The following is a 108,238-nucleotide window of genomic DNA, read 5'->3' on the forward strand; positions in this document are numbered from 1 at the left end:
CGGGCCCTCGGCTCGGACGTGAGCGAGCACACAGTCACCGTCTACACCCGCGAGGCGTGTCACCTCTGCGAGGACGCCATCGAGACGGTCGACCGGGTGGCCGACGAGGTCGCGGCCGACGTGTCGGTCGAGACGGTCGACGTCGACGAGGACCCCGAGCTCCGCGAGGAGTACGGCGAGCGGGTCCCGTACGTCCTCGTGGACGGGCGGCCGCAGTTCAAGTACCGGGTCGACGCGACCTCGCTGCGGACGGTGCTCGGAGACTGACTCAGAATCGGACCGCGGCCAGCCGGTCGGCCAGCGACCGGATCTCCGCGAGCGCCCGGGGCAGCGCGGCCGTGCCGATTACGGAGACCGCCGCGCTCGTCGCGACGACGGCCGACGGGGCTCCGACTGCTGCGTCGGCGGCCGCCCCGAGGAACGCCGCCCCGGCGACGGTCGCGCTGTAGTAGGCCGACCGCAGCGGCAGCGTGTAGGGGTCGCCCGGCCGGGGCCACTCGCCGACGTCGACCCAGCCGCCCCGGAACGTGCCGGCCGCGCAGGTCGAGACCGCGATAGCGGTGAGGCCCGCGAGCGCGACCGGTCCCTGCGGGGTCGCGAACAGCAGGAGCACGAGCGCCGGGATCGAGAGCATCGAGATCTCCAGGCCGGCGAAGAAGACGTGGTCGAGCCAGCGCTCCCAGCCCTCCATCGCCATCGTCTCACTCCAGCCGGTAGCGCAGGAGCGCGGCGATGCCGCCGAACCCCGCGAGCTGGTCGCCCGGCGCGAACTCGCCGGAGAACACCGTCACGTCGCCGCCCTTCTGCTCGACGGTCGTGATGAGCTCGTTGACGTCGAAGGGCCACTCGCCCTCCGCGCCGCGCTCCTCGCGCAGGCGCTCGTCGAGCAGCAGCAGGTGCTCGACCGCGCCGAACTCGGCGGCCTCCTTCACCTTGTCCGGGCCGTAGGCGACCTTCGCGCCCTCGCCGATGCGCCGGGTGAGCTCGTCGATGAGCTCGGCCTCCTCGGCGATGCGGGTGTCCTTCTGGACCTCCTCGACCGCGCCGCGCTTGAGCACCTCGTGGACGCCCCGGTCGCCGACCGCGCTGGTGTCGACCGTGGTTATCTTCTCGGTGAGGTCGGGGGCCTCCTCCTCGACGTAGTCGAGCGCGTCCTGCTTGGTGAACCCCGGCCCCGCGAGGATGATGGCGTCGACGTCGAGGCGTTCGAGCGCGCTCGTCAGCTCGGCGAACAGCTCGTCCCGGCCCCGGGCGTACTCGCCCTTCCCCGTGGTGCCGGTGAACTCGGCGCGCTCCTCGGTGCCGTACTGGGCGACGGTGTGGATGTAGGCCTTCCCCTCCTCGACGGTGACGATGGCCACGTCGGGGTTGTCGGTGGCCTCCTCGGCCTCCTCGAGCCGGTCGAGCTGGTCGGGCTTCCACACCTTCTCGACGTCGATCTCCTTGTTCTCCTCGACGTTGAGGGTGTGGTGCATGCCGAGCTGGTCCTCCCGGCTCGCGTACTCGATGACGCCGCCGATCCGGAGCCGGTTGGCGAACTTGTGGAACTCGACGTCCTCGACCTCCAGCGTGACGTGCATGTGCTCGCGCTCCCCGCCGGTGTCGCGCATCTGGTCGTCGTTGCGCTGGATGCGCCGGGTCGTGTCGCCCGAGACCAGGTCCCCGGGTTCGAGCACGTAGGTGAGGTGCCACAGGTCGTCGAGGCTCTCGGGGACGAGCGTGATGCGCTCGCGGCCCCCCTCGACCCGGTGACGGTCGGTTACTCTCATACAGTAGCGTCGTCCGGCGGCCGATAAGTGACCTGCGGTCGAACCCGTGCGCCCCGCTGACCGCGGCGGCCGCAGTCCGATTCCTACGCGCTCGCCCGTCCGACCAGCCGTGCAACCACGACAATCGCGTAGAAGCCGCCGGCCAGCGCGACCACCTGGCCGGGTCGGCCCAGCGTCGCCAGCGAGCCGAGACCGACGACCGCGAGGCCGGCGACCACCACCGCCGCGACCCAGCCGACGAAGTACCGGCCGTCGCGCGCGCTCCGGAGCAGTCGCCCGCGGTCGACCCCGGCGCGGAGCCGGCCGGTCTCGGCGACGCCGGCCAGCGCCGCGGGCAGGAGGTAGGCGAACGCCAGCGAGGCGAACAGGACGACCGTGCCCGCGCCGAAGACGAAGAGCGTGGTGCCGAGCGCCTCGGGCCGGGCGGTCGCGGCGGCCCCGCTGACTGTCACCGCGAGGGCGACCGCCGGGACGACCAGATAGGCGATCGCGACGGCCAGCGCCCGCGCGCCGTCCGCCGCCAACCCCCGGAAGTCGGCGAACCGCGGCGGCGCGTCGGCTGTCGGGGGCACCTCGCTCTCCGCCGCGGTGCTGTCGCGGAGGACGGCCAGCGCGTAGCCGGCCAGCACGACGACCGGAACGAGCGCGAGGACCGCGAGGACGCCGAGGCGGGCGAGCAGGCCGGCCGCGACCGCCAGGATGGCGCCGACGACCAGCGTCTCGTCGGCGGCCTCGCCTCGGACCGGGTAGGTCAGCGCCTCGCGGAGCATGCCCGACGGTTCGGACGCGAAAAGTTAGGTCTGACTACTCGCGGTCGGCGGCGGGGTCGCGTCGCCGGCCGACTGTCGACGGCCGCCCGACGCGGCGGTCGACCCGCACCGCGTCAGGCGGTGACCCGCCGGTCGCCGTCGACTGTTCCGCCCCGGCTGGTCGACGTCGCGTCGCGGTAGCCCTGGCCGTAGAGCGAGAAGGCGACCGCGTTCGAGTAGAAAATCACGAACGGGACCAGCGCCCAGCCCACGAGCGGGATCGAGGCGAGCCCGCCGACCAGGCCGCCGGCGACGAGGTGGACGACGAGCGCGGCCAGCCAGCCTGTCGCGTACGACCCGCTGGTCGCGGCCGCCGCGATTTCCCGGAACTGGAACGCCGCGCCGAGTCGGCCCTCGACCGCGAGGCGGGCGAGCGCGGCGGGCAGGACGTACCACGCGGCCAGCGAGGTGAGCGCGGCAAGCGAGAGGCCGCCGAGGACGAGCGCCACGCTCAGGAGGTCGGGGCCGGCGTTGGCGACCGGTTCGACCACGGTCGAGGGGTCGGTGACGGTCGACGAGTCGACCACCGTCGTCTCGACCGAGAAGACGAGCAGGCTCGCCAGCACCGCGGTCAGGAGCACTATCGGCAGCGCGAAGTACGCGATCGCGACCGCGATCGCCTTCAGCCCCTCCCCGAGCAGGTCGCCCCAGTCGTCGAACGACGGCGCCGGGTCGCCCGCGTAGGTCCGGGCGAGTATCCGCTGGAGGTAGCCCGAGACGAGGACGGCCGGAATCAACAGCCACGACAGCATGGTGAGCAGGCCCCCGATGAGCAGGGATTCGGTTGCGTCGTCGCTGTCCACGAGGTATCTGAGTGCTGTTTCGAACATGGTGAACTCCCGAGCGCGCGCTTCGATCGACCGCGGAGAAGGTGGCTCGCTACCGGAGAGACGCGCGCTGTCGGCTTAACCGTTGTGTAATCTCGCGTAGGGGTTGTCTCGCCGACCGCGCGGTTCGCGGACGGCCTACTCCTCCTTCATCCGGCTCCCGCCCGGCGGCAGGAACTCCTGGATCAGGTCGGGGCTGGCCACCTTCCGGACGAACGAGGTGTCGGCGAACCGCTCGCGGAACTTGCGGTAGATGCGCTTGGCGACGTCGCCCTGGGCGTACCGGCCCGGTTCGACCTCGACGTGGGTCTCGACCCGCGGGACGACCGCCGAGGGCGGGCCGCCCAGCACCCGGGTGTGGGGCTCGCAGGCGATGCCGACCGCGACCCCGACCGCGACGTCCCGGAAGTAGGTGCGGTCGCCGCGGATGGCGAACCCGCCCTTCTCCAGGTACTCGCCGCTCTCGGGCGTCTTGCTCACCTGGTCGGGCGTGACCACGTACGCGTCGCCCGAGAACCGACTGTCCTTCCAGACCGACGAGTACGACACCGCGAACTGGGCGGCCTCCCGCTTGCTCTGCTCCGGGACGTCGACGTCCCTGGACGGCTCGCTCGGGTCGGAGGTCTTGAGGATCGTCACGGGGCCGCCGTGAGCCTGCGTGTGGAAGAACAGGTCGTTGCCCTCCAGGTACTTCTGGACGAGCTCCTCGTTCTGGTCGGCGTTTCGCCCGCCGATGACCAGGAAGTCGTCGGACGTCCGGAACCACCGGAAGCGCTCGTACCACTGCTCCTGCTTGCGAATCGGAATCGAGGGTTCGGAGAGCCAGTCGACGTCCTCCCGCTCGTCGTCTCCCTCGTCGCCTTCCTCGCCGTCGCCGGACTCGCCGCCAGCCTCCCACTCCTCCTTGCGGCGCCGGACCTCCTCGAGGTCCTCGCGGGTGTCCTCGATGGCGGCCATCGCGCCCTCCTTCTTCTCCTCGATGCGCTTGGCCTCGGTGTAGAGCCGGTCGGCGTTCTTCTCGACGCCCGTCTCGGCGTCGAGTTCGACCGAGGTCCCGTCGAGGTTCACCGTGACCATCCCGTTCTCGGGGTCGACGCCCTCGACGGCCTCGGCGGCCTCGATGCCGCGCTCGGCACCCTCTTCGAAGCGGGCCTCGATCTCCTCCCAGGAGGTGCCCTCGTCGAGCGCGTTCCGGACCGTGGTGAGGATGTCGTCGGCCAGGCCGTAGTGGCCGTAGAGCCGCTCGGCCTTCTCGCGCTCGGCCTCGGCCTCCTCCTCGAACCCCTCGATGGCCTGCTCCTGCTGCTCGATGATGCGCTTTTGCTTCTCAATCTCGGCCTCGAAGTCGGGGCGTTGGTCGCCGACCTCCTGCTCACTGGCGCTCTCGCCCTCGTAATCGACGTTCGCGAAGTAGAAGTCGACGGCCTCGTTGAACGTGTCGAACGCCTCGGCGTCGCGGTCGGCGTACTCCTCCAGCGCCACCGGCGTCACGTCGACGAGCCGGTCGTCCTCCCGGTAGACCCGCGGGTCGAAGTCGCGCTCGCGGACCTGGTCGGCCAGCCGCCGGATGGCGTCGTAGACGGCCTCGTAGTCGTCCTCGGTGGCGTCCTCGATGGCCGTGCGCTTCTCGACGCCCGCACGAGTGCAGATCTCCTCGGCGTAGAGCCCGCCGAAGTTGAGCTGGGTCGCGAGGGTCCGCACGATGTCGGTGTCCGACTCCTCCATGTGCGCGACGAACGTCTCGTAGTCGACGTCGAGGGGGTTGACCCGCTCGTCGGGGAACTCGTACTGGCTCCCGGGCGCGACGGTCCGGGACTTGAGCCGGACCGTGTCGAGGCTGTCGACGACCTCGCGGTTCTCGTCGAGCACGGCGACGTTCCCCTGACCGAACAGTTCGGTGACGATAGTGGTGTCCTCGTCGTCGCGCTCGAAGTGGAACTGGAGGATGCGGTCGAAGCCGTACTGCTCGACGCCGGCGAAGTCGGCGCCCGACAGCCGGTTGCGCAGCATCATCGCGAAGTTGGGCGGGCGACCCGGCGCGTCGGGCACGTTCTCGGGGGCGGAGACGTGAGCGCGCTTGACGTCGCCGACTTCCACGATGAGCTCGACCCGGCCGCGGTCGAAGTCCCGCATCTTGAGCCGCAGGAGGTCGTCGTCGTAGAGGTACGCCTTGTCGAGCTTCGCGCCCTCGTAGGCCCCCAGCTCGGCCACGACGGCCGCGAGGTCGATGCTCGACAGTTCCCGCTTCTGGTCCATGCCTCGTGATTGCTCGTTCCCGGGGAAAGGCCTATCGCTACGGGTAGCAACCGACGACTCGCCGACCAACGCCCGAGTCGGGGTTGGGTTCCTGGCCACCTTCGCCGGGAACTCCACGCCTATCCGTCGCGACGGAGAACGGTCCTCTGAGCGTCCCGCTGAATCGGGTCCGAGCGGGTCCCGTGGTGAGTATCTGATGACGCGACACGACAGCCAGTCCGACGGGGATCGATTCGCAACCATCGCAGTCGGCGCAGCTAAAACCGGTTCGCAGCCTCACAGAGACGGAACGAACGACGTCGTCCCGCCGATCCACCTCTCGACGACGTTCGAGTGGGCCAGCGGAGAGGATGCCAATGAACACGACTACTCTCGCGAGAGCAATCCGACGCGGGCAGCCCTCGAAGAGCAGTTAGCCCGCCTCGAAGGCGGCGAGCATGCGCTGGCGTTCGCCTCCGGAATGGCCGCCACGTCCGCGACGATGCTGTCGCTGGTCCCTCCGGGAGGCCACGTCGTCTCCTCGAACAGTATCTATAGCGGAACCGAAAAGCTGCTCACCGAGCACGTGGCCGGACATCTCGGCGCTGACATCGACTTCGTTGACGCTCGCGACCCCGACAACGTCGCTGCTGCAGTCGACGCGGACACCGACTTGATCTGGGCGGAAACACCGTCGAACCCCCTGATCCGGTTGTGCGATATTCGAGCGATAGCCGACGTCGCCGATGACCACGACGCCCCGTTCGGCGTGGACAGTACGTTTGCGAGTCCGTACTACCAGTCCCCACTCGAACTGGGTGCCGACGTCGTCGTTCACAGCACCACCAAGTATCTCAACGGCCACTCCGACTCGATCGGCGGTGCCGTTATCACCGACGACGACGGAATTTTCGAGCAGTTGGCGTTCGCGCAGCAGGTCGGACTGGGGAACGTGCTTTCGCCGTTCGACTGCTACCTCGTTGCCCGAGGAATCAAGACGCTGCCCGCGCGGATGGAACGTCACGAGGAGAACGCGATGGCAGTTGCCCGGTTCCTCGAACGCCACGATCGGGTCGCTCGTGTCCGCTACCCGGGTCTTGCAAGCCACCCGCAGCACGAGCTCGCGAACGAGCAGATGTCGGGGTACAGCGGGATGCTGTCCTTCGAGTTCGACGGCACGCTCATCGAACTCGAGGCGTTCGTCGAGGGGCTCGAGGTGTTCACGCCGGGAGCGAGCCTCGGTGGGGTCGAGAGCCTCGTCGAGGTCCCGTCGCTGATGCTCCCCGACGAGTTCAGTCGGAGCGAGGAGTCAGCGGCGGTCCCCGAGACGCTGGTCCGGGTGTCCGTCGGCCTCGAAGGCGCCGATGACCTCCGCGAGGACCTCCGGACGGCGCTCCCGTAGGCGCACGGTCCCCTTCCTGTCGGCGTCTCGATCCGCAAGCAAATCGAGGGCCGCCAGATCGGACAACCGCAAGCGGAAGTACGAACTGTACCGAAGCGAGGGAGTGGGCGAATCAGTCGAGCGGTTCGATGACGTCTCCGGAGCGAATCATCCCGTCGTCTACGATGTCCGCGCGGAGCCCACCTCGGTGAGTGAGCGCCTGCAGTACGCCGTCCCGAGTGATGCGCTGCAGATGGCTACACGGTTCACACAGTCGATCCCCTCGACAGATGGCGTCACCGACCCGGAACCGCCGTCCGACGAGATGGTTGAGTGCAACGTCACGGGTCTCGATGTTTCGTCGGTGCTCTCCCGGTGCGAGTTCGATTCCCGCTTCGCGTTCGATTGCCGTCAGGGCCTCTTGCTCGATCAGCGTGAGGTCGTACCCATCGCGGCGTTCCTCGTCCGGCTCCCACTCCACGAAGGTTCCCGTCTCGATCTCGCGAAAGTAGCGATCACCCCGGAGTCCCTTTCCGGCGACCGCTTCGACGCCGGCCTGTTCTTCCATCTCCGCTTCGGCTTCGGGTGCGATGAAAATCCGTTCGACGGTGCCACTCCCGGTCATGTGTGCTATGCGCGCTTGGCACAGTATAAACACTCGGTCGTGGACGTTGTCGAGGAGGTGACTCGGCGGAATGAAACCACCGCTGGATCGCGGTGGAGATGCCGGCGCGAGAACCGCCTTCAGTGGTCGGCCTCGTGCGGATTCAGTTCGGTCCCGTAGTTCGCGGCGTGGTCCTCGTAGTCGATGAACCGCGGGGCGTCCGGGTCGAACGGGCGGTCCAGCGACTCGAACGCCTTCTTCTTGTCCCAGCTCTGGAGCCCCCCGACGGCGCTCCGGTCCTCCAGGTCGTGGTAGTCGAGGTCGGGTTCGGTCAGCTCCCACGCCTCCAGTCCGGTCTCGGTTCGGACGATGACCGAGGAGTACTCGTCGGAGCTTCCGACCGAGCCCACCGTGAGGTCGGCGCAGTAGCCGGTGAAGTCGGCGCACTCGTCGCAGCCCTTGAGCGCGGCGTCGTGGAAGTGCTCGATGTCCTCGGCCAGTACCTGCTCGCCGTCGCGGTCGTACACCCGCATCTCGCCGTCGAGCACGTCGAGCTTGCCGATGTCCGCCGGCCGGATGTCGCGCTTCTCCGCCAGCTGCTCGCCGATGAGCCGGTGGTAGTTGAAGTTCTTCGTGCACATCAGCGCGACGGTGTACTCGACCGCCCGGACCATCGCGTTCTGGGACCCGTACTCCCACTCGAAGTCCTGCAGCGCCCGTATCCCCTCGATCTCGCAGGGCGTCCCCACGAGCGCCAGGCTGAGGTCCTCCGGGTCCTTATCGGGGAGCTTGTCCTCCCACTGCGCCAGGTCGAGGTTCCCCAGCGCCATGGTCTGGTTGTAGAAGCTGCCGGCGTTCGCGACCAGCTCCTCGTGGGTCGTCGCCAGGAAGCTCTCGGCCTTCCACGGTTCGTCGTCGGACTCGGTGGCGACGAGCGCGCCGTCGATCTCGCCGGCGTCGAGCAGGTGGCTCAGCACCGCCGTGACCACGCCGCCGTCCTGGGCGCCCTCGCGCCAGTCGTCCTCGACGCGCGCCGAGAACTCCGTGACGGGGTCGCCCGCCCCTTTCACGTTGTCCTCGCCGCCGGTGATCTTCCACTGGCGCTCGTACCGGAGCCCGCCCCGCGGGCAGAAGTCCCAGCACAGCGAGCAGCCGGTGCACATCTTCACCAGCTCCGGGAGGTCGTCGTCGCCGATGCCGATGGAGTCCGAGGGGCAGGCGGCCACGCAGGTCCCGCACTGGATGCACCGGTCCTCCTCGATGACCGCCTCGTCGAGCTCCATGAACCAGGTCTTGTCGTCGGGCGTCTCGATGTCGTTCATCTCGGCCCGGATGCCGTACCCCGGCGTATCGAGGTCGGCGCCCTCCGGCACTCCCACGCGCTCGGTCGGGTCGCCGTCCTCGACGTCCTGGCTCTCGCCCGCGGCGGGTTCCGTGAATTCGACGTCGCCGAGGCTCCCGTCGGCGTCGACGTTCGCGGGCGTGGTCCCTCCGTCGGCCACGGCCTCGGTTCCTCCCCGGTCGCTTGCTCCGTAGGCCCGCGACTCGTCGGCCGGGCCGATCTGGTCGCCGGGAATCGTCCCGTGTTCGGACGCCGGTCGGTGGGTCCGGACGCCCTCGGCCCGCGGAACTGTCCGCTCGCGGTCGGTGTCGGCATCGGTCTCGGGGACGCCCGGTAACGGTTCCTCGGCCTCGGCGCCCTCGGGACGGCCGCTCTCGCCCGCCTCGTCAGTCATCGGTCGCGACCCCCTTCGAGACGGGCGCCTCGGCCCCCTGCATGACGGTCCGGAGCCGGTCGTTGTCGACCCGGCGGGTCCACTCGTAGAAGCGTTCGCCGTCGGTTCGCTCCTCGGCGTAGACCCGGAACAGCTCTTCGAGCGCCGGGATCACGGCGTCGGCGGGGACCGCGGTCTCGACCCAGTCGAGGAACTCGTTGTCGGCGCCGAGGCTCCCGCCGAGGCCGAAGTCCATCCCCTCGACGACCGCGTCGCCCTCGTCGTTGGTGCTGTCCTCGGCGTCCTCGACCTTGACCGTCTCGCCGCGGAAGCCGATGTCGGCGATCTGGGGCTGGGCGCAGGAGGCCGAGCAGCCCGACATGTGCATCCGGACCACTTCGAGGTCGTCGGGCGTGTCGATGCGCTCGTCGAGTTCGCGCGCCCAGCGCTTGACCCGCTTCTTGGTCTCGATGATGCCGTAGTTGCAGAACTCGCTACCGGTGCAGCCGACCGCGCCCCGCGAGAACGGGCCGGGGTCGGGCTGGTAGTCCGCGGCGAACGGTTCGGCGAGCAGGTCGTCGACGTTCCCCTCGGGGACGTGGGTGACCAGGAAGTTCTGGTCGGTCGCGAGCCTGACGGTCGTTTCGTCGGTGCCGTGTTCGCGGGCCGCGCGGGCCATCTCTGCGAACTCGTCGCCGCCCATCCGGCCGGCGACGACGTTGAACCCGACGTACCGCAGCCCGTCCTGCTTCTGGTCGTGGACGCCGACGTGATCGCCCGCGTACCCCTCGGTCAGGTCCCGACCGCGGGTCGGCAGGTCCACCGCGCACCGGTCGCGGACCGCCTGCTCGAACTTCTCGGGACCGAGCTGCTCGACCAGGTACCGCATCCGGCAGACGCCGCGGTTGTGCCGGTCGCCGAGCTCCTTGAACGTCTGGGCGACCGCCCGGCAGAACTCCACCGCGTCCTCGGGCGGGACGAACACGTCGAGCGGCGAGGCCATCCGCGGCCCGTCCGAGAGGCCGCCCCCGACCCGGACGTGGAAGCCGTAGACGTCGGTCCCGTCGACGGTCTTGCGGGCGGGGACCAGCCCCACGTCGTTGATCTGGGACTGGGCGCAGTCCCGCCGACAGCCGGTGACGGTCAGCTTGAACTTCCGCGGGAGGTTGGCGTACTCCCGGTTGCCCGTGAAGAACTCCGAGACGGCATCGACCACTGGCTGGGCGTCGAAGCACTCGTGGTCGGTCACGCCGGCGACCGGACAGCCCAGGACGTTCCGGGCCGAGTCGCCGCAGCCCTGGACGGTCGTCAGCCCGACCTCGTCGTAGCGGTCCCAGATGTCGGGGACGTCCTCGATCTCGATCCAGTGCATCTGGACGTCCTGGCGGGTGGTGATGTCGAGGAACGCGTCGCCCCACAGCTCGTTCTGCTCGGCGCCGCCGTACTCGTCCGGCGCGGTCGCGTACTCGTCGGCGACCTCGCCGATCACCTCGGCCTGCTCGGGCGTGAGCCGGCCGCCCGGCACCTTCGTCCGGAGCATGAAGTAGCCGCGGTGGGTGCCGTGGGCGTACAGCCCGGCCCACTTCAGCCGCTCCCACTCGCCCTCGCCGCCCCGCGCCTCGATCTCGTCGAACGACAGCCCCGCCTCGGCGTACGTCTCGACGTCGTCGAGCACGTCGAGCGGATGCTTGCGCTGCTTCCACTGTTCGACCGTGTTCATCGTGCTCCCCCGTCCGCCGCGCCCGACTGGCAAACGGTACCACGTAGCGAAGTCATTCGTCTAACCGGACGCTCGCCACGGACGATTAAGGTCGCGTTACGGCGAGTACTGGCGCGGCCTCGAAATAGCGGACACATTTGCCGATTCCTGGCACGGCGCTGGCGAGCGACCGCCGGACGGAAACGGGACGTGGAACTGCGGGTCGTAGGTCCCAGCCAGAATCGCCGCGACCGGGGTCGACCGATGACGTCAGTCCGCCGGGGTTCCGCCCGGTGCGGACCGTCGCGGGACTCAGACCTCGATGGACATCCCGTCGCGGCCGAACTCGATGCCGAGCTCCCCGTACTCGGCGGCGAGGTCGGCGTACTCCTCGGGGCGGCGCCGGTAGATCTCCTCGATCTCGGTCAGGACGGTCCGGTCCGGGTCGACGGTCCGGACCTGCTCTACCGTCTGGTCGAAGGTCGTCTGGTGCTCGCGCTCCTGGGCCCACAGTTCCTCGGACATGATGGGTTCGCCGTCGCCGGTCTCCCGGAAGTAGCCGCACTCCTTGACCCACAGGTCGAGGTCGTCGGGCACCTTCGCCGGGTCGAGGAACGTCGTCTCGTCGGGGGAGACGAGGGCCGACGAGCCGTCGCTGCGGAACAGGTAGCCCATCGCGGCGTCCTCGGGACCGCCGGGGTCCATCGGCGCGCCGACGCCGGTCACCTCGACCCCGTCGCCGAGCGCCATCGTCTCGCCGTCGCCGATGAACTCGAACTCGGCGTACCCCCGGTCGTCGTACTCGGCCTCGATGTCGAGCGACGCGGCGATGCGGTCGTAGGTGGTCTCGCTCATCACCACGGTCGCGGGGTCGACGTTGTCCCAGTCCGCGATGGGGAACTCCGGCCGGCCGATGGCCTGGACGACCCGGAGCCCGCCCACGTGGTCCATGTGGTGGTGCGAGATGAAGATGTAGTCGACGTCGGCGACGTCCTGGCGGTTCAGCATCGCCCAGATGGACTCGGGCGCGTCGACGACCGCGTCGGCGTCGTGGACGAAGGTGGAGTTGCCGAGCCGGGCGTGGGGGCCGCCCTCCTCGCGGGCGGGCGCGCAGACCCGGCAGTCGCAGGTCGGCATCGGCGTCTGGGAGTCGCCGCCCGACCCCAGGAGCGTGAGGTTCATGGCGTCGATTCCCCGCCGAGGGCAAAGAGCCCACTGGCGGGTCGCACCCGGTAACGGACCCGACAGCGCCCCGGCTCAGGCCTCCGACTCGACGTTCAGCCCGACCGCGTTGGCGTCGGTGTCCTCCGCCTCGGCGAACGCGTAGACCATGAACAGGTCCTCGCCGTCGTCGTCGGTCGCGGTGAACCGGACGGTCTCGCGGTCGTCGGTCTCGAACTCGTAGGTCTCGGGCTGGACCACGACCCGCTCCAGTTCGGCGTCGCCCGGGGTGTGGACCGTCTGGTCGTCGGCGTCGATGGCGCTCTCGAGCGTGTAGGTGAGGGTGAGCTCCTCCCCGTCGAGCCCGCCGGTGAACGTCGCCTCGTACTGGTCGACGCTCTCGAGTTCGTCGAAGCTGACCTCGGTCAGCGACGGCTCGGTAGACGGTGGCATGGGCGATGGTAGTGGGTCGACGCACTTCACGAGAGTGGCCGTTTCCGGGGCTCGCGAGGACGCAGCGATTACCGCAACCCAGAGCCGCTTCGAGACGTACGGCCCAGTCCGACCTTTTGCTGCGCTCGGTCGCTGCTCGCGGTTTCACCGCTCGCGGCGCGCGGCCTCCGGCCGCGCTCCCGCTCCCTCGCTTGCAAAACGTCGATGAAAAACCGCCACTGGACGCAGTAGGTCGCGTCCCCGATAGTCAGAGCCGCTTCGAGACGTACGGCCCGTCCTGGTAGTACCCCAGCTTCTCCCGGTAGTACTCCCGGGCGCCGATGCCCGAGATGACGCTGATCTTGTCGTAGCTCGCGTCAGCCGCCATCTCCTCGGCCTTCCGGAGGAGCTTCCGGCCGTAGCCCTTGTGCTGCCAGTCGTGGCTCTCGTCGCCGACCTCGACCATCGGGCCGTAGACGTGGAGCTCGCGGACCAGCGCGGCGTTCTCCAGCTCCCGGCGGACCGGGTTCCCGGGCTCGCGGAGCCGGCAGAACCCGACCAGGAGGTCCTTGTCCGGGTCCTCGTAGCTGATGAAGTGCTCGGTGCCGCCCGCGGCCTCGTAGGTCAGCACGTCGAGCTCGACGTTCTCGGGGTTCTCGTCGTTCATCCCGACCTCCCGGCACCGGATGCAGTCGCAGGTCCAGCCGTGGTCCTCCATCTTCTGGCGGGCCAGCTGGCGGAGGTTCGACTTCCAGACGCCGGCGTCGATGAAGTCGGCGGGGATGTCGCGCTGGACGCGCTGGAGCCGGGTGTACTTCGGGATCATCGACTTGATCTCCGCGACGAGTTCGGCGGCCTCCTCGTTCTGGAGGGGTTCGTACTCGTCCCGGTACCACCAGTCGTAGGTGGCGGTGCCCCGGACCACGAGCGTCGGGTAGATCTTGAGGTAGTCGGGCTTCCACTTCTCGTCCTCGAAGAGCCGGCGGAAGTCCTCCAGGCACATCTCCTTGCTCATGCCGGGCTGGCCGGGCATCATGTGGAAGCCGACCTTGAACGCGGCGTCGCGCAGGCGCCGGTTGGCGTCGATGGACGCCTGGACGCCGTGGCCGCGGTGCATCTCGCGGTTGATCCGCTCGTAGGTGGTCTGGACGCCCACCTCGACCTTCGTCCCCCCGAGGTCGAGCATCCGGTCGATCTGCTCGGGGTCGCACCAGTCGGGCTTGGTCTCGAAGGTGGTGCCGATGTTCCGGATGTCGTTGGTCTCGTTCTCCGCGATGACGTCCTCGAGGTAGCGGAACTCGACGTCCGCGGGGTCCTCCGCGAAGCTCTCGCCCTCGGCGGGCTCGGGCGATTTGTCGGTGTCGTAGTCGTTCATCGCCTCCAGCGCGCGCTTGACGAACCACTCCTGGTAGTCGTGGCTCCGGGCGGTCATCGTCCCGCCCATCAGGATGAGCTCGACCTTGTCGACGGGGTGGCCGATCTCCCGGAGCTGTTCGAGCCGGAGGGTGACCTGGCCGTAGGGGTCGTAGTCGTTCTGGACCCCGCGGGCCGCGGCGGGTTCGTGACCGGTGTAGCTCTGGGCGGAGGAGAACTCCGAGCCCGGCCCGCCGGGACAGTAGAGGCACTTGCCGTGCGGGCACTGGTGGGGGCTGGTCATGATGGCGACCGGCGAGACGCCCGAGGCGGTCCGGACCGGCTTGCGCTGGAGCACCTCCTGGAGGTCCTCGCGGCGCTCCTCGGGCGCGTGGTCGAGCAGCTCCGAGTTCTTGGGGACCTTCGGGGAGGAGTGCTCCGAGCAGACCTCGAGCTTGACGCTCTCGAGGTCGTCGCGCTCGACCTCCCCGTCGAGGATGCGCTCGACGAGCTCCTCGCAGACCCGCTCGAACGCCTCGGTCTCGGTGGCGTCCGGCGTCTCGGTACTCATTACGTGCTATTTGGTCGGGTCGGCGGGATAAGGGTGTCGTCTACGGGTTCGAGACGGAGCGAGAGCGCCGGCGTCCGGGAGCCACGGCGCCTCCGCAGCGGGCGACGACACCGGGGTATTGCGCCGGAAGCTCCGGCCCCGTTCAGTCGCGCCAGGCTCGGTGTGTCGGCCGTCCGCGAGACGTCGCTTGTCGGGTCGTCACGTGGTGGTCGAGTCCGGGTCGGGTCGCAGCGACCCGCCCGTCTGGACCCAGTAGAGCCCGACGACCAGGACCGTCGTCAGGACGAACGCCCCCACCGACTGCGCCACGGTGTGCTCGTCGAGGTACACCCGGTTGTACACCATCACCGTCGGAACCAGCAGGGTCGGCCAGAACTTGCGGTCCACGAGCGTCAGGTACAGCGTCGGCGTCAGCGAGACGATGACGTGCCCCGAGACGTTCCAGACCGGCGAGAGCGCGGCGTACGGGACCGTCGCGAGCACCAGCGCCTGCATCGCGCCGGGGACGAGTCCGCCCCAGTCGTAGCGGGTCCACAGCCACCACGTCACTCCGGCGGCGACGAAGATGCCGCCTGCGACCAGCGCGTCCACCTGCCACCTGTTGCCGTGCGTGACCGCGAGCAGTCCCTGACCCGTGACGAGACCGTACGCGAGCGTCGGGACAAGCGAGAGGAGCCCCGCCCCGAGGAAGCCGCCGGCGCGCCGCCAGAGCGCCGACCGGTCGGCGTCCTGGCGCGCCCACTCGTGGTGGACGAGTACCAGCACCCCGACGCCGAGCACCGTGACGGGGTGGAACACGTACGGGTAGTACCGCATCGCCGCGTCGAACGCGCTCATGGTCGCATGTACGACTGTGGCCCCCAAATCCGCAGTGGCGGATGCGGCGGCGTAACTCCGTAAAGCCGCGGTTACCGAGCCCGCGACAGCAGTACGGAGCGCCCGGTCCGGAAGAAAGTATTTAGCGTGCCGACACGAAGTCCGCCCGATGAGCAACGACCACGTCACCAAGCCGGACGCGTCGGCGTTCGACGACATGCACGTCGCCTGGAAGGCGTTCTGGCTGCTCGCCGCCGCGTTCCTGCTCCTGTTCTGGGGCGCCGTGCTGCTGGGCGGCTTTTAGTGTCGGCGTCGCTACCGGATACTCGTACCGTCGAGAGAGGAACCGACTGCAGTTCTCCGTCTACAGCTGTTCGCTGACCGCCGCGACGACGGCGTCGAGCGCCGCGTCGCGCTCGCCGGCGAGGAACTCGACGGCGCCGTCGCGGGTGCCCTTGGCGGAGATGCCCGCCTTCGGGGCCTCCTCGGCGGCGGCCGCGGCGACGTCGCGGGCGTTGACCCGGCCGTCGCTCCGGATGTGGATCTCGTCCTCGTCGACGCCGAGGGTGACGTGGTCGTCGCCCGGCGCGCCCTGCGCGCCGAGCTCCTGGCGGTGGATGGCGTCGAGCAGCAGCGCGGTCGGCGGGAAGTCGAACCGGTGGGTGAACGCCTCGGTGTCGAGGACGGTGAACGAGACGCCGTTCTCGCCCCGGATCGAGAGGTTGGGCTCGACGGTGTCGAGTTCGGTCTGGAGCTTCTCGCGGAACTGCTCGCCGACGTGCTCGGCGAGGTCGCGCTTCTCGTGCTCGAAGAGGAGGTCGGTGATGAGCTCGCGCTTGTCCTCGTAGGACTGGTAGTACGCCTCCAGCGCGACCGCCTCGCGGAGCGCGGTGACGTGGTCCTCGTCGTAGTCGGCCTCGGTGGCGAGGTCGACGTACGCCTCGGGGGCGTCCTCCCAGTAGCTGACGGCCGGGAGGTGGGCGACGTCGCCGCGGGCGTCGGTGTTGACGTGGGCCGCGACGTTCGCGCCGAGGACGCCCGCGGTCAGGTCGGCCGCGTCGGCGCCTTCGAGGTACGGGTTGACCGCCACGTCGGCGAGGTCGGCCACGTCCTCGTCGGGATAGGTCGCGTCGACGACGACCCGCGGGGCGTCGTAGATGTCGAGCAGTTCGAGCCCGTCGGTGGACTCGGCGGTGCTGCCGGCCGAGACGATGACGAACAGCGGGAGCTTCTCGTCGTGGCGCTCCTTGTTGTCGAGCATCGTCGTCACGTCCTTGGTCGCGTCGGCCATGTCGTAGTCGCCGCCCTCGAGCGGCCGCCGGTCGAAGAAGTGGTACTCGGCGTCGCTCTTGGCGTGCTCGTCGCGGACCAGCGGCAGGACCGCCCGCTCGATGGCCGCGCCGGCGACGTAGCCGTCGGCGGTGGCGTTGTGCCGGACGATGACCGGCCGGGACTCCATGACCGCGCGCCGGATGGCCTCGGCGGCGTCCCGGATGCGGTCGTGGACCGCGGCGACCGACTCGTGGTCGGCCAGCAGCTCGACGTCGTCGGGCCGGGCCTCGGCGCGGAGCGCGTCTTCGAGGCGCTGCTCGACGGTCTCGCGGTCCTCGCCGGTGAGCTTCTCCAGGTCCTCGGTCTCGACCTGGAGCTCGTTGTGCCGGAGCTCGACCTCGCCGTCGAGCCGGACCAGGTCGCCCGTCTCGACCTCGGGGTAGGCCCGGACGCCGGCCTCGACGAACGCAGCGCAGTCGACCGTCGCGGTCTCGTCGCGGACCTCGAAGACGGTCGGGCCGCTGGTCTGGCGCGCGCCGACGACCTCGCCCTCGATGCGGACCTCCTCGCCCACGCGGTCGCTCAGGCTCTGTATCTCGACGCGGGTCGGTTCGGCGTCGGCGCTCGACTCCGACGCGGCCTCGGATTCGGACTCGGACGCCGACTCGGACTGCCGGCCACTCGTCGACTCCGAGGACTGCTCGGCGGACGACTGGGACGACGACTCGTCGGCGGTGTCGACCGTCCCCGCCCCGGCGCCGTCGGTGGTCGCCTGCTGGTCGTCACTCTCGTCGGACTCGTCGCCGTCGTCGGCCTCCTCGGGGAGGACCGCACCGCGCTCGGGATCGTCGATCAGCTTGCCCCGGAACTCCCGCTCGGACTGGCGGATCGACCAGCCGAGGTCGACGTTGCCGTTGTCGCGGACGCCGGTGACCTCGACGAACACCTCGTCGCCCTCCTCCCAGTCGAGCGAGTCGAGCCGCCGGTCGAGCTCGCTCTTGTGGAGCAGGCCGGTCACCCGGTCGCCGATGTTGACGAAGACGCCGAAGTCGGCGAAGCCGTCGACCGTTCCCTTGTAGTACCGCCCGGACGTCAACTGATTCGGATTGTTACCTGTGAACTCGAAGAGGACGTCCTGCTCGTGGCTCTCGCAGATGGCGCCGTCGGCAGGAGTCCCGCAGATGATACACGAACCCATCTTATACGCGAGCAAAATAGCCCCGGCCTAAAACTGTTGTCGAAACTGGCCCGGCTACTCGTCTGGGCCGCCGGGCTCGAACGCCTCGGCCCCCGGCAGGTCCGCGACGCCATCGTGGACGCCGACGTACTCGGCGTCCTCGACCGCCCGCTCGAAGTCCTCGACGCTCCGGTACTCCCGAATCGCCAGCACGTGCCCCTCGTCGACCGCGAAGACGATCTCGTCGGTGCCGTCGCCGTGGCTGTAGTGGTCGCCCTTCCGGTGCCCGGCGCGGTCGGCGGCATCGCTCCCGTCGTCAGGTGCCATCGGTGGAGTGGCAACGCGGAGGCCCTTGAAAGTGACCGGCGACCACGAACTGAAGCCGGAACGAGCGGAACCGAGTCGCTACTCGAAGACCGGGCTGTCGTCCTCCAGCGCCTCGATGTCGGCGGCGATGGCCCGGACCTGCTCGGGGAACAGCGCGACCTGCACCTCGTTGCCGTCGTCGTCCCGACAGACGATCTTCACGCGCTTGTCGCCGAACTCCCGGGCTTCCGCCGACTCGACGTCGAACAGCTTCGCGGTGCCGGACTTGTTCGAGGGGCCGACGTTCCGGATGGCGCCGTCCTTGAGCTCGACCATGAAGTCGTCGAGGATGAGATTTAGCATGCGACGGTGGTTCGTGGCGCGGCGCCTTATAGGTGTGCGGGAGGCCGAGAACGGTGACGGTCGTGGCTCGCCTGTACCTCGGTGGTCGGGCACCGGACGGGGCTCTCCGCCGGCCGCCGACGCAACTCAGGGCGTCTCGGTGTAGCCGGTCACCACGGCCGCCTCCGCCTTGCGCAGCAGTTCGCCGGCCGTGCTGGACGAGCAGTCGAGCGCGGCCGCGACGTCCTCGACGGTCCCGGACCGCGGCACCTCGTAGTAGCCGACCGCGACCGCCGCCTCGAGCGCCGCCCGCTGGCGGTCGGTGAGCCGCGACGGCGACTCCCGGCGCTCGAACGGCCGGACCCGCTCGACGGTCGGTTCGCCGAGTTCCGAGAGGTCGTCGTGGAGCGCGCTCACCGCGGCCGAGGGGCCGACCGCCTCGAACCGGACGTCGCCCGCCTCGCGGAACACCACCGGCGGGAGGAAGATGACCGCCGCGTCCGCGACGGTGTCGAGCAGCGCCGCCGGGAACTCGTAGTCGTCCTGGCGCAGGAACGCGTAGGTCCCGTCGGCGTCCGCGACGAAGTCGCTCGCGACCAGGGAGTCGACGCCGGCGACCACCGACTCCGTCGCCGCGCGGTCGCCGTCGCACCACAGCAGCGTGGTCGCGTCGGCGGTCGGACTCCACAGCAGCAGTTCGGCCCGCGTGACCGCCGCGTCGCCCGCCACCCGACGGTGGATCGGGTGCGCGAGGCGGTCGGGATATCGGATCGAGAACCGGACGCGTTTCATCTCGCTTCGGGAGCGAGTTGGCCGCCCCGGCATATCAATCGGCGTGGTGTCCCCGGGCGGGACCGGGCCCGACGCGGCGGGACCGGGCCGAGGCGACGTCGTGGCACCGAGTCGTGCGAGTCGGTTCGACCGAGCGGCCGAGGAACGCCGTGCGCCGAACTGGACGAGGCAGTGTGCGAACGCTCACCGCCAGGTCACGGGAGTGGAGAGGCGCGTCACCGCTGTCCCTCCAGCACCTCGGGGACGCTCCGGACCAGCGTCCCGAGGTGGTCGGCGCCCTCGATCGTGCGGAGGTCGGCGGTCGGAACCCGTGCTTCGAGGTCGCGAGCGCCCTCGACGGGGACGTTCGCGTCGTCCTCGCCGTGCCAGAGGCGGACCTCCGCCTCGACGTCCTCGACGTCGAACCCCCAGTCCGCGGCCGCGTTGCGGAACTCGGTCACGGCGCCGCTCCGGTGACGCGCGAACGCCTCGAGGAAGTCTGCCCTGACGACTTCGGCGACGCGGTCGGGGACCGATTCGGCGTCGGCCGCGTACTGCGAGACGACGAACGACGGGTCGCGGCGCGCCGCGAGCCACGCCTGCCCGCGGAACAGCCCCCGGAGGACTGCGGGCGTCCGGGTCGCCAGCCCCGCCAAGAGTCGCTGCATCGCGGGGGTCTCCGCGTCGCCGTCGGGCGGCGTCGCCCCCGCGACGACGTCGACCCTGTCGACCCGGTCCGGTCGGGTCGCCGCGGCCGCGAGGGCCCGCGGGCCGCCGCCCGAGAAGGCGACGATGCCGGCGGTCTCGACCCCGGCGTCGTCGAGCACGGCCTCGACGACAGTGCCGGCGTCGCGGACCGAGCGGGTCGGCCAGGGCGTCGACCGGCCGAACCCGGGGCGGTCGGGCGCGAGCACTCGGACCCCGCGCTCGTCGGCGGGCTCGTCGAGCAGTCCGCCGAGCAAGCGGGACCCCGGCGTCCCGTGGAGGAAGACGACCGGCGTCCCGTCGGGGCGGCCGTACTCGGCGTAGGCGAGTCGCCGGTCGTCGCCCAGCGGGGCGGTCGCCGTCCGGTCGCCGTCGCGGTCGGACCCGCGCGGAGGCGGGTCGGGCGGCCTCGTCGTCATGTGTCGGAGCTACTCGCCGCGGGGGTGAGTCAGTGGCGCCGGATTCGTCCGGCGATTTATAAGTAATTGCTAGTCGGTCGGCGTTCAGTCGGTGCGATCGTCCGTTCGACTCGCCCGAAAGCCGTGCGCCTCAGCCGAGCGCGACGCAGACCTGCCAGCCGAGTTCCACGACCCGGAAGCACACCTCGCTCGCCCGGACGGCGACCAGTTCGTCGAGCGCCGCCAGTCCGCGGAAGGCGTAGCCGAACACCAGCACCGCCGGGATCGCGCCCGCGACCAGCGCCCGGAGGGCGGAGGTGTCGTGGACCGTCCGGAGGCCCACGAAGAACAGCACGGCGCCGTAGACGGCGCAGGCGGCCCGCAGCGTCGGGGACGGGATTCCGGCGAGCGCGCAGGGCGCCGTGGCGTAGGCGATGACTTGCACCGTCTCGCTGGTGCCCGCGCGGTCCGGCACGACCGCCATCAGGAGCACGGTCTGGAGCGCGGCGATCAGGTGGAGCACCGCGGGCGCGACGAACAGCGCGGCCAGCGAGAGCGCGAACAGCGCCGAGAGCGCGGGCCGGCCGCCGAACACCGGGGCCGCACCGGGGACCAGCGCGAACCGGGTCGCCTCCTCGACGACCACGACCGCAACGGCGAACACGAGTCCGGGGGCCTGGTCGCCCGGCGCGACGCCGTGGTCGAAGAAGCGCCGGGGGTTGACCAGCACCTCGGCCCACGCGCGGGCCACGGCGACGGGGCCGCGGTCGCGCCCGCCGGTCGGGTTCTCGACCCACTGGGTCACGCTCGCCCCTCCGCGTGGTACTGGGCCGCGACTCGACTCACGGTCCGGGTCGGGGTCGGTTCACTCAGCACGGTCGGTTCACGTCCGAACTAGTCGGTCCGGAGGGTATGACAGTTCCGACATCGCGCCTCGTAGGACTCCTCGGCGCCCACGACGATGGTCGGGTCGTCGACGTGGGCGGGCTCACCGTCGACGAACCGCTGGTTGCGGGTCGCGGGCTCGCCGCACTCCGCGCAGATGGCCTGGTACTTGTCGACGTACTCCGCCAGCGCGACCAGTCTGGGGAGGGGCTCGAACGGTTCGCCCCGGAACGTCTGGTCGGTCCCCGAGACGATGACTCGCCGGTCGTCGGCCGCGAGGAACTCGCAGACCTCGACCAGTTCCTCGGAGAAGAAGTTGGCCTCGTCGACGGCGACGACCGCCTCGCCGTTGAGCGCCTCGGGGATGTCCCAGACGCCGTCCTCGGGGTCGACCACGGTCGCGTCCCACTGGCGGCCGTTGTGCGACCCCACGGTGCCCTCGCCGTAGCGGTCGTCCAGCGAGGGCTTGAACGCCGCGACGTCCTGGCCCGCGATCTCGGCCCGGCGGAGCCGTCGGAGCAGTTCCTCGGTCTTGCCGGAGAACATGCACCCGGTGATGACCTCGACCCAGCCGCTGTTGGTTATCTTGTGCACGTCGATTGTGCGCTCAATCGAGGGAGAAAAGGGTTGCCGATTCGGGTCGCGGACCGCGGCGTCGAGCGCGTCACCGGTCGAGAACCGGGCGAAGCGCTCGTCTCACCGCCTCGCCGGGTTCCTCGCGTCGAGGCGACCGACTCGCCGGATCCCGCAGCTAGGCGACCGGGACCGACGGCGTCGGGTCGCCGCGGTCCAGGATGTCGTCGACGATCTCGCCGAAGTCGGGCGCCTCGCGGTCGTCTCCCGATTCGTCCGATGGGTAGTGCGGTACCACTGGCACGGTCGGTCACCTCCTCGTCGTCCACTAGTCGGCTCCACCGAAAAATTAGTTACTATCGTTTTCGCACTGAGAGCGCCGCTAGGCTATGCAGCGTCGCTCGCTGGTCGGGGGAGCGGCGGTCGTTCGGCGGACGAGGGACGGCGGTCGTTCGGCGGACGAGGGACGGCGGTCGTTCGGCGGACGAGGGACGGCGGTCGTTCGGCGGACGAGGGACGGCGGTCGTTCGGCGGACGAGGGACGGACTCCGCTCGCCGACGGGATCACTCCCCGCGCTCGCCGACCTTCACGAGCTGCTTGCCGATGTTCTCGCCCTCGAACAGGCCGAGGAAGGCGTCGGGCGCGTCCTCCAGCCCCTCGGTGACCGTCTCGCGGTACCGGATCTCGTCGGCCGCGACCCACTCGGCGAGTCGCCGGGTCGCCGCCTCGAACCGCGGCGCGAAGTCCCCGACCAGGAACCCCTCGACCCGGGCGCGGGTCTCGATGAGCTTGCCGAGCTTCCGCGGTCCGGTGGGCAGCTCCTCGGCGTTGTACAGCGAGATCTGGCCGCAGACCGCGACGCGGGCGTCGACGTTCAGCTTCGAGAAGACCGCGTCGGTGATGGGGCCGCCGACGTTGTCGAAGTAGCTGTCGACGCCGTCGGGCGCGGCCTCGTCGAGCGCCGCGCGGTAGTCGTCGGTCTCCTCGTAGTTGATGCCGGCGTCGAAGCCCAGATCCTCTTCGAGGAACGCGACCTTCTCGTCGGAGCCGGCGAAGCCGACCACGCGGGCGCCCGACAGCTTGGCGATCTGGCCCGCCACGGAGCCGACGGCGCCGGCCGCGCCCGTCACGACGAACGTGTCGCCGGCCTTCGGTTCGGCGACCTCCCGCGTGCCGAAGTAGGCGGTCCGGCCCGGCATCCCGAGCACCCCGAGCGCGGTCGAGACGGGACCGAGGTCGGGGTCGACCGGCCGGAGCTCGGTGCCCGGCGCGGTCGCGTAGTCGGCCCACTCCAGATTGCCGGTCACCACGTCGCCCGGCTCGAACCCGGCGCCGTTGGACTCGACGACCTCGCCGACGACCCCTGCGCGGAGCGGTTCGCCCACGTCCCACGGCTCGGCGTACGACTCGCCGGCGTCCATCCGGCCGCGCATGTAGGGGTCGACCGAGAGGTAGAGCGTCCGGACCAGCGCCTCGCCCGGTCCGGGCTCGGGCACGTCCTCCTCGACCAGGTCGAACGTGTCGCGGTCGGGCTTGCCCTCGGGGCGCTTCGCCAGCAGGTACTTCCGGTTGGTCTCGGCCATACCGGTACCCAGGGCGACCGCCCGGAAGGGACCTGCGGTCGAGGCAGGCGCGGTCGGGAAGCCGGCCGGGGTCGGGAACTAGACGGTACAGCGCGCGGCGGTCGAGCCCGAAAGCGGGACGGCGCCGGCCTACTCGGCACCGATGTTGTCCTCGCTCTCCGGCGTGGGCGGCGTGGGCTCGATGAAGGCGTAGTCGACGACCTCCCGGCCGAGCTCCAGCACGCGCTCCTCGATCTTCTCGTCGGTGAACTCCCCGTCCCGGATCGCCGAGTGCGAGCGCGGGACCGCGGCCTGGTGGGGCAGCACCCAGGCGTCGAGCGCCCGGCAGACCGACCGGAGGTGTTCGAGCGCCGTGATGGGGAACGCCCCGCCCGAGACCGCGAGCAGGCCGACGGTGGTGTGCTCGAACTCGTCGAACCCCGAGTAGTCGAGCGCCGTCTTCAGCACGGACGAGTACGACCCGTGGTACATCGGCGTCCCGAGCATGACCGCGTCGGCCTCCCGGAGCTCGCGGGTCAGCAGGGCCACGTCGCCCGCCGCGGCGTCGTCGACGTCCGGGTCGAACGCCGGCAGGTCGTAGTCACGCAGGTCGAGCAGCTCGGGATCGCCGCCCCGCTCGGCGACGCCGTCGAGCGCGCGCTCCAGCGCCGCCCGGGTGACGCTCTCGTCTCTGAGGCTGCCGCTGACCGCGACCACGTGGGGCGTCTCTGGCATATCCGTCGAAAGGGTTGCGAGCGACTAATAGGCGCGGGCTGGACCGAGGATAGCGCGGTCGGAACGACAGCGGAGCGGACGGGTCGTCACCGGGACTGTATTACATTCTACTGACAGGACTGATTCCGGAGACGAATTCACGATCCTGATACGACCGGTGAACGAAATCGAGAATCGCCCCCGGAGAAGCCGAGAAGGGACTGAATCCGAAGTGACAGATACGGAATCAGGGTATTTTCGGTCCGTTCGCCACACATCGGTACGGCCGAGTTGCGGGGGCTATAGACCGGTGACTCCGCTATATGCCGTTCATAGCAGGCGACTTGAGGGGAAACGTTCTCTCTTCACTCGATGACCTTCGACACGTCAGAGAACGGGGGAGAGGTCTCGCGGAGAAAGTACCTCGCGGCGGTGGGGGCGGCCGGGAGTCTCGCGGTGAGTGGTACCGCGGTGGCACGACAGGACGGGGGCGGCAGCGGCCCGCTGAAGATCGGGGGCTCCTCGACCGTCTACCCGATTACGAGCACCGCGGGCGCGGTCTGGAACTCGAACCCGCCCGCCAGCGACGAGGAGTACTGGGGACCGGGCCAGTACGACATCGACACGGACCAGCGCCTCGCCAACTACTGGGGCGGGATCTACGGCTTCCAGGGCCAGAACAACTCGCCGCCGTTCCAGGTGACGGTCGGCCTGAGCCACTCCGGGACCGGCCTGGAGAAGCTCCGCAAGGGGCTGCTCGACATCGGCGACTCCAGCGCGCCGGTCTCGGCGGAGTTCCCCGAGGCCAGCGAGGACGAGTTGAGCAACTTCGTCGACCACGTGGTCGGGGTCGACGCCCAGCCCATCGTCGTCAGCAGGGAGATCTACGAGGCGGGCGTCAAACAGCTCACGCTCCAGCAGGTGAAGAAGATCTACCGCGGCGAAATCAGTAACTGGTCCCAGGTTCCCTCGTACAACGGCCCCGACAGGGAGATCCAGGCGGTCGGCCGCGCCGAGGGGTCGGGCACCGACACCGCGTTCCGGCTCAACGTCCTGGGCGACCCGAACGCCCCGATGCCGGGCGTCGACGTCCGGAAGGGCCAGAACCAGCAGGTCCAGACGCTGGTCGCCAAGTCCGACAACGCCATCGCGTACATGGCGCTGGCGTTCGTCGAACCCGAATCGGTGCCCGCGGTGGCGCTGAAGATCGACGACACCGTCTACCGGTACGGGCAGAACCTCGGCGCGAAGGAGTACCCGCTCAACCGCGACCTCCACTGCTACACGTGGAAGGACACCTCGAAGACGGAAGCGGCGTTCCTGCTCATGCTCATCTCGGACTTCGGGCAGGCGAGCTTCGTCGAGGCGAACAACTACGTGACCCTGCCCGCCGAGCGCCAGCGCGAGGAGGCCGAGAAGCTCCCCGCGCCCGACGAGGGGTCGGTCATGGACTACGTCGGGGGTCTCGGCACCGCGAAGGCGACCACCGCCGCCGACAGCCGGACGGCCACGGGCGGCAACGAAACCGAACCGCCGAGCGAAACGACGACCTCGCAGTGAACGCGGACCGCTGATTCGGCCCTCCGGGAACGCGGTGGGGTCCGACGGCGGGCGCCGCAGCGCGCGGTCCCCGGTCGGTAACAGCGAAGACTCTTGTTTTCGGGACCGCTACGTCCGCTGCGATGGACACCACTCGGTCACCGCGAACCGCCAGCGACCGGATCGACGTCCTCCTCGCGGGGCCGGACCGATGGCGCGAGCGGGTGGGACCCGCGTTCGCCGACGCCGTCGCGTTCTCGGTGCGGACCGCCGGGACGGCCGACCGGGCGATAGCGATCGCGACGGGGGCCGACGACGTCGGCTGCGTCGTCGCCGCCCGCAGCGTCGGCGAGGCGACCGGGCCCGACCTGCTGTCGGCCCTCCGGTCGCGCGGGGTCGGCGCCACGTTCGTGCTGGCGCCGAGCGACGGCGACGGGGCGCTCGCCAGCGAGGCACTCGACGCCGGCGCCGCCGACTACGTCCCGGCCGACGCCGACCCCGCGGCCCTCCGGCGGCGGTGCCGCGAGGCGGTCGAGCGCCGCGCCGCGGAGCGCCGGCGGCGCGAGCGGGCCGACCAGTTCGAGGCGCTGTTCGCCGCGCCGGACCAGTTCGTCGCGGTGCTCGACGCCGACGGGACCGTCGTCCGGGTCAACCGGGCCGCGCTCGACCGCCTCGGCGCCGACGAGGACCGGGTCCTCGGCAAGCGGTTCTGGGGCCTCCCGTGGACCGACGACGCGACCAGGCCGCTCCAGCGGGCGGTCCGGCGGGCCCGCCGGGGCGAGTACGCCGACTTCGAGGCCGGGCTCCCGGACGGCGACGGCGAGCGCCGGTTCGAGTTCGCCGTCCGGCCCGTCACCGACGACGCCGGCGAGGTCGTCCGCCTCGTCGCCGAGGGCCGGGAGGTCGCCGAGCGCGTCCGGCTGGAGGAGGAGCTCCGGGCGTCCGAGGAGCTCCACCGGGTCACGCTCAACAACATGACCGACACCGTCCTCGTGACCGACGACGAGGGCCGGTTCACCTACGTCTGCCCGAACGTCCACTTCATCTTCGGCTACAGCGCCGAGGAGATCCGCGAGTTCGGCACCATCGACGCGCTGCTCGGCGAGGACCTGTTCGACCGCGACCGGCTCGACGACCGGGGCGTGCTGACCAACGTCGAGTGCACCGCGACCGACAAGGACGGCCGCGAGCACACCCTGCTGGTCAACGTCCGTCGGGTCGCCATCCAGGGCGGCACGACCCTGTTCAGCTGCCGGGACGTCACCAAGCGCAAGCAGCGCGAGCGGGCGCTCACCCAGCTCCACCGGACGAGCCGGGACCTGCTCTACGCCGAGACCCGGTCCGAGATCGCCGACCGGGTCGCGGCCGACGCGGCCGCGGTGCTCCCGTCGGCCGCCGCGGCCGTCTACCGGTTCGACCGCGAGCGGAACGTCCTCTCCCCGGCGGCCGCGACCGACGAGCTGACCGCGCGGCTCGGGACGCCGCCGGACCTGGGCCTCGACCGCGAGACCGCGGTCGGCCGGGCCTTCATCGACGGCGAGACGCGGACCGGGACGGACGCCGGAGGCCGTTCCGACGACCGCGCGGAGACCGCGGGGGACCGCGGGTTCCTGGCCGCGGTCGGCGAGTACGTCGCGGTCCCGCTGGGCGACCACGGCGTCCTCGTCGCGGTCGCGACCGATGACGGCAGCGGCTTCGACGAGGTCGGCGAGGAGGTCGCGGAGCTGCTGGCGGCGACGACGGAGGCGGCGTTCGACCGGGTCGAGCGCGAGACCGAGCTCCGCGAGCGCGACCGGGAGCTCCAGGCCCGCAACAGCCGGCTGACCAAGCTCAACCGGGTGAACGAGTTCATCCGCGAGATCGACCAGGCGCTCGTGAGCGCCGAGTCCCGCGACCGGATCGAGGCCGCGGTCTGCGAGCGGCTCACCGCCGACGACCGGTTCGCGTTCGCCTGGATCGGCGAGACCACCGGGCCGGGTCGGACGCTCCGGCCGCGGGCGTGGGCGGGCGACGACCGGGGCTACCTCGACGCCGTGGCGCTGGAGGCCGGCGCCGACGCCGGGACCCCGGAGCCGAGCGTCCGGGCGGCCGACGACCGCGAGCCGGCGCTCGTCTCGAACGTCGCCGACCGGCTCCGGGCCGACCCGTGGCGCCGGGAGGCGGTGTCCCGGGAGTTCCAGTCGGTGCTGTCGATTCCGCTGACGTACGACGGCGTGCTGTTCGGGACGCTGAGCGTCTACGCCGACGGCCCGGACGCCTTCGACGAGATGGTCCGGTCGGTGCTGTGCGAGCTGGGCGACACCGTCGCGTCGGCCATCAACGCGGTCCAGCGCAAGGAGGCCCTCGAGAGCGACGCGGTCGTCGAGCTCGAGTACCGGAGCGCGGACTCGGGCGGGGTCCTCCACCGGCTCGCCCGCGAGACGGGCGCCTCGCTGGCGGTGGAGGGCGACGTGGTCCGGGACGACGACACCACCCTGGTCTTCGCGACCGTCGAGGCCGACGGGCCGGGGGCAGCGGACGATGGCTTCGACGAGGCGGGCGACAGGCTCGACGACGTCGTCGCGACTGCCGAGAGTCTCGTCGACGTCGCCGGCGCGGAGGTGATCCGCGAGTCCGACGACGGCGGCCTCGTCGGGCTCCGGCTCCGCGGCGAGTTCGTCGCGACGGTGCTGGCCGACCACGGCGCGGCCCTCGACCGGCTGCGGGCGACGCCGGACGGCCTCTCGCTGAGGCTGGTCGCCCCCAGGTCGGTCGGCACCCGGGCGGTCGACGAGGTGGTGTCGAACACGTACGGCGACGCCGAACTGGTCGCCCAGCGCGAGCGGACCCGGCCGACCGACGCGGCCCGCCCGGCCGACCGGTTCCGCGAGGACCTGACCGAGCGCCAGCTCGAGGTGGCCCAGACGGCGTACCACGTCGGCTTCTTCGACGCCGACCGCGACGTGACCGGCCGGGACGTGGCGTCGATGCTCGAGGTCTCCCACACCGCGTTCTACGACCACGTCCGCCGGGTCCAGCGGAAGCTGTTCGCCTCGCTGTTCGAGCGCCGGGCGCGACCGGCCGAGGTTGAATAGTAAACATCGTCGGTGCGCCGCACGGTTTACTATTCAACACGACCACCCATTGCGTCGGGTCGCCTTAGCAATTTTTACCGAATGACCCACAGAGACGTCGAGTACGAATCGGACGCCGACAGCGAGTACGAGTGCATGGCGTGCGGCGCCATCGCGACGGCGGACAGCCACCCCGGGACCTGCACCGAGTGCGGGAACGCGATGCGGAACCGACGGATGCCCTACGAGTAACTCGCTCGATACATGGCCACGAACACGCTCGGAGACGGCGAGGCCGAGGAGTACGAGGAGACCGAATCGGCGCTCGAGACCGCCCTGCGACAGCTCTCGGCGGCGGCCGCCCACGTCGACGTCGACGAGGGCGTCATCGAGCGCCTGAAGCACCCGACCCGGGTCGTCGAGGTCGGGGTGCCGCTGAAGCGCGACGACGGCACCGTCGAGGTGTTCACGGGCTACCGCGTCCAGCACGACGACGTCCGCGGGCCCTACAAGGGCGGCCTGCGCTTCCACCCGGAGGTGACCGCCGAGGAGTGCGTGGGGCTGTCGATGTGGATGACCTGGAAGTGCGCCGTGATGGACCTTCCGTTCGGCGGCGGCAAGGGCGGCGTCGTGGTGAACCCGAAGGAGCTCAGCACCGGCGAGAAGGAGCGGCTCACCCGACGGTTCGCCGAGGAGATCCGCGACACCATCGGGCCGAAGCGCGACATCCCGGCGCCGGACATGGGCACCGACGCCCAGACGATGGCCTGGTTCATGGACGCCTACTCGATGCAGGTGGGCGAGACGACGCCCGGCGTCGTGACGGGCAAGCCGCCGGTCGTCGGCGGCAGCGAGGGCCGCGAGGAGGCGCCCGGCCGGTCGGTCGCCATCATCGCCCGGGAGGCGATGCGGTACTACGGCAAGGACGTCGACGAGTCCACGGTGGCGGTTCAGGGGTTCGGCAGCGTCGGCGCGAACGCCGCCCGACTGCTCGACGACTGGGGCGCCGACGTCGTCGCGGTCAGCGACGTCAACGGGGCGGCCTACGACATCGGGGGCCTCGACACCCACGCGGTGCCCTCCCACGAGGAGGAGCCCGAGGCCGTGATGGCCCACGACGCGCCGAACACGCTCACGAACGAGGAGCTGCTGGAGCTCGACGTGAACGTGCTCGTGCCGGCCGCCGTCGGGAACGTCATCACCGCCGACAACGCCGACGACGTCCAGGCAGACATCGTGGTCGAGGGCGCGAACGGCCCGACCACCTCCGCGGCCGACACCGTGCTCGAAGAGCGCGGTATCCCCGTGATTCCGGACATCCTGGCGAACGCCGGCGGGGTCACGGTCTCGTACTTCGAGTGGCTCCAGGACATCAACCGACGGCAGTGGTCGCTCGAGCGCGTCAACGACGAGCTTGAGTCCCAGATGCTCTCGGCGTGGGACGACGTGCGCCGCGAGGTCGAGGCCCGCGACATCGGCTGGCGCGACGCCGCCTACGTCGTGGCGCTCGAACGCGTCGGCGAGGCCAAGTCGAGCCGGGGGCTCTGGCCGTAGAACTCGGCGAGGAGAGGTAACCGAACAGACGACCGCGGAGCGAGCGCCGGAGACGGCGGGCGCATCGGGTTCGCTCCGTTAGGGTTTGCTTGCTCGGCCGAAGCCGATGCGCCGGGTCAGGGGCGGGAGCGCCGTAAGCCGCGAACGGCGGTCAGGATTCTCCGAGGCTCGTCACGCGTCCGACGAACAGCGGCGTTTCGGTCGGTCTGTCGCGGATGTAGAACAGGAACGGCCGGTCGACCGTCATCTCGGCCTGCCTGGCGGGGGCGCTCTCCGCGACGATCGCCGCGGTGGCGGCCGCGGCCTCGGTGCCGCGCTCGTCGACGGTCACGAAGCTCTGGTGGACGATGTCGTCGAGGAACGGACCGCCCTCGCCCTCGACCATGCCGCCGAAGTCGGCCTGCCCGGTGAACGCCGTCTCCACGCCGAGTTCCTCGAGCGCCTCGACCAGACTGAACGCCGACCGCACCTCGAACTTCGGGAGCGCGAGGTCCACCAGCGCTTCCTCGGCCCGGTCGAGCATGACGGCGAGGCGGTCGACCGTCAGCGCGCGCTCGAACGCCTCGAACTCCCCTTCCGCCGGGAGGACGACGACCATGCTCGTCTGCTGGTTGGCGTAGGGGAGCTCCACGAGCCGGTGGCCGCCGACCGCGACGTAGTTCGTCTCGACCGACTGATGCATCGTCGGCACCTCGGCCGTCGTCCCGTCGAGCGCGGTGAACTGCCGAGGCTCGGTCTGCTCCTCGGAGAAGGGGACCCGCCAGCGCGCCGAGAAGTAGACGGCGTTCGTCAGCACGAGCCGCGTGGTGGCGTCGATCGAGCCCTTCGGCAGCAGGTCCTCGATGCGGTCGTTCGTCCGCTCGGCGACCCACTCGTTGATGCGCTGTCGGGCGGCCTCGGGGTCGCCCGAGAAGTCCGCGAGCTGCAGGCCCGCCCGGTAGTAGGCGTCGAGCAGGTCGAGGTACGCCCGGCTGAAGGGGTAGTCCTCCTGCCCCCACGCCGAGTTGGCCGTGGTGAGCTCGAAGGCCGGGCCGGCGTCCGCCTCGCGCTCGGTCATCACCCGCCCGCTGGCGGTCTTCCCGTCGGCGTTGCGGCGCTCGAACTCGGCCGCCAGCGCCCCGAACGCGGCGTGGAGGTCCCCGCCGTCGAGCTCGTAGCGGAGCGCGTCGGCCAGCTCGGTGCGGGTCTCGCCCCGGGCGCCGGCGTAGGTCATCGCCATCGCGACCGAGACGCTGTACGGCGAGACGAACAGGTTAGGGGCGGCCCGTTGCTCGCGCAGGACGCCCAGCAGGTCGAGCGCGAACCCGACGTTGCCCCGGAGCTGCTCGGCCAGCTTGTCGGCGGCGAGGTCGGGGTCGGTGACGAAGTCGACCTGCGGGAACGGCGGGGCGTCGAGGTCATCGAAGCCGGGGGACTCCGTCGTCGTGGTCCCGTCGTTCGGCGAGTCGTCCCGCGTCGAGGTGTCGGCGTTGGGGGCGGCGGTGTCAGTTCGGGTCGTCCCCTGGTCGTCGGTGCCGGTACAGCCCGCGAGCCCGGCGAGCAGGGCGCCGGTCAGCGCGAGGGTGTCGCGTCGGCGGAGGGTCATGACCCGTCGTTCCACCGGTCGTGGTAAACCTCTTCCGTAGAGTGAAGGGCGCGTTTCAGTCAGCACGTCCGAGTCGCTCGGGATTCCCGGTCGAGCCGCAGTCCGAACGACGAGAACGTTTTATCGCTCGACATCGACTCCCACGGATATGGAGCCGGAATCGTTCTTCCACGTCGCGGTGAAGACCGACGACCTCGACGCGAGCGAGGCGTTCTACCGGGACCACTTCGACGCCGAGGTGGTCGAACGCGGCGACGCCGGCGACGGCCAGGGTGCGACGGCCGTCGACCACGTCGCGCTGGACGTCGCGGACAAACTGGTGTACCTCTTCGACGAGGCGCCCTACGAGGCGGCCGGACTGGTCGACTCCGTCCCGACCGGCTTCCTCCACTTCGGCTACGTCGTCGCGGACGTCGGGGCGGCCCACGAGCGATTGACGGCCGCCGGCGTCGGGTTCGTCATGGAGCCGACGACGTTCGGCGACCTGAAGATCGCGTTCCTCACCGCCCCGAGCGGCGTTCGAATCGAACTGATAGAGCACCTTCGGTGAGGCGGACACGCGGTGAAACGGTGTCCCGGCGTACCGCGCTCACTCCTCCCAGTTGTGGAGCGCGTCGACGAAGACGTCCCGGACGTCCTCCTCGGTCACCGGCCGGGGGTTGGTCCGCAGGAGGCGCTTCTGGGTCTCGACGGTCTGGGTCGCGAGCCAGTCGACGTCGTCCTCGGTGACGCCCGCCAGTTCGTCGAGGCCGCTCGGCAGGACGTTGAGGTCTCGCTGGAGCTGAACGTACTCTTCCTTGAGGGCGTCGACGGCCTCGCGGTCCGACTTCCCGGTCGTGTCGACGCCGAACAGGTCGGCGAGGTCGGCGAACCGGGCGGGGTCGCTCGCGGAGTTGTAGTCGATGGTGCTGGCCGGCGTGAGCACCGCGATGGTCTCGCCGTGGTCCGTGTGGTAGCGGTTGCCGACCGGGTACGCCATCGCGTGGCAGAGGCTCGCGCCCGCCGTGAGCCCGGCGATGGCGCCGAACAGCGCGCCCTGGAGCATGTTCTCGCGGGCGTCGAGGTCGTCGCCGTTGTGGACCGCCCGCCGGACGTTCGACGAGAGCAGGTCGATGGCCTTCTCCGAGAACATCTCGGTCAGCGGCGTCCGGCCGGCGTACACCGGGCGTTCGGCCGGGTCGGCGGCCCGGAGCAGCGAGTCGTACTCGTGGGTGGTGTACCCCTCCATCGCGTGGCCCAGCGCGTCCATCGCGGTCTCGGCGGTCAGGTCCGGCGGAAGCGTCGTCGTCAGCGTCGGGTCGAGCACCGCCGCGTCGGCCCGGACGTGGTCGCTGGAGATGCCCTCCTTGATCTCCTTCTCGGGGACCGAGAGGATGGCGACCGGCGAGATCTCGGCGCCGGTGCCCGCGGTGGTCGGCATCAGCACCAGCGGGGGTCCGGACTCTTCGAGGGGCCGGCCCGCGCCGGTGGGTTCGGCGACGTAGTCGAGCGGACTCCCGCCGTTGGCGACGACCGCCCGGGTCACCTTCGCGGTGTCCATGCAGCTCCCGCCCCCGAGGCCGACGTAGAAGTCGTAGCCGTCCCCGCCGGTCTCGTCGCGCACGAACGCGATGCAGTCCTCGGCCGCTTCGACGGAGGGCTCGCGCTCGGACTCGTCGTAGACGTCGACCGCGAACCCGGCGTCCGCGAGGTGGTCGGCGACCCGGCCGGCGTGGCCGAGGTCGACGAGGTTCGCGTCGGTCACGACCAGCCCGCGAGCGCCGCCGCCGACGCCGAGGTCCCGGAGCTGGAAGGCGAGCTCGTCGGTCGCGTTCCGGCCGAACCGGATCGCGGGCATCCGGACGCTCCAGACGGTCTCGGGTGCGAGGTCGCGGGTCGGCGCCGACACCGAGCGGTCGTAGCTCATCGTGGCCACCCGCCCCGTCTGCGAGCCGCCGTTCGTCCGCCGCCCTCAATGTCACCGGTTGTCACGATAGCCATGGCGGCTACTCGGCGGCGACTGGTATCAACGTTGTGAACGTGTAGAAGGTTCGACGTTCGTTCACCGACGGAGCCGCGCGACCGTCTCGCCGTCCCGATCGGTCACGTCGACGAGTCCGTCGTCCGCGAGGTCGCTCAAGAGCCCTTCCAACCACTCCCGGCCGTGTTCCCCGTCCGGCGCGTAGTCGACTCGGATTCGGGGGCCGAGCTTCGACAGCGGGAGCTCGTCGTACTCCTTCAGCGTCGAGACGACTCGGCCGCGGAACTGCCGGCGGCTCCCCTCGAAGCTCGGCTGGGTGGGGACGTCGGGCGCGGTGAAGTCGCCGGTCTCGTAGGCCGTGCACCACTCGCGCCAGGGACAGCCCGCGGCGTCGCACTTGGGGGTCTGCTCGCAGGCCACGCCTCCGAGCTCCATGATGGCGTTGTTCCAGACCCGCGACTCCCCGTCGGGCATCGCCTCGCGCGCGGCGGCCTCGAACGCGGCGTCGTCGTCCGGCACGTCGAACGCTCGGTAGAGCACGCGCTTGACGTTGGTGTCGACCACGGCGTCGCCGTCGTTGAACGCGAAGGAGGCGACCGCGTTGGCGGTGTAGGGACCGACGCCCATCAGCTCCTGGAGCTCGTCGGGGGTGGTCGGAAAGTCGCCGTCGTACTCGGTGACGACCTGCTGAGCGGCCTCGTGGAGGTACTTCGCGCGGTTGTTGTAGCCGAGGCTGTGGTCGGTCCAGAACCCGACCACGTCGGCCCGGTCGGCGTCGGCGAGGGCCTCGGGCGTCGGCCAGCGGTCGAGGAACGCCTCCCAGGCCTCGACGACCCGGCCGAGCTGGGTCTGCTGGCTCATGACCTCCGAGACCAGGATCTCGTAGGCGTCGTCGGTCTCGCGCCACGGGAACTCGCGGTGGTCGGCCTCGTACCACGAGACCAGCGCCTCGCGGACCGCCGGGAGGTCGTCGGGGAGGGCGTAGTCGGGCTCCGATTCGGCGTCGCTCATCGAGGTTCGGTAGGGACGACGCCGGTAAAGGAACAGTGGTTCGGCGAGGCGGTGCGCCGGTGTTCGGAACTGGGCTCGCGGTGTCGCCGGTCCCGGCCGGCGCTCACCGGAGCGCGCGGTCGCGGACCTGCCGGGCCTCCTCGCTCAGTCCCCCGGTCGCGCCCTCGCCGGCGTCCCGGTAGGTGTCGCGACCCATCGCGCTGTTCGCCGGGCAGGTCTGGGTCAGGCCGGTCGCGGTGAGGACGGCGCCGACGACGAGCGCGCCGACCGCGACCGACCGCCGCAGTCGGAGCGCGCCTCGAAACGACCCGATCGACAGCACGAGCAGCAGCGGTCCGAGCGTGATGCGGATCCCCTCGTCGAGTCCGCCGACGTTCTGTTGCATGGTTCCCGACCAGGGGACGACGCCGGGCCACTTCAAGGTAGGGTGGGTCGGCGGGCCGCCGGCGTCGACGACTCCGGACGGCCGCGGAGTCCGGTCCCGCCGCCAGGTGTCGAAAGGCGTTTCCGACCCGGGACCGACTCTCGGGGCATGAGCCTCGACGACCTGCAGGGCGAACTCGAGGGCGAGTACGCCGACCTCGGCGACGAGGTGGCGGTGTCGCTCGACCGCGAGACCCGCAACGAGCTCGCCATGCTGAGCGCGGCGTTCGACCCCGACGAGACCGACGAGCTGCTGCGCCGGGCGGTCCACATGCTGTTCCAGACCGCGGTCGAGACCGGCAACCTCGACTTCCACCTCCGGAGCGAGTACGACGTCACGTACGACGAGTACCTCTCGGGGATGACCTACGACGAGATGACCGGCGGGGGCCAGCAGTTCCCCCAGCAACAGCAGAACGACGACCGGCGCTACCAGTTCTGAGCGCTCGCCCGGCCACCTCGCACTGCTGACGCTCGCGACCCGAAGGGACAGACCCAAATCCTCGCCGCGAGAACCCACGCGACGAGCCGAACCCACGCATGCCACGCTACGAGGGCGTCCACGCCCACCCCGACGGCGACAGCACCGCGGCGCGCTTCGCGGCGACCGCCGCCGAGTACGGGTTCGACGGCGTCGTCCTGCGCAGCCACAGCGACGCGACCCCCGACCTCGACGCGGCGGACCGCGAGCGCATCGCCGAGGAGTACGGCGTGGACGTGGTCGACGCCATCGAGATCCGGGCCGACAATCCGGACGTGGCGTCGGGCCACGTCGGCAACTACCGGCCCAAGCACACCGTCCTGGCGCTCCACGGCGGGACCAACGCTCTCAACCGGTTCGCGGTGGAGTCCGACCGGGTGGACGTGCTGGCCCACCCGATGCGGGGCAATGGCGACTTCAACCACGTGCTGGCGAAGGCGGCGGCCGACCACGGGACCCGCGTGGAGTTCGACCTCTCGCGGGTGCTCCGGGCCGACGGCGGCCCGCGGGTCCGGGCGCTCCAGGACCTCCGGAAGCTCCGGGAGCTCGTCGAGAAGTACGACGCGCCCTACGTCGTCAGCGCGAACCCGACCAGCCACCTCCAGGTGCGCGCGCCCCGGGAGCTCGCCGCGGTGGGCGAAGCGGTCGGCTTCTCGGAGGACCAGATCCGTACCGGGCTCGCGGAGTGGGCCGCCCTCGCCGAGCGCAACCGCGAGCGGCTCTCCGACGAGTTCATTGCACCGGGGGTCAAACGCGGCAGACATGAAGAGGACGCTTGAGGAGCACGCCGCTCGCTTCGACGACGTCGCCGGCGAGTACGACGACAGCCAGAACGACACCGGGGAGTACCGGGCCTGCGTGTCGCTGGTCGTCGAACACGCCGACCCCGGGCCGGACGAGACGGTGGTCGACCTCGGCACCGGCACCGGCGCCATCGCGCTGGCGCTCGCCGACGAGGCCGGCGAGGTCGTCGGCCGCGACATCAGCGAGGGGATGATGGAGCGGGCCCGCGAGAAGGCCGACTCGCAGGGCATCGACAACGTCGCGTTCGGCGAGGGCCGCTTCCGCGAGCCGAACGTCGACTCGGCCGACGTCGTCGTCTCGAACTTCGCGATGCACCACCTCGGCGACGAGGAGAAGCGCGAGGCCATCGAGGCCATCGCCGGGCTCGGCCCGCGGAAGTTCGTGCTCGGCGACGTGATGTTCTTCGGCGAGCCGGACCCCGACGAGCCGTTCTACAGCCCCGAGGTCGACGACCCCTCGACGGTCGGCCACCTCGCGGACGCCCTGACCGACGCCGGCTTCGCGCTGACCGCGGTCGAGCGCGTCCACGACCAGGTCGGCGTGCTGGTGGCCGAGCGCGGAGCGTCCGGGAACGAGTAGCACAGCACCGGAACGTTTCTCCCGCGGCGCGTCCAGTGACCGACATGGCCGACGAGCTATCGGACGGGACCCTCCGGGGGATGGTGTCGGTCGTCGATTCCGAGTGGACGCTCCGGGAGGCGACGCCGGTCGACCGCGGGTTCTGCCGGGTGTACCGCCTCGTCGTCGGGACCGCGACGTCGACCAGAGAGTGCTACCTCAAGGCGGTGCCCGAGGGCCGCGACGCGGGTGTCGCCGCCGACGCCCGGGTCTCGGCGGTCGTGGGCGAGCACACCGCTGCGCCGGTGCCAGGGATCCTGGGCGCCGTCGACGACCACCCCGACCTGCCGGCGCCGTACTTCCTCGTGGAAGCGATGCCCGGCGACGAAGTGCCCTACGAGCGAGTGGGGTGGGTCTCCGACGACGTGCTCCGCACGACGGCCCGACAGCTCGGCGAGTCGCTCGGAGAGCTCCACCGCATCGACGCGGTCGACTCGTTCGGCTACGTGTTCTACGACGAGTCGCGGGAGCTCGCCGGCGGGCGGCCGTCGGGGACGGTCGACGAGCTCCGGGTCCGGGACGGCGTCGACTCGTGGCCGGATTACCTCCGGGCGCGGGTCGACCGCGAACTGGGCCGTCACGCCGAATCGGGGTTCTCGGACCTCACGCCCCGGCTGGAGTCGTGGTGCGAGGACCGGATAGAGCGGCTCGACCAGCGGGACGGGGGCTTCAGTCCCGTGCTGGGTCGCAACGACCACGGCCTCCACAACGTCCTGGTCGACGCCGACACCGGCGACCTGACCGCGCTGCTCGACTGGGCGTACACCCTCGCCGTGACCCCGGCCTACGACCTCCAGTTCGCCGCGTACCTGTTCGGCGGCGGGTTCCTCTCGGCGATTCCCGAGGTGGCGGACCGTCAGGAGATGGTCCGGGACGCGCTGCTGGCGGGCTACCGGTCGACCGCGCCCGACCTGGCCGACGACGCGGCGACGTACCGCCCGCTCTACGAACTGCTGGCGATGGTCCGCATCATGAACGACTTCGAGCAGTTGCGCCCGCGGCTTCCGGAGGGGACCGGAGACGCGGTCGCCGAGGGTCTCCGCGAGGACGTCGAATCGCTGCTCGAGAGGAACAGTCGATAGCGGTCGGAGCGACCTACTCCTCGGTGTCGTAGGGCTCGCCGACCGCGGCCGGCACCCGGGTGTACCCCACGAGCGTCAGCACCACCAGCACCGCGACGTAGGGGAACAGCCCGACGATGCTGCCGGGCAGCGAGATGCCGACGGTCTGGAACTGGACCTGGAGCATGTCGGTCGCGCCGAACAGCAGCGACGCGCCGAACGCGCCCAGCGGGTTGTAGTTGCCGAACAGGTACGCCACGATGGCGATCCACCCGCGGCCGTCGACCATCGTAACGCCGGTGCCGGTGAAGCCGCTGCCGATGCCGATCGAGAGCACCGCGCCGGCGAGGCCGGCCATCGCGCCCGAGAACAGCACCGCCCCGTAGCGCACGCGGTTGACGTCGACGCCGGCGGTGTCGAGCGCCTCGGGGTTCTCGCCCGCGGCCTGGACCCAGTAGCCGTACCTGGTGCGGTAGAGGACGACCCACGCCGCGACCGCGGCGACGACGGTGAACAGCACCAGCGGCGACGCGTCGAAGAGCAGGCGGCCGACCACCGGGAGGTCGGCCAGCACCGGCACGGTCAGGTTGTCGATGTTCGGGAGCGAGGGGCTGGAGACCCCGCCCCAGATGACGGTCGCGGTGAACGGGCCGAAGCCGAGGCCGACGAACCACACCGCCAGCCCGGCGACGATCTGGTCGGCCTCGTACCGGATGGTCAGCACCGCGAACATCGCGGTCAGCAGTGTGCAGACCGCCACCGCGGCGACGACGCCGACCCAGAGGTCGGCCTGGCCGACCGATCCGGCGCCGGACGCGAGCCACGCCCCGGCCGCGCCCGAGAGCGCGCCGAAGATCATGAACCCCTCGAGCCCGATGTTGAACACGCCGCTCTTCTCGGCGTAGAGCCCGCCGATGGCCGCTAGCGCGATGGGCGTCGCGGCCCGGAGCGCGCGCTCGAACGTCCCGACGGTCAGCAGGTCGGCCACCGGCAGGTCGAACGCGACCGCGACGACGGCCAGCAGCGCGACCGCGCCGGCGCCGACGGCGACGCCGCGCCGGTGGCGACCGGCGTAGTCGGCGACGCTCATTCGCTATCGCCTCCCAGGCCGGTGCGCCGGCCGGCCATCCGGAACAGCTCGGGCGTGGCGACGAACAGGACCACCAGCCCGACCACGCCGTCGACCAGCTCCGGGGGCACGTCGAGCGTGAACCCGATGTACTGACCGCCGGCGTCGAGGCCGCCGAACAGCAGGCCGGCGGGCACCACGCCGAGCGGGTTGTTGGCCGCCAGCAGGCTGACCGCGATCGCGTCGAAGCCGAACCGGGGGAACGTCGCGGGGTCGCTGTAGTACCCCAGGATCATGATCGTGAACACCGCGCCGGCGAGGCCGGCCACCATGCCGGAGAACGTCATCGTGGCGACGACGTTTCGCTTCGGGTCGACCCCGGAGTAGGCCGCCGCGGGCTCCTGGTGGCCGCTGGTCACGAGATCGTAGCCGAACCGGGTGCGGGCCATCACCACGTAGACGACGACCACCGTCGCCAGCGCCGCGGCGAGGCCGATCACCGAGAACGACGGGCTGTCGAACACGACCGACGGGAGCGCGACGTACTCGGGGAAGTTCTCGGTGTTGGGCGCGGAGGCGCCCGCCGGCCTGAGGTAGCGGTCGACGGCGAAGAAGACGACCCCCGACGCGATGAAGTTGAGCATGATGGTCGTGATGACCTCGTTGGCGTCGGCGTAGGCCTTCATCAGGCCCGGGAGCGCGGCGTACGCTCCGCCCGCCAGTACCGCGGCGAGCGTCCCGAGGGCGATCAGCGCGACGCCGCCGACCGCGCCGGTCGGGAGGTGGGGCGCGAGGAACAGCACCGTGACCGCGGTGGCGAACCCGCCGACCACGAACTGGCCCTGGACGCCGATGTTGAACACCCCCGCCCGGAACGCGACCGCCACCGCGACGCCCGCCAGGACGAGCATCGTCGACTGGCGCAGCGTGAACGCGACGTTCGACTTGGTGCCGAACGCGCCGTAAATCAGCGCGGAGACGAACTCGACCGCGTCGTAGCCCGAGGCGGCGACGATGATCGCCCCGAGCAGGAGCGCGAGCAGGACCGCGGCCACAGCGATGGCGAACCGTTCGAGGACCGTCGCCCTGAGCATGCGGTCGGCAGCCCGGTCGAGGGCGGCCCGGCCCCGGCGGGTGTCGCCGCTCACGGCTCGACACCTCCGTCGGTCGCGGATTCGGCGCCGGTGTCCGTGTCGGCCGTTTCCGACTGGACCGATTCGCGGGTCTCGTCGCCCGCATCTCGGCTCCGACCCGCCATGAGTAGGCCGAGTTCCTCCTCGGTCACAGCGTCGGGGTCGACCACATCGACGAACGCGCCCTCGTACATCACGGCGACGCGGTCCGAGAGCTTCCGGAGCTCGTCGAGCTTCGAGGAGACGAACAGCACCGCCGTCCCCGCGTCGCGCATCTCCAGCAGGCGCTCGTGGATGAACTCGATGCTCCCGATGTCGACCCCGCGGGTCGGGTGGGACGCGACCACGAGGTCGGGCTCGTGTTCGAGCTCCCGGCCCACCACGAACTTCTGCTGGTTGCCGCCCGACAGCGACCGGGCCTCGGCGTCGGGGTTCGGCGGCTGGACGTCGTACTCGGCGACGATGTCTTCGGCGTGGTCCCGGACCGCCCGCCAGTCGATGAACCGGCCGTCCGCGAACGGCTCGACGGTCTGGTTGCCCAGCAGGGCGTTGCGGACCAGGTCGTAGTCCTGGACCAGCCCCTCCTCTTGGCGGTCCTCGGGGACGTAGGTGATGCCCTTCTCGATGCGCCGCCGGCGGCTCGCGTCGGTGACGTCCTCGCCGCGGAAGGTGACGGTCCCGGCCTCGGCGTCCCGGAGCCCGGTCAGCGCCGCCACGAGCTCGGCCTGACCGTTGCCCTCCACGCCCGCGACGCCGAGGATCTCGCCCTCGCGGACGGTGAGGTCGACGCCGTCGACCTGCACGAGGTCCCGGTCGTCGCGGACCCGGAGGCCCTCGACGTCGAGCGCGACGTCGCCGGGCGCGGTCTCGCGCTCGGGGTAGTCGAACAGCACGTCGCGGCCGACCATCAGCCGGGCGAGCTCCTGGCGGGAGGTGTCGGCGGCCGCGACGGTGCCGACCGCCTCCCCGTCGCGCAGGACGGTGATCTCGTCGGCGACCGCCAGCGCCTCGTCGAGCTTGTGGGTGATGAAGATGAGCGACCGGCCCCGGTCGGTGAGCTCGGTCATCACCTCGAACAGCCCCTCGACCTCCTGGGGCGTGAGCACCGCGGTCGGCTCGTCGAGGACGAGCACGTCGGCGCCCCGGTAGAGGCTCTTGACGATCTCGACGCGCTGCTGGACGCCGACCCCCAACTGCTCGATCCGGGTGTCGAGATACTGATCGACGTCGAAGCCGTAGGTGTCGCAGATGTCCGCGATGGCCGCCCGGGCGCTCTCCTCGTCGACCAGCCCGTTCTCCGAGGGCTCGTGGCCGAGCACGACGTTCTGGACGACGGTCATGGTGTCGACCAGCTGGAAGTGCTGGTGGATCATCCCGACGCCGGCGTCGATGGCGTCGCGGGGCGAGTCGAACGACCGGCGCTCGCCGTCGACGCGTACCTCGCCCGCGTCGGGCTCGTAGAGCCCGTAGAGGACGCTCATCAGCGTGGTCTTGCCCGCCCCGTTCTCGCCGACGAGGGCGTGGACCGTCCCCTTCTCCAGGGTGAAGTTCACCCCGTCGTTGGCGACGACGTCGCCGAACCGCTTGGTGACGCCGTCGAGTCGGACGGCGGGTGGTTGTGGGTCGCTCATTGGCCTGGTATGGGATATCGTATCACGAATGACGCCGAGGCGGGCGCGGCGTCAGTTCTGGCAGCCCGAGGCGGTGCACGGCACCGTGACGTCGCCGTTCACGATGGCCTGCTTGGACTTCCGGAGGTTCTGGGTCACGACGTCCGGGAGCTTCGGTCCGACCGCCTGGCCGAGCACGAGCTTGACCGCGTCCTCCTCGAGGCCGAGCACGTTCTGGCCGTTGACCTGGTCCCAGTTGCCCTGCACGACCGCCGTCGCGACGTCCTTCGTCCCCTTGTTGATGAACTTGACCGCCGACCCCATGATGACGTCCTTGTAGTCGGGCAGCGTCTTGGACTGGTCGGCGTCGACGCCGATGGCGAAGCGGTCGGCCTCCGTCGCGGCCTGGAAGACGCCCTGGCCGGCCGCCGCCGCGGCGTGGTAGACGATGTCCGCCCCGGCGTCGTACTGCGACCCGGCGATGTTGCTCGCGGTCTGGGTGTCGGTGTAGTTGCCGATGTACCCGACCTTGACGCCGACGTCCTCGTCGACCCACTTCGCACCGGCTCTGTAGGCGCGCTCGAAGGCGTTGATGAGCGCGCCGTCGACCCCGCCGACGAAGCCGACGGTGGCGGTGTCGGAGTTCAGCGAGTTGCCGGCGTGTTCGAGCTGCCGGGTCGTCATCGTGCCCGCGAGCACGCCGGCCTGGAACGACATCTGGTGGTTGGCCCACGTGTAGCCGGCCACGTTCGGCTGGTCGACGTAGTCGTTGATGAGCATCCAGCGCTGGTCGGAGTACTGCCTGGCGTTCGACTCGAGCGCCTGGGTGTGGTTGTACCCGACCAGGACGATGAGGTCGTAGTCGGGGTTCGAGCTCTCGGCCAGCCGCGACTGGACCGTCCGGTACTGGGACTGGTCGGTCTCCTCGACCCGCTGGATCTCGATGTTGTTGTTCTTCGCCGCGTTCCGCAGCCCCTGGAGCGCGAGGTCGTTGAACGCCTTGTCGCCGAAGCCGGCGGGGCTGGAGACGATGGCGATGTGCGTGGTGCCGCCGTCCTGCGCTCCCACGCGACCGGCGAGCGCGCCCCCGGCGACGAGCGCGGCACCGCCCTTCAGAACCGAGCGCCGGTCGACGCCGGTCGCGGTCGGTACTCCCCCGTACTCGGACTCGGAGTCCGCAGTCGTGTCAAACATTTCCGTACCCCCACACCCAGTTACGCAGACGGTAGTAAATAATTACCTTTCAATATTGAACTGTGTAGGCGGGTGATAAACCCCGCCCGACGCGGTCGAGCGCGAACACCAACCTTTCAAGCCGCGTCCCGACCAACCACCGGCCGAGACCCGTCGATGAAGCACCTGCCCAAGCACCTCCGACCCCGCTGGCGCTACCTCGCGGTCGGCATCGAGGCGTGGCCCGACGCCGAGTTCGACCGCCGGGACTTCCAGCGCAGCGTCTGGTTCGCCGCACAGAACCTGTTGGGCGACGCCGGCAGCGCCGACGCCGACCTGTCGGTGCTCCAGTTCGAGTTCGGGGACGGGACCGGGGAGGCCGTGGTCCGGGCCCGCCACGGCCACGCCGACCGGGCACGGGCCGCCCTTGCCTGCATCGACGAAGTCAAGAACGACCCCGTCGGCCTCCGCGTCCGCGGTATAAGCGGTACGGTCCGTGCCTGTGAAGAAAAGTATTTACGACGAGGCGGCCAATTTCGGGATGAGAGAAAAGTCGTGTTCGGGGACGCCCAGCGGACCGCAGTCGAGCGAGACGGACTCCTCGACGTGCGAACCGACGGGGCGTTCGCGGGCGCGACGGAACTCGATTTCGAGTGATACTATGCAGGGACAAGCCCAACAGCAGGCCTACGACCGTGGGATTACCATCTTCTCCCCGGACGGACGCCTCTACCAGGTCGAGTACGCCCGCGAGGCCGTCAAGCGCGGCACCGCGAGCATCGGCATCCGGACCGAAGGCGGCATCGTGCTCGCGGTTGACAAGCGCATCCGCTCGGAGCTGATGGAGCGGACCAGCGTCGAGAAGATCCACAAGGCCGACGACCACATCGGCATCGCCTCCGCGGGCCACGTCGCCGACGCCCGCCAGCTCATCGACTTCGCCCGCCGGCAGGCCCAGGTCAACCGCCTGCGCTACGGCGAGCCCATCGGGGTCGAGACGCTGACCAAGGAGGTCACCGACCACATCCAGCAGTACACCCAGGTCGGCGGCGCCCGCCCGTTCGGCGTCGCGCTCATCATCGGCGGCATCGAGGACGGCGAGCCCCGCCTGTACGAGACCGACCCGTCCGGGACCCCCTACGAGTGGAAGGCCCTCGCCGTCGGCGCGGACCGCGGCGAGATCCAGGAGTACCTCGAGGACAACTACAGCGAGGCGATGGACCTCGACGGCGGCATCGAGCTCGCGCTCCGGGCGCTCGGCTCGGTCAACGACAACGAGCTGAGCCCCGAGGGCGTCGGCGTCGCCACGGTCGACGCCGAGACCGAGCAGTTCATGGAGCTCTCGAACGACGAGACCGAGGAGTACCTCAGCGAGCTCGGCATGCTCGGCGGCGGCAGCGACGAGGGCGAGCCGGAAGAGGAGTGAGCTAACCGCCTTCTTTCCCGCGGTCTTCGACGACTCGGTAGCGGCTTCTGTACCGATTTCCGTTCCCGTTCACCTCGTGTCAGGAGCGCGATTATCTGCAAAATCGGAGACGAACAGGTAGCAAGCCCCGGGCGGTCGCGACCGAGCGGCCCCTTTCAGTCCCGCCCCGCCGGTCGACTCGCCGAGCGCACGCTGTGGACTGCAGGTCGATACGCGATGCACTGAGAAAAGGCCCGTACTCGCGCTACCCGTCCAGGACGCCGACGCGCTCGCCGCGGTAGCCGAACACGTTCTCGTAGCCGTACGGCGACAGCAGCACCGGATAGAACGGTTCGTCGGCGATCAGGTCCTCGCCGTCGGCGGCCGCGAACGCCTCGCCGGCCTCGACGCGCTCGAAGTTCTCGGCGAACACCGCGTACTCGCCCGCGCCGTTCTTGGGTATCGGGGCGCCGAGCCGGTAGACGGTCACCTCGCCGCGGTCCTCGCCCGCGACCGGTTCGGCGTCGCGCAGCGCGCCGGTGGCCCGGAGGAAGCCGTAGATCAGGTCGACCGCGTTGTCGGCCGCGCGGTCCGACCCCTGGAGGCCGCACTCGACCTCGACGACGTGGGGGTACTCGATGAGCCGGCCCTCGCTCTGCGCGCCGGTCTCGACCAGCACCGACACCGGGAGGTACGGGCAGACCGACCGCGCGACGGCGTCGACCGTGTCGACCAGCGCGAACGGCTGGGCGTACGACTGGGTGGAGTGCAGCGACAGGGTGGTGCAGGACCGGATCTCGCGCGCGAGGTCCGCGGCGAGGCGGCGCTCGTGGGTGTCGGCGTCGGGGTCGCCGGGGAACGCGCGGTTGAGGTCCTCCTCGACGTACCGGACGCCCCGCGCCAGCGCCTCCTCGTTGGCGATCACGAACTTGACGGGGCGCTCGACGGCGGGCGACTCGGCCAGCACGCGCTCGATTCCCCGGACGCCGCAGGGCTCGTCGCCGTGGACGGCGGCGACCACAGCGATCTCGGGGGTGCCCTCGCCCAGCTGCTCGATTCGCATCGCCGGAAGAACGGAAACGCTCGGCCTTGAGGGTTTCGGGTCTCAGCCGTCGGCCGGTTCGGCCAGCTCGCGGACGGGCGACTCGAACGCCCGGCCGGCGTCGGTCAGCGCCACGTAGTCGGCCTCCTGGTCGTAGTCGACCAGCCCCGCGTCGGCGAGCTTCGGGACGTGAGTGTGGTACAGCGAGAGGTAGACCTCCAGCACGTCGTCGGGGTCGATCTCCTGGAGGGGCCGGTCGCGCTCGGCGACAGCCACCTCGTCGGCGAGGTCGGGCAGCGACAGGTCGTCGTGGGCCACCAGCGTCAGGTAGGCGGTCCGGCGCCGGTAGTCGGCGAACAGGTCGCAGAGCGCGTCGAGCGAGACGTCGGGGTCGGCCGCCTCGAACGACGCGACGGCCGAGGCCGCCGCCGCGAACCGGGAGTCCGGCCGGTACCGGACCAGGCCGCGGTCGGCGTCGTAGTCGACGAGTCCCGCGTCGTCGAGCTTCGGCAGCAGGGTGTGGTGGAGGCGAGCGCGCAGGCGGCACTCCGGGTCCGGCGCGGCGTCGGCAGCACCGCCGTCCTCGTCCGTCTCGGCAAGTCGAGCGGCGAGGTCCGTCACGACGACCGCCTCGCCGTCACGCTCGTCGAGCTGCCCGACCAGAGCGCGACACGTCCGGTCAGACAGCGCCTCGAAGGCGGCGTCGAGCGGGGCGTCTCGCTCGGGGCGGTGGCGGCGGGCGTCGGCCGTCCGTTCCCGGCGGGAATCGGTTGTCGTCATGTCCTGACCTCCTGTGCTGAGAGCGCGTAGTCCGAGACCACTCTGTCTCGACAGTCGCTAGGCGAGCTATATAAGTTGTCGATTCGTTTTGATTACGTGTTGGATATGAGAGGCAAATTATCGAGGCGCCGGCGGGAAGCGCAAGAAAGGCCGGGGTTCGGTCCGGCGGTTCGGCGTCGGCGACGGCCGACCCGTCATCCACCGGACAGGTTCCGTCAAGTTCGGTAGTCGTACCACTCTCTTCGTCCAATCGGCGGTCGGCTGCGCGCCCGGCGACAAGTCGGCTGTCGTGCGCCCGAAGGGCGGGGTAGAACACGGCAGCCCGAAAAGCGGAGTAGAACACGGCAAGACTCTTACCGCAGGAGACCGTACGTGCTCTTAGAACGAGCGACGCCCGATGAGGCCAGTCCGGCTGAGGGCGTCGGCGGGAGGATTGCGAGTCTTGCCTTCTCGCAGTATCCTTCTGCTCTTTTGCCTTTCCGGACGCTTCGCGAAACTCCGTTAGTCCCGAGCGTGTCCGATTCGGTTCACCTGGTGATCCGACGCACACCTGTTTCCCGGGGCAGCGTCGAGGGCCGCGTATCGGGCGACAGTGGTTCTCCCCCGACCGAGACAGTCGTGAGTCAGCATCGGCCTTCAGGTCCCGCTGTTCGAACGGCGGAACGGTACACGGACAACGGTACGAGCAGGTCGGACGCCATCTCGGAGGCCGCACTCGAACGCGGCCTCTCGAACACGGTCTCTCGAACACGGCCTCTCGAACACGGTCTCTCGAACACGGCCTCTCGAACATGGCCTCTCGAACATGGCCTCTCGAACTCTCGTCTATCGGGAGTACAGCGGACACGCCGAATCGGAGATCGCTGCCGGCGGACGCTCCGCACCGCGATCCCCTCAGTCGAAGAATCGGACTCCGAACTGACGGTGTCGGCTAGGCGGTGAGCCGGCCGCGGCCGGTTCAGGAGGTCGGTCCCCGTCCCGCGTTCCGAAGCTCGAACTGCAACTGCCCGTCGGTGTCCGCAGAGACCCACAGCAGTCGGTCGACGACCGCCGTCAGCTCGGCGAGGGTCCGGTCGTCGTGGGCCGTGAAATCGACGCCGAAGATCCCGAGGCCGTCGCCGACGCGGACCCCCGTCGTCCGTTCGAGCAGCCGACACACCCGCTCCGTGGTCGCCCCGTCGATCATCGGCGTGAGCGACCGGACGACGAAGTGCCGGGTCCCCGTGGACGGGACGACGGTCCCGCTGAGGTCGGAGAGGCCGATCGCGACCCGTTCGAGATCGTCGGCCGTCGGCATGTACACGGTGGGAACGTCCTCGTACGGTGCAGTGAGATACTGCTCCTTCGAACTGGTATCGACCACCGCGAGCGAGGGCTCCCCGCTGGCGGTCCTCGTGTCGGTAGCGCCCGCGACGACCGCGTCTCGACTCTCGGTCGTCGTCACGACTATCGCGGTATCGTCCGGACTCCTGGCGTGTGACAGGAGACGGAGGCCGAGCGCGTACTCGGTCGGATCGACGGTCCCCGCGATCAGCACCGTGGTCGGTGCCGAGATCGCGTCCGCAACCTCGCCGAGTCGGTCCTCGTGGTCGGCGGTCCGACGGCGACGAGCGTCCACAGACATCAACTGCCTCCCTTCGGCCGCTGTATTCCCAGCACCTCTGCGAGCACGGTCACCGTATCGTCGGGGTAGTAGCGGGCCTCACAGCCGGGGCAGTCAGCGACGGTGAGGTACTGGTGGCCCTCGACCGGATGCAAGAGCGTGTGGGCCGGCAGAGTTCGTTCGCGGAGGTCCGTGCCGCAGTCCGCACAGGGGAGGTCTGTTTCGGTGGTCATGGTTGTGGATGGCTTCCCAGCCCCGTCGGTCGGTGGCCCCGCGGCTGGCCGCCGAGCGAGCGGCGGGAATCATCCGGCACGGCGCGTCTCAGAGCAGTGCCATCGGATGATGCCCCCGCGCCGGCGGCAACCCGATGAGCGAGCGAAGAAGTGACGGGACGGAGTCCCTCGTACCCTCTGACATCGGGGAGGGCATCCTATATAAGTTACGACCGGGGAGGGAGCGTCCCCCGGAACGGACGACCTCACTCGAGCCCGTCGGCGTACTCGAAGTCGGCCTCAGTCGCTACGGGGTGGTCCCCGTCGAGCTCTATCTCCCACCCGTGGAGGGCGGTCGGGTCGTCGAGCGCGCTCGCGAGCGTCGTCCGGACGTCGACCAGGTTCACACCGTAGTAGTCGTCCGGGACGCCCCGAAGGTACTGGAGCGCCGTGTCGAACAGGCTCCGCATCCCGCCGTCGTCCTCGAAGTCGAAGTGCTTGTACGCGCCCGCCGCGACCTGCACCATCCCGTGGAGGAACGCGCTCTCCGTCGTCCCGCTCCCGTAGTTGTACCACTCCGCCTCGAAGCAGTCGTGGGACTCGTGGAACTCGCCCGAGTTGTACAGCGCGACGCCGTGCATCACGGCCCGGCGGAGCGTTCCGTGCTCCCACCCGTTGGATTCGGCCCGGTCGTCTCGCCACCCGGTCGGGTTGCCCGTGGTCGGCGGGCTCACCGTGTGGTCCCGCGTGTGGTCGTTCATCGGTTCGGGATTGCCGGTCCGGATGGCCGGACGGACGGGCACAGTTCGTTCGCACTCGGCCGACCGTCGCCGAAGCGGTCGTGCGGTTCGGGGACCGCCCCGGCGCCGAACAGCCGGACGCCGCGGACGGTCGGGCACCGGATCGCGTCGGGCTTCCGGCGGCCCGCCGCCGGAAGCCGCCCGGTCGGACTCCCCGCGCGGGGCGGGCCGACCGGCTCGTCGCGGGCGTGTTCGTCCATGCCCGACACGACGGGACCCAGCCGTGTAACGTCGTCGGACCGGACCGCGAGCGCCGGCGGCCTGCCCAAACAGATACGCTGCGCGAACCCGAACGTCGAGCCGTGACCGTCGGCCACGACTACCACGTCCACTCGAACTACTCGGACGGCACCCGACTGCCGCTGATGCTCGACGCCGCCGCCGACGCGGGCCTGGCGGCGGTCGGGTTCGCCGACCACTGCAACGTCGCGGACCGCGAGCGGCTCCGGCGGCTCAAGCGCGAACAGGGGCTCAACCTCGACCGGACCTACCCGCTCCGCCGCGAGGCCATCGCGTCGCTGCGCGGGCAGTACGACCTCCGGATCTTCGACGCAGTGGAGCTCGACTACGACCCCCGCGACGAGGCGGCCATCGCGGCGTTCCTGGACGAGGCCGACTTCGACTACGCCGTCGGGAGCGTCCACCGCGTCGACGGGACGAACGTCCAGCGGAGCGCGCCCTTCGCCGACCGGTCGGAGCGCGAGCGCCGGGCGTTCGTCGACGACTACTACGAGCGGCTGGTCGCGCTCGTCGAGTCGGAGCTGTTCGAGATCGCGGCCCACGTCGACCTCCCGGAGCGCACGCCCGAGCTCCGGGGGTACGCGACCGCCGACCACCGCGCGATGGTCGCCGACGCCTTCCGGCGGTCCTCGACCGTGCCGGAGCTCAACGCCGGGCGCAGGCTCCGGGAGTACGGCGAGTACCACCCCGCGCCCGACTTCCGGGCGGCGCTGCGGGAGCGCGGCGTCGAGTTCGTCACCGGGTCGGACGCCCACGCCCCCGACGAGATCCGCGAGCGCACCCGGGCGTTCGAGTCGCACTTCGCGGAGCGTGAGGCCGAGCCGATCCGGCTGTTCGACTGACTGGAGATTCCACCGGCCGTGACGCGACCGCTGACGGTATCCGGCTGCCCATCCGCAGTGAAATCCGAGCGGGCGGAGGGACGCGACCCCGCCCGTGCTAGTCGTTAACACTATATAGCCGAGAACCCTTCCTCGGTGTGTGCCGACCGTGGACGCCGAGCGACCGACGCCCGACTGGATGCACAGCGCCGACACCGCGATCCTCGAGTACTTCCAGCGCAGCCAGCCGGAGTACATTCCGCTCGTAGCGAACCGCCTCGGGATGCACCTCGACTACGTGGACGGCCGGTGTCAGCGCCTCGTCGACTGCGGACTGCTCGAGCAGGTCACCGGCGAGGCCGTCTACCGGCTGACCGACCGGGGCGAGGCGTACCTCGCGGGCGAACTGACGCTCGGCGACGTCCCGGACGGCGGGTAGCCGGCGGGGTCTACCACCCGAAGGGCTCGTTCTCTCCGCCGAGGGTCTCGCGGTCGCTCGTGGTGGCGGTAGCCAGGGGTACACCGAGAACTCCCGGCAGGGTACCCCGTTTCGTCGCTACCGTCCTCGCTACGTCTCGCGAGCTGCGACGTCGAGCAGCTGCAACGCCTGCTTCATGTGGAAGTCCTTCTCGGACAGGTCCTCGGTCGCCAGCGCGCGTTCGAGGTGTTCGACGGCCCCATTCCGCGCCTCCGCCCGCTTGGTGCGCGTCCCCATGGGGTCGCACTCCCATGCGAACTACTTAGTTCTTCTCCACCCGTTCCACCCGAACCAGGCGAAGCGTCAGACGCCGGCGCCGGACGCGAGTCGCAGGAACGGACGGCGCCGTGCGGGTCGGGACCGGGACGGCGCCGCGGCTCGGCGGGAAGGGTGACGTCGGAAGTGTTGCGAGGGCAAGACGCTCCGAAGCGGTCTTGCGTGCATCTCGGCGCGGCGGTGCCGCGCACGTTCAACGTGGCAGAGCCACGTTCGCGATGCGAGGGAAGGGATTCGAACCCTTGGACCCCTACGGGAGCGGATCTTGAGTCCGCCGCCGTTTCCGGGCTTGGCTACCCTCGCACGCGATTCGCCTCTCGGGGTTCACCCGACAACGGGCCCTACAGCCGGGATTATATAAACCTCCTGCGGTGTCGGACCGCTCCCCTCCCGCGACGACCGCCGCTGCGCGTCGGGCGTAGGCGGTCCCTACGCGACGGTAGGCGCCGCGAACAGATCGCAGGGACCGCCTAGACGCGTGCTCCGTCCGAGAAACGCGCGCGTACGAGGCGTATAACGAAAAGCGAACGTGTTGACCAGCGTTCACATGGAAGTCACGTATCTCGAGTCGGCCGCCGTCCTGGTCGAGGACGAACACACCAGCATCCTCTGCGACCCGTGGCTCGTCGACGGGGCCTACTACGGGTCGTGGGCCCACTACCCCGAACCCGACTTCGAGCCGGAGGACTTCGACGACGTCGACTACATCTACATCTCCCACATCCACCCCGACCACTTCGACCCGACCACGCTGGAGCGGCTGGACTCGGACATCCCGGTGCTCGTCCACGACTACCGGTGGGACTACCTGAAGGACGCCGTCGAGGACCTCGGCTTCGAGGTGACGGAACTCCCCCACGGCGAGCGGACCCACCTCCAGGACGGCATGCACATCAACATCCTGGCTGCCGACGGCTGCGACCCGGAGCTGTGCGGCAACTTCTTCGGCTGCTCGTGGTACGACGAGAAGGCCGACGAGACCGGTTCGACACAGGTCGACTCGATGGCGGTCATCGACAACGGCGAGTTCACGCTGGTCAACACGAACGACTGCCCGTACCCCATCGCGGAGTCGAGCTGTCGCAAGATAAAGCACGAGTACGGCGACATCGACATGCTGTGTCACCAGTACAGCGCGGCCCAGTTCTACCCGCAGGCCGTGACCAACTACACCCACGAGGAGAAGCTCCGGGAGCGCGACCGCGTGATCCGGGAGAAGCACGAGCTCGCGCTCAACTTCCTCGACCTGTTCGAGCCCGACTACTACATGCCGTTCGCCGGCGAGTACGTGCTGGCCGGCGACCTCGCGGAGCTGAACGAGTACACCGCGAACCCGCCCCGCGAGCAGGCCAAGGCGTTCTTCGAGGCCAACGCGCCCGACGACGCCGAGTGCGTCTTCCTCAACTCCGGCGAGCACGTCGACCTCGCGACCGGTGAGCGGTCGGCGCCCTTCGAGCCGGTCGACCAGGAGGAGAAGCGCGAGTACATCGAGAACGTCCTCGCCGAGCGGGAGTTCGACTACGAGGCCGACCCGATGCCGACGCTGGGCGACCTCCGGGCGTACGTGCCGGCCGCCTACCGCAACCTGGAGGACAAGCGCGAGCAGATCGGCTACAGCACCGACACCGCGGTGCTGCTCCCGCTGGTCGGGGGCGTCACCCTCGAACTGTCGATGGACGGGAGCGGCTACCGCTTCCTCGCCGACGCCGACACCGACGACTACGACGCGTGGGTGAAGATGGAGGTCGACCCCCGGCTGCTGAAGCGGCTGTTCGAGGGGCCCCACAGCGCCTACTGGGCCGACGCCAAGATCGGCTCGCACGTCGGCATCAGCAAGGAGCCCGACGTCTACGAGCGGGGCCTCTACAACTGCCTCGGGTCGTTCCACGCCCACGGCCGCGAGGTGACCAAGGTCGACTCGACCCGGGTGGTGACCCCCGAGGAGTCGGCCGAGTCGGCCCCGACCGCCGGCGGGGACGCGACGACCGCCTGCGCGGACTGCGGGGAGTCTGTGTCGGTCGACGCCGAGCGACACGTCCGGCGCTCCGGGTCGGACGCCGGCGGCCGGACGGTCAGGGACGGCGGCGAGGTGGCGCTCTGCATCGACTGCGGCGTCGCGAAGCTCAACGCCGACCTGTCGCCCGACGCCGGCGCGGTCGGCCCCGGAGAGGGCGACGCGGCCGGGGAGTAACCGGTCCGGGTCGGCCGCGACCGGGGCGACGCCGCCGGCCCCGCGCACCGGTCGCGAACCGACACTGCTTTTCCCGCGACGGCCGACCACCGACACATGACCGACGCCGAGGACCGCCTCGCGGTGGCCGAGCGCGCCGCGAGCGCGGGGAGCCGAGTCGCGGCCGAGAGCTACGGACGCGGAATCGACGTCGAGACCAAGTCGGGGAAGACCGACGTGGTGACCGAGGCCGACCGCCGGACCCAGCGCCGGGTCATCGAGGTGATCCGCGAGGAGCATCCCGACGACGCCATCGTCGGCGAGGAGGAGGACGAACTCAAAACGGTTCCCGACGAGGGCGACGCCTGGGTCATCGACCCCATCGACGGGACCAACAACTACGTCCGGAACATCCCGATCTGGACCACCAGCGTCGCGGCGGTCCGGGACGGCGAACCCCTCGCGGCGGTCAACGACTGCCCGGCGCTCGACACGACGTTCGTCGCCGGCCCCGACGGCGCCCGGCGCGACGGCGAGCCGGTGTCGGTCAGCGACCGGTCCGACCCCGAGACGTTCGCGGTGGCGCCGACCATCTGGTGGGGGTTCGACCGGCGCGACGAGTACGCCGCCGTGCTGTCGGCGCTGGTCGAGCGGTTCGGCGACGTCCGGCGGTACGGGTCGGCCCAGGTCACGCTCGGGATGGTCGCGGCCGGGTCGCTGGAGGCCGCCGTGTCGACCGTCGACCCGAACCCCTGGGACACCGTGGCCGGGGTCCACATGGTCCGGCGGGCCGGCGGGACGGTGACCGACCTCGACGGCGACCGGTGGCGTCACGACTCCGAGGGCATCGTCGCCTCGAACGGCGAGGCCCACGACGAGCTGCTGGCCGCCCTCCGGGACGCCGCGTAAGCCGGGTCGCCCTCCCGCGAAGCCCGACTGCGGTCCCCGGGACGGAACGCGTTCCCCGGGGTCCGAACGCGCGCTCCCGTCCCGGAGTCGCGCTCCGTCCGGGGCCGGAACGTGTCGCTGGCTCAACCACAGAAAGCCTCGCCGCGGCCGAGGTGAATTCTAAGGTTATTTAGTCTGAAAGAATCTCATGGGAGGTATGGAACTCGATGATACCGACCGCGCGATCCTCGAAGCGCTGCAGGAGGACGCGAGAACGCCGTTCAGCGAGATCGCGCGCCGCATCGACATGTCGAGCGCGACCGTCCACGACCGCGTCAACCGGATGGAGGACGCGGGTGTCATCCAGGGGTACCACGCGAAGGTCGATCCCAAGGCGCTCGACTACGGCATCTCGGCGGTCGTCGGCCTCCAGGTCGAGCAGGGCCAGGAGCACGACACCCTCGAGGAGCTCGAGGAGGTCCCGGGCGTCCAGGAGGTCCACCTCACCACCGGGTCGTGGGACGTGCTGATGCGGGTCTTCGCCGAGGACGCCGACAGGCTCCGCGAGCTCATGTTCGAGAACATCGCCCAGATGGACGGGTTCGCCCGCTCGCAGACGATGGTCATCCTCGGGACGCCGTACGAGACCGAACAGCTCCCGGTCGACGCCGGCGACGACTGACGCCGGGCCCGAGCGAGACCACTCGCGGCCGACGCCGCGAACGGCTCGCGGCCCGCGTCCGCAGGAGACCGGAACCGTAAAACCACCCGCTTCCGGTGTGCAACACATGAGCACCGTAACCGAGGGGATGGACACCGAGCGCCTCTGGGGCGCGACGGTCCTCGCGCTGCTGGTCGCGCTGGTCGGCGGCGCCCTCGCCTTCCCGGAGCGCGTCTACTACGGGTTCGTCTGGCACTACTTCTGGGGCCCGGTCGTCGCCGACGCCAAGAGCGCCCAGTGTGCGGTCTACGCCGACGGCTCGGTCCGGTTCCTCTACGACGCCGCGGCGTGCCGGGCGGCGGCCGAGCCGGTCGCCTACCCCGGCTACACCCTGGTCTCGGAGGTGGGCTACGCGCTCACCATGCTGCTCGCGCTGATCGGCGTCGTGTTCCTGCTCCGGCGGCTCGACGTCGGGCGGGACCGGGGCCTGTTCTACGCGCTGTTCCCGTTCATGCTGTTCGGCGGGGCGCTGCGCGTGGTCGAGGACGCCTTCGACGGCATGGCGCCGGGCGAGGCCGCCGTCTCGTTCCCGTGGAACACCCTCATCATCAGCCCGGTCATCTACTTCACGATGTTCGGGCTCACGCTGGCGGCGCTGCTGGCCAGCGTCTGGCTCCGGAACGCCGACGCCACCGACAGCTACTACTACCCGCTCGCGGGCGTCGGCACCGCGCTGCTCGCGATCACGGTCGGCTACCTGACCGTGCTGGCGTTCACCACCGACGACGTCGCCTTCCACCCCCAGATCACGGTGGTCGTGCTGATCGGCGCGACGCTCGTCACGTGGCTCACGTGGGAGGCCGTCGAGCGCTACGCGCCCGAGGTCAACCGCGGCACCGAGCGGATGGGGCTGGTGGTCATCTGGGCCCACGCGGTCGACGGCGTGGCCAACGTCGTCGGCATCGACTGGGCGAGCGAACTGGGGCTGCCGGCCGACCTCGTCCCGAAGCACCCGGTCAACCGGGCGCTCATCGGCGTCGGCGAGCAGTTCCCCGACCCCGTCGTGGACCTCGTCGGCACCGCGTGGCCGTTCCTGGTGGTGAAGATTGTCGCCGCGGTGCTGGTCGTCTGGGTGTTCGACGAGCAGATCTTCGAGGAGAGCCCGCGCTACGCCATCCTGCTGCTGGTCGCCATCGTCGCGGTCGGACTCGGTCCCGGCACCCGGGACATGCTCCGGGCCACGTTCGGCATCTGAGGAGGGCTCGCGGTCCGTCGCCGCGCGACGCTCGCGTCGCCTCGGCTGTTTTCGCTGTCTGGTTCCGATTGCGCCACACCCCGGTCCCGTCGACCTCCGGCGGACTACGTCCCCAGTCGCTCCAGCGTCGTCTCGGGGAAGTACCGCCCGCCGCAGTTCGGACACTCCGCCACCTCCAGCGAGTCGGCCGCGCCGAGGCCGAGCGCCTCCCCTGTCACCTCCCGCCGGGTCAGCGACGCCCCGCAGGTCGCACAGCCGAGGTCGTACTCCGAGATCACCGACGGACACCCCTAACCGATACAATAAATCGTGACATACGTTACCACGTACGGTCGGCCGCGCTATAAAACCCTTGCTCACTCAACCGACACGGCTCCGGCGAACTCCTCGCCCTCCGCGACTCTGGCCGCTATCGGTCCCACGCGATCCACTCGCCGTGCTGCTGGTAGACCCCCAGGCGCTCGGTCCGGAGTCCGCCGTCGACCGTCGTCAGGGTGAGGTCGATGGCCTGGTCGTACTCGTCGGCCGCCGCGTCGCCCGACACCCAGTAGAGTTCGCGGTCGGCGCCCAGGTCCGCGACCAGCGCGTCGAACCGGTCGCGCTCGTCGTCGCCGAGCTGGTACCGGACCTGGGTGTCGAACAGGCAGACCGGCCGGTCGTCGGGGAGTTCGGCCACCACCTCGGGCAACAGTTCGAGCGCGTCGCCCTCGCGGAGGTCCGGCGGGTGTTCGCGGGCCGCCGCGAGCGACCGCCGGAGCGTCCGGTGGCGCTCGGCGTGCTCGGGCCAGACCAGCGCCCGGAGCCACCGGGCGTCGGCCTCGTCGGTCACGTCCAGCGGGTTCACGTCGACGCCGACCCGCGAGGCGACCGGCGGGAACGCCGCGGGCAGCGGCGGGTCGCCGGCCCGGACCGCCGACTCGATGCGGACAACCGATTCGGGGTCGCCGTACCGGCCCGCGGGATCGTAGTCGTACAGGTAGCGGTCCCACAGCAGGTTGAGGCCGGCGCTCGGCCCGACCTCCACCAGCGCCAGCGGCTCCCGCGAATCGCAGTCGGCTCGCCCGCGGCTCGCCCGGCGGGAGACCGTCTCGAACGCCGGGAGGAGCGCCGTGCACCGCCGGACGCTGTTGGTCTGGGTCCGGCGCGTGGCGAGCAGGTCCCGAATCTCGTCGGCGTTCGCCAGGCAGCACTCCCGGAACGCGGCCACCGGATCGCCGTCGTCCGGGTCGCGCGCGTCCGCGACGACAGTCGGGTAGTAGTCGGCCAGCGGCGCTTCGCGGCCCGCCAGCAGCAGCGAGTGGACCGCCGCGAACAGCAGGTGGGCCGGCGACCGGCCCTCGGGGGTCTCGGCGGCGAGCGCGAGCAGGTCGGGGTCGGCGGCGACGCCGCGGGCGAGTCGCTCGTACAGCGGGGAGGTCCCGACGCACCAGTCGGCGAACCACTCGAAGTGCGCGGGGAGGTCGTCGCGGTCCATGCCCGGCCTTCGAAGCAGCCGACCTTAGCGGTTTCTGCGGGCGGCGCTCGGCTCCCGCCCGCGCCGCTCACGCCCGGAGCGTCCGGTGGAACAGACGCTCGGCGCCCGCGGTCGCGACGCAGGAGACGAACGCGACGGTGCCGAGCTTCCCGCCCGCGCCGGCGAAGGCGGTCCCCACCGCGACGAAGACCAGCCCGCAGACCGCGCCGGCGAGCGCGATCCGGGCCTCGCCGGCGAGTCGGTCGAACGAGGACATCCCGACGAACGACGCGCAGAACGCGGCCGCGGCCAGCGTCCCGCCGACGAACGGGAGGGTCGCGGCCGCTAAGCCCGCTGCGAGCCCGACGAGCGCCGAGCCGACCACCGACCCCAGGTCGAGCCGGACGCTCAGGACGGCGGTCGCGACCGCGGCGGCGACCGTCACCGGGACGACGAGCGCCGCGCGGGTCCACGGCAGCGCGGTGCCGGCGGCGTAGTCGGCGCCGGTCAGCGCGGCCGCGGTCGCGCACCCGAACAGCGCCAGCGTGCCCAGCTTGCCGCCGACGCCGGCGAACGACCGGTCGGCGGCGACGAACGCCAGGCCCGCCACCAGCCCCGCCCCGGCGAGGTGGTCGACCGACGGGAACAGGGCGGGCGAGGCCATGCCGACGAACGACCCGCAGTAGGCCGGCACGTCGACGTCGGGGGCGAAGACGGCCGCGGCCAGGCCGACGACCGCGGAGGCGACCACCGGGCCGAGGCCGGCGCGGACGCTCAGCCCGTAGGTGAGGACCGCCGCGGCGGCGACCGCGAGCGCGTCGCGGGCGTCGGTCCGGTCGAAGACGTGTTCGTCGGTCGCGCCGAGCGCCCGGTTCCGCTCGGCGGCGACCGCGGCGCCGCCGGCGAGGATCAGTCCGGCCTCGACGCCGACGGCGGGGGTCGAGGCGCCGCCGGCGAACAGCGACTGGGCGAGCAGTGCGGCGGGGGTCAGCGACAACACGGCGTACCCGGCGATACGAGTCGGCTCGTACACGGTCCCCGGATAGCCGGACGACCCCTGTTGTGTATTGCGATTTCGTGGCGGAGAACCGGCAAGAAACGGGGGAGGCCGCCGGGCGCGAGTCCGCGAGGGACCCCTGCGGCCGGAACTACGGATACGGGTGGTGGTCCCGGTCGGGGCGGAACTCGAAGCCGAGTTCGGCCGGCACCTCGCGGGCGCGCTCGCCGAAGAACGCCTCGCCGGTGAACAGCGGCTGGGCCGCCGGGACCAGCGCCCGGACCGCCTCGAACCCCAGCTGCTCGACGTCGCGGGGCGTGAGCCGGGCGGCGTACGCCGACAGGCCGGCGTCGGCGAGCCGGTCGAGCACGGCGTCGAGCTCGGCCGCGCCCGCGGGCGGGTCGGCCGGGCCGACGCTGCCGACCGGCACCGCGGTCTCGGCGTCGACGAACTCGCGGGCGGACTCGGGGAAGTCGGCGTACCGGCCGATAGCACCGTCGGCCTCCGCGGCGTCGTCCTCCCCCATCGACCGCAGCTCCATCCAGTTCTGGATCGCCTCGGCCAGCGCCGACGTCGCGGCGGCCTCGGGGTCGAGGTCGGCGTCCGAGCCGACCGCGAACCGGGGCCACGCGCCCTCCCGGTGGACGGCGACCGCGACCACGGGGACGTCGACGTCCTGGGTGACCAGCAGGGCCGTCACGTCGAGGTCCTCCGCACGTGCGCGCGAGCGGAGCGCCGCGAACTGCTCGCTCTCGACCGACAGTGCCAGCGGCTCGAACGAGGAGTACCACGCCAGCATCGCGGCGTCGCGCTCGACTACCTCGTAGAGGCCCGACAGCAGGGCCTCGACGGTCGAACTGCCGAGGCCGAGACCGGTCGTGATGGAGGGCTTGTGCCGGACCTCGGGCGGCGGGAAGTGGACGAACTCGGCCGGCAGGCCGACGGGGTCGCCGGTCTGCAGGTCCTCGCCAGGGACCCACGCGACGGGGTCGTCCCCCGGGTCGGCCCAGTCGTCGGGGCGGACGAACGCCGACGGCGCGATCGCTCCGTCGACGTCGCTCGGTCGGCCGGTCTCGAACGCCGCGGTCCGGTAGACGCCGGCGGCGTACCGCTCCTGCGCCTCGCCGAGCGCCTTCATCAGCGCCTCGTTCCAGTCGACCGAGACGCCCGCGGCCTGTTCGGCCGCCTGCGCGTCGCTGAATCCCGTCGTGTCGGCCAGTTGCGCGAGGTAGTACGGCGTCGGGAACGACTCGGCCTCGCCGATCGAGGAGACGACGCCCACGCGCTCGTCGACCGCCTGTTCGGCCCGGGTGAGCGCGTCCTCCAGGTCGGCGTCGCGGTACTCGCGGTCGAGCGTCCGGTCGGCCCGGAGCTCCTGCTCCGCGTCGCGCCCGCAGCCCCCACACCCCGGTACCGGCAACAGGGTCCGCTCGGCGTGAGGCACCTCCACGACGCCGCCGAGGACCGTGGACTCGCCACCCGAGAGCAGCGTCGCCGCCTCGCGGCCCGCCAGCGCGCCGGCGAACCGGGCGTCGGTCGCGGAAGCGGCGGTGTCGGTCGACGTCGCGGCATCGTTCAGGTTCGCCGCGACCCGGGTCCGGAGGCAGGCCCAGCAGGCGGTCGCCGGCGCGAACCCGGAGACGGCGGCCGCGACGTCGGGGACCGCGCGCCCGCCGACGCCGCCGAGTTCGACCGCGAGCCACGGCGTCTCCCCCTCGCGGGCCGACCGGTTGGCGGCGGCGAACCTCTCGGCGCCCGCCTCGCCGACGACCACGGCGAAGTCGGCGGCCCCGACGCGCTCGGGGTCGCAGTCGACGGGTTCGGCCGGCGCGTCGGCGAGCGCGGCCCGCACGGCGTCGGTCGCCGGCCCCGCGCCGACGAGGCCGACTGTCGGTGTGCTCATACCGGGACGGTCGGAGTCGGCGGGCAAAAGCGCGGTGCTATCGGTCGGCGGTCTGCACGCAGAAGAGTGTCGTTCCGGGCGGTCAGTTCAGCAGGCTCTGGGCCGCGCTGGCGAGCTGGTCGGTGTCGGCGTCGCGCAGGTCGTCGTTGGCCAGCTTCAGGCGCAGGCGCGGCCGGCCGACGTCGATGGGCACCTTCTCGGTGCCGATGAGGCCCATGTCCTCGAGCTTGGTCTTCGTCCGCGAGAACGTCGCCTTGCTGGCGATGCCGACGTCCTCGCCCCACTTGCTGATGTCGTACAGCAGCGCCTCGTTCTTCGCGGCCACGAGCAGGCTGATGGTGACCTCGTCGAGGCCGTCGCCGTCGCCCCGGGCGGTCTCCATCGAGGCGAGCACCTCGTCGAAGTCCTCCCGGGCCTCGGGGCTGATCTCCTCGCCGAGCGTGTCGCGGACGCGCGAGAGCGGCGGGGTGCGCAGCGAGAACTCGTCGGCGTCCTCGAACTGGGCCGAGTAGGAGTCGTACGCCTCGGAGACGAACTCCTCGTCGTCGGCCGTCAGCCCGCCGACGCGGTCGTCCGCGGTCACGAGCGCGATGACGACCTCGTCGGTGACCAGCAGCGAGTTGCTCGGCACCTCGTCGGTGGTGCGGAGCGACAGCGACCCCGCGTCGATGAGGTCGGCGGCGTTGCTGGCGACGATGAAGTCCTCCATCACGTCCTTCAGCGTGCCCGACTGCGCGAGCATGCGCAGTTCCGGCAGGTCGCCGTCGTACTCCGTGGCGACGGTGATGAGCTCCTCGATCGCGTTCTTCGAGGGGTTGACGACGAGCAGCGTGTCGGGCGCGCCGTCGATGACCGTCCGAAGGATTTCGGCGATTTCCTGGTCGAGTAAATTCGATTCGGTCTCCATGTACCGACAAACGTTTTACCCCTACTTAATTTTAACGTTAGTAACGGGGGGAAATCAGCGATTATGCGGCCGTACCCGGCAGTCAGCCACACAATTCCAGACGAAAGCCGGCCAGCGGCTTTGGTTTTCGTGGTGGTCGACGAGCGGGGCCGAGCCGCCGGCCGAAACCCGGGGACGGGGCCGCGGTGGAGAGGTCGACGTCGCGGATTCAGGACGCGCGTCCGTAGGTTTAACGGCAGATTTCCGGAGTTATTCTCCGAGTACTAACGGATGAAAGATGCGCAACAATCAAGTAGTGAGGTTGACTAACAAGAACCGGACCATGCGAGGTAAAATCCGACAGCGGATCGTCGACAGCCCGCGAGCGATGGACGTCGCGTACGCCCTGGCGCTCAGCGGGGCGGTCATCGTGCGAACACAGGAGGCCGCCGGCGCGACCAGCGGACCTTAAGAACCCCTGATTTTTGCGGAGAGCTCCTCGGACCAGAAGAGGTCGCCGTCGTACACGAACGGCGCCTTCGCCCGTTCGAGGTGCGAGAGCAGTTCGGGCTCGTCGAGCGTGAACGCCGACTCGTTGCCGTGGAGCCTGGGCTTCTCGTCGCCGTCCCGGTACACCTGGTAGACGCCCCCGATGTTCGGCATCGAGAGGGTGGTGTACTCGACCCGGTAGTCGTCGCCGTCCTCCTCCAGCGTCGCGGTGATGGGGTAGCGGTTGTCGCACTGGGTGAGCTGGTGGGTCCCGTCGCCGACCACCGCGTAGTCCTTGCCCATCATGATGCGGCGCCGGGCGAGCTGGATGGCGTGGGCGATGTCGTAGCCGTTGATGAGCAGCTGGGAGAACGCGACCCCGACCTTCGCGGCCTGCTTGTTGAGCACCTTCGTGAACGTCACCGCGCCCGCGACGCTGCCCTTCTCGATCAGGTCGCGGCCCTCGTAGTAGGAGCCGCAGGCGTTCAGGAAGAACGTCTGGACCCGGCTGCGGTCGAGGTCGGCGACCGCGAGGTTGCCGTCGCGACACCGGAGCCCGCCCTCCTCGCAGTGGCCGATGTAGTGGACGAAGTCGTGGGGCGACTCCAGCACGTCGGCGAGCTCCGCCTTCGAGAGGTGCTCGTGGACGGTGACGTCGATGGGGAGCCGCTCGGCCCGCTCCTCGTAGATGCCCGCGACGGTCTCGTGCTCGTCGACCATCTCCTCGTCGTTGAGGACGACCGTCACGTCGATGTCGCCGCCGTCGCGGTCGAAGTAGTCGAACCGGTTCTCGTAGGCGTCGGGGACGGCCTTGAACACGTCGATGGGCACGCCCTCGGCGAGCCACCCGTTGACCTGCCCCTCGTGGAGCACGGGGTTGCGCCGGTCGACCGACCGCACCGGGCCCGGCCCCTTCCGGACCAGCCCGGCCGCCGGCGACGGTCGCGGCGACCCGGTCCGATCCGGGTCCGCGCGGTAGAAGTCGTCGATAGACTTGTTCAGCAGCTCGTCCTTCTCGAGGTCGGTCGACTCGGGGAGGTAGACCAGGCTGAGCTTGTCGAGGAAGTACGGCAGCGACGCGGCGTTCTCGGCCCGGGGCGTGACGTGCATGGCGAGGTGCCACTCCGGCAGGTCGTCGTCGATGCGCTCGTACGGCGCGTCGAGGTACGTCGCCAGCTGCTCGGCCGGCGAGGCCGCGTAGGTGGCCGCGGCGTCGACGTCGACGTCGTCCAGCAGCGAGAGCTCTGCCAGGTCCCAGCTGTACTCGCCGGCGTTGCGGACCAGGCAGTCCATGAAGAACGTCCGCCGGAGCAGGGCGGCCGCCTCGTGCTGGAACCGGGGCAGCGACCCGAAGCGGCGGTCCACCCCGCTCTCGGGGGCCCGCAGCACCGGCCGGCGGCGGTCCTCGACGCGCAGCTCGGCCTGGAGGTAGTAGGCCAGCGGCGCCGCCACGAACGCGTACTCGACGCTGTCGGGGACGACCAGTTCGATGCCGACGTCGAACCGCTCGTCGCGGACCCGGTCGGGCACGTCGGTCTCGTCGCCGAGGTCGATGCGGGGCGGATGGCCCCGGAGCGTGGGGTACGACCGGTCCGGACCCGTGACCTTGTGCGAGGACGAGAGGTGGGTGACCGCCGTCGCCACCCCCGCGGGCGTCGGCGGGACCGTCACGGTGTCGACCGGCTCCTCGTGGTGGCTCCGGAACCCGAAGGTCACCGGCACGGGGTCCGGAAAGGAGACGTGGAGCTCGTTGTAGTCCGGCGTCTTGGCTATCGTCGCGGCGCCCGAGAACCGGAGGTAGGTCTTCACGTTGAGGCTGAGGTTGAGCAGGTACTCCCCCGGGGGCAGGTCGAGCGGGTCGGCGTCGCCGCCGTGCGTGTACTCCTCGCCCGTCTCCAGCTCGGTCGCCTTCACCAGCGCGGGCGGCAGCCGGAGCTCGGAGACGCGGCCGGAGACGGTCTCGTCGAGCGGGCGGTCGATGTCGTAGCCGTCCTCGACCGGGGTCCAGGCGTCGGTCTCGATCGACACCTCCGTCTTGGTCCGGTCGAACACGCGCAACCCAGAACTCGTCTCCTCCCACTCGATCATGTCGGCGTTGTACAACGTGTCTCACCGGGACTTTATATTTTTGTCGCCCGGCGTCTTTCCCTCGAAAGGTAAGCTTATACTCCGGGACGCACCGATTTTTCCCATGGAGTACGACCGCGTCCGCGCCGTCGACCCGGAGGTCGCCGACGCCCTGGAGGCCGAAGTCGACCGCCAGCGCGACACCCTGGAGATGATCGCCAGCGAGAACCACGTCAGCGAGGCGGTGATGGAGGCCCAGGGGAGCGTCCTCACCAACAAGTACGCCGAGGGGTACCCCGGCTCGCGGTACTACGGCGGGTGCGAGCACGTCGACACCGTCGAGGAGCTCGCCATCGAGCGCGCGAAGGAGCTGTGGGGCGCCGAGCACGTCAACGTCCAGCCCCACTCGGGCACCCAGGCCAACATGGCCGTCTACTTCGCCATGCTCGACCCCGGCGACAAGATCCTGTCGCTGGACCTGACCCACGGCGGCCACCTCAGCCACGGCCACCACGCCAACTTCACCGGCCAGCTCTACGAGGTCGAGCAGTACGAGGTCGACCCCGAGACGGGCTACCTCGACTACGAGGCGCTCCGGGAGCACGCCGAGGCGTTCGAGCCCGACATCATCGTGTCGGGCTACTCGGCGTACCCCCGCGAGGTCGAGTGGGAGACCATCCAGGCGGCCGCGGACGCGGTCGACGCATACCACCTCGCGGACATGGCCCACATCACCGGGCTGGTGGCCGCCGGCGTCCACCCCTCGCCGGTCGGCGTCGCCGACTTCGTCACCGGGTCGACCCACAAGACCATCCGGGCGGGCCGCGGCGGGATGGTCCTCTGCGACGAGGAGTACGCCGACGACGTCGACTCGGCGGTCATCCCGGGGATGCAGGGCGGCCCCCTGATGCACAACATCGCGGGCAAGGCGGTCGGGTTCAGGGAGGCGCTCGAGCCCGAGTTCGAGGAGTACGCCGAGCAGACCGTCGCCAACGCCGAGGCGCTGGGCGAGCAGCTCCAGGACCGCGGCTTCGGCCTGGTCTCGGGCGGCACCGACACCCACCTCGTGCTGGTCGACCTCCGGGAGTCCCACGAGGACGTGACCGGAAAGGACGCCGAGGAGGCGCTGGAGGACGTCGGTATCGTGCTGAACGCCAACACCGTGCCGGGCGAGACCCGCTCGCCGTTCGTCACCAGCGGCATCCGCGCCGGCACTCCGGCGCTCACGACCCGCGGCTTCGACGAGGACGACTCCCGGTACGTCGGCGACCTCATCGCCGACGTGGTCGACAACGTCGACGACGACGACGTGAGAGGCGAGGTGGCCGAACAGGTGCAGGAGCTCTGCGAGGCCAACCCGCTCTACGAGTAGGCACGCCTTACTCCGGCCGTATGCTTTCTTACACGGTCGGAATCCCTCTTTCGTCGGCGGGAGACTCGTTCCGCTGACGGAACGTCGGATTCTACGATCGGTCTCCGCTGTCGTCCAGTCGACGCGAGCGGTCACGTCGTCTCTGCCGGCACTCGGACGGTGGACTCGGGCGACACGGCGACGGCCCATCGGTGACGGATCTCCGGGTAGGGAGACCGAGAAATCACACGAACATGCACATAATCACAGTTTCGTTCCGGAAAATAGGCACGAACCCGAGGGTTGAAATGGCTCGGCGTCCCACCTGAACGCATGACGGAGGTAATCGACGGGAACGCCGTCGCCCAGCGGATCCGCGACGACCTGCGGGACAGCATCGAGACGCTCGCCGACGCGGGCGTCGAACCCGGACTGGCCACGGTGCTGATGAGCGACGACCCAGCCAGCGAGACGTACGTCTCGATGAAGCAGCGCGACTGCGAGGAGGTCGGCATCGAGGGCATCCACGTCGAGATCGACGAGGACGCCCCCGCACAGGAGCTGTACGACACCGTCGAGGACCTCAACGCCGACCCCGACGTCCACGGCATCCTGGTCCAGATGCCGGTCGTCGACCAGGTCGACGAGCGCCGGGTGCTCCGGAGCGTCGCGCCCGAGAAGGACGTCGACGGCTTCCACCCCGAGAACGTCGGCCGGCTCGTCGCCGGCGACCCGCGGTTCAAGCCCTGCACGCCCCACGGCATCCAGAAGCTACTCGAACACGCCGGCGTCGATACCGAGGGCGCCGAGGCCGTGATCGTGGGTCGCTCGGACATCGTCGGCAAGCCGATGGCCAACCTCCTGATCCAGAAGTCGCCGCTCGGCAACGCCACGACGACGGTGTGTCACTCCCGGACCGAGGACCTCGCGGCCCACACCCGCGCGGCCGACATCGTCGTCGCGGCCGCGGGTGTCCCCGAGCTCGTCGACGGGTCGATGCTCTCGGAGGGGACCGTCGTCATCGACGTGGGGGTCAACCGCGTCGACGCCGACAACGAGAAGGGCTACGAACTCGTCGGCGACGTCGACTTCGAGAGCGCCGAAGAGAAGGCAGCCGCCATCACGCCGGTCCCCGGCGGCGTCGGCCCGATGACCCGCGCGATGCTGCTCTACAACACCGTGAAGGCGGCCGGTCTGCAGGAGGACGTCGCGGTAGACCTCCCCTGAGGTCGCTGCAATCGGTCGGCTCGACCCGGTGCTACCGGCGCCCCGTGGTGTCGCGTTCCTCGCTCCCGTCGATCTGCCGGTCCGCGTTCCACTCCGACGCGTCCGCCGACGAGCGCTGCCCGCGCACGCTGCGCTTCTGGCGGACGAGCAGGCCGACGACGACCGCGACGACCAGCAGGCCGACCGCCCGCGCGAGCAGTTCGGACGGGACTGCGAGCGCGGGAAGTTCGGACGAGACGCGGGGCACGAGGTCGGCCCCGACGAACCCCCACCGGACCAGTAGGGGTCCCACGACCAGCGCGACGACCCCCAGTTTGGCTATCTGCCGCAGCCGCGAGGTGGCGCCTGACGCCATGTCGTGTTGTACGTTAACGTGTGTTGAAAAGGTGTCGTCGAGGCGGAGTTTTATTTCGGTTCGGGAGGAGTGACACCCATGGCCTCCGAACCCCACCCGCAAATACAGGAAGTGCTCGAACAGCTCGACCAGGAGGGGATGCCGGACCTCTCGACGCTCGACCCCGAGGAGGCCCGGGCGCTCTTCGAGGAGTTCCGGACCCGCGAGTCGTCGGAGGCGGTCGCCGACGCGACCGACCGGACGATACCGGGCCCCGGCGGCGAACTGCCGATCCGGGTGTACCGGCCCGACGACGACCGACCGCACCCCGTGCTGGTGTACTTCCACGGGGGCGGGTGGGTCGTCGGCAGCATCGACACCCACGACACGCTCTGTCGGCACCTGACCAACGCAGCCGACTGCGCGGTCGTCTCGGTCGACTACCGGCTGGCGCCCGAACACCCGTTCCCGGCCGCGACCGCGGACGCCGTGGCCGCCGTGAAGTGGGTGGCCGAGCACGGCGCCGAAATCGGCGTCGACCCGGACCGCCTCGCGGTCGGCGGCGACAGCGCCGGCGGCAACCTCGCGGCGGTGGCCGCGCTGGTGGCCCGCGACCGGGGCGGACCGGACATCGACCGACAGGTGCTCGTTTACCCCGCGACCAGCCCGAGCGACGACTGGCCCTCGACCGAGGAGAACGCCGAGGGCTACTTCCTCACGAAGTCGGAGATGGAGTGGTTCGCCGACCAGCTGTTCGAGAGCCCGCTGGAGGCCCGCAACCCCTACGCGTTCCCGCTGCAGGCCTGCGACCACGCCGGCCTCCCGCCCGCGACGGTCGTCACCGCCGGCTTCGACCCGCTGCGCGACGAGGGCGCGGCCTACGCCGAGGCGCTGGCCGACGCCGGCGTGGACGTCACCCACCGTAACTACGAGGGGATGATCCACGGCTTCGTCGGCATGCTGGAGGAGCCCACCGTCGACCGGGCCCACGAGGCGGTCGAGGCCATCGGCGACGACCTGCGGGAGACGTTCGAGTAGCCAGGCGTCACTCGGCCAGCCTGTCGAACCGCTGCCGGGCGCTCGCCAGCGCGTCGGCGTCGCCCGCCCGGAGGTACCGGCCCACCTCGCGGGCGGCCGTCACGAGCAGCTCCGACGTCTCGGCGTCGACGTCGCCCTCAAGCGCCTCGACGCGCCGGACGCGGTCGCCCAGGCTCTCGAGGGCGTCCCGGCCGGCGGCGTCGACGTCGTTCTCGTCGGCCCAGTCGGCCGCGTCGCCGCGGTACTCCTCGACCGCCTCGGCGTAGGCCAGCCCCCGAACCGGGTGCATCGACGTCGGCACCTCGCCGGGCGCGGGCCGCGGGTCGGCGTCGCGGTCGGTCTCCGGGTCGGCGTCGGCGCCCCGGAGGAGCGCGAGGAAGTACCACTCCTCGTCGTCGCTCAGGTCGAGGCCCCGGCGCACCACGTCGGCGGCGTGGCGGAGCTCCTGGGCCGCGAGGTACGTCTCGTCGAGGTCGAGCAGGTCGCCGCCGCGGACGAACCCGCGCTTCCGGACGTAGCCGCGGGCGAGCTCGTCGGCCCGGTCGGCGACCTCCCGGAGCGGTCGGGCGTCGACCGCCTCCCGGGCCTCGGTCAGGTCGAGCTCGGCCGGGGAGTCGGTGTGGAGCCGCCGGTCGTCGTCGACGCCGACGCTCCGGAGGCTGCCGCACTCCGGGCACTCGACGCTGCCCGTCTCGTAGTAGGACCACCGCGCGCCGCAGTCCGAGCACTCGCGCTGGCCGCGAACCTTCATGTCGGGTCGTTGGTCGGCCCGACACAAAACACGGTCGCTCTCGCGGCCGGACGCCCCGCCTCCGCGGCGCGGACGTTCCCCTCGACTGGTGTCGAGCAGTCAACGGTACGCCGCCACGCCACGGCCGGCGCAGACGCCGAAACGCGCCGAGTATCGCGGGCGACCCCTCAAAACTTATACCGGAACGGCGAGACAGCCTAGCTCATGCAACCGAGCGGCAGACTCGGGCCCGTCACGGTCCGCCTCCCGGTCTCGGGGGACTTCTGGCGCGCGTACGGGGTGCCGCTCGGGTTCGTGCTGATCTCGCTGTCGACCGTCGCGGTGGCGGTGGCCGCCGACCCGGGCCGCGGCGTCGTCGTCGGCGCGACCTTCCTGGGGCTCTCGGTCGGCGCGGTGCTGGCGGGGCTGGTGGTGTACAACGTGGTCGTGGCGCTGCTGCTGGCCGCCCAGCGGTGAGGGCGAGACGCGAGTCGGTGACGACGCCACCGGGGCGGCCGTCGAAAACCTTGCGACCGCCCCCGACATTTATCACCTCGGTCGCGGTAGCACCGGACGCAATGTCGAGTCACGGCCTCTCCACCGAGGCGTCCGAGGATAGAGTAAGTCGCCACTCGGCGGCTGGTCGAGAAATTCGCCGCCGAGCGTAACCACTCCACCGCCGAGTCCGACGCGGGCGGGACGGTCGCGGTGACCGTCGCCGGCGAGCGCCACGAGCTCTCCAGAGCCGAGGCCGACGAGCTGCGGGCGGCGCTGGGCGACGCGCTGACCGAGCGCCGGGAGTTCGTCCGCACGGTCGGCACCCACCGCGAGGACGGCAGCTACGTCGTCGAGCGCCGGAACGCCGACTCGTCGGGCCACAGCAAGGTGTTCGAGAGCTTCGCGGCGCTGCGCCGGCTGTACGACCGGCTGCCCGCGGAGTTCACCGCCGAGGACGTCGGCCGGTCGGGACTGACCGGCGGCCGGCGCCACATGCTGGTGCGGCACTTCGCCGAGCACCCGGCGTTCGACTGCGGACTGGCGAAGCGCCAGCCGCTGACCGCCGCGAAGCGCACCTCCGGGGACGAGACCGGAGGTGATACCGGGGACTGACGTCGGCCGCGGCGGAACCGGAGACCGAGCCCGTCGGCGGCGGAACCGGTGACCACGGCCGCCGGCCGAACCCTTTTCGTCGTCGGTTCCGACCTGCCCACCATGGAACCGCGACCATCCACGTTCTCCATCGTCGCGCGCGACCCCGAGACCGAGGCGGTCGGCGTGGCGGTCCAGTCGAAGTTCGTCAGCGTCGGCTCCGTCGTCCCCTTCGCCGGCGCCGACGCCGGGGCCGTCGCCACGCAGAGCTTCGCGAACGTCGCCTACGGCCCGGACGGGCTCGACCTGCTCCGGGCGGGCAAGTCCGCCGAGGAGGTCGTGGCGGCCCTGACCGACGACGACCCGGAGGCGGCCCAGCGGCAGGTCGGCGTCGTGGGCCAGGACGGCTCCGTCGCGGCGTTCACCGGCGAGGAGTGCTTCGAGGTCGCCGGCGACCGGCAGGGCGAGACCTACACCGTCCAGGGCAACATCCTAGAGAACGAGGAGACGCTGGACGCGATGGCGAGGGCCTACGAGAGCGCCGAGACCGCCGGAGCCGGCCTGCCCGAGCGGCTGCTGGCCGCCCTCCACGCCGGCAACGAGGCCGGCGGGGACAGCCGCGGCGAGCAGAGCGCCGCGATGTACGTCGCCAAGCCCGAGGGCGGCTACGACGGGAAGAACGACCGCTGGATCGACGTCCGCGTCGACGACCACGAGGCGCCCATCGACGAGCTCGAGCGGGTGTTCAAGATCTACGACGTGACCCTGCTCGAACGCGAGGAGCCCGAGGACCTGCGTGAGCTGTCGGGCGAGGCGGCCGAGGAGGTCGCGGCGACCCTGGCCGACCTCGGATTCTACGAGGAGAGCGGGGCGCCCGACGCGACCGACGCGGGCGAGTTCGGCCCGGCCGACCGCGAGGCGCTCGAGGCGTTCCGGGGGATGAACAACTTCGAGAACCACGACCTCGCGGCCGTCGAGGACGCGCTGGCCCGCGGGTGGGACGACGCCGCGGGGACCGGGGAGGACCGGCTGGTCGACGCCATCTGGCACGGCCTGTCGCGGCTCGACCGGAAGTGACCACGCGGCGCGCCGCCTCGCCGGGCGGCGGTGTGCGCGGCGCGCGACCCCTGGTCCGTCCGGGCTGGGCGGTCTCGGCCGTCCGGAGTCCCGCCGGACTCATTACCCGCGGCCCCGAACCGGCGGGTATGCGAGACGAGGAGGAGATCCGCGAGCAGTACGAGTTCCTGAAGGAGCACCTCGAGGACGAGAACATGCGCCACGAGGGAGTCCGGCAGATGTTCACGTACTACAAGCGGGCGCTCGGCTGGGTCCTCGAGGAGGAACACATATGAGCCAGCCAACAGCTCCGCGCGGTTTCCGCCGTAGGGCACCTGAGGCCCCACTACACCACCGAACCGGAACAGGATACCGGCGGCGTTAGGTTTAAGTCTATGGGGCGTTTTGGTTCAGGTGACGCTTCGCTTGGAGGGCCGAAGCGTCAGCGGGGACCAATTCAGGGCGGCAAGCGGTTCGCGGGGCTTTTTCACCCCCGCGTTTTCCGCTTCATTTCCATATCCTTTCGGAGATCACGTCTCGCAGTTCCGAGTCCGTGTTCCTGTAGATACTGGTGCGTCTGCGCCGGTTCACGTACTGCGCCAATTCACGTACACGAGAGCCGCGTCCGTGGGTTTAGCGCGGCCGCAGGTTCCGTATCCCAGATGGCGGTTCGCTATCTGAGACGACGGAGCGAACCGAGAGGAACGGGCAGTTCGGGCGTCGGGGCTACTCGATCTCCAGCGAGCCGCCGGTCCCGCCGTCGCCGCCGTCCTCGTCCCACTCCAGCTCGAACTCGACGCTGAGCTCGCCCGGCCCGCCGCCGCCCGGCGTCTCGCGCTCGGCCTTCACCTCGAAGGTCGGTTGCGCGGGCGGGTCGAGGGTGACCGACTGGTCGCCGGCCGACAGCGTCAGGTCGCCGCCCGACTCCAGCTTCTCGGCGACGGTGCGGAGGTACGCCGCGACGTCGCTCCGGGACATCCGGTTCTCGGTCTCGAACAGCACTTCCTCTGGCATGTCCGGACAGAGGCGCGCGACCCGCTTAAGTTCGCCGCCGGTCGTGACGCCGGTCGGAGAAGTCGGCGGAGCGGCGGCGGCGTCTCCGGAACGTACCGCGGCAGTTACACGCCGAGAGTCGGCAACGCGGGGCCGTTATCTTCATTTCGGTCGGCGACCAAGCTCGCACGTTACCGATGCACGACCTGACAGGTTTCCAGAGGGATCTGCTGTACGTCATCGCGGGGCTGGACGAACCGCACGGGCTCGCTATCAAGGACGAACTCGAGGATTACTACGAGAAGGAGATCCACCACGGCCGGCTCTACCCCAATCTCGACACGCTCGTCGACAAGGGACTGGTCGAGAAGGGCCAGCGCGACCGCCGCACCAACTACTACACGCTGACCCGCCGGGGGGACAGGGAGATCGAGGCCCGCCGGGAGTGGGAGTCCCAGTACATCGACCTGAGCGTCGAAGCGTGAGATGCGCTCGCGGACCGCGACGGCGCTGGTCGGTCTCGCCGCGGGCCTCGCCGTCAGCCTCGCCGCCTGGTACTACTTCGACACGCTGGTCGTCTTCTTCGTCCTGCCGTTCGTCCCTATCCTCTTTCGCGGCCGCGGCGGGAGTCCGGATTCCGCCGACGGACGGGTCGGCGCGGCGACCGACGCGCCGCCGGTGAAGGAATGCCCCCGCTGCGGCTTCCGGACGCGCGACCCCGAGTTCTCGCACTGCCCCCGTGACGGGACGTCCCTCGAACGACGCTGAGTCACCTGTCGGTCACCGAACGGCTCTGCGCACCTCGCCTGTCACCGAGCTACCCGTCCGTCGGCCGCCGCGTCGACCCGTCGGCGTCGGTCTCCCCGTGCGCGGGGTCGTCGATCTCGTTCGACGTCGCCTCGCCGGCCGAACCGCCGTCGTCGGCCCCCGCGTCTGTCGCGCCCGCCGGTTCGGTGCCGGTCGGTTCGCCGCCGTCGGCGCCCACCTCGTTCGCCAGCTGCGTGTCGGCCGGCTCCGGGTCGAAGAGGTAGGTCGGGTCGACCGCCCACGGCCGGATCGGCTCGCCGGCGATCAGTTCCGGCAGCACGATGCGCACGAAGTGGACGACCAGCACCAGCACCATCGGCCCGAGGAAGATGCCGTACCAGCCGAACAGCAGCGGGCCGAAGATGTACGCCAGCATCACGAGCCCGACGTGGAGGTTCCGGCCCGAGACGTACGGCCGGAGCACCAGGTCCGGGATCGTGTCCACGAGCACGAGCGACACCGCGAAGAACAGCGCCGGGAACCAGAGGAACGTCGGGTCGGCCACCGCGGTCTCGATGCCGAGGTACGCCGACACCGGGAAGTACACCAGCTTCATCCCGACGATGGGGACGAGGCTGGCCGCGCCGGTCAGCAGGCCGAGCAGCGTCGGGTACGGCACCACGAGTTCGGTCGGCGCGATCATGTTGAGCACGTTGTACGAGGCCGCGCCGATGGTGCCGGTCAGCAGCGCGTTCAGGATGTTGCCGAAGAAGATGGAGTTGAAGTCGCGGTCGACCGCCCGGACGTACGACTCGACGACGCCGCCCTCGTCGCCGAACTGCCGGCGGAAGAACCGCGAGAGTCGGTGGTCGTCCCGCAGCAGGTAGAACGCGATGGCGATCATCACGAACAGGTGGAGCAGCCCGTTGCCGATGAACCCGACGTAGTCGAGCGCGGACAGGCCGATCTCCCGGAGCAGCGCGGGGTCGGGGTCGGCCAGCAGTTCGTCGGGCCGCAGCGCGAGCGACGACACGCCGATGTAGGGCTCGATGGCCGTCCGGAGGCCGTCGACGTCGGTCCGCCTCGCGATCTTGTCGAACTCCTGGAGGGCGATCGCGGCGGTGTAGGTCATCAGCAGCAGCACCGGGAGCGCCAGCGCGAACAGCGCCGTGGCGGCCGCCAGGCTCGGCGGCCGGACCCGCCGCCGGAGCCGCCGGTACACCGGCCGGGTCGCGTAGTAGAGGAAGACGCCGAAGACGAAGGTGCCCACGAACGAGAAGACCACGAACAGCACGGCTGCGCCGAGCGCGAGCCCGACGAGCCACCAGGCGAGACGCCCGCGGTCGATGTCCAGACCGGCGACCATACCCATGGGAGGGGAGCCCGGTGGTAAAAATGTTCGCAGTCGAGAGAGTCCGGGCGGCCCGGGGCGCTTCCGCCGGCCCCCGACGATAGTCTCGGGCGACTCGTGGCGCCAGTCTCCGGGTGAGTCACGACGCCCGCCTCGGGGCGCTCCGGCCGCCAGCGTGCGGTTTGGGGGAGAGATATTTATGCCTACATAGCAATAGTGAGAGAAGTGCCGAGTATCGTCGACCTCCTCACGCAGGTACCGCTGGACAGCGACGTCGTGCGCATCGCCATCGCGGGCGCGCTGGGGCTGTTCCTCGGGCTGGAGCGGGAGTGGTCGCACAAGCCCGCGGGCATCCGGACGTTCACGCTCATCAGCCTGCTGGGCGCGGTGTTCACCATCCTCGACCGGGACGTCCTGCTGCTGCTGGGCGGCCTGCTCGTCATCGTCCAGGGCGTCCTGCTGGCGGTCCAGGGGCTGCTGGCCGACGACGAGGACGTCGGCCTGTCGCTGACCACCTCGGTGTCGATGCTGGTCGCGTTCGGCGTCGGCGCGCTCGTGATGGACGGCCACATCCTGGTGGGCGTGACGGTGGCGGTGTTGTCGTCGCTGCTGCTCGTCCTCAAGCGCGAGCTCCACAGCTTCGCGTGGGGGATGTCCCGCGAGGAGCTCCGGTCGGCGGTCGAGTTCGCCATCCTGGCGTTCGTCATCTACCCGCTGCTGCCGGCCGAGCAGTTCGCCTACGGCATCGAGCCCCGGACGGTCTGGCTGATGGTCGTCACCGTGGCGGCCATCGGCATCGTCAACTACGCCGTGGTCAAGACGTACGGCGGCCGGGGCATCGCGGTCACCGGCTTCTTCGGCGGGCTGGCGTCCTCGACCGCGGTCGTCGGCACCATGCTCGACCACGTGAACCAGCGCCCGGAGGCGGCCTCCTACGGCGTGGCGGCCATCCTGCTGGCCGACGCCGCGATGGCGGTCCGGAACCTCGCCATCGCGCTGGCGTTCACCCTGCCGAGCGACAAGCCGGTGCTCTACGGCGCCGTCCTGCCGCTGGGCGCGGTCATCCTCGGCAGCGTCGCCATCGCGGCCTACGCGGCCGACTGGTCCCAGCAGGTCGACATCGACCTCGAGAGCCCGTTCTCGCTCCGGAACGCGCTGGGCTTCGGCGCCATCTTCCTGCTGGTCATCGTCGGCGGCGCCCTCGCCCAGCAGCAGTTCGGCTCGGCCGGGTTCTACGTGACCGCCGTGCTGTCGGGGCTGGTCTCGAGCGCCGGCGCGACGTCCTCGGCGGTCCTGCTCTACATGGGCGGGACCATCAGCCACCAGACGTCCGTGTTCGGCATCCTGCTGGCGACCGCCTCCTCGATCACGGTGAAGGCAGCGCTGACCCTCTCGGCGCCGAACCGGTCGTTCGCCTACCGGGTCGCGGCGTGGAGCGGCGTCCTGCTCGCGGGGTCGGCGGCCGCCGCGGTGTTGGCGGCCGTTTGAATCCGGCCCGGCCGATTCGAAACTGCTGCAACTTTTGCACGAAGCGCAAGAAACCAATTTAATTATAGGGCGGGTCTCCATACCCCGTCGCATGGACCGAGACACCGCTGAACCCCGCGTCGAGGAGATGCCCGGAAAACGGGCCCAGGAGTGGGCGGACTACCACCACCAGTTCTCCGCCCCCAGCACCTACGTCTACGACTTCGTCTGGGACTTCACCGAGGAGGCCGAGGGGCCGTTCTGCACCGACGTCGACGGCAACGTCCTCATGGACTTCACCAGCCACGTGGCGGCCGCGCCGCTGGGGTACAACAACCCCAAGATCATGGAGAGGTTCGCGGAGTTCGACCTGGTCGACCCGCTCAAGATAGCGGGCCAGGACTTCTACGCCGCCGGCGGCTGGCCGCCCGAGGACCCCGAGCTCCCCGGGCCGACCCAGCTCATGGAGCGGCTCACCGACCTGACCGCCGACTACGACCTCGACACCGTCTTCCTCTCGAACTCCGGGGCCGAGGCGGTCGAGAACGCCGTCAAGATCTGCTACGCGCGGGGCGGCCACCGGGCGTTCACGTTCGACGGCGCGTTCCACGGCCGGACGCTCGGCGCGCTGTCGCTCAACCGCTCGAAGGTCAACCACCGGAAGGGCTACCCCGAGATCGGCGGCGTGATGTCGGTGCCCTACCCCTCGACCGACGAGGCCTACGAGCGCAAGTGGCTGACCGACGGGCCGGGCGGCAACGTGATCGCCGACAAGCTCGACCCCGAGCAGGGCGTCGTCGACCCCGACGAGGTCGCGTTCCTCATCCTCGAACCCGTCCAGGGCGAGGGCGGCTACCGCGTCCCCCACGACGGGTTCGTCGACGACCTCGCCGACATCCGCGAGCGGTTCGGCGTCAACGTCATCGCCGACGAGATCCAGTCCGGGCTGGGCCGGACCGGCGAGATGTGGGGCGTCGACCACCTCGACCTCGAACCCGACGTCATCACCTCGGCCAAGGGGCTGCGGGCCGGCGCGACCGTCGCGAACGCCGACCTGTTCCCGACCGAGAAGGCCCGGCTCTCCTCGACCTGGGGCGCGGGCAAGATCGTCGACGCGATGCAGGGCGTGTTCACCATCGACGCCATCCGCGAGCACGACCTGCTGGCCAACGTCCGCGAGCGCGGCCGGCAGTTCCGCGAACTGCTGGAGGACGCCGACCTGCCGAACGCGGTCGACGTCCGGGGCCGGGGGCTGATGCTCGCGGTCGAGTTCGACACCAAGGAGCGCCGCGAGGCGGTGGTGAAGGCGGCGCTGAAGCGCGGACTGCTCACCCTGGGCTGTGGCTACAAGACGCTGCGGCTGCTCCCGCCGCTCGACGTCACCGAGCGCGAGATCGAACTCGGCTTCGACGTGTTCCGCGCGGCGGTCGAGGACGTGGCCTGATCGGGCTGTTTCTCGCTCTCTACTCGTCGTCTGCGTGGCGCTCGACCGCATCGGCGAGGCTGAACTCCGTCTTCAGCTGGAGCCGCGGGAACTGCCCGATTACGCCGGGCGACCCCGGCTTCCGGGTCGACGTGCGGTCGACGATCGCCGAGACGTCGGCGCCGAGTCGCTCCTGGAGCGCGCGTTCGAGGGCGGGCCCGTCCTCCCGGGACTCCAGTATCGCGTCGATCACGGGGGTCCGCGGACGCACGTCGAGCACCTCGGGGCGCTCCTCCAGCCACGCGGTCAGCTCGGGGTAGCGCTTCTCGCCCAGCGTGTCGGCGATCGCGGCGTAGGTGCCGGTGAGGTCGGCGAGCCGCCAGTACCGGGTGAGCGCGTACTCGTCGACGACCTTCTGGCGGCGCGTCGCGCTGTAGGCCCGTCTGATGACGTCCGCGTCGCCGAGTCGGTCGTAGTCGGCCTCGAATCGGACCCGGCGCTCCTCGTCGGAGTCGCCGTCCGGGGTCCAGGTCGCGTGCCAGAGATACATAGCGGCGGCTATCGACCACCCGTTATCAATTTTTACCTTCCAGTGAAACCCGGGAGAACCGGACCGCGGCAACGGCACGCGGCGGCCGCGCGGTGTGCCTCTCGTCCGACCGGCGAGCGACCGCCGAGAAGATTGATAACTGCCATCGCCGAACCCTCGCCCGTGTATCGACTGAGCGACTCGCTCGGCGAGGAGCCCTCGCCGGCGACACGGCTGCTCGCGGCCCTCCGGAGCCGTACCGCGGGGGCGCTCGGCGTGCTCGCGGTCGTCGCGGTGGTCGCGCTCCCGGACCCGCTGCCGGCGTACCCGGCCGGGACCTACGCCCTGCTCGGGGTCGCGGAGGGCGTCGGCCTCGCGGTCGCGGCCGAGAACCTGGTGTGGCGGCCCGCGGGCGGGTTCGACCTCGGCCGGGCCAGCAGGCGGGTGGGCGGCGTGGCGGGCGCGGCGGCGCTGTTCGTCGTCGCCATGTCCGCGCTCGGCGTCGCCCTCGGCCCGCGCGACCGGGCGCTGCTGGCGGGGCTGCTGCTCGCGGCGCCGGTCGCCATCGCCGCCATCGACTACCTCAAGGCGCGAGCGCGGGCCGACCTGGTCGCCGCCGAGTCGGCGGACGGCAGGTGAGGACCGGCCCTTCCTCACGGCCCTCGCCCGGCGAGATCGCCCCGACGGCGTGAGCTTTTAGTCCGCCGGCCGACTCCCGACACGGTATGAGCCAACTCGCGGCACGCGAACCCGACGTGCGCCGGTTCGAGGCGACCGTCGCCGAGGTCGAGGGCCGGACGGTCGCGCTGGACGAGACGTACTTCTACGCCGAGAGCGGCGGCCAGCCCGCCGACCGCGGGACCCTGGCCGGGACCGACGTCGAGCACGTCCGGAAGCGCGAGGACGGGACCGTCGTCCACCGCCTCGCGGCGGAGCCGGACGTCGAGCCGGGCGAGACCGTCACCGCCGAGATCGACGACGAGTTCCGGACCTACTGCGCCCGGGCCCACACCGCGAGCCACGCCCTCTACGGCGCGGGCCGCCGGGTGCTCGACGACCTGGGCTACGGCGGGTTCGACATCGGCGAGCGCAAGGTCCGAGTCGACTTCACCACGTCGACCGACATCGACGACGGGACGCTCGCCGAACTGGAGCGGCTGACGAACCGGGCGGTCTGGGACTCGCTGCCGGTCTCGTGGGCGGAGATCCCCGAGGCCGAGGCCCGCGAGCGCGACGAGGTGGCGTTCAACACGAAGACCGAGGAGGGCGTGATGAGCGAGGCCGACTCGGTCCGGGTGGTCGAGATCGAGGGCTGGGACTGGGCGGCCTGCGGCGGCACCCACGTGACCAACACCCGCGAGATCGGGCCGGTCACCGTCCTCGACCGGTCGAACCCCGGCGAGGGGCTGACCCGGGTCGAGTTCGCGGTGGGGCCGACCGCGGTCCGCCGCCGGGCCGACGACGCGCTGGCCGCCCGCGAGGCCGCCCGGACCCTCGACGTGGGCGTCGCCGAACTGCCGGCGGCGGCCGAGCGCGTCAGCGACCGGATCGAGGAACTGGAGGCCGACCTCCGCGACGCCCGGGCGGAACTGCTTGACGCCCGGCTCGCCGACCTCCGGGCCGACCCCGTCGAGCGCGACGGCGGCGAGTGGCTGGTCGGGACGGTGTCGGCGTTCGGCCCGAACGAGGTCGCCGACCGCGCCCGCGAACTGGTGGCCGGCGACGCGGACGGATCGGACGCCGACGGCGAGTCCGACGCACCGGACGCGGCGGTCCTCGCGGGGACCGACGGCGGGACGTTCGTCGTGGCCGCGACCGGCGGCGCTCCGGACGCGAGCGAGGTGGTCGACGAGGTGACCGCCGAGTTCGGCGGCGGGGGCGGCGGCAGCCCGGCGTTCGCCCAGGGCGGCGGACTCGACGCCGACCCCGAGGAGGTGGTCGCGTTCCTGCGGGAGCGGTAGGCGGGGACGGACCGCGGGCCGGCGGCGCCGCCGACCCGGAGAACGGAGTCGCATGAAGACTTATTCGACTCGGTTCACTATCGCGGGTATGAGCGAACGGGCGGAGGCGTCGGGAACGGAGTTCTGGGCGGACGCCGACGAGGGGGAGGCGCTCGCCCGGTACCGGACGCTGGTCAACGCCATCGACGACGGGATCTACCAACTCGACGCCGAGGGCCGCTTCGTCGCGGTCAACGACGTCGTCGTCGAGACGACGGGGTACCCCCGCGACGAACTGCTCGGCGAGCACGTCTCGGTGCTCCTCGACGCCGACGACGTCGCGGCGGTCGAGCGCGAGATCGACCGGCGGCTCGCGGGCGCCGACGGGCGCCGGGACACCTTCGAGTTCGACGTCCGGACCGCCGACGGCGGCCAGATTCCCTGCGAGCTCCGGCTGAACCTGCTGGTCGAGGACGGCGCGTTCCGGGGGACGCTCGGAGTCGTCCGGGACGTCTCCGACCGGCGCCGGACCGAGCGAGCGCTCCGCGAGCGCGACCGGCAGCTCGAGCGCGAGCGGGACCTGACCGACGAGGTGCTCGACGCCAGCCCGGTCGGCGTGGTGGTCCGGGACGCCGGCGGCGACGTCTCGCGGACCAACGAGCGGGCCAGGGAGCTGCTCGGGCTCGGCGGCGACGGATCGGCCGGTTCCGGTCCCGCCGCGGGACTCGGCCTCGACGGGGACGGGTGTCTCTTCGTCAGCGAGGACGGCGACCCGGTGCCGCCGGACGAGTGGCCCTTCGCCCGGGCGCTGGCGACGGGCGAGCCGGTGTACGACCGGGTGCTGGGGTTCGAGCGACCGGGCGGCGAGCGGCGGTGGCTGTCGGTCAGCGCCGCGCCGATCGCGACCGGCGGCGCGGTCGACCGGATCGTCACCACCTACGAGGACGTCACGGCGATGAAGCGCCGGGAGCGCGAGCTCGCCGACGAGCTCGACGAGATGGTCGGCCGGTTCACCGACGCGTTCTACGCGCTGGACGCCGACTGGCGGTTCACCTACGCCAACGACCGCGCCGAGGAGCTCATCGACTACCGGGGCGAGGGACTCGTCGGCGAGGAGTTCTGGGAGGTGTTCGAGTGGGCCGACGGCTCGCGGCTCGGCGAGGAGTACCGGACCGCGATGGCGACCCAGGAGCCGACCACCTTCGAGTTCTACTACCCCGAGCCGCTGGCGGCGTGGTACGAGGTCCACGCCTACCCCTCCGAGACCGGGCTGTCGGTGTACTTCCGGGACGTGACCGAACGCAGGGATCGCGAGCGCCGCCTCGAGGAGTCCGAGCGGCGCTACCGCACGCTGGTCGAGCACTTCCCGAACGGCGCGGTGGCGCTGGTCGACGAGGACCTGCGGTACCGGACCGTCGGCGGCGACCCCATCGGCGACTACGTCGGGTCCGACGACCTCGAGGGCCGGCCGGTGGGCGAGGTGCTGGCGCCCGAACTGGCCGACGAGTTCGAGTCGTCCTACGCGGCCGCCCTCCGGGGCGAGCCGAGCGCGTTCGACATCGAGTTCGAGGGCCGCAGCTACCAGGTCCGCATCGTCCCGGTCCGGGACGACGACGGCGTGGTGTTCGCCGCGCTCGGGATGTCCCAGGACGTCACCGAGCAGAAGGAGCGCGAACGCGAGCTCGAGAGGTATCGGTCGCACTTCCGGACGCTGAACGAGCACTTCCCGAACGGCGCGGTCGCGCTGGTCGACGAGGACCTCCGGTACGTCAGCTTCGGCGGGACGCCCGAAGTCGAGGGCGTCGACAGGGACGAACTCGTGGGGCGGCGCCTGCGCGAGGGACTGCCCGAGGAGCTGGCCGACGTCGTCGTCCCCCACTACGAGGCGGCGCTCGACGGCGAGGCCGCCTCGTTCGAGGAGCGCGTCGGTGGCGGGATCTACCAGTTCCACTTCCTCCCGGTCCGGGACGACGACGGCGAGGTGTTCGCCGCGCTCGGGATGTCCCAGGACGTCACCGAGCGCAAGGAGCGCGAGCGGGACCTCCGAGACGCCAAGTCCCAGCTCGAAGCCGCGGCCGAGGCCGGCGCGGTCGGGACCTGGGAGTGGCACATCCCCGACGACGAGTTCGTCTGCGGCACCTCGTTCGCGCGGGTGTTCGGCGTCGACCCCGAGGCGGCCCGCGAGGGCGTCTCGATAGACCGGTTCGTCGCGTCCATCCACGAGGACGACCGCGACCGGGTCGAGCGGTCCATCGAGGAGGCCGTCGAGACCTGCGGCGACTACGAGGAGGAGTACCGGGTCCGGAACGCCGACGGCGAGCTCCGGTGGGTCGTGGCCCGCGGCTACGTCGAGTGCGACGAGTCCGGCGAGCCGACCACGTTCCCGGGCGCGCTCGCCGACATCACCGAGCGCAAGCGGGCCGAGCGCGAGCTCGAGGACCACCGCAAGCAGCTCGAGACGCTGTTCGAGGTGCTCCCGGTCGGCGTCCTGGTCGCGGACGCCGACGGCGGCCTCATCGAGGCCAACGAGGCCGCCAGGCGCATCTGGGGCGTCGGGTCGTTCGAGGCCGACGCCGTCGCGGACTACGCCCGCTACCGGGCGCGGTGGGCCGACACCGGCGAGCGGGTCGCGCCCGCTGAGTGGACGCTGGCCCGGGTCCTCGACGGCGAGGAGGTGACCGAACCGGACGTCTTCGAGATCGAGGCCGAGGACGGCGAGCGCCGGGTCGTCATGGCCCACGGGATGCCGGTCCGCGACGCCGACGGGGCGGTCGCCCGCGGCGTCGCCACGCTGACCGACATCACCGACCGCCGGGAGTCCCAGCGGCGGCTCGAGGAGCACAACGAGCGGCTCGAGTCGTTCGCCAGCATGCTGGCCCACGAACTGCGGAACCCGGTCACCATCGGGCAGATATACAGCGAGCAGCTCCCCGCGGACGCCGACTCGGAGGCGGTCGGGTACGTCACCGAGGCGTTCGACCGCATCGAGGACATGATCGACGTCATGCTGGTGCTCACCCGCGGCCGGGAGGCGGTCGGCGAGAGCGGACCGCTGTCGCTGGCCGACGCGGCCCGGGACGCCTGGGAGGACGTGACCGCGGCGGAGGCGACCCTGACGGTGGACGTCGACCGGGTGCTTGAGGCCGACGAGACGTACGTCCGCCACCTGTTCCGCAACCTGTTCGAGAACGCGGTCCAGCACGGCGGCCCGGACGTCGCCGTTCGGGTGGGCGCGCTGACCGAGGGCAGCGGCGACGCGGCCGACGGCGCGTCGCCCGGGGGGAGCGGGTCCGACGGGGAGGTCGTCGGGTTCTACGTCGCCGACGACGGCGCGGGCATCCCGCCCGAGGGCCGCGAGCAGGTGTTCGAGGCGGGGTTCACCACGGCGGCCGACACCGGCGGGACCGGGCTCGGGCTGGCGTTCGTCGAGGAGCTCGCGGAGGTGTACGGCTGGTCGGTCGACGTGACCGAGAGCGAGTCCGGCGGCGCCCGGTTCGAGTTCTCGGACGTGGCGTTCGGTACCGACGGGTAGCCGACCGGACCCGGACCCCGCCGGGGCCCGAAGTGCTAGCTCGGTCCGACCCGCACGCGGTCGTCATCGCCGACGCGGACATCTCCGGTCGGCAGAACCCTGCGGCCTTGACAGCGAAAACCGTTTAGGGTTCAGGAACACCAATCCGCTCCGCCGCTCGTTGGTTGTTACTCCCTAGCGAGGATTCTCGGACCTACCCGGGAGGTGATACGTTCCGCATAACAATGGCCGGTGGCTCCGTCGGTTGACCCATGAACCCTCCCGGGTTTCCCCCCGATGCGGGAGCGGTGGTTCCTGCGATAGACACGGCGAGCAGCACGGCGGCGCTCCGCGCGCTCGGCCGCCGCGGCGTCCCGACCGTCGCGGTCTCGGAGAAGGCGACCCCGCCGGGGTTCGCGTCCGAGTACTGCGACGAAACCGTACCCGTTCCCGACCCGACAGTCGACCTGGCGGCGTACGAGACGGCGCTGATCGACCTCGCCCGGCGCGACGACGTCGGGACCGTCCTGCCGATGCGGGAGTCGGACGTGTACGCGCTGGCCCGGAACAGGGACGCGCTGACCGACCACGTGGGCGCGCCGTGGCCCACCCTCGACGCGCTCCGGCGGGCCCAGGACCGGGTCGAGCTGTTCGCCGCGGCCCGGCGCGCCGGCGTCGGGATGCCGGCGACGCGTCGCCTCGACGAGTGGGACGACTGGGACCGCGACGTCATCGTCAAGCCGCGCTACACCGTTCACGCCGCCGAGTACTCCGACCGGTTCGCCGAGAGCCACACCCAGTGTAGCTCCACCCGGTACGTCGCGCCCGACGAGTCCCTCGACCGCGAGGAGCTGGTCGCCGAGATGGGTCACGTCCCGCTGGTCCAGGAGTACGTCCCCGCGTCCGACGAGTACGGGTTCTTCGCGCTGTACGACGAGGGCGAGGCGGTCGCGACGTTCCAGCACCGCCAGCGCCGCGGCTGGAAGTACTCCGGCGGGCCCAGCGCCTACCGCGAGTCGGTCGACATCCCCGAGCTCGAGGCGGCGGGCCTGCGGCTGCTCGACGAGCTGGAGTGGCACGGGGTGGCGATGGTCGAGTTCCTCCGGGACCCCGACACCGGCGAGTTCAAGCTGATGGAGGTCAACCCCCGGTTCTGGTCGTCGCTGCCGTTCACGGTCCAGGCCGGCGTCGACTTCCCCGGCCTCCTCTGGCGGCTGGCCGGCGGGGAGTCCATCGACCGGGCGCCCGACTACGAGGTCGGGGCGGCCGGCCACCTGCTGCGGGGCGAGCTGCTCCACCTCCACAGCGTCGCGGCCGACGACTACCCCCTGGTCGAGCGCCCCTCGCTGGCCCGCCGGGCGCTGGAGATCGGCGCCTCGCTCGTGCGCCACCCGCGGTTCGACTACCTCAGCGCGGACGACCCCGGCCCGTTCGTCCGGGACGTCCGCAACGCCGTCGCGGCGTACCGCGGGAAGCGGACGACGACCTCGCCGCCGTCCGCGTCGGCCGACGACCGGCCATCCAGCGCCGATCGACCGTCGGCCGACGACCGACCGTCGAGAGCCGACCGACCGTCGGGGATCGACAGCCCGTCGGGGATCGACCGATTATCGGAGGTCGACCGATTATCGGAGGCCGACCGACCATCCGAGGCCGACCGACCATCCGAGGCCGACCGCCCGTCGGGAGCCGACCGCCCGTCCGGGGCCCGGGTGGCGCTCCAGACCCTGCTCCGCCGGTAGGTGGTGGACGCGTGAGCCAGACGCGGCCGTCGCTCGACACGGTCTTCGAACTGCTCGCGGACCGCCGGCGCCGGTACGCGCTCTACTGCCTGGCGGCGGTCGGGGAGGACCGGGTCCTCGACCTGGACGACGTCGCGGCCCGGGTCGCCGAGTGGGAGCGCGAGTGGGAGGCCTCCGGAGACGGGGAGGACGCCGGGGACTCGGACTCCGGCGACCGGCGCGAGCGCGTCCGCGTCGACCTGCACCACAACCACCTGCCCCGGCTGGCGGACGCCGGACTCGTCGACTACGACGCCCGCACGGGGACCGTCCGGAACTGGGAGGCGCCGTCGCTCGACCGCTGGGTCCCCGACGAGTCGGACGAGCTCCCGCACCTCCGGGCGCTGTTGGCGAACGAGAACGTGATGGGCGTGGGGAACGACGGCGGGAACGAGGACGCGACGAGCAGCGACCCGGAGGACGGGGACGACCGATGACGGCCTCGACGGCACGCGGAGCGCGCCCATGAGCCCGACCACGATACGACTCCGGAAGCGACGGTACGACGGGCTGGCCGACGCGGTCGCCGGCCTGCTCGCGAGCCACGGCGTCGCGGAGCCGCCCGACGAGGGGTTCGACGTCGAGACGCTGGCCGGCGTCGGAGCGTTCGAGGAGTTCGACGTCCTGCGGGACCTCGCGGTCCGGCTCGGCGAGGCCGAGACGGTCGAGCGCGACGGCGAGGCGTTCGTGGAGGTCGAGGTCCACGCCCACCACCTCGTCGCCGCGGCGGCCGCGCTGCCCGACCTGATCGCCGCCTCCGACCTGCCGGAACCCGAGCTCCGGGTCGTCGTCGAGGGAGTGTGCCAGGAGTACCTCGCGACCCGCGCCGGGCTGTCGGGCGACCGCGGGGACTGAGAGGGGTACTCGACGGGCCGGCGCGCGACGGGGAACCGAGAACAGGCAACTTTTTCCACGCACTCCCCGACAGGTCGGGCATGGAGCTCTCCGACGAGCAACGGGCGATCCGGGACGCGGTCCGGGAGTTCGCGGTCGAGGAGATCCGCCCGACCGCGGCCGAGTGCGACCGGGACCAGCGGTTCCCCGAGGAGGTGTGGGACGGGCTCGCGGCCCTCGACGTGACGAGCCTGACGGTCCCCGAGGCGTACGGCGGCCTCGACGTGACGAGCCTGACGGTCCCCGAGGCGTACGGCGGCCTCGACGTCGACCGGCTGACGTACAGCGTCGTCAACGAGGAGGTCGCCTACGGGGCGCTGTCGGTGGCGACCGCGCTGTCGGTCCACAGCCTCGCGACCTCCTGTATCGCGGAGTTCGGCGACGACGACCAGAAGGAGCGGTGGCTCCCAGACATGGCCGGGGGCCGACCCGTGGGCGCGTTCGCGCTCTCGGAGCCCCAGGCCGGGTCGAACCCCGCCGAGATGACCACGGAGGCGAGGCGCGAGGGCGACGAGTACGTCATCAACGGGAAGAAGCAGTGGATCACCAACGGCGAGCGCAGCGGCGTGGTCGTGCTGTTCGCCAAGACCGACCGCGAGGACCCCCGGTCGGTCACCCAGTTCGTCGTCCCGAAGGACGCCGACGGCCTCGAAGTGGGCAAGAAGGAGGACAAGCTCGGCCTGCGGGCCAGCGACACGACGAGCCTGCTCTTCGACGACGTGCGGATTCCGGTCGAGAACCGGCTGACCGAGGAGGGGAAGGGCCTCTCGGCGGCGTTCCACATCCTGACCGGCGGGCGGATCGGCATCGCCAGCCAGGCGGTCGGGCTCGCCCAGTCGGCGCTCGACGAGGCGGTCGCCTACGCCCGGGACCGCGAGCAGTTCGGCAAGCCGATCGCCGACATCCAGACCGTCCGGCACAAGCTCGCCGACATGAAGACGCAACTGGAGGCCGCCCGGCTGCTGACACGCGACGCCGCCCAGCGGGACGACCGGGGCGAGGACGTCGAGCTGGCAGCCAGCATGGCGAAGTACTTCGCGAGCGAGGCCGCGGTCGACGTCACCAACGAGGCGGTCCAGATCCACGGCGGCTACGGCTACACCACCGACTTCGACGTCGAGCGACTCTACCGGGACTCGAAGATCACGACCATCTACGAGGGGACCAGCGAGATCCAGAAGAAGGTCATCGCCCGGAACGTGCTGGAGTAGCGCGGAGTCCGGATCGGCGGGGCGAGCGCCAGCGACTCGCGGCCGGCACCGGGTCGCCGTCGCACGCAACGGTTGGAACTACCGGCACGTTTATTAATTGCGACGGGAATCGGGGTAACGAGATGGTCATCTCCGAACCCTCCGGGCTGGTCGACTTCGAGGCGGACGCTGCCGTGGCGGCGGCCCGCGGGGAGGCCGGCGACGCGGTGCGCCTCTGCGTCGAGTACACGCCCGAGGAGTTCCGTACCCTCTACGCCGACGACCAGACGTTGGCACTGTACGGCGGCGACCGCGAGGCGATGGTCGACCACTTCGAGGAGGTCCACTCGTACGTCCACGTCGACTTCACCGAGCGCGACCTCTTCTCCGACGTGTTCCGGGGCGCCGGCGAGGTCCGGTCGTTCGTCACCTTCATGGAGCACGTCGCGGTGATCCGCGTGCTGGTCGGCCAGCAGGGGCTGTTCCTCGCGGTCGACCCCGACGCCGACGTGACCGCGCTGGTGGAGGCGGTCGAGGCCGAGCTCCGCTGACCGACACCCATTTCTCGCCGGTGGTCCTACCGCGGACCGTGACCCGAGACGACGCCACGACGGCGGGAGCTGCCCGCACCGACGACCTCGCGGCGGTGGTGTACGACCTGGACGGCACGCTGGTCCGGCTCGACGTCGACTGGCAGGACGTCGAGCGCCGGCTGGTCGACCTGCTGGAGCGGGAGGGCGTCGACGCCGACCCCCTGAGCGCGTGGGATCTCCTCGACGCCGCCGAGGACGCGGGGGTCGGCGACGAGGCCGACGAGCTCATCGCCGACGCCGAGCGCGACGGCGCCCGGGACTCCGAGCGCCTCCCGCTGGCCGACGAACTGCTCGCCCGCGAGGTCCCGGTCGGGGTCTGCTCGCTCAACCACGAGGCGGCGGTCCGCATCGCGCTGGACCGCCACGACCTGACGGGCCACGTCGACAGCGTCGTCGGCCGGGGGACCGTTCCCCACCGGAAGCCCCACCCGAAGGCGCTGCTCGCGGCGGTCGAGGAGCTCGGCGTCGCGCCCGAAGACGTGCTGTTCGTCGGCGACTCGGCCAGCGACGAGGAGACCGCCGAGCGCGCCGGCACGCGGTTCGAGTGGGTGTAGCGACGCCCGACATCCGAGTCGCGACGTTCGGTGGCGCAGACCACTGGGTGCGCCCGGTGACGCAGTCCACTGCGGGGGACTGAAAGGGGCCGCCCGGTCGCGTGCACTTCAGTCGCCTCAGCGACCCCTATCCGAGGCGAACGCAGTGAGCCGAGGATATGTCGCTGAGTCGTTCGAAAATCGGAGATTTTCGTGATCACGAGAGAGCTTCGCTCTCTCGGACGACGACCGCGACCGGGCGGGGGCTTTCGAGACCGTCTTCCATTTCTGTCTGTCGTAGGTCTCGTAAGAACTCGTTCTACTGCCGGCACAGAGCAGAGGGTCAACGAGAGTCCCGCACAACGGCCATAGAAACACCCAACCGACGAGTCACGACGCCGAATCCGACGCCGCCTCCGTCCGCCGGGCGTAGAGGAAGACGCAGACCGCGACGACGAACCAGACCAGCGCGCCGACCCGGACCGCGAACTCCGCGCGGGCGGCCCAGGTCGGGAGCGAGACCCCGGCGACCCACGCGACCAGCGCGACGACGGGTGCGCCGACCACGATGGTGAGGACGAAGGTGGTCTGCATCACCCACCCGTAGTCGACGCCCTCGGGGTCGTGGGTCTCGACTGGTTCGGGCACAGTTCGAAGGCGCGGCGCTCGGGGCTTAAACCTTGCAGATTGCCGGCGTCGTTCTCTGGGAACCGAACACGTTTAACACGCCGCGCACCACTGGCCGAACATGGCGACGACCGTTCAGGACCTCGCTGAGATGGCGGGCGAGGAGGAGATCACGATGCTGACCGCCTACGACGCCCCGACCGCCGCGATCGTCGATGAGGCGGGCGTCGACCTCATCCTGGTCGGCGACAGCATGGGCAACGCGGTGCTGGGCTACGACTCGACCCTCCCGGTGACCGTCGACGAGATGCAGAGCCGGACCGCGGCGGTCGCGCGGGCGGCCGACGACGCGATGGTGGTCGCCGACATGCCGTTCCTGAGCTACGGCGTCGACGAGAGCGAGGCCGTCGAGAACTGCGGCCGGATGCTCAAGGAGGCCGACGCCAACGCCGTGAAGCTGGAGAGCGGCCCGCACACCGTCGACCTGACCGAGCGCCTCGTCGACCTGGGCATCCCCGTGATGGCCCACCTCGGGCTGACGCCCCAGCGGGTCAACCAGCTCGGCGGCTACTTCCGGCAGGGCACCGACCAGGAGAGCGCCGCCGAGATGCTCCAGCTCGCGAAGGCCCACGAGGACGCCGGCGCGTTCTCGCTGGTGCTCGAACACGTCCCCTCGAACGTCGCGGCCCAGATCACCGACGCGCTGGAGATTCCCACCATCGGCATCGGCGCCGGTCCGGACACCGACGGCCAGGTGCTCGTGCTCAACGACGTGTTCGGCCTGAGCGACCGCAGCCCCTACTTCTCCGAGCAGTTCGGCGACGTCAGGAGCGAGATGGAGCGGGCGGTCGCCGGCTTCCGCGACGCCGTCGAGTCGGGCGAGTTCCCGGCCGAGGAACACAGTTACGACGAGGAAGAGATCGACGATATTTACTGAGTCACCCGGCCCGACGGCCAGGTCGTAGCTCCGGCCGATTGGAACTCAGATACCGGCGTCGTCCAGAAACTCCAGCACCGCCTCGTTGAACCCCTCGGGGTCCTCCAGCATGGCGAGGTGGGCCGCGTCCTCGATCTCTCGATACCGACCGTCGGGTATCTCGTCGGCCAGCTCCCGGTGGTACTCCGGCGGCGTGAGGTGGTCGTTCTCGCCGACCACCGCGAGCGCCGGGACCGCGATCTCGCCCAGGCGGTCGCGCACGTCGAAGGTGTGACACGACTCGAAGTCCCGCCGGGTGACCTCGCGGCCGACCGCCCGCATCGCCTCCATCGAGAGCTCGACGTACCGGGAGTCGGCGTCGTGGAACAGCCGGTTCTCGCCGTGGAGGAACTCGACCGCGCGGTCGAAGTCCGAGTCGAGCCACTGCCGGAGGTCGTCGAGCACGGGAAGCTTCGCGCCCGTGCCGGCCAGGACGAGGCCGTCGAACCCGTGGTCACGCCCGATCGCGATCCGGAGCGCGACCGCCCCGCCAAGCGAGTTGCCGACCAGCACGCCCGCGCCGGTCTCGTCGGCGACCGCCAGCACGTCGTCGGCGTAGGCCGACAGCGTCTCCCAGCCGGGGTCGGCGTCGACGTCGTCGGACTCGCCGTGTCCGCTCAGGTCGAGCGCGACGACCGGTCGCTCGCTCGCCAGCCGGCCGAGCTGTCCCTTCCAGACCTCGTGGGTGCCGCCGGAGCCGTGGACCGCGAGCAGCGGCGACCCCTCGGCGCCGCGGTCGGCGACCCGGTAGGCCGTGGTCCGGCCGCGGTGCGTGACTCGTTCCATGACGTCGCCAACGCCCGCGCGACTCAAAATATGCTCGGTCGGCGTCGGAATACGCTCGGTCGGGGTCGGAGCGCGCGGTGGTGTTCCCGGTCTCCGGCCGGACCGGTCGAACTGCACCGCGGCCGCCACCACGGCGCGGTCGAACCGCAATTCATCGGTTATCAGTCGCCCCGACGCCCTCCTGCGATTTTTTGGAGAAAGGCTTAAGTACTAGAGTCACTAACCGTAGGTTAGGATTGGAATGTCACTGAAGCAAATCGCTGACAGAGACGACGTGTTCGCGCGGCGCTACGCCTACGACGACGCGGAGGTCCTCGTTGCCGACCTCGGCGCGACCGGGGAGGCGTCCGTGGACGTCCTCGGCGACGAGGCCATCGTCGTCTTCGAGGACGAGGACGGCCCCCGCCAGCTCGAGCTCGAGCTCCCCGACGGAGAGGGGGCGGAAGCGTTTATCACCAACGGCGTGCTCACTATCGAGGTGGGACTATGAAACTCACTGTCAAGCCGTTAAAGCAGAAGGACGCCGGGCGCGGGCTCGCCGCCATCGACCGCCAGTCGATGCACGAGCTCGGCGTCGAGAACGGCGACTACATAGTCATCGAGGGGAAGAACCAGGGCCGGGCGGTCGCCCGGGTCTGGCCGGGCTACCCCGAGGACGAGGGCCGGGGCGTCGTCCGCATCGACGGCCAGCTCCGCCAGGAGGCCGGCGTCGGCATCGACGACAAGGTCACCATCGAGACGGCCGACGTCAAGCCCGCCACCTCGGTGACCATCGCGCTCCCCCAGAACCTCCAGATTCGGGGGGACATCACGCCCCACATCCGGGACAAGCTCAGCGGGCAGGCCATCACGCAGGGCCAGAACGTCCCGTTCGGCTTCGGCCTGATGGGGATGGGCTCGGGGCAGTCCATCCCGCTGAAGGTCGCCAGCACCAACCCGGAGGGGACGGTGGTCGTCACCGACTCGACCGAGATCAACATCAGCGAGCGCGCCGCCGAGGAGATCCAGCAGGGCGCCGGCGGCGGCCCCGAGGGCACGCCCAGCGTGACCTACGAGGACATCGGCGGCCTCGAGGGCGAGCTCGAACAGGTCCGGGAGATGATCGAGCTCCCGATGCGCCACCCCGAGCTGTTCAGCCGGCTCGGCATCGACCCGCCGAAGGGCGTGCTGCTCCACGGCCCGCCCGGCACCGGCAAGACCCTGATGGCGAAGGCCGTCGCCAACGAGATCGACGCCCACTTCCAGACCATCTCGGGCCCCGAGATCATGAGCAAGTACTACGGGGAGTCCGAGGAGCAGCTCCGCGAGGTGTTCGAGGAGGCCGAGCAGAACGCGCCGGCCATCATCTTCATCGACGAGCTCGACTCCATCGCCCCCAAGCGCGACGAGGCCGGCGGTGACGTCGAGCGCCGCGTCGTGGCCCAGCTGCTCAGCCTGATGGACGGGCTCGAATCGCGGGGCGAGGTCACCGTCATCGCGGCCACGAACCGCGTCGACGCGATCGACCCCGCGCTCCGGCGGCCCGGCCGGTTCGACCGCGAGATCGAGATCGGCGTGCCGGACCGCGAGGGCCGGCTCGAGATCATGCAGGTCCACACCCGCGGGATGCCCCTGGCAGACGGCGTCGACCTCGAGGAGTACGCCGACAACACCCACGGCTTCGTCGGCGCGGACTTAGAGAGCCTCGCCAAGGAGGCCGCGATGAACGCCCTCCGGCGCATCCGGCCCGAGATCGACCTCGAGTCCGAGGAGATCCCCGCCGACGTGCTCGACTCGCTCCAGGTCACGGAGGGTGACTTCAAGGACGCGCTGAAGGGCATCGAACCCTCGGCGCTCCGGGAGGTCTTCGTCGAGGTGCCCGACGTCACCTGGGACCAGGTCGGCGGCCTGGAGGACACCAAGGAGCGCCTCCGGGAGACCATCCAGTGGCCCCTGGAGTACCCCGAGGTGTTCGCGGAGCTCGACATGGAGGCCGCCAAGGGCGTGCTGATGTACGGCCCGCCCGGCACGGGCAAGACCCTGATGGCGAAGGCCGTCGCCAACGAGGCCGACAGCAACTTCATCTCGATCAAGGGCCCCGAGCTCCTGTCGAAGTGGGTCGGCGAGTCCGAGAAGGGCGTCCGCGAGGTGTTCAGCAAGGCCCGGGAGAACGCCCCGACGGTGGTGTTCTTCGACGAGATCGACTCCATCGCCACCGAGCGCGGCAGCGGCGGGGGCGGCGGCTCGCAGGTCAGCGAGCGCGTCGTCTCCCAGCTGCTGACCGAGCTCGACGGCCTCGAGGAGCTCGAGGACGTCGTGGTCATCGCCACCTCGAACCGGCCCGACCTCATCGACTCGGCGCTGCTGCGCCCCGGTCGGCTCGACCGCCACGTCCACGTGCCGGTGCCCGACGAGGAGGCCCGCCGGGCCATCTTCGAGGTCCACACCCGCAACAAGCCGCTGGCCGACGACGTCGACCTCGACTGGCTGGCCAGCGAGACCGAGGGCTACGTCGGCGCCGACATCGAGGCGGTCACCCGCGAGGCCTCGATGGCCGCCAGCCGGGAGTTCATCCACAGCGTGGACCCCGAGGAGATCGGCGAGAGCGTCGGGAACGTCCGGGTCAACCGCGAGCACTTCGAGCAGGCGCTCGACGAGGTGACCCCCAGCGTCACCGAGGAGACCAAGGAGCGCTACGAGGAGATCGAAGAGCAGTTCGACTCGGCCGAGCCCGAGACCGAGCAGGACCAGCTGGGACGCACGTTCCAGTAGAACCTTTTGCTGCGGGCGGCGCCTGAACGCGCCGCTTGCAAAACGTTCATGAAAAACACCGGGAGAGCGAAGCTCTCCCGAGCCTGCGTTCACTCCGTTCACGCAGACACGTCGTCACCCCCTCACGCGACCCTCACTTCGTTCGGGCCACGTTCGAGGGTTCCTTGGTCGGCTCGCTCGGGCTAACGCCCTCGCTCGCGGCCAGTGACGGTGTACTCCTTCGGTTGCTGCAATTTGCAGGGCAGAACGACGCACCCGAGCGTAGCGACTGCTGATTGCCAGTGACCAGAACCGACTACTCCAGCTTCTCGGCCGCGCCGCGTTCGACGAGGGGCTCGGCGTTCGCTTCCGGCAGCGTCACCACGTCCTCGCTTTCGAGGTCGTAGGTGCGCTCGTCGACGCCGAAGATCTCGCCGACGTCGTCGGTGATCCGGATGGTCGTGCGCTCGTCGAGCCCCGCCGTCGGGTCCCCGGAGTCAGCGTCCGCGTCGGACTCCGACGGGGAGGGTGACGTCTCGTCGCCCGCCTCCGACGACTGGTCGGTGTCCGGGCCGTCCGCGACCGCTGTCGCCTCGGCAGCCGCCGGGCGAGTGTCATCGTCGGCTGACGCGCCGGTATCCGGCGTGGTGCTCTCGGAGCCTGCGTCGGTCGCGCCGTCCCCGTCCATCACGTCCGCGGCGCTCACGTCGCCGCCCGCCGCGTCTCCGCTCGTCGAGTCCGCGCTCGCCGCGGGGGGCTCGCCGGGGTCCGGCGCCGACGCCTCTCCGGGAGTCGCATCGGCAGCGTCGGACGACGGCTCGGCTGCCTCACCGGCGTCGGCGGGCGTGGGCGTCGGGGTCGACCCCGCGGGGTCGTCGGCCTCGCCGGCCAGCACGTCGAGCACGTCCTGCTTGTTCTCCTCGATGCGGTCGACCAGTTCGGCGAACAGCTCCTGCTCCTCGCTGGTCAGGCCGTCCTCGTCGGCGGGCATCCCCGCCGCGGCGAGGCTGGCGCGCTTGACGATCTTGCCGACGCGGCGCTCGTAGATCGCCTCCACCACGTCCTCGGCGGTGTTGATCTCGTCGGTCAGCCGCTCGACCTCGGGGTCGTCGAACGGGCTGTCGGCCCGCTCGGCCGCCCGCTCGCGCTGGTCCTTGAGGTCGGCGATGTAGTCGGCGACGTCGGCGTAGAACGACTCCCGCAGGTGCTGGAGGCTGTCCTTCGACCGCTCCTTGCTCTGTACCGTGCGGAGTTCGTCCAGATTCATCGTCGTGCTGTCATTGTCGGTCCGTTCGGGTTCGTCGCGTGCGTCGCCTCGTTCGATCCGTCGTCGGTGGCGTGCGCGCCCGCGCACCGGCCGTCCGTCGGTCGATTCGTGGCATCGTCGGTCCGCCCTCCGTCACTCGCGGCCCTTCTCGGCCCGGCCGCGCGCCATCAGGAAGACGGCCACGTATTCGGGAAGCGATACGTCACCTTCCGAGAGCCTAAAGCTTTCGTCGTTGAGCTCGACCGGGCCGGGGTCGGTCACCTCGACGGCCACCTCGTGGCCCTCGAAGGTCTCGGGCACCGGGTCGCGCAGGGGGTCGAAGTCGTCGACCTCGTCGCGGGGGATGCGGGTGACTGCCAGGCCGGTACCGCCGTGGAGGCTCCCCGGCAGCCGGATGAGCCGCCGGAGGTCGGTGGTCACGGGCTCGTCGATGGCCGCCGACTGCTCGGCGACCACCCGTTCGGTCGTCACCTTCGCGAGCTGGCGGATGCCCGGCCCGCCGCGCTCGACGTTGCCGCTGGCGAGCTTCTCGTAGTCCTCCGAGACCGCCCCGAGGATGGTCTTCGCCCGGCCGTCGCCGATGCGGTCGAACTCCTTGAGGCGGTCGAGGGCCTCGTCCTCGTCCATCGCCAGCAGCTCGTCGGCAAGCGCCAGCAGCTCTCGGTGGACCCGGCGGCCCCACCCGCCGTCGGTCTTGAGCACCCGGCGGGTAGCCGTGCCGCCCATCTCGGTGCGCTGGATGGCGTCGAGGTCGATCCCCTCGCCGCGGACGTAGTCGACGACCTCGCGGCGCTCGTCGCGGTTGAGGCCGCGGACGCCCTCGTCGCGGACGTGGACGTGGTACCCCCGGCCGCCCGAGAAGACGACCGTCATGTCCTCGAAGCCGAAGTCGGCGTCGAGGAGGTCGATGAGGTTCTCGACTTCGGCCTTCCCCGCGGCGAGCATCTCGCCGTAGGCGTCGCGCTGGGGGTCGACCCCCGAGAGGTGGTCGGCGTCGATGTCGAAGACGAGGTCGGAGTCGCGCCACCCCTTGGCCTCCATGTCGTCGGCGCCCGGGTCGTCGTAGCGCCCGGCCGAGAAGTAGACGTGGCGGGGACGCTCGCGCCGGAGGAAGTCCTCCAGGTCGCCCAGCTCCAGCAGCGACTGGTGGCGGACCATGGTCGTCGGCCCCGCGGTCCAGGGGATGTAGCCCCACTCGCGGGCCTCGGCGTCCGGCGGCGGAGCGATCTCCGTCCGGCGGTAGTGGTCCCGGAACCGGCCGCGGAGGTACGCCCGGGTGCGCTCTTCCATGCTGTCTGGTCCATGCTCGGGCCGGCTCTAAAAGCGTTGTCTATCGACGCGGGAGTGGTGTTCGGAACCGGCGCGAGGGAGGTGTCGGTCGGTTCCCAGCCGTTCCTCCGCGCTCTCAGATCGGCAGCAGCGGCCCCACGACGGCGAGAACCACCAGTCCCAGCGCGAGGACCGACGTGCCGTGGACGACCGCCGACTCCGCGACCGGCGGGAGTCCCACGCCGGCCCGGTCGGCCGCCTCGCGGAGCGCCAGCGCTAGCACCCGGCCCCCGTCGAAGATCGAGACCGGGAGGGCGTTCAGCAGGGCGAAGTTGGCGTTCAGCAGCGCCAGCCAGAAGCAGAGATTCGTCGCGACGCCGAGGGCGCCGACGGTCGCGGCGGTCGGCGGGGCGCCGCCGACCAGCGCCCACCCGAAGTACGTCATGTAGGCCTCGCGAGGGCCGGCCGCGAGCGGCGAGAAGAGGACCGCGAGCGCGGCGACGGCGACGACGAGGTTGTGGAAGACCCCGACCGCGTACAGCCGCATTTTGGCGCGGACCGGGGCGCGGTCGATGGCCGCGGCCGGCAGGACGTACGCAGCGACGGGGAGGACACCGAGCAGGAGCGCGACGCCCCACTCCTCGATCTCGACGTCGGCCCGGCGACACGCCGCGGCGTGGCCGGCCTCGTGGACGACGGTTGCGACGACCAGGCCGGCGACGACGTAGGGCGCGGCCGCGACCGGCATGAAGTCGTTGAGGCCCGGCACCGCCACCGTGTTGGCCGGGTCGTTGAGCGCCGTGGCGCGGGTGAGGGTCGCGGCCCGCCACGCCGCGACCGCGAGCAGGGCCATCCCGCCGACCTGGAGCGCGAGCAGCGCGGCGACGCCGGCGTCGGTCCACCGGTCCCAGGCCCGGTGGTCGGCCGCGGCGTCGAGCCGCTCCGGGGTCGCCGTCGAGAACAGGTAGAGAGTCAGGAAGCCGACCTTCACCGGGCCGGGGAGCGCGCGGTTCAGCCGCGCCTCGACCGCGTCGAGACGCTCTCGTACCGGAGGCGACATGAGAGAGACGGCTCACGTCGGGCACATAACTGTTCTGGCGCCGAGGTGAGGGCCAGTCCGTCTGATCCCGTATCGCGCTGTCGGCAGTCGAGGTCTCCGGAAGTCGCATAATCACCTGACGAGGGACTACTGTCAGACGAAGTTTGTTAGCTATGCGAAACTACTACATTTTTAACCCCCGGCTTGAAAATGACAGGTGCATGTCCTCAAACCGCTTGCCGAAGCGCCGGCGGAGCGTCCTGCTCGTCGGCGCGGTCGGGCTCCTCCTGACCGCCGGGTGCCTCGGGTCCGTCGGGACCTCGGTCGACGACCCCCGGTCGGTCGCGCAGCAGGTCGAGGCGCGCTACGACGCGCTCGACGAGTACCGGACGACGATAGAGCGGACCGTCTCGACGGGCGAGGCGACCGCCACCACGCGAGCCACCCTCCGCTTCGTGAAGGGCGAGTCGCTCCGGATCGCCTACCGCACCGGTCCCCGCGCGGGCACCGTCACGGTCGTCGACGACCCGACGCCGTCGACGCTGCTCACCACCGACGCCGCGCGGGCCGAGACCGCGGTGGGCGAGACGCCCGCCTCGTACGGCGCGGTCGCCGCGAACCTCGTCCGGACCAACAACGTCACCTACACCGGGACGACCGTCCTCGACGGCCGGCCCGCCGTCGTGCTCACGCTCGAACCGAACGGCAACGAGACGGCCACGGCCCTGGTCGAGCGCCGAGTCTGGATCGACGCCGAGCGCCGGGTGCCGCTCCGCGTCGTCTCGACGTGGGAGAGCGAGCGCGGCGAGATCACCGAGACGCTCCGGTTCACGAACACCTCGCTGTCGGTCCCGAACGCGACCCCGACCGACGGGAGGGTCGCGGCGTGAAGCCGAACCGGCCCTCCGTCGTCGACCGGCTCGGCGGGCCGGTCGTCGTCTTCGGCGTGCTCGGCCTGCTCGTCGGCGCGGCGGTCGCGCCCTCCGCCTGGAACGCCGCGACCGGCCCCGACGGCACCGTCGCCGTCATCGAGGTCCACGGGACCATCACGGGCGACACCGCGGCGGCCGCCGTCGCGGACCTCCGCGAGGCCCGGAAGAACGACTCGATACGGGCCGTCACCCTCGACATCAACAGCCCCGGCGGCACCGCGGCCGCCAGCGAACAGCTGTACCTCGCGGTCAAGCGGACCCAGCAGACGATGCCCGTCGTCGTGAGCGTGACCGGGATGGCGGCCTCGGGCGGCTACTACGCCGCCGCCCCGGCCGACCGGATCTTCGTCACGCCCGCGAGCAGCGTCGGTAGCGTCGGCGTCCGTGCGACGATGCCCTCGCAGGGAACCGTCTCGGGCGAGATCGCCACCGGCCCGGACAAGGGCTCGACCGCGACCGAGGCCGAGATCCGCCGCCGGGTCGAGACGCTCCGGCGCGCGTTCGTCGGCTCGGTCCTCGCCGAGCGCGGCGACGCGCTCGAACTCACCGCCGAGGAGCTCTCCTACGCGAAGCTCTACGCGGGGTCGCGGGGCATCGAGGTCGGCCTCGCCGACGAGGTCGGCGCGCTCGACGCCGCCATCGCCGCGGCGGCCGACCGCGCGAACCTCTCGGACTACCGGACCGTCCGGATGGAGTCGCCGACGCCGAGCCTCCTCGGGCAGCTCGGCCTGCGCGGTTCCGCCGACGGGTCCGCGACCGGGACGGTGGTCGCGTCGCCGCGCGTCGACACCGTGCGGTACCTGATGCTCCACGGCCGGCTCGTGCAGCCGACTGCGGGGACCCGGGAGGTGACCGCGAATGCGACGCACTGAGCTCCTCCGGGGCGTCGGCGCGTTCGCGCTGATCGCAGTCGTCATCGTCGGCAGCACGGTGGCGGTCGGCACGCTCACCGACGGGCCGACCGACGCGTCCGACCGACCCGACGCGCCCGCGTTCACGTCCGGCTCGCTGCCGGCGACGCCGGTCGCCGACGACGGAGCGGTCGCCGCGCCAGACACCGGCGAGTCGAAGACGGTCGTCGTCGACCGGAGCCACTCGAACGCCGTCTCGAAGGGCGGGATACAGCCGCTGGTCGACGCGCTGGTCGCCGGCGGCCACGAGGTCCGGTTCCACAGCGGCAGCGGCCAGAGCTACGCCGGGCTCTCGACCGGGTCGTCCGGGTCGTCGCTCAACGAGACGCTCCGGTCGGCCGACGCCTTCGTCGTCGTCAACCCCGGGAGCGCGTACAGCGAGAGCGAGATCGACGCCATCGAGGCGTTCGCCGAGGCCGGCGGTCGCGTGCTCGTGCTGGCCGACCCGGTCGGCTCCTCGGGGTCGTCGGGGACGACCATCCCGCTGATCGGCAGTAGTTCCTCGTCGTCGGTGACGCCGGGCCAGCCCACCAACCTCGCCGCGCGGTTCGACGTCTCGTTCGACACCGGCTACCTGTTCGACATGGCGGAGAACGCCAACCACTTCCAGAGCGTCTACGCCAACGGGACCGGGAGCGGGCCGCTGACGGACGGGGCCGACCGCGTCGTCCTGCGCGAGGCGGCGGCGCTCTCGCTCGGCCCGGAGGCGACGCCGGTGTTCGAGGCCGAGAGCGTCCGCCGCTCGGCGACCCGGCGAGAGGGCGACTACGCGGTCGCCGCCCGGAACGGGAACCTGACCGCGGTCGGCGACACCGACTTCCTCGCGCCCGCGAGCGCGACGGTCGCCGACAACGACGCGCTCGTCGGCAACCTCGCGAGCTTCCTCGTGACCGGCGAGAAGCGGTCGGGCGTGCCGATGGTCGGCGGCTCGACCGGTGCCGGCACCGGCACGGGGCCGGGCGCCGGACTGCCCACGCAGCCCGGCGGGACGGCGGGCAACTCGACGTCGGCCTGAGCCGGTCGCCCCATTACTTTTCCTGTCGCTCGCGGAGCGAGTCGTTCGAGCGTTCGTGTACTACCGTCAGAGAGAAGCAGCAGCGCTGGCGAAGTAGTGCCCCGGCAGTGGTGCGGACGGAAGTCCCCGCAGCAGCGGCGACGGAAATCCCGGCAGCAGCGGCGACGGAAGCCCCGGCAGTGGTGCGTGCTGAGCCGACCGCCTGTCGCTCGCGAGCCTCGGCCCGGCGGTCAGCCGCGCATGAACTCCGAGATCTTGTCGGTGAGCCCGCCGTTCCCGCCGAGCTTCAGGTAGTAGGCGTCGCCGCCGTCCTCGTAGTAGTTCTGGATGTGGCGCTCGACCTCGAAGCCGAGGTGCTCGTAGAAGCCCAGGGCGTTCTCGTTGCTGGCGCGGGCGTGGCAGGTGATGCTGTCGTGGTCCTCGGCGACCCGGCCCACGAGGCGCTTGCCGACCCCCTCGCCGCGGAACTCCGGCGCGACCGCGAGGAAGAGGATGTAGCCGTCGCGCCGGACCGCGGCGAACCCCATCAGCTCCTCGCTCTCGTCGTCGCGGGTCACGAGCAGGTGGACGGTCGAGCGCCGGTAGGCGTCGGTGAAGAAGCCCTTGCGCTGCTTCAGGACGTCCTCGGTGCGCCGGATGCGCTCCTTGAGCTCCCACGCCGCATCGACGTAACTGTCGTCGCCGGGGCGGGCGATTTCGGTGTCGACGTTGACGCTCACTAGTTTGGCGTAGGCCCGTGGCCAATATAATTCCACCGCCCCGACCCTCGGTCGTCCCGCTCGCCGCGAGTGCGGGGCCCTCCGGCCCGCCGCGACGAGCGGTCGCGGCTCGTCGGCGTGACGACTGGTCGTCGCCGCGACCGCGGGCCGACGCGCCGACCGAGATGGCGAGACCTTTCCGGCGGGACCGCGTGGCCGACGGTATGAGCTACGAACTCCGCGACCACACCGCTGACGTCGCGGTCGAGGCCACGGGGCCGACTCTGGGCGCCGTCTTCGCCGCGGCGGCCGACGGGATGGCGGTGGCGATGTGCGACCAGATCCCGGCGACGGGCGGCGACCGGTTCGACCTGGCGGTCGGGGCCGAGAGCCGCGAGGCGCTGCTGTTCGACTACCTCGACGAGCTCATCTACGAGCGCGACGTCCGGGGCGTGCTGCCGGTGGACAACGAGGCCGAGGTCAGGGCGGAGGCCGGGGAGGACGGCACCGCCGAGTGGGTGGTGTCGGGCAGCGCCCGCGGCGTCCCGCTGGCGGGCCTCGGCGCGCGCGACCTCAAGGCGGTCACCTACTCGGAGATGGCCCTGGAGGAGACCGACGACGGGTGGCGGGCGTACGTGGTCTTCGACGTGTGATTCGCTGCGGGACGGGAGATCGGGAACGTGCTGTTCCATCGTTTCGTGAACGTGCTGCACCATATGGACGGAAGTCACGCTGAGAGCCGTCCGCGAAATCGGAGGAGGACGTTTCAGAAAGCCCCCGGCCGGTCGCCACCGGAAGACGGTCCTGCTCGGCCTGCGGCCTGCGCGGGCTGCGACTTCCGAGGTGTCGCGAATCGAAGATTCGCCACAGCCCGAAAATCTTCGATTTTCGAGGATTTCGCTCGCTTCGCTCGCGTGACCGCGACCGGCCGGCCCCTTTCAGTCTACCCGAACTGTCCTTTCTACGATCGAGCGAGTCCGAATGGATGACGCACCTGCCGCCACAGTCCAGTCCGTGACCCGGAGAGACCCGACCTTTACGGCGTCTCGGTCCAACTGAACCGCTATGAACTGGCGACGGCCGAGCCTCCTCGCGCTCGCGGTGCTCCTCGCGGTCTGCGGGACCGCCAGCGCGCACGTCAAGTACGTGGTCGACAGCGCCGAGGACGTCGGGGACGCGCTCGCGTTCCTGGCGGAGGTGGTCTCCGAGCCGTTCAACGCCGCGGTGCTGGCCGGTGGCGCGCTCGCCGTCGTCGCGGCCGCGGTCGCCTACCTCCGGTTCCGCCCGGCCGAGCGCGACGTCGACGTGCTGCGCGAGACGCTCCGGGGGTACGACGACCTCGTGCCGTGGATGCTCCGGCTCTCGGTCGGCCTGCCGCTGGTCGGCGCGGGGTTCGCGGGGTACTTCTTCAGCCCCGTGGTCCACGCCGAGGCGCGGATCCTGCAGGTCGCCGTCGGGTTCCTGCTGCTGTTCGGGCTGGCGACGCGGGTCGTCGCGCTGGTCGGACTCGGGGCGTACCTGGTGGGTCTGCTCGCCGAGCCCGCGCTGGTGCTGGCCAGCGAGTACGTCGGCGGGCTGGTGGCCATCGCGCTGCTGGGCGGCGGCCGGCCGAGCGCCGACCACATGCTCCAGCGGGTCGCCGACGCCGAGGGGACCCTCTACGGGCGCTTCGACCCGGTCCACCGCGCGGCGTCGTGGCTGAACGCCCGGACCGCCTCGCGGCGGCGGTACGCCCCGACGCTGGTCCGGCTGGCGCTGGGGTTCAACTTCTTCTACCTGGGGTTCACCCAGAAGCTGTTCGCGCCCGGCCCGGCGCTCGCGGTCGTCGAGAAGTACGACCTGACCGCGGTGGTGCCGGTCGACCCGGGCCTGTGGGTCGTCGGCGCGGGGCTGACCGAGATGGCCGTGGGCGCCGCGCTGTTCCTCGGGCTGTTCACCAGGGCGACCGCGGCGACCGCGTTCACCATGCTCACGCTGACGCTGTTCGGGCTGGCCGACGACCCGGTGCTGGCCCACGTCTCGCTGTTCGGGATGGTGTCGATGCTGTTCATCACGGGGTCGGGGCCGCTCGCGGTCGACAGCTGGCTCCGGGAGTCCCCGTTTGGTGACAGGTCCCACGCCGGAGCGGATGGCGAAACCACTTCGGCGTCCGCGCCCAACGGACGGGTATGACCACGGACGAGGCGGAAGACACCACCTACGAGGCGGGCGACGTGACGCTCCACGAGGTCCGCGACTACGTCTGGGAGATCCCGCGGGAGGGCGACATGCGCGTCCCGGCGCGGGTGTTCGCCAGCGAGGCGCTGCTCGACCAGATCGCCGACGACAAGACCCTCGAACAGCTCGAGAACTCGACCCACCTGCCGGGGGTCCGGAAGTACACCGTCTGCATGCCCGACGGCCACCAGGGGTACGGCTTCCCGGTCGGCGGCGTGGCCGGCATCGACGCCGAGGATGGGTGCATCTCGCCCGGCGCCATCGGGTACGACATCAACTGCGGCGTCCGGATGCTGAAGACCGACCTCACCTACGAGGACGTGCGGGGCCGCGAGGAGGAACTGGTCGACGCGCTGTTCGCCAACATCCCCTCGGGCCTCGGCGGTGGCGGCGTCGTCGAGGGCGACATCGACACCGTCGACGCCATCCTCGACCGCGGGATGGAGTGGGCCCTGGAGGAGGGCTGGGCGGTGGAAGAGGACCTGGCCCACTGCGAGGACGAGGGCGTCCGCCACGACAGCGACCCCGCGAAGGTGCCCCAGAAGGCCAAGGACCGCGGCAAGAACCAGATCGGCAGCCTCGGGTCGGGCAACCACTTCCTGGAGGTCCAGCGCGTGACCGACACCTACCTCGACGACGCGGCCGACGCCTACGGGCTCGAGGAGGGCCAGATCGTCGTGCTCATCCACTGCGGGAGCCGCGGGCTGGGCCACCAGGTCTGCACCGACTACCTCCGGGACATCGAGAAGGCCCACGCGGGGCTGCTCTCCCAGCTGCCCGACAAGGAGCTGGCCGCGGCGCCCGCGGGGAGCCAGCTCGCCGAGGACTACTACGACGCGATGTGCGCGGCCATCAACTTCGCGTGGGTCAACCGCCAGCTCATCATGCACCGGACCCGGCAGGTGTTCGAGAAGGTGTTCGGCTCCGACTGGGAGTCGATGGGCATGGACCTGCTGTACGACGTGGCCCACAACATCGCCAAGAAGGAGACCCACACCGTGGAGGACGGGGAGGAGCGGGAGCTCTACGTCCACCGGAAGGGCGCGACCAGGGCCTTCCCGGCGGGCCACGAGGAGGTCCCCGGCGCGTACCTCGACGTCGGCCAGCCCATCATCATCCCCGGCAGCATGGGCGCGGGCAGCTACGTCCTCCGGGGCGGCGAGGCGTCGATGGACCTCACCTTCGGCTCGACCGCCCACGGCGCGGGCCGGACCATGAGCCGCACGCAGGCCAAGCAGGACTACTGGGGCGGCGACGTCCAGGAGGAGCTCGAACAGGAGCACATCTACGTCAAGGCCCAGAGCGGCGCCACGGTCGCCGAGGAGGCCCCGGGCGTCTACAAGGACGTCGACGAGGTGGTCCGGGTCTCGGACGCGCTGGGCATCGGCGACAAGGTCGCCCGGACGTTCCCGGTCTGCAACATCAAGGGGTAGCCCGAAGGCTGGCTTTTCGAGGTCGCGCGCTCGGTGACGTAATCCACCGGGAGCGCGACAGTGGGACGAACTACCGGTCCGGGTGTCTGCACTCGCTTCGCTCGTGCAGGTCCGGAGGGGCGGTTCACCCTCTGGTTGACTGAAAGCGACCGGTCGCCCGCGTCCGGTTCAGTCGTCCGAGCGTCCATAATCCCGGCAGTTTGAAGCGCGAATCGACCATACAGGCGACCATGAGTCTCCTCACCGCCGTCGTCGCCTTCGTCGTGGGGTTCGTCTCCGGGACCGTGGTCCGCTGGATCGCGGGCCTGGCCGCCGTCGTCGCGCTCGTCCTCGTCGTTCTCGGGGTCGCTGCGCCGGAGATCGGCATCGTGAACCAGGTCGTCGACCGGTACTACCTCGGCAACGAACTGCTGTTCGTCTCGGGGTTCCTGTTCGGCATCGACGCGAAGCAGACGAAGGAGGTCGTTGTCGAGCGCAGGGAGTAGCGGGGACCGACCTGACGGATTCCCTTTCCGGTACTGACCCCACCACTGCGAGGCAGTACAAGTCCGGGGCGTACACTCAGCCGGTGGAGGATTCGACGGCCGTGAGACGAGCCGAGAGCGTCCAGTCGGCAGTTAGCCACTCATAACTTATAGCGATTATTTCTGAATCCAGACTGTGTGCAACCCTGTGGATTTATATACCCATACCTCGTAGTATAGAGTACGCGATGAATTACTACGATCTCATCCTCGGCCTGATCCCGCTCGCCCTCCTCGGTCTGACCGCGATCCTCACCACGGTCGGCGTGGGCCTCACCACCGCCGTCCCGCTGGCCGGCACCGTCTCGGTCGGCATGATCGGTCACGCGATGTTCGTCCGGACCCCGACCGAGACGCCCGCCGCCCCGGCCGCCCAGCAGTAAACTGAACGTTCTCCGCCGCCTTCTCCCTCTATCCTCTCCGCTTCGACTTTCTTTCCAAACGGCTCCGGTTCTCGTTCTGTCCCCCCGAATCCGACGGAGTTGCGCCTCGTCGGCCGCCCGTCTGACGAATTTATTTGTGTCCGTGCATCGGTGGATTCGGAATATGCACCAGGACCACCTCGACATGGAGTCGGTCACTCTCGAACTCGAGGAGGAGGAGCTCGAACGCATCGACGACATCGCGTTCGCGGACCACCGGGACAACCGCGAGGCCGCGATCCGCGAACTCCTCGACCAGTGGTTGAAACAGCGCGGAGCGGCCGAGCAGGCCGACGAGTGAACGGGGACCGGCGACCGGATCGAGACTACGGGTTGAAGTCGAACCGCGGGCCGTCCTCCTCTTCTTTCGCGTCGTCTATCGAGGGTCCGCGGACCGCGGGCGGCACGAACGACCGGTCGGCCGGGTCGACCTCCTCGCCGTCCTCGAACTTCACGAAGCTGAGGTAGAAGACCTCGCCGCAGCCCTCGCCGTCGGTCTCCGCGGCGCCGCAGACGATCTCGACGCCGTCGGCCGCTTCGAACTCCTCGTACGGCGCGGCGTACTCCCAGCCGTCCAGCGGCGTCGGCGTCACGCACTTGTCGGCGAGGTACCCCTCGCGGTCGAGCGCGGCGACGGCCCCGCACCGGGGACAGTAGTACCGGACCTCGGTCATGGACGGGGATTGGGCCGGCGCGCACTTTCGCCTGTCGCCCGACGGGCTCGCCGGGCCGGGTCGAGAGAGCGGACCGAGACGACTCGGGGTTTACGTGCATTGCTGCCCGAGGCTACCTACATGGGAAGCGAGCCGAACGGGGACGACGCCGCACCGCTCTCGCCCGACGAGGCGTTCGCCGCCATCGGCCACGAGATCCGGGTCGGCATCCTGGAGGCGCTCGCGACGACCGACCGGGCCGACCGGCCGGTCCCGTTCTCGGCGCTCCGCGAGCGCGTCGGGACGGTCGACTCCGCGAAGTTCAACTACCACCTCGACGAGCTCGTCGGCCACTTCGTCGAGCGAACCGACGAGGGCTACGGGTTCCAGCCGGCCGGAAAGCGGGTCGCCGAGGCCATCCTCTCGGGCGCGGTGACCGACGACCCCGTCGTGGAGCTGAGCCGGATCGACGAGTCCTGCCACTACTGCGGGGCCCCCATCGAGGTGACCTACCGCCGGGAGCGGGTCGCGGCCTACTGCCCGGAGTGCGACGGCACGTTCGGCAGCAGCAACGTCCAGGACGCCGAGCCGGCCATTCCGGACGAGTACGGCTTCCTCGGCAATCTCGACCTGCCGCCCGCGGGGGTAACTGATCGGACCCCGAGCGAGATTTTTGCTGCCGCCCACACCTGGAGCCTGGCCGACCGGCTGCTGGCGGCCAGCGACACCTGCCCGCGCTGCGCGGCGACGTTCGACGAGTGGATCGACGTCTGCGGGGACCACGACCGCGAAGACGGGGGCTGCGAGCGCTGCGGGAATCGGTACGCCGTCCTGCACTCGGCCAGCTGCACCAACTGCACGTTCGACCAGCGCGTCCCGTTCGGGCTCGCCCTCCTCGACGACGCGAGGCTCCAGGCGTTCCTGACGGGGCACGGCATCAACCTCGTCTCGCCGGAGTACGAGCGGTACGCGTCCGCGGTAATGGACTACGAGGAGACCGTCCTCGCCGGCGAGCCGTTCGAGGCGCGGTTCACGTTCACCGCCGGCGGCGAGGCCATCAGCCTGACCGTCGACGACGAGTTCGAGGTGGTCGACGTCGTCGAGCACGAGGCGTTTCGAGACGGCGAGGAGTCGGCGGAACCCTAACTCGGACTACAAAAGTACAGTACGGCAAACACTTACCGGGGCCCTCGACGAAGGAGTCGCGTATGCTCGTCGCAGGTAGCGAGAACGGAGTGCACGCGGTGACCGGCATCGACGGGGACGGACCGGTGACCGTGCGGCGCGTCCTCGACGCGGGACCCGTGATGCGCCTTCGGACGCTCGACGGATTCGAAGGAGTGTTCGCCGCCACGGAGACGGGGCTGTACCACTCGTCCGACGCGGACGAGTGGACGAACCTGGACGTCCCGCGCGAGAAGGTGTACGCGGTCGCTGCGGGCGCCGGCGGCAGGCTGTACGCGGGGACCCGTCCCGCGCACCTGTACGTCGCTCGGGCGAGCGACGAGAGCGAGTTCACTCGCGGTCTGGAGTGGCGAGAGCTGCGGGGGATCCAGGAGCTCCCGTCGCGGGACGAGTGGCGGTTGCCCCGGCACGAGAACCTCGCGCAGGTCCGGGACGTCCACGTCCATCCCGCGAGTCCCGGCCGGGTCGTGGTCGGCGTCGAGGTCGGCGGTGTCCACGTGAGCGACGACGAGGGAGAGACCTGGACGGAGCGCCGCGACGGCGTCGACGACGACGTCCACGAACTCCGGTTGGTCGGTCCGGACGAGTTCGTCGCCGCGACGGGGTTCGGGCTGTTCCGCACCGCGGACGCGGGTCGGTCGTGGACGCGGCTCGACGAGGGGTACGACCAGCGATACTTCCGCTCGGTGGTCGCGGTCGACGGCGTGATCTACGCCGGCGCCGCGCTCGCCCACACGGCGACCTGGGACGACGAGGACGCCGACCCGGAGCTGTTCGCGTGTCGCGACGGCGAGACGCTCGAACGGGTCGAGCACCCCCGACCCGACGAGACCGTCACCGGAATGAGCGACGTCGACGGCGCGCTCGTCGCGGCGACTCACCGCGGCACGGTGATGCTGCGGCGGCCCGACGGCTGGGTCGTCGCCGGCTCGCTCCCCGTCTCCGGTCGACTCGCCGGGAGCTACACGCCGCTCCTGTCGTTCGACGGGTGAGGCCGACTGCCGGCGGCTCACCGTCGACCGAGACGAGGCCGACTCGCCCCGGCCATTCCGAGCGGGGGTTCGGAGGAACTCACCCCCGAGAAGCAAGACCTTTGGCCCGCCGCAGAGACCGTTCGGGTATGATAGACGAGACGGTCGAGGAGATCCGGGAGATGCAGACCCACAGCTCCTCCGTCGTCGCCGTGAAGGCCGCCCGGGCGCTCGAGGACCTGCGCGACCGCGAGTTCGCGTCGGTCGAGGACTTCCAGCGCGACCTCGAACGCAACTCGTCGGCGCTCCGGCGGGCCAACCCCTCCCACGCCTCGCTGGTGACGACCCAGCGCGCCATCGTCTCGATGGTCGAGGACGCCGACCCCGGGACGGTCGCCGAGGCGAAGGACGCGCTCGCGGCGGCCGTCGACGACGTGGTCGAGCAGGTCGAGACCGCCAAGCAACGGGCCGCCGAGAACGCCCAGGAACTGCTCGCGGACGGCGCGACCATCCTGACCCACGACTACTCCTCGACCGTGCTGGAGGCCATCGAGCGGGCGGTCTCGGACGGCCGGTACCTCACGGTGTACGTCACCGAGGCCCGGCCGCGCTACCTCGGCCGGAAGACCGCCCGGGTGCTCGCGGAGATGGACCGGGTCGACGCCCACCTCGTGGTCGACGGCGCTTCGGGCCACTACCTGCCGGAGTGCGACCGGGTGCTCATCGGGATGGACTGCATCGTCGACGACACCCTCTACAACCGGATCGGCACGTTCCCGCTGGCCGCGACCGCCGACGAGGTCGGGGTGCCCGTGACCGTGGTGGGGTCGTCGGCCAAGCTCGTCGGCGAGGGGTTCCGGTTCGAGAACGACTTCCGGTCGCCCAGCGAGGTGCTGCTGGAGCCCGCCGAGGGGTTCACGGTCGAGAACCCGGCCTACGACGCGACCCCGACCGACCTGCTCGACGCCGTGGTCACCGACGAGGGCGTCCGGGAGTGCTGAGGACGGGCGGTGGAGTTCTGCCGACGGACGGCCGAACGTTCTGATGACGAACGCCCGGGAATTCTGTCGACGGACGGCCGGGACTCCCGGCGACGGACGCCCGAGTGCCGTAGCCAGCAGGCCGAAGGGCTCCCCTGTCGTGAGTCCGCGCCATGGAACCGAGAAGCCGGCTCGCACACAACCTCACCGCCGAGTCGGAGGCCTACGGCTACACCCTGACCATCTGG

The 108,238-nt window shown here is 70.8% G+C and carries 110 protein-coding genes, 1 tRNA gene and 1 pseudogene (1 of these 112 cut by a window edge); 57 read left to right on the forward strand and 55 right to left on the reverse strand.

Features of this window, described 5'->3' with window-relative positions:
• The first annotated feature begins 18 nt into the window (after positions 1-18).
• Positions 19-267 (forward strand): glutaredoxin family protein, encoded by a 249-nt coding sequence (locus ACQUQF_RS01385; protein ID WP_435174978.1) that lies wholly within the window; start codon positions 19-21, stop codon positions 265-267.
• Position 268: 1 nt separating this feature from the next.
• On the opposite strand, the gene ACQUQF_RS01390 is transcribed toward ACQUQF_RS01385, so the two are convergent.
• From ACQUQF_RS01390 to rqcH, 5 genes are all read right to left on the reverse strand, one after another.
• A complete protein-coding gene (locus ACQUQF_RS01390; RefSeq protein ID WP_435174980.1) occupies positions 269-697 on the reverse strand; it encodes a hypothetical protein in 429 nt (142 codons plus the stop codon).
• 4 nt (positions 698-701) lie between these two features.
• Positions 702-1,769, reverse strand: coding sequence for an mRNA surveillance protein pelota (locus ACQUQF_RS01395; protein WP_435174982.1), 1,068 nt, complete (start codon positions 1,767-1,769; stop codon positions 702-704).
• Between the two features lie 83 nt (positions 1,770-1,852).
• On the reverse strand, positions 1,853-2,539 hold the full coding sequence (locus ACQUQF_RS01400) for a DUF4013 domain-containing protein (protein ID WP_435174984.1): 687 nt from the start codon (positions 2,537-2,539) through the stop codon (positions 1,853-1,855).
• A gap of 113 nt (positions 2,540-2,652) precedes the next feature.
• Entirely contained in the window at positions 2,653-3,408 is a 756-nt protein-coding gene (locus tag ACQUQF_RS01405) for a DUF4013 domain-containing protein (protein ID WP_435174986.1), read from the reverse strand.
• Between the two features lie 135 nt (positions 3,409-3,543).
• Positions 3,544-5,661 carry a ribosome rescue protein RqcH gene (gene rqcH, locus ACQUQF_RS01410; protein WP_435174988.1) on the reverse strand — a complete coding sequence of 706 codons (2,118 nt, stop codon included), beginning with the start codon at positions 5,659-5,661 and terminating at the stop codon, positions 3,544-3,546.
• A gap of 196 nt (positions 5,662-5,857) precedes the next feature.
• Here rqcH and ACQUQF_RS01415 point away from each other — a divergent pair, with 196 nt between their 5' ends.
• Positions 5,858-7,042, forward strand: a complete 1,185-nt coding sequence (locus ACQUQF_RS01415; protein ID WP_435174990.1) for a trans-sulfuration enzyme family protein — start codon at positions 5,858-5,860, stop codon at positions 7,040-7,042.
• Positions 7,043-7,154: 112 nt separating this feature from the next.
• On the opposite strand, the gene ACQUQF_RS01420 is transcribed toward ACQUQF_RS01415, so the two are convergent.
• The 7 genes from ACQUQF_RS01420 to ACQUQF_RS01450 all read right to left on the reverse strand — a co-directional run bounded on the left by ACQUQF_RS01420 (position 7,155) and on the right by ACQUQF_RS01450 (position 15,393).
• Positions 7,155-7,646, reverse strand: coding sequence for an MOSC domain-containing protein (locus ACQUQF_RS01420; RefSeq protein WP_435174992.1), 492 nt, complete (start codon positions 7,644-7,646; stop codon positions 7,155-7,157).
• 119 nt (positions 7,647-7,765) lie between these two features.
• Positions 7,766-9,361: a Coenzyme F420 hydrogenase/dehydrogenase, beta subunit C-terminal domain gene (locus ACQUQF_RS01425; RefSeq protein WP_435174994.1), complete on the reverse strand. Its 1,596-nt coding sequence runs from the start codon at positions 9,359-9,361 to the stop codon at positions 7,766-7,768.
• Positions 9,354-11,060 carry a nitrite/sulfite reductase gene (locus ACQUQF_RS01430; protein ID WP_435174996.1) on the reverse strand — a complete coding sequence of 569 codons (1,707 nt, stop codon included), beginning with the start codon at positions 11,058-11,060 and terminating at the stop codon, positions 9,354-9,356. The genes ACQUQF_RS01425 and ACQUQF_RS01430 overlap by 8 nt, the downstream gene beginning before the upstream one ends.
• A gap of 291 nt (positions 11,061-11,351) precedes the next feature.
• Positions 11,352-12,221: an MBL fold metallo-hydrolase gene (locus tag ACQUQF_RS01435; RefSeq protein ID WP_435174998.1), complete on the reverse strand. Its 870-nt coding sequence runs from the start codon at positions 12,219-12,221 to the stop codon at positions 11,352-11,354.
• Between the two features lie 75 nt (positions 12,222-12,296).
• Positions 12,297-12,653, reverse strand: a complete 357-nt coding sequence (locus tag ACQUQF_RS01440; protein WP_435175000.1) for a hypothetical protein — start codon at positions 12,651-12,653, stop codon at positions 12,297-12,299.
• 247 nt (positions 12,654-12,900) lie between these two features.
• Entirely contained in the window at positions 12,901-14,556 is a 1,656-nt protein-coding gene (locus ACQUQF_RS01445; protein WP_435175002.1) for a tRNA uridine(34) 5-carboxymethylaminomethyl modification radical SAM/GNAT enzyme Elp3, read from the reverse strand.
• A 198-nt stretch (positions 14,557-14,754) separates the two neighbouring features.
• Complete coding sequence (locus ACQUQF_RS01450; protein ID WP_435175004.1) at positions 14,755-15,393, reverse strand: phosphoesterase; 639 nt, start codon at positions 15,391-15,393, stop codon at positions 14,755-14,757.
• A gap of 148 nt (positions 15,394-15,541) precedes the next feature.
• Here ACQUQF_RS01450 and ACQUQF_RS01455 point away from each other — a divergent pair, with 148 nt between their 5' ends.
• Positions 15,542-15,676 carry a hypothetical protein gene (locus ACQUQF_RS01455; protein ID WP_435175006.1) on the forward strand — a complete coding sequence of 45 codons (135 nt, stop codon included), beginning with the start codon at positions 15,542-15,544 and terminating at the stop codon, positions 15,674-15,676.
• A 60-nt stretch (positions 15,677-15,736) separates the two neighbouring features.
• On the opposite strand, the gene ACQUQF_RS01460 is transcribed toward ACQUQF_RS01455, so the two are convergent.
• The 10 genes from ACQUQF_RS01460 to ACQUQF_RS01505 all read right to left on the reverse strand — a co-directional run bounded on the left by ACQUQF_RS01460 (position 15,737) and on the right by ACQUQF_RS01505 (position 24,099).
• Positions 15,737-17,842: a DHH family phosphoesterase gene (locus ACQUQF_RS01460; RefSeq protein WP_435175008.1), complete on the reverse strand. Its 2,106-nt coding sequence runs from the start codon at positions 17,840-17,842 to the stop codon at positions 15,737-15,739.
• 54 nt (positions 17,843-17,896) lie between these two features.
• A complete protein-coding gene (locus ACQUQF_RS01465) occupies positions 17,897-18,148 on the reverse strand; it encodes a hypothetical protein (protein WP_435175010.1) in 252 nt (83 codons plus the stop codon).
• Positions 18,149-18,226: 78 nt separating this feature from the next.
• Positions 18,227-18,490, reverse strand: coding sequence for a hypothetical protein (locus ACQUQF_RS01470; protein ID WP_435175012.1), 264 nt, complete (start codon positions 18,488-18,490; stop codon positions 18,227-18,229).
• 126 nt (positions 18,491-18,616) lie between these two features.
• Positions 18,617-19,261, reverse strand: coding sequence for a helix-turn-helix domain-containing protein (locus ACQUQF_RS01475; protein ID WP_435175014.1), 645 nt, complete (start codon positions 19,259-19,261; stop codon positions 18,617-18,619).
• 215 nt (positions 19,262-19,476) lie between these two features.
• Positions 19,477-20,364, reverse strand: coding sequence for an alpha/beta fold hydrolase (locus ACQUQF_RS01480; RefSeq protein ID WP_435175016.1), 888 nt, complete (start codon positions 20,362-20,364; stop codon positions 19,477-19,479).
• Between the two features lie 130 nt (positions 20,365-20,494).
• Positions 20,495-21,148 (reverse strand): YIP1 family protein, encoded by a 654-nt coding sequence (locus ACQUQF_RS01485; RefSeq protein ID WP_435175018.1) that lies wholly within the window; start codon positions 21,146-21,148, stop codon positions 20,495-20,497.
• A gap of 89 nt (positions 21,149-21,237) precedes the next feature.
• Entirely contained in the window at positions 21,238-21,822 is a 585-nt protein-coding gene (locus ACQUQF_RS01490) for a thymidine kinase (RefSeq protein ID WP_435175020.1), read from the reverse strand.
• Positions 21,823-21,979: 157 nt separating this feature from the next.
• The gene (locus ACQUQF_RS01495) at positions 21,980-22,105 is read right to left on the reverse strand and encodes a hypothetical protein (protein WP_435175022.1); all 126 of its coding nucleotides are present in this window, start codon (positions 22,103-22,105) and stop codon (positions 21,980-21,982) included.
• Positions 22,106-22,365: 260 nt separating this feature from the next.
• Entirely contained in the window at positions 22,366-23,385 is a 1,020-nt protein-coding gene (locus tag ACQUQF_RS01500; RefSeq protein WP_435175024.1) for an NADP-dependent oxidoreductase, read from the reverse strand.
• Between the two features lie 129 nt (positions 23,386-23,514).
• Positions 23,515-24,099, reverse strand: a complete 585-nt coding sequence (locus ACQUQF_RS01505; protein WP_435175026.1) for an NADPH-dependent FMN reductase — start codon at positions 24,097-24,099, stop codon at positions 23,515-23,517.
• A gap of 351 nt (positions 24,100-24,450) precedes the next feature.
• On the opposite strand from ACQUQF_RS01505, the gene ACQUQF_RS01510 reads away from it, so the two are divergent.
• From ACQUQF_RS01510 to gdhB, 4 genes are all read left to right on the forward strand, one after another.
• Positions 24,451-25,638, forward strand: coding sequence for a PstS family phosphate ABC transporter substrate-binding protein (locus ACQUQF_RS01510; protein WP_435175028.1), 1,188 nt, complete (start codon positions 24,451-24,453; stop codon positions 25,636-25,638).
• A 122-nt stretch (positions 25,639-25,760) separates the two neighbouring features.
• Positions 25,761-28,691: a bacterio-opsin activator domain-containing protein gene (locus tag ACQUQF_RS01515; protein WP_435175030.1), complete on the forward strand. Its 2,931-nt coding sequence runs from the start codon at positions 25,761-25,763 to the stop codon at positions 28,689-28,691.
• Between the two features lie 81 nt (positions 28,692-28,772).
• The gene (locus ACQUQF_RS01520; protein WP_435175032.1) at positions 28,773-28,922 is read left to right on the forward strand and encodes a rubrerythrin-like domain-containing protein; all 150 of its coding nucleotides are present in this window, start codon (positions 28,773-28,775) and stop codon (positions 28,920-28,922) included.
• A gap of 12 nt (positions 28,923-28,934) precedes the next feature.
• The gene (gene gdhB / locus ACQUQF_RS01525; RefSeq protein ID WP_435175034.1) at positions 28,935-30,224 is read left to right on the forward strand and encodes a glutamate dehydrogenase GdhB; all 1,290 of its coding nucleotides are present in this window, start codon (positions 28,935-28,937) and stop codon (positions 30,222-30,224) included.
• Between the two features lie 151 nt (positions 30,225-30,375).
• On the opposite strand, the gene ACQUQF_RS01530 is transcribed toward gdhB, so the two are convergent.
• The gene (locus tag ACQUQF_RS01530) at positions 30,376-31,809 is read right to left on the reverse strand and encodes a serpin family protein (RefSeq protein WP_435175036.1); all 1,434 of its coding nucleotides are present in this window, start codon (positions 31,807-31,809) and stop codon (positions 30,376-30,378) included.
• Between the two features lie 148 nt (positions 31,810-31,957).
• On the opposite strand from ACQUQF_RS01530, the gene ACQUQF_RS01535 reads away from it, so the two are divergent.
• Complete coding sequence (locus tag ACQUQF_RS01535) at positions 31,958-32,359, forward strand: VOC family protein (protein ID WP_435175038.1); 402 nt, start codon at positions 31,958-31,960, stop codon at positions 32,357-32,359.
• Positions 32,360-32,398: 39 nt separating this feature from the next.
• Here the strand turns inward: ACQUQF_RS01535 and ACQUQF_RS01540 are convergent, their stop codons facing one another.
• From ACQUQF_RS01540 to ACQUQF_RS01550, 3 genes are all read right to left on the reverse strand, one after another.
• Positions 32,399-33,715 carry a hydroxyacid-oxoacid transhydrogenase gene (locus tag ACQUQF_RS01540; RefSeq protein WP_435175040.1) on the reverse strand — a complete coding sequence of 439 codons (1,317 nt, stop codon included), beginning with the start codon at positions 33,713-33,715 and terminating at the stop codon, positions 32,399-32,401.
• Between the two features lie 135 nt (positions 33,716-33,850).
• Positions 33,851-34,780: an A/G-specific adenine glycosylase gene (locus ACQUQF_RS01545; protein WP_435175042.1), complete on the reverse strand. Its 930-nt coding sequence runs from the start codon at positions 34,778-34,780 to the stop codon at positions 33,851-33,853.
• Between the two features lie 103 nt (positions 34,781-34,883).
• On the reverse strand, positions 34,884-35,165 hold the full coding sequence (locus ACQUQF_RS01550) for a YgaP family membrane protein (protein ID WP_435175044.1): 282 nt from the start codon (positions 35,163-35,165) through the stop codon (positions 34,884-34,886).
• Positions 35,166-35,312: 147 nt separating this feature from the next.
• Between ACQUQF_RS01550 and ACQUQF_RS01555 the strand changes: the two genes are divergently transcribed.
• The 4 genes from ACQUQF_RS01555 (at position 35,313) to ACQUQF_RS01570 (ending at position 38,188) form a co-directional block, all read left to right on the forward strand.
• Positions 35,313-35,645, forward strand: a complete 333-nt coding sequence (locus ACQUQF_RS01555; RefSeq protein ID WP_435175046.1) for a hypothetical protein — start codon at positions 35,313-35,315, stop codon at positions 35,643-35,645.
• Between the two features lie 98 nt (positions 35,646-35,743).
• Positions 35,744-36,463: an RNase P subunit p30 family protein gene (locus ACQUQF_RS01560; RefSeq protein WP_435175048.1), complete on the forward strand. Its 720-nt coding sequence runs from the start codon at positions 35,744-35,746 to the stop codon at positions 36,461-36,463.
• Positions 36,447-37,067, forward strand: a complete 621-nt coding sequence (locus ACQUQF_RS01565) for a class I SAM-dependent methyltransferase (RefSeq protein WP_435175050.1) — start codon at positions 36,447-36,449, stop codon at positions 37,065-37,067. Before ACQUQF_RS01560 ends, ACQUQF_RS01565 begins: the two co-directional genes overlap by 17 nt.
• A gap of 44 nt (positions 37,068-37,111) precedes the next feature.
• Positions 37,112-38,188 carry a phosphotransferase family protein gene (locus ACQUQF_RS01570; RefSeq protein WP_435175052.1) on the forward strand — a complete coding sequence of 359 codons (1,077 nt, stop codon included), beginning with the start codon at positions 37,112-37,114 and terminating at the stop codon, positions 38,186-38,188.
• A 13-nt stretch (positions 38,189-38,201) separates the two neighbouring features.
• On the opposite strand, the gene ACQUQF_RS01575 is transcribed toward ACQUQF_RS01570, so the two are convergent.
• From ACQUQF_RS01575 to ACQUQF_RS01590, 4 genes are read right to left on the reverse strand one after another with little or no spacing between them, the layout of a single operon-like run.
• Positions 38,202-39,257, reverse strand: a complete 1,056-nt coding sequence (locus ACQUQF_RS01575; protein ID WP_435175054.1) for an ABC transporter permease — start codon at positions 39,255-39,257, stop codon at positions 38,202-38,204.
• A complete protein-coding gene (locus ACQUQF_RS01580) occupies positions 39,254-40,330 on the reverse strand; it encodes an ABC transporter permease (RefSeq protein WP_435177581.1) in 1,077 nt (358 codons plus the stop codon). Before ACQUQF_RS01580 ends, ACQUQF_RS01575 begins: the two co-directional genes overlap by 4 nt.
• A gap of 50 nt (positions 40,331-40,380) precedes the next feature.
• Positions 40,381-42,000 (reverse strand): ABC transporter ATP-binding protein, encoded by a 1,620-nt coding sequence (locus tag ACQUQF_RS01585; RefSeq protein WP_435175056.1) that lies wholly within the window; start codon positions 41,998-42,000, stop codon positions 40,381-40,383.
• A 51-nt stretch (positions 42,001-42,051) separates the two neighbouring features.
• Positions 42,052-43,173 (reverse strand): BMP family lipoprotein, encoded by a 1,122-nt coding sequence (locus ACQUQF_RS01590; RefSeq protein ID WP_435175058.1) that lies wholly within the window; start codon positions 43,171-43,173, stop codon positions 42,052-42,054.
• 156 nt (positions 43,174-43,329) lie between these two features.
• Between ACQUQF_RS01590 and ACQUQF_RS01595 the strand changes: the two genes are divergently transcribed.
• Both ACQUQF_RS01595 and psmA read left to right on the forward strand, forming a co-directional pair.
• Entirely contained in the window at positions 43,330-43,809 is a 480-nt protein-coding gene (locus ACQUQF_RS01595) for an Rpp14/Pop5 family protein (RefSeq protein ID WP_435175059.1), read from the forward strand.
• Positions 43,810-43,813: 4 nt separating this feature from the next.
• Complete coding sequence (gene psmA / locus ACQUQF_RS01600; RefSeq protein WP_435175061.1) at positions 43,814-44,578, forward strand: archaeal proteasome endopeptidase complex subunit alpha; 765 nt, start codon at positions 43,814-43,816, stop codon at positions 44,576-44,578.
• A gap of 244 nt (positions 44,579-44,822) precedes the next feature.
• Here the strand turns inward: psmA and ACQUQF_RS01605 are convergent, their stop codons facing one another.
• The 5 genes from ACQUQF_RS01605 to ACQUQF_RS01625 form a co-directional block, all read right to left on the reverse strand.
• Positions 44,823-45,620 carry a succinylglutamate desuccinylase gene (locus tag ACQUQF_RS01605; protein WP_435175063.1) on the reverse strand — a complete coding sequence of 266 codons (798 nt, stop codon included), beginning with the start codon at positions 45,618-45,620 and terminating at the stop codon, positions 44,823-44,825.
• A gap of 42 nt (positions 45,621-45,662) precedes the next feature.
• The gene (locus tag ACQUQF_RS01610) at positions 45,663-46,379 is read right to left on the reverse strand and encodes a DUF7344 domain-containing protein (RefSeq protein WP_435175065.1); all 717 of its coding nucleotides are present in this window, start codon (positions 46,377-46,379) and stop codon (positions 45,663-45,665) included.
• A 958-nt stretch (positions 46,380-47,337) separates the two neighbouring features.
• Positions 47,338-48,003 (reverse strand): DUF7504 family protein, encoded by a 666-nt coding sequence (locus tag ACQUQF_RS01615; RefSeq protein WP_435175067.1) that lies wholly within the window; start codon positions 48,001-48,003, stop codon positions 47,338-47,340.
• Entirely contained in the window at positions 48,003-48,215 is a 213-nt protein-coding gene (locus ACQUQF_RS01620; protein WP_435175069.1) for a hypothetical protein, read from the reverse strand. The genes ACQUQF_RS01615 and ACQUQF_RS01620 overlap by 1 nt, the downstream gene beginning before the upstream one ends.
• A 245-nt stretch (positions 48,216-48,460) precedes the next feature.
• Positions 48,461-48,955, reverse strand: a complete 495-nt coding sequence (locus ACQUQF_RS01625) for a DUF309 domain-containing protein (RefSeq protein ID WP_435177583.1) — start codon at positions 48,953-48,955, stop codon at positions 48,461-48,463.
• 341 nt (positions 48,956-49,296) lie between these two features.
• On the opposite strand from ACQUQF_RS01625, the gene ACQUQF_RS01630 reads away from it, so the two are divergent.
• Both ACQUQF_RS01630 and ACQUQF_RS01635 read left to right on the forward strand, forming a co-directional pair.
• Positions 49,297-50,076 (forward strand): PHP domain-containing protein, encoded by a 780-nt coding sequence (locus tag ACQUQF_RS01630; protein WP_435175071.1) that lies wholly within the window; start codon positions 49,297-49,299, stop codon positions 50,074-50,076.
• Between the two features lie 139 nt (positions 50,077-50,215).
• Entirely contained in the window at positions 50,216-50,494 is a 279-nt protein-coding gene (locus ACQUQF_RS01635) for a hypothetical protein (RefSeq protein WP_435175073.1), read from the forward strand.
• 129 nt (positions 50,495-50,623) lie between these two features.
• On the opposite strand, the gene ACQUQF_RS01640 is transcribed toward ACQUQF_RS01635, so the two are convergent.
• Both ACQUQF_RS01640 and ACQUQF_RS01645 read right to left on the reverse strand, forming a co-directional pair.
• Positions 50,624-50,770, reverse strand: a complete 147-nt coding sequence (locus tag ACQUQF_RS01640) for a hypothetical protein (RefSeq protein WP_435175075.1) — start codon at positions 50,768-50,770, stop codon at positions 50,624-50,626.
• Positions 50,771-51,028: 258 nt separating this feature from the next.
• A tRNA-Leu gene (locus tag ACQUQF_RS01645) sits at positions 51,029-51,112 on the reverse strand.
• Positions 51,113-51,356: 244 nt separating this feature from the next.
• Here ACQUQF_RS01645 and ACQUQF_RS01650 point away from each other — a divergent pair.
• The 4 genes and pseudogenes from ACQUQF_RS01650 to ACQUQF_RS01665 all read left to right on the forward strand — a co-directional run.
• Positions 51,357-52,715 (forward strand): annotated as a pseudogene (locus tag ACQUQF_RS01650) (MBL fold metallo-hydrolase); the annotation flags it as partial.
• Positions 52,716-53,096: 381 nt separating this feature from the next.
• Positions 53,097-53,888, forward strand: coding sequence for an inositol monophosphatase family protein (locus ACQUQF_RS01655; protein WP_435175077.1), 792 nt, complete (start codon positions 53,097-53,099; stop codon positions 53,886-53,888).
• 196 nt (positions 53,889-54,084) lie between these two features.
• Complete coding sequence (locus tag ACQUQF_RS01660) at positions 54,085-54,549, forward strand: Lrp/AsnC family transcriptional regulator (protein ID WP_435175079.1); 465 nt, start codon at positions 54,085-54,087, stop codon at positions 54,547-54,549.
• A gap of 106 nt (positions 54,550-54,655) precedes the next feature.
• Positions 54,656-55,783 carry a DUF63 family protein gene (locus ACQUQF_RS01665; protein ID WP_435175081.1) on the forward strand — a complete coding sequence of 376 codons (1,128 nt, stop codon included), beginning with the start codon at positions 54,656-54,658 and terminating at the stop codon, positions 55,781-55,783.
• 104 nt (positions 55,784-55,887) lie between these two features.
• Here the strand turns inward: ACQUQF_RS01665 and ACQUQF_RS01670 are convergent, their stop codons facing one another.
• From ACQUQF_RS01670 to tbsP, 5 genes are all read right to left on the reverse strand, one after another.
• A complete protein-coding gene (locus tag ACQUQF_RS01670) occupies positions 55,888-56,061 on the reverse strand; it encodes a zf-TFIIB domain-containing protein (RefSeq protein ID WP_435175082.1) in 174 nt (57 codons plus the stop codon).
• 131 nt (positions 56,062-56,192) lie between these two features.
• A complete protein-coding gene (locus tag ACQUQF_RS01675; RefSeq protein ID WP_435175084.1) occupies positions 56,193-57,257 on the reverse strand; it encodes a DUF2332 domain-containing protein in 1,065 nt (354 codons plus the stop codon).
• A gap of 67 nt (positions 57,258-57,324) precedes the next feature.
• On the reverse strand, positions 57,325-58,269 hold the full coding sequence (locus ACQUQF_RS01680) for a hypothetical protein (protein WP_435175086.1): 945 nt from the start codon (positions 58,267-58,269) through the stop codon (positions 57,325-57,327).
• Positions 58,270-58,384: 115 nt separating this feature from the next.
• Positions 58,385-60,136, reverse strand: coding sequence for a YcaO-like family protein (locus ACQUQF_RS01685; RefSeq protein ID WP_435175088.1), 1,752 nt, complete (start codon positions 60,134-60,136; stop codon positions 58,385-58,387).
• An 82-nt stretch (positions 60,137-60,218) separates the two neighbouring features.
• The gene (gene tbsP / locus ACQUQF_RS01690; RefSeq protein ID WP_435175090.1) at positions 60,219-61,043 is read right to left on the reverse strand and encodes a transcriptional regulator TbsP; all 825 of its coding nucleotides are present in this window, start codon (positions 61,041-61,043) and stop codon (positions 60,219-60,221) included.
• Between the two features lie 322 nt (positions 61,044-61,365).
• Between tbsP and ACQUQF_RS01695 the strand changes: the two genes are divergently transcribed.
• Positions 61,366-61,494: a hypothetical protein gene (locus tag ACQUQF_RS01695; protein WP_435175092.1), complete on the forward strand. Its 129-nt coding sequence runs from the start codon at positions 61,366-61,368 to the stop codon at positions 61,492-61,494.
• Here the strand turns inward: ACQUQF_RS01695 and ACQUQF_RS01700 are convergent.
• A complete protein-coding gene (locus ACQUQF_RS01700) occupies positions 61,491-63,599 on the reverse strand; it encodes a hypothetical protein (RefSeq protein WP_435175094.1) in 2,109 nt (702 codons plus the stop codon). The genes ACQUQF_RS01695 and ACQUQF_RS01700 overlap by 4 nt on opposite strands.
• A 103-nt stretch (positions 63,600-63,702) precedes the next feature.
• Between ACQUQF_RS01700 and glyA the strand changes: the two genes are divergently transcribed.
• A complete protein-coding gene (gene glyA, locus ACQUQF_RS01705; protein ID WP_435175096.1) occupies positions 63,703-64,950 on the forward strand; it encodes a serine hydroxymethyltransferase in 1,248 nt (415 codons plus the stop codon).
• 312 nt (positions 64,951-65,262) lie between these two features.
• Positions 65,263-66,156 (forward strand): bifunctional methylenetetrahydrofolate dehydrogenase/methenyltetrahydrofolate cyclohydrolase, encoded by an 894-nt coding sequence (locus ACQUQF_RS01710; RefSeq protein ID WP_435175098.1) that lies wholly within the window; start codon positions 65,263-65,265, stop codon positions 66,154-66,156.
• A 31-nt stretch (positions 66,157-66,187) separates the two neighbouring features.
• Here the strand turns inward: ACQUQF_RS01710 and ACQUQF_RS01715 are convergent, their stop codons facing one another.
• On the reverse strand, positions 66,188-66,511 hold the full coding sequence (locus ACQUQF_RS01715) for a hypothetical protein (protein ID WP_435175100.1): 324 nt from the start codon (positions 66,509-66,511) through the stop codon (positions 66,188-66,190).
• 78 nt (positions 66,512-66,589) lie between these two features.
• Between ACQUQF_RS01715 and ACQUQF_RS01720 the strand changes: the two genes are divergently transcribed.
• Positions 66,590-67,528: an alpha/beta hydrolase gene (locus tag ACQUQF_RS01720; RefSeq protein WP_435175102.1), complete on the forward strand. Its 939-nt coding sequence runs from the start codon at positions 66,590-66,592 to the stop codon at positions 67,526-67,528.
• Positions 67,529-67,535: 7 nt separating this feature from the next.
• Here the strand turns inward: ACQUQF_RS01720 and ACQUQF_RS01725 are convergent, their stop codons facing one another.
• Complete coding sequence (locus ACQUQF_RS01725; RefSeq protein ID WP_435175103.1) at positions 67,536-68,279, reverse strand: DUF7117 family protein; 744 nt, start codon at positions 68,277-68,279, stop codon at positions 67,536-67,538.
• Between the two features lie 204 nt (positions 68,280-68,483).
• Here ACQUQF_RS01725 and ACQUQF_RS01730 point away from each other — a divergent pair, with 204 nt between their 5' ends.
• The 4 genes from ACQUQF_RS01730 (at position 68,484) to ACQUQF_RS01745 (ending at position 70,699) form a co-directional block, all read left to right on the forward strand.
• The gene (locus ACQUQF_RS01730; RefSeq protein ID WP_435175105.1) at positions 68,484-68,735 is read left to right on the forward strand and encodes a hypothetical protein; all 252 of its coding nucleotides are present in this window, start codon (positions 68,484-68,486) and stop codon (positions 68,733-68,735) included.
• A gap of 231 nt (positions 68,736-68,966) precedes the next feature.
• Entirely contained in the window at positions 68,967-69,368 is a 402-nt protein-coding gene (locus ACQUQF_RS01735) for a DUF7528 family protein (protein WP_435175107.1), read from the forward strand.
• A 102-nt stretch (positions 69,369-69,470) separates the two neighbouring features.
• A complete protein-coding gene (locus ACQUQF_RS01740; RefSeq protein WP_435175109.1) occupies positions 69,471-70,424 on the forward strand; it encodes a DUF1028 domain-containing protein in 954 nt (317 codons plus the stop codon).
• Between the two features lie 128 nt (positions 70,425-70,552).
• The gene (locus ACQUQF_RS01745; RefSeq protein ID WP_435175111.1) at positions 70,553-70,699 is read left to right on the forward strand and encodes a hypothetical protein; all 147 of its coding nucleotides are present in this window, start codon (positions 70,553-70,555) and stop codon (positions 70,697-70,699) included.
• Positions 70,700-71,129: 430 nt separating this feature from the next.
• Here ACQUQF_RS01745 and ACQUQF_RS01750 read toward each other — a convergent pair whose 3' ends face one another.
• Positions 71,130-71,417: an amphi-Trp domain-containing protein gene (locus tag ACQUQF_RS01750; protein WP_435175113.1), complete on the reverse strand. Its 288-nt coding sequence runs from the start codon at positions 71,415-71,417 to the stop codon at positions 71,130-71,132.
• 176 nt (positions 71,418-71,593) lie between these two features.
• Between ACQUQF_RS01750 and ACQUQF_RS01755 the strand changes: the two genes are divergently transcribed.
• The gene (locus tag ACQUQF_RS01755; protein WP_435175115.1) at positions 71,594-71,881 is read left to right on the forward strand and encodes a PadR family transcriptional regulator; all 288 of its coding nucleotides are present in this window, start codon (positions 71,594-71,596) and stop codon (positions 71,879-71,881) included.
• Between the two features lies 1 nt (position 71,882).
• A complete protein-coding gene (locus ACQUQF_RS01760) occupies positions 71,883-72,164 on the forward strand; it encodes a hypothetical protein (protein ID WP_435175116.1) in 282 nt (93 codons plus the stop codon).
• Positions 72,165-72,213: 49 nt separating this feature from the next.
• Here the strand turns inward: ACQUQF_RS01760 and ACQUQF_RS01765 are convergent, their stop codons facing one another.
• Complete coding sequence (locus ACQUQF_RS01765; protein WP_435175118.1) at positions 72,214-73,509, reverse strand: AI-2E family transporter; 1,296 nt, start codon at positions 73,507-73,509, stop codon at positions 72,214-72,216.
• Positions 73,510-73,719: 210 nt separating this feature from the next.
• On the opposite strand from ACQUQF_RS01765, the gene ACQUQF_RS01770 reads away from it, so the two are divergent.
• Both ACQUQF_RS01770 and ACQUQF_RS01775 read left to right on the forward strand, forming a co-directional pair.
• The gene (locus ACQUQF_RS01770; RefSeq protein WP_435175120.1) at positions 73,720-74,982 is read left to right on the forward strand and encodes an MgtC/SapB family protein; all 1,263 of its coding nucleotides are present in this window, start codon (positions 73,720-73,722) and stop codon (positions 74,980-74,982) included.
• Positions 74,983-75,073: 91 nt separating this feature from the next.
• Entirely contained in the window at positions 75,074-76,405 is a 1,332-nt protein-coding gene (locus ACQUQF_RS01775; RefSeq protein WP_435175122.1) for an aspartate aminotransferase family protein, read from the forward strand.
• A gap of 19 nt (positions 76,406-76,424) precedes the next feature.
• Here the strand turns inward: ACQUQF_RS01775 and ACQUQF_RS01780 are convergent, their stop codons facing one another.
• On the reverse strand, positions 76,425-76,934 hold the full coding sequence (locus ACQUQF_RS01780; protein ID WP_435175124.1) for a hypothetical protein: 510 nt from the start codon (positions 76,932-76,934) through the stop codon (positions 76,425-76,427).
• A 162-nt stretch (positions 76,935-77,096) separates the two neighbouring features.
• Between ACQUQF_RS01780 and ACQUQF_RS01785 the strand changes: the two genes are divergently transcribed.
• The 9 genes from ACQUQF_RS01785 to ACQUQF_RS01825 all read left to right on the forward strand — a co-directional run bounded on the left by ACQUQF_RS01785 (position 77,097) and on the right by ACQUQF_RS01825 (position 87,376).
• Positions 77,097-77,552, forward strand: coding sequence for a hypothetical protein (locus ACQUQF_RS01785; RefSeq protein WP_435175126.1), 456 nt, complete (start codon positions 77,097-77,099; stop codon positions 77,550-77,552).
• An 86-nt stretch (positions 77,553-77,638) separates the two neighbouring features.
• The gene (locus ACQUQF_RS01790; RefSeq protein WP_435175128.1) at positions 77,639-78,874 is read left to right on the forward strand and encodes an alanyl-tRNA editing protein; all 1,236 of its coding nucleotides are present in this window, start codon (positions 77,639-77,641) and stop codon (positions 78,872-78,874) included.
• Between the two features lie 88 nt (positions 78,875-78,962).
• On the forward strand, positions 78,963-82,385 hold the full coding sequence (locus tag ACQUQF_RS01795; RefSeq protein ID WP_435175130.1) for a PAS domain S-box protein: 3,423 nt from the start codon (positions 78,963-78,965) through the stop codon (positions 82,383-82,385).
• 251 nt (positions 82,386-82,636) lie between these two features.
• Complete coding sequence (locus ACQUQF_RS01800) at positions 82,637-84,106, forward strand: carboxylate--amine ligase (protein ID WP_435175132.1); 1,470 nt, start codon at positions 82,637-82,639, stop codon at positions 84,104-84,106.
• Between the two features lie 11 nt (positions 84,107-84,117).
• Complete coding sequence (locus ACQUQF_RS01805) at positions 84,118-84,582, forward strand: DUF7344 domain-containing protein (RefSeq protein ID WP_435175134.1); 465 nt, start codon at positions 84,118-84,120, stop codon at positions 84,580-84,582.
• Positions 84,583-84,610: 28 nt separating this feature from the next.
• Entirely contained in the window at positions 84,611-85,000 is a 390-nt protein-coding gene (locus ACQUQF_RS01810) for a hypothetical protein (RefSeq protein ID WP_435175136.1), read from the forward strand.
• Between the two features lie 80 nt (positions 85,001-85,080).
• Complete coding sequence (locus tag ACQUQF_RS01815; RefSeq protein WP_435175138.1) at positions 85,081-86,250, forward strand: acyl-CoA dehydrogenase family protein; 1,170 nt, start codon at positions 85,081-85,083, stop codon at positions 86,248-86,250.
• Between the two features lie 122 nt (positions 86,251-86,372).
• The gene (locus ACQUQF_RS01820) at positions 86,373-86,780 is read left to right on the forward strand and encodes a hypothetical protein (RefSeq protein ID WP_435175140.1); all 408 of its coding nucleotides are present in this window, start codon (positions 86,373-86,375) and stop codon (positions 86,778-86,780) included.
• A 38-nt stretch (positions 86,781-86,818) separates the two neighbouring features.
• On the forward strand, positions 86,819-87,376 hold the full coding sequence (locus tag ACQUQF_RS01825; RefSeq protein WP_435175142.1) for an HAD family hydrolase: 558 nt from the start codon (positions 86,819-86,821) through the stop codon (positions 87,374-87,376).
• A gap of 369 nt (positions 87,377-87,745) precedes the next feature.
• Here ACQUQF_RS01825 and ACQUQF_RS01830 read toward each other — a convergent pair whose 3' ends face one another.
• Positions 87,746-88,003 carry a DUF5822 domain-containing protein gene (locus tag ACQUQF_RS01830; protein WP_435175144.1) on the reverse strand — a complete coding sequence of 86 codons (258 nt, stop codon included), beginning with the start codon at positions 88,001-88,003 and terminating at the stop codon, positions 87,746-87,748.
• Positions 88,004-88,103: 100 nt separating this feature from the next.
• Here ACQUQF_RS01830 and panB point away from each other — a divergent pair, with 100 nt between their 5' ends.
• Positions 88,104-88,919, forward strand: coding sequence for a 3-methyl-2-oxobutanoate hydroxymethyltransferase (panB, locus tag ACQUQF_RS01835; protein WP_435175146.1), 816 nt, complete (start codon positions 88,104-88,106; stop codon positions 88,917-88,919).
• 45 nt (positions 88,920-88,964) lie between these two features.
• Here the strand turns inward: panB and ACQUQF_RS01840 are convergent, their stop codons facing one another.
• A complete protein-coding gene (locus ACQUQF_RS01840) occupies positions 88,965-89,744 on the reverse strand; it encodes an alpha/beta fold hydrolase (protein WP_435175148.1) in 780 nt (259 codons plus the stop codon).
• A 241-nt stretch (positions 89,745-89,985) separates the two neighbouring features.
• Between ACQUQF_RS01840 and ACQUQF_RS01845 the strand changes: the two genes are divergently transcribed.
• The gene (locus ACQUQF_RS01845; RefSeq protein WP_435175150.1) at positions 89,986-90,234 is read left to right on the forward strand and encodes a DUF7127 family protein; all 249 of its coding nucleotides are present in this window, start codon (positions 89,986-89,988) and stop codon (positions 90,232-90,234) included.
• Positions 90,231-92,495, forward strand: coding sequence for a CDC48 family AAA ATPase (locus ACQUQF_RS01850; RefSeq protein ID WP_435175152.1), 2,265 nt, complete (start codon positions 90,231-90,233; stop codon positions 92,493-92,495). Before ACQUQF_RS01845 ends, ACQUQF_RS01850 begins: the two co-directional genes overlap by 4 nt.
• 295 nt (positions 92,496-92,790) lie before the next feature.
• Here ACQUQF_RS01850 and ACQUQF_RS01855 read toward each other — a convergent pair whose 3' ends face one another.
• From ACQUQF_RS01855 to ACQUQF_RS01865, 3 genes are all read right to left on the reverse strand, one after another.
• The gene (locus ACQUQF_RS01855; protein WP_435175154.1) at positions 92,791-93,741 is read right to left on the reverse strand and encodes a DNA replication complex subunit Gins51; all 951 of its coding nucleotides are present in this window, start codon (positions 93,739-93,741) and stop codon (positions 92,791-92,793) included.
• 132 nt (positions 93,742-93,873) lie between these two features.
• Positions 93,874-95,031, reverse strand: coding sequence for a DNA primase small subunit PriS (gene priS, locus ACQUQF_RS01860; protein ID WP_435175156.1), 1,158 nt, complete (start codon positions 95,029-95,031; stop codon positions 93,874-93,876).
• Between the two features lie 115 nt (positions 95,032-95,146).
• Complete coding sequence (locus tag ACQUQF_RS01865) at positions 95,147-96,070, reverse strand: site-2 protease family protein (RefSeq protein ID WP_435175158.1); 924 nt, start codon at positions 96,068-96,070, stop codon at positions 95,147-95,149.
• 200 nt (positions 96,071-96,270) lie between these two features.
• On the opposite strand from ACQUQF_RS01865, the gene ACQUQF_RS01870 reads away from it, so the two are divergent.
• From ACQUQF_RS01870 to ACQUQF_RS01880, 3 genes are read left to right on the forward strand one after another with little or no spacing between them, the layout of a single operon-like run.
• Entirely contained in the window at positions 96,271-96,939 is a 669-nt protein-coding gene (locus tag ACQUQF_RS01870; protein WP_435175160.1) for a LolA family protein, read from the forward strand.
• Positions 96,936-97,853, forward strand: a complete 918-nt coding sequence (locus ACQUQF_RS01875) for a S49 family peptidase (protein ID WP_435175162.1) — start codon at positions 96,936-96,938, stop codon at positions 97,851-97,853. The genes ACQUQF_RS01870 and ACQUQF_RS01875 overlap by 4 nt, the downstream gene beginning before the upstream one ends.
• Positions 97,840-98,907 (forward strand): DUF4350 domain-containing protein, encoded by a 1,068-nt coding sequence (locus ACQUQF_RS01880; protein WP_435175164.1) that lies wholly within the window; start codon positions 97,840-97,842, stop codon positions 98,905-98,907. Before ACQUQF_RS01875 ends, ACQUQF_RS01880 begins: the two co-directional genes overlap by 14 nt.
• Positions 98,908-99,137: 230 nt before the next feature.
• On the opposite strand, the gene ACQUQF_RS01885 is transcribed toward ACQUQF_RS01880, so the two are convergent.
• Positions 99,138-99,626 carry a GNAT family N-acetyltransferase gene (locus tag ACQUQF_RS01885; protein WP_435175165.1) on the reverse strand — a complete coding sequence of 163 codons (489 nt, stop codon included), beginning with the start codon at positions 99,624-99,626 and terminating at the stop codon, positions 99,138-99,140.
• Positions 99,627-99,829: 203 nt separating this feature from the next.
• Here ACQUQF_RS01885 and ACQUQF_RS01890 point away from each other — a divergent pair, with 203 nt between their 5' ends.
• From ACQUQF_RS01890 to ACQUQF_RS01915, 6 genes are all read left to right on the forward strand, one after another.
• The gene (locus tag ACQUQF_RS01890; protein WP_435175167.1) at positions 99,830-100,258 is read left to right on the forward strand and encodes an archease; all 429 of its coding nucleotides are present in this window, start codon (positions 99,830-99,832) and stop codon (positions 100,256-100,258) included.
• A gap of 412 nt (positions 100,259-100,670) precedes the next feature.
• On the forward strand, positions 100,671-101,777 hold the full coding sequence (locus ACQUQF_RS01895; RefSeq protein WP_435175169.1) for a DoxX family protein: 1,107 nt from the start codon (positions 100,671-100,673) through the stop codon (positions 101,775-101,777).
• The gene (locus ACQUQF_RS01900; protein ID WP_435175171.1) at positions 101,774-103,255 is read left to right on the forward strand and encodes an RtcB family protein; all 1,482 of its coding nucleotides are present in this window, start codon (positions 101,774-101,776) and stop codon (positions 103,253-103,255) included. Before ACQUQF_RS01895 ends, ACQUQF_RS01900 begins: the two co-directional genes overlap by 4 nt.
• A 230-nt stretch (positions 103,256-103,485) precedes the next feature.
• Positions 103,486-103,740, forward strand: a complete 255-nt coding sequence (locus tag ACQUQF_RS01905) for a hypothetical protein (RefSeq protein ID WP_435175172.1) — start codon at positions 103,486-103,488, stop codon at positions 103,738-103,740.
• Positions 103,741-103,967: 227 nt separating this feature from the next.
• A complete protein-coding gene (locus ACQUQF_RS01910; RefSeq protein ID WP_435175174.1) occupies positions 103,968-104,162 on the forward strand; it encodes a hypothetical protein in 195 nt (64 codons plus the stop codon).
• 163 nt (positions 104,163-104,325) lie between these two features.
• Positions 104,326-104,502 (forward strand): ribbon-helix-helix protein, CopG family, encoded by a 177-nt coding sequence (locus ACQUQF_RS01915; protein ID WP_435175176.1) that lies wholly within the window; start codon positions 104,326-104,328, stop codon positions 104,500-104,502.
• 25 nt (positions 104,503-104,527) lie between these two features.
• Here ACQUQF_RS01915 and ACQUQF_RS01920 read toward each other — a convergent pair whose 3' ends face one another.
• Positions 104,528-104,875, reverse strand: coding sequence for a hypothetical protein (locus ACQUQF_RS01920; RefSeq protein WP_435175178.1), 348 nt, complete (start codon positions 104,873-104,875; stop codon positions 104,528-104,530).
• Between the two features lie 120 nt (positions 104,876-104,995).
• Here ACQUQF_RS01920 and ACQUQF_RS01925 point away from each other — a divergent pair, with 120 nt between their 5' ends.
• The 4 genes from ACQUQF_RS01925 to ACQUQF_RS01940 all read left to right on the forward strand — a co-directional run.
• Positions 104,996-106,000, forward strand: coding sequence for a winged helix-turn-helix domain-containing protein (locus ACQUQF_RS01925; RefSeq protein ID WP_435175179.1), 1,005 nt, complete (start codon positions 104,996-104,998; stop codon positions 105,998-106,000).
• Between the two features lie 62 nt (positions 106,001-106,062).
• Positions 106,063-107,031, forward strand: coding sequence for a WD40/YVTN/BNR-like repeat-containing protein (locus tag ACQUQF_RS01930; RefSeq protein ID WP_435175181.1), 969 nt, complete (start codon positions 106,063-106,065; stop codon positions 107,029-107,031).
• 128 nt (positions 107,032-107,159) lie between these two features.
• Positions 107,160-108,011, forward strand: coding sequence for a translation initiation factor eIF-2B (locus ACQUQF_RS01935; RefSeq protein ID WP_435175183.1), 852 nt, complete (start codon positions 107,160-107,162; stop codon positions 108,009-108,011).
• A gap of 152 nt (positions 108,012-108,163) precedes the next feature.
• Positions 108,164-108,238, forward strand: partial view of a hypothetical protein gene (locus ACQUQF_RS01940; protein WP_435175185.1) — the 5' portion only. 390 nt of this gene lie beyond the right edge of the window; the window shows 75 of its 465 coding nt (coding positions 1-75); its start codon is at positions 108,164-108,166; the stop codon falls past the right edge of the window.

Origin of the sequence: Halorussus sp. AFM4, assembly GCF_051194995.1 — an archaeon.
GTDB lineage: Archaea > Halobacteriota > Halobacteria > Halobacteriales > Haladaptataceae > Halorussus.

Bases quoted from the DNA above. Each gene is read 5' to 3' on its own strand.
- ACQUQF_RS01400 (WP_435174984.1), bottom strand. From the start codon at position 2,539: ATGCTCCGCGAGGCGCTGACCTACCCGGTCCGAGGCGAGGCCGCCGAC.
- ACQUQF_RS01520 (WP_435175032.1), top strand. From the start codon at position 28,773: ATGACCCACAGAGACGTCGAGTACGAATCGGACGCCGACAGCGAGTAC.
- priS (WP_435175156.1), bottom strand. From the start codon at position 95,031: ATGGAAGAGCGCACCCGGGCGTACCTCCGCGGCCGGTTCCGGGACCAC.
- ACQUQF_RS01925 (WP_435175179.1), top strand. From the start codon at position 104,996: ATGGGAAGCGAGCCGAACGGGGACGACGCCGCACCGCTCTCGCCCGAC.
- ACQUQF_RS01850 (WP_435175152.1), top strand. From the start codon at position 90,231: ATGAAACTCACTGTCAAGCCGTTAAAGCAGAAGGACGCCGGGCGCGGG.
- ACQUQF_RS01500 (WP_435175024.1), bottom strand. From the start codon at position 23,385: ATGGCCGAGACCAACCGGAAGTACCTGCTGGCGAAGCGCCCCGAGGGC.
- ACQUQF_RS01810 (WP_435175136.1), top strand. From the start codon at position 84,611: ATGAGCCCGACCACGATACGACTCCGGAAGCGACGGTACGACGGGCTG.
- ACQUQF_RS01655 (WP_435175077.1), top strand. From the start codon at position 53,097: ATGACCGACGCCGAGGACCGCCTCGCGGTGGCCGAGCGCGCCGCGAGC.
- ACQUQF_RS01565 (WP_435175050.1), top strand. From the start codon at position 36,447: ATGAAGAGGACGCTTGAGGAGCACGCCGCTCGCTTCGACGACGTCGCC.
- ACQUQF_RS01910 (WP_435175174.1), top strand. From the start codon at position 103,968: ATGAATTACTACGATCTCATCCTCGGCCTGATCCCGCTCGCCCTCCTC.
- ACQUQF_RS01890 (WP_435175167.1), top strand. From the start codon at position 99,830: ATGAGCTACGAACTCCGCGACCACACCGCTGACGTCGCGGTCGAGGCC.
- ACQUQF_RS01530 (WP_435175036.1), bottom strand. From the start codon at position 31,809: ATGACCCTCCGCCGACGCGACACCCTCGCGCTGACCGGCGCCCTGCTC.
- ACQUQF_RS01550 (WP_435175044.1), bottom strand. From the start codon at position 35,165: ATGCAACAGAACGTCGGCGGACTCGACGAGGGGATCCGCATCACGCTC.
- ACQUQF_RS01930 (WP_435175181.1), top strand. From the start codon at position 106,063: ATGCTCGTCGCAGGTAGCGAGAACGGAGTGCACGCGGTGACCGGCATC.
- ACQUQF_RS01640 (WP_435175075.1), bottom strand. From the start codon at position 50,770: ATGGGGACGCGCACCAAGCGGGCGGAGGCGCGGAATGGGGCCGTCGAA.
- ACQUQF_RS01610 (WP_435175065.1), bottom strand. From the start codon at position 46,379: ATGACGACAACCGATTCCCGCCGGGAACGGACGGCCGACGCCCGCCGC.
- psmA (WP_435175061.1), top strand. From the start codon at position 43,814: ATGCAGGGACAAGCCCAACAGCAGGCCTACGACCGTGGGATTACCATC.
- ACQUQF_RS01580 (WP_435177581.1), bottom strand. From the start codon at position 40,330: ATGCTCAGGGCGACGGTCCTCGAACGGTTCGCCATCGCTGTGGCCGCG.
- ACQUQF_RS01440 (WP_435175000.1), bottom strand. From the start codon at position 12,653: ATGCCACCGTCTACCGAGCCGTCGCTGACCGAGGTCAGCTTCGACGAA.
- ACQUQF_RS01725 (WP_435175103.1), bottom strand. From the start codon at position 68,279: ATGAAGGTTCGCGGCCAGCGCGAGTGCTCGGACTGCGGCGCGCGGTGG.
- ACQUQF_RS01425 (WP_435174994.1), bottom strand. From the start codon at position 9,361: ATGACTGACGAGGCGGGCGAGAGCGGCCGTCCCGAGGGCGCCGAGGCC.
- ACQUQF_RS01775 (WP_435175122.1), top strand. From the start codon at position 75,074: ATGGACCGAGACACCGCTGAACCCCGCGTCGAGGAGATGCCCGGAAAA.
- ACQUQF_RS01505 (WP_435175026.1), bottom strand. From the start codon at position 24,099: ATGCCAGAGACGCCCCACGTGGTCGCGGTCAGCGGCAGCCTCAGAGAC.
- ACQUQF_RS01820 (WP_435175140.1), top strand. From the start codon at position 86,373: ATGGTCATCTCCGAACCCTCCGGGCTGGTCGACTTCGAGGCGGACGCT.
- ACQUQF_RS01510 (WP_435175028.1), top strand. From the start codon at position 24,451: ATGACCTTCGACACGTCAGAGAACGGGGGAGAGGTCTCGCGGAGAAAG.
- ACQUQF_RS01570 (WP_435175052.1), top strand. From the start codon at position 37,112: ATGGCCGACGAGCTATCGGACGGGACCCTCCGGGGGATGGTGTCGGTC.
- ACQUQF_RS01845 (WP_435175150.1), top strand. From the start codon at position 89,986: ATGTCACTGAAGCAAATCGCTGACAGAGACGACGTGTTCGCGCGGCGC.
- glyA (WP_435175096.1), top strand. From the start codon at position 63,703: ATGGAGTACGACCGCGTCCGCGCCGTCGACCCGGAGGTCGCCGACGCC.
- ACQUQF_RS01555 (WP_435175046.1), top strand. From the start codon at position 35,313: ATGAGCCTCGACGACCTGCAGGGCGAACTCGAGGGCGAGTACGCCGAC.
- ACQUQF_RS01870 (WP_435175160.1), top strand. From the start codon at position 96,271: ATGTCCTCAAACCGCTTGCCGAAGCGCCGGCGGAGCGTCCTGCTCGTC.
- ACQUQF_RS01760 (WP_435175116.1), top strand. From the start codon at position 71,883: ATGCGCTCGCGGACCGCGACGGCGCTGGTCGGTCTCGCCGCGGGCCTC.
- ACQUQF_RS01595 (WP_435175059.1), top strand. From the start codon at position 43,330: ATGAAGCACCTGCCCAAGCACCTCCGACCCCGCTGGCGCTACCTCGCG.
- ACQUQF_RS01740 (WP_435175109.1), top strand. From the start codon at position 69,471: ATGGAACCGCGACCATCCACGTTCTCCATCGTCGCGCGCGACCCCGAG.
- ACQUQF_RS01905 (WP_435175172.1), top strand. From the start codon at position 103,486: ATGAGTCTCCTCACCGCCGTCGTCGCCTTCGTCGTGGGGTTCGTCTCC.
- panB (WP_435175146.1), top strand. From the start codon at position 88,104: ATGGCGACGACCGTTCAGGACCTCGCTGAGATGGCGGGCGAGGAGGAG.
- ACQUQF_RS01675 (WP_435175084.1), bottom strand. From the start codon at position 57,257: ATGGACCGCGACGACCTCCCCGCGCACTTCGAGTGGTTCGCCGACTGG.
- ACQUQF_RS01475 (WP_435175014.1), bottom strand. From the start codon at position 19,261: ATGAAACGCGTCCGGTTCTCGATCCGATATCCCGACCGCCTCGCGCAC.
- ACQUQF_RS01665 (WP_435175081.1), top strand. From the start codon at position 54,656: ATGAGCACCGTAACCGAGGGGATGGACACCGAGCGCCTCTGGGGCGCG.
- ACQUQF_RS01730 (WP_435175105.1), top strand. From the start codon at position 68,484: ATGCAACCGAGCGGCAGACTCGGGCCCGTCACGGTCCGCCTCCCGGTC.
- ACQUQF_RS01660 (WP_435175079.1), top strand. From the start codon at position 54,085: ATGGAACTCGATGATACCGACCGCGCGATCCTCGAAGCGCTGCAGGAG.
- ACQUQF_RS01800 (WP_435175132.1), top strand. From the start codon at position 82,637: ATGAACCCTCCCGGGTTTCCCCCCGATGCGGGAGCGGTGGTTCCTGCG.
- gdhB (WP_435175034.1), top strand. From the start codon at position 28,935: ATGGCCACGAACACGCTCGGAGACGGCGAGGCCGAGGAGTACGAGGAG.
- ACQUQF_RS01560 (WP_435175048.1), top strand. From the start codon at position 35,744: ATGCCACGCTACGAGGGCGTCCACGCCCACCCCGACGGCGACAGCACC.
- ACQUQF_RS01465 (WP_435175010.1), bottom strand. From the start codon at position 18,148: ATGGCACCTGACGACGGGAGCGATGCCGCCGACCGCGCCGGGCACCGG.
- ACQUQF_RS01620 (WP_435175069.1), bottom strand. From the start codon at position 48,215: ATGACCACCGAAACAGACCTCCCCTGTGCGGACTGCGGCACGGACCTC.
- ACQUQF_RS01765 (WP_435175118.1), bottom strand. From the start codon at position 73,509: ATGGTCGCCGGTCTGGACATCGACCGCGGGCGTCTCGCCTGGTGGCTC.
- ACQUQF_RS01575 (WP_435175054.1), bottom strand. From the start codon at position 39,257: ATGAGCGTCGCCGACTACGCCGGTCGCCACCGGCGCGGCGTCGCCGTC.
- ACQUQF_RS01590 (WP_435175058.1), bottom strand. From the start codon at position 43,173: ATGTTTGACACGACTGCGGACTCCGAGTCCGAGTACGGGGGAGTACCG.
- ACQUQF_RS01480 (WP_435175016.1), bottom strand. From the start codon at position 20,364: ATGACGACGAGGCCGCCCGACCCGCCTCCGCGCGGGTCCGACCGCGAC.
- ACQUQF_RS01720 (WP_435175102.1), top strand. From the start codon at position 66,590: ATGGCCTCCGAACCCCACCCGCAAATACAGGAAGTGCTCGAACAGCTC.
- ACQUQF_RS01715 (WP_435175100.1), bottom strand. From the start codon at position 66,511: ATGGCGTCAGGCGCCACCTCGCGGCTGCGGCAGATAGCCAAACTGGGG.
- ACQUQF_RS01420 (WP_435174992.1), bottom strand. From the start codon at position 7,646: ATGACCGGGAGTGGCACCGTCGAACGGATTTTCATCGCACCCGAAGCC.
- ACQUQF_RS01455 (WP_435175006.1), top strand. From the start codon at position 15,542: ATGAGCAACGACCACGTCACCAAGCCGGACGCGTCGGCGTTCGACGAC.
- ACQUQF_RS01745 (WP_435175111.1), top strand. From the start codon at position 70,553: ATGCGAGACGAGGAGGAGATCCGCGAGCAGTACGAGTTCCTGAAGGAG.
- ACQUQF_RS01540 (WP_435175040.1), bottom strand. From the start codon at position 33,715: ATGAGCTACGACCGCTCGGTGTCGGCGCCGACCCGCGACCTCGCACCC.
- ACQUQF_RS01625 (WP_435177583.1), bottom strand. From the start codon at position 48,955: ATGAACGACCACACGCGGGACCACACGGTGAGCCCGCCGACCACGGGC.
- ACQUQF_RS01435 (WP_435174998.1), bottom strand. From the start codon at position 12,221: ATGAACCTCACGCTCCTGGGGTCGGGCGGCGACTCCCAGACGCCGATG.
- ACQUQF_RS01615 (WP_435175067.1), bottom strand. From the start codon at position 48,003: ATGTCTGTGGACGCTCGTCGCCGTCGGACCGCCGACCACGAGGACCGA.
- ACQUQF_RS01755 (WP_435175115.1), top strand. From the start codon at position 71,594: ATGCACGACCTGACAGGTTTCCAGAGGGATCTGCTGTACGTCATCGCG.
- tbsP (WP_435175090.1), bottom strand. From the start codon at position 61,043: ATGGAGACCGAATCGAATTTACTCGACCAGGAAATCGCCGAAATCCTT.
- ACQUQF_RS01405 (WP_435174986.1), bottom strand. From the start codon at position 3,408: ATGTTCGAAACAGCACTCAGATACCTCGTGGACAGCGACGACGCAACC.
- ACQUQF_RS01695 (WP_435175092.1), top strand. From the start codon at position 61,366: ATGCGAGGTAAAATCCGACAGCGGATCGTCGACAGCCCGCGAGCGATG.
- ACQUQF_RS01935 (WP_435175183.1), top strand. From the start codon at position 107,160: ATGATAGACGAGACGGTCGAGGAGATCCGGGAGATGCAGACCCACAGC.
- ACQUQF_RS01445 (WP_435175002.1), bottom strand. From the start codon at position 14,556: ATGAGTACCGAGACGCCGGACGCCACCGAGACCGAGGCGTTCGAGCGG.
- ACQUQF_RS01920 (WP_435175178.1), bottom strand. From the start codon at position 104,875: ATGACCGAGGTCCGGTACTACTGTCCCCGGTGCGGGGCCGTCGCCGCG.
- ACQUQF_RS01880 (WP_435175164.1), top strand. From the start codon at position 97,840: ATGCGACGCACTGAGCTCCTCCGGGGCGTCGGCGCGTTCGCGCTGATC.
- ACQUQF_RS01585 (WP_435175056.1), bottom strand. From the start codon at position 42,000: ATGAGCGACCCACAACCACCCGCCGTCCGACTCGACGGCGTCACCAAG.
- ACQUQF_RS01450 (WP_435175004.1), bottom strand. From the start codon at position 15,393: ATGAGCGCGTTCGACGCGGCGATGCGGTACTACCCGTACGTGTTCCAC.
- ACQUQF_RS01390 (WP_435174980.1), bottom strand. From the start codon at position 697: ATGGCGATGGAGGGCTGGGAGCGCTGGCTCGACCACGTCTTCTTCGCC.
- ACQUQF_RS01395 (WP_435174982.1), bottom strand. From the start codon at position 1,769: ATGAGAGTAACCGACCGTCACCGGGTCGAGGGGGGCCGCGAGCGCATC.
- ACQUQF_RS01900 (WP_435175171.1), top strand. From the start codon at position 101,774: ATGACCACGGACGAGGCGGAAGACACCACCTACGAGGCGGGCGACGTG.
- ACQUQF_RS01470 (WP_435175012.1), bottom strand. From the start codon at position 18,490: ATGCTAAATCTCATCCTCGACGACTTCATGGTCGAGCTCAAGGACGGC.
- ACQUQF_RS01840 (WP_435175148.1), bottom strand. From the start codon at position 89,744: ATGGAACGAGTCACGCACCGCGGCCGGACCACGGCCTACCGGGTCGCC.
- ACQUQF_RS01815 (WP_435175138.1), top strand. From the start codon at position 85,081: ATGGAGCTCTCCGACGAGCAACGGGCGATCCGGGACGCGGTCCGGGAG.
- ACQUQF_RS01545 (WP_435175042.1), bottom strand. From the start codon at position 34,780: ATGAGCGACGCCGAATCGGAGCCCGACTACGCCCTCCCCGACGACCTC.
- ACQUQF_RS01515 (WP_435175030.1), top strand. From the start codon at position 25,761: ATGGACACCACTCGGTCACCGCGAACCGCCAGCGACCGGATCGACGTC.
- ACQUQF_RS01780 (WP_435175124.1), bottom strand. From the start codon at position 76,934: ATGTATCTCTGGCACGCGACCTGGACCCCGGACGGCGACTCCGACGAG.
- ACQUQF_RS01700 (WP_435175094.1), bottom strand. From the start codon at position 63,599: ATGATCGAGTGGGAGGAGACGAGTTCTGGGTTGCGCGTGTTCGACCGG.
- rqcH (WP_435174988.1), bottom strand. From the start codon at position 5,661: ATGGACCAGAAGCGGGAACTGTCGAGCATCGACCTCGCGGCCGTCGTG.
- ACQUQF_RS01795 (WP_435175130.1), top strand. From the start codon at position 78,963: ATGAGCGAACGGGCGGAGGCGTCGGGAACGGAGTTCTGGGCGGACGCC.
- ACQUQF_RS01855 (WP_435175154.1), bottom strand. From the start codon at position 93,741: ATGAATCTGGACGAACTCCGCACGGTACAGAGCAAGGAGCGGTCGAAG.
- ACQUQF_RS01790 (WP_435175128.1), top strand. From the start codon at position 77,639: ATGAGCCAACTCGCGGCACGCGAACCCGACGTGCGCCGGTTCGAGGCG.
- ACQUQF_RS01535 (WP_435175038.1), top strand. From the start codon at position 31,958: ATGGAGCCGGAATCGTTCTTCCACGTCGCGGTGAAGACCGACGACCTC.
- ACQUQF_RS01865 (WP_435175158.1), bottom strand. From the start codon at position 96,070: ATGTCGCCTCCGGTACGAGAGCGTCTCGACGCGGTCGAGGCGCGGCTG.
- ACQUQF_RS01750 (WP_435175113.1), bottom strand. From the start codon at position 71,417: ATGCCAGAGGAAGTGCTGTTCGAGACCGAGAACCGGATGTCCCGGAGC.
- ACQUQF_RS01430 (WP_435174996.1), bottom strand. From the start codon at position 11,060: ATGAACACGGTCGAACAGTGGAAGCAGCGCAAGCATCCGCTCGACGTG.
- ACQUQF_RS01915 (WP_435175176.1), top strand. From the start codon at position 104,326: ATGCACCAGGACCACCTCGACATGGAGTCGGTCACTCTCGAACTCGAG.
- ACQUQF_RS01460 (WP_435175008.1), bottom strand. From the start codon at position 17,842: ATGGGTTCGTGTATCATCTGCGGGACTCCTGCCGACGGCGCCATCTGC.
- ACQUQF_RS01895 (WP_435175169.1), top strand. From the start codon at position 100,671: ATGAACTGGCGACGGCCGAGCCTCCTCGCGCTCGCGGTGCTCCTCGCG.
- ACQUQF_RS01685 (WP_435175088.1), bottom strand. From the start codon at position 60,136: ATGAGCACACCGACAGTCGGCCTCGTCGGCGCGGGGCCGGCGACCGAC.
- ACQUQF_RS01605 (WP_435175063.1), bottom strand. From the start codon at position 45,620: ATGCGAATCGAGCAGCTGGGCGAGGGCACCCCCGAGATCGCTGTGGTC.
- ACQUQF_RS01710 (WP_435175098.1), top strand. From the start codon at position 65,263: ATGACGGAGGTAATCGACGGGAACGCCGTCGCCCAGCGGATCCGCGAC.
- ACQUQF_RS01415 (WP_435174990.1), top strand. From the start codon at position 5,858: ATGACGCGACACGACAGCCAGTCCGACGGGGATCGATTCGCAACCATC.